Here is a 105,626-nt window from a genome sequence, read left to right as displayed (position 1 = left end):
CGCCGGGCCCCGGGGGCCGCCCCGGGGGGGGTGTGCTCGCTCCCCCCCCCCCCCGCCCCCCGCGCGCCCCCCCCCGCGCGGCCCGCCCCCCCCCCCGGCCCCGCGTCGAGCAGTCCCGCCAGCCGGTCGGCGAGCCGGTTCACCGCCTCCGGTTCGGTGACCTCCCACTGCACATAGGCCGCCGCCGCGGACAGCGAGGCGAACCCGCCCCGCGGCAGCGGCGGTCCGAAGGGTCCCACCGCGTCCACGTACAGCCGGTTCGGGTCGCACGGCAGCCCGGCGGCCTCCGCCCGCCGCAGCAGCGCGTACAGCCGCCGGCGGGCGTCGGCGTGATGGCCGGGGGTGGGCACCAGTTCGCCCAGCTCGCTCCAGTAGCGGGCCATCACCTCGGTGGGCAGCATCCGGCCCACCCGGACGTCCGGGCCGCCGGCGACCGCCGAGACCATGCCGACCACGGTGCCGTCCGGCCGGGTCACCGCCGCCCCGCTGAACCCGGCGGCGAGCGGCTGCCCGTGCGCGGTCAGGGCCTCCAGCTGGGTCCACTCGTCGGAGATCAGCGGGCCGGGCAGCGCCCGGTAGACGGCGAGCATGCCCTCGTCGTAGCCCTTGGGGAAGCCGTACGCCACCAGTTGGCCGCCGTCGCGCTCGGCGCCCGGCGGGGCGAAGACGGCCGGGTCGAGCGGCACTTCGCGGTCCAGTTCCAGCACGGCGAGGTCGCCGGGGTCGGCGGCGCCGCCCCGCCAGCCGCCGTGCACGGCGACGGCGGCCGTGAGGGGGCCCAGCTCCCGGCTGCCCGGGAAGGTCACGGTGATCGGCGCCCCGTCGGCGAACCGCACCACGTGGGCGCAGGTGAGCACCCGGCGGGCGGAGACCAGGAAGCCGGCGCCGACTTCTTTCCCGCACTCGATCCGGGCGTGCCAGGCGGCCTTGCTCATGCGCGGTCGGCGGCCTGACCCGGGGACCAGGACAGCTTGACGATCAGATGGCCCTCCGCGGCGCCCTTGGCGATCACCGCCCCGGCCTCCGCGGTGAGCTTCACCCCGAACTCCAGCTCCACCGAGTCCGGTTGGAGGGTGCCGTCCCGGAAGACCCGCAGCGCCGACTCCGCCGCCGCGCGCACCCCGCCGAGCGCGCCCTCGAAGGTGCGGGCCGCCTGCGCGGGGCCGTCGCCGCGCGAGACCAGCCGGGCGCCGGACTCGTCGTCGGCGGCCTCCACGACGATCAGCGCGCCGTCCTCGGTCTTGAACTCCACCAGGCCGTCCATGCGCCGTTCACTCCCCCGTGTCCCATGTGACCTCGACCGACTCCATTGTTACGGCCGCGGCTCGCCGCTGTCGCGCGTTCCGGCGGGCCCGGTGCGCCGCACTGGCGGAAACCCGCCACAGCGTGAACCCGCCACGTCCGGTCAACACCCCCGCAACACAAGCCCCCTGAGACTCGTCCCAGCACTCGACCGAGAGAGGCTTGGAATGATCAGAGGACCAGTCAGACGCGGGGCGATCCTCCTGTCGGCGGGGCTCGTGCTTCCGCTGCTGCCGGCCGGGCCGGCGGGCGCGGCGGCCACGGCCCCGGCGGTCACGGCCCCGGCGGTCACCAGGACGGCGAGCGCCGCCCGGACCGTCACCCTCGTCACCGGCGACCGGGTCACCGTCACCGACCTGGGCGGCGGGCGGCGCACGGTCGCCGTGGAGCGGCCCGAGGGCGCCACCGGCGCGGTGCGCACACAGCAGGCGAACGGCGCCCTGACCGTCGTACCGGACGAGGCGCTGCCGTATCTGCGGGCGGGCACGCTCGACGAACGGCTCTTCGACGTGGACGCGTTGCTGCGGCAAGGGCTCGCCGACGACAGGACCGGTGAGCTGCCGCTGATCGTCACGTACGACAAGGGCGCCCGGACCGTCACGCCGCGTGGCGCCGAGCGGACCCGCGCGCTCCCCTCCGTGCGCGGGGCCGCCGTCGAGGCGGACAAGGGGCGGACGTTCTGGCGAACGTTCACCGCGCGGGACGCCGGAGTCGACGGGGTCTGGCTGGACGGGCGGGTCACCGCCGACATGGCCGAAAGCAACGCCCAGATCGGCACGCCGCGGGCGTGGGAGGCCGGCCTCACCGGCAAGGGCGTCACCGTCGCCGTCCTCGACACCGGCGTCGACGCCGGCCACCCCGACCTCGCGGAGCGGATCTCGGCGAGCCGCAGCTTCATCGAGGGCGAGGAGGTCGCCGACCGCAACGGCCACGGCACCCATGTCGCCTCCACCGTCGGCGGCAGCGGCGCCGCCTCCGACGGCCGGGAGCGGGGGGTCGCGCCCGGCGCCGCCCTCGCGGTCGGCAAGGTCCTCAGCGACCAGGGCTCGGGCAGCGAGTCGCAGATCATCGCCGGTATGGAGTGGGCGGCCCGGGAGGTCGGCGCCGACATCGTCTCCATGAGCCTCGGCTCCACCGAACCCAGCGACGGCACCGACCCGATGGCCAGGGCCGTCGACGCCCTCTCGCGGGAGACCGGCGCGCTCTTCGTCGTCGCGGCCGGCAACACCGGCGCGCCCTCCTCCATCGGCTCGCCCGGCGCCGCCGACGCGGCCCTGACCGTCGGCGCGGTCGACTCCGCGGACGAGGCCGCCTACTTCACCAGCGCCGGACCCCGCTACGGCGACAACGCGCTCAAGCCCGACCTCGCCGCCCCCGGCGTCGGCATCCTCGCCGCCCGCTCCCGGCTCGCCGAGGGCGAGGGCGCGTACACCTCGATGAGCGGCACGTCCATGGCGACCCCGCACGTCGCGGGCGTGGCCGCGCTGCTCGCCGAGCGGCACCCCGACTGGACCGGACCTCAGCTGAAGGACGCGCTGATGTCGACGTCCACGCCGCTGGAGGCCTCCGCGTACACGCTGGGCGCGGGCCGGGTCAGCGTGCCGGACGCCGTCGGGGCCCGGGTGACCGCGACCGGCAGCGCGGACCTCGGCTATTACAGCTGGCCGTACGAGGCGAACAAGCCGGTCACCCGGACCGTGACCTACCGCAACTCCAGCGACAGCGCCGTGGAGTTGAGCCTGTCCGTCGAGGGCGGCGCGGGAGTCGCCACGCTCGCCGACACCACGCTCACCGTGCCCGCGCACGGCACCGCGTCCACCACCGTGACCGGCGACGGGGCACAGGCGCCGGTCGGGAACACCAGCGGGCGGATCGTGGCCGCCGTCGCCGGCGTCCCGGTCGCGCACACCGCGTTCGGGCTGGTCAAGGAGGAGGAGCGGTACACGCTCACGGTGCACGTCAAGGACCGTGCGGGCGCCGCCACCGCCGCCGATCTCGTCGTGCAGCGGCTCGCCGAGCGCGTCGACCCCCAGCCGGCGTACGTCGGCGACTCGGGCACACTGAAGCTGCGGCTGACGCCCGGCACCTACAGCCTGACGTCCTTCCTCGACGTGCGCGGCAGCCACGGCGCCGACTCGCTCGGCCTCGGCTTCCTCGCCGCGCCGGAGATCGTCCTCGACCGGGATCGCGAGGTCACCCTCGACGGGCGCACCCTGCGGGAGATCGACGCCCACGTCGACCGGCGCACCGAGACCCGGCAGCTGCTCATGGAGTACGACCGCAGCGCGCACGGAGCCGACCTGTTCGGCGCGGTGATGGTGCCGATCGCCTACGACAGCGTCTTCGCCGCGCCGACCCGGAAGGTCACCGAGGGGACCTTCGAGTACCGGACGGTGTGGCGGCTCGGCAAGCCGCTGCTGGAGGTCCGCGGCGTCGGCGAGGCCGTGGTCCAGCCGGGCGGCACGCTGATCGAGGGCCGCACCCGGCTGCGGCTGACCGACGTCGGGGACGGCCCGCTCACCGGCGATCTCGCGGGCCGTGCGGTGCTGGTGGAGCTGACCGACGGCACCGAACCGGCCGCGCTCGCCCAGGCCGCCCAGGACGCCGGGGTGCGGGCGCTGTTCGTCACCGACGACCGGCCCGGCCGGCTCAACCTCTGGTGGGGCTCCGACGACAACGGCGACCGCCCGCTCCAGATAGCCACGGTGAACGCGGCCGACGCACAGCGGCTGCGGGACGCCGGCAAGGCCGACATGACCGGCACCCGGAACACGCCGTACGTCTACGACCTGTCGAAGGGCTACCCGGGTGCCGTACCGGACCGCGACCTGACCTACGCGCCGGACGAACTGGCCACGGTCCAGGCCAGGTTCCACGCCCCGCGGCGGGTCTCCGGCGGTGAGTTCCGCTATTCGATCACCGACACCTTCCCCATCGGTGTCGGCTTCAAGGAGCGCGTCGACTTCCCGGCCGAGCGCACGGACCTCGTCTCCGACGGCCCCGGCCAGCTGTGGCACGAGTCGGTGGATCTCGGGGCCGGCGCGGAGCTGGAGCAGCGCGGCGGACTCGTCCGCCACCGCGCCGGCACCCGCACCACCCTGAACTGGTTCAAGCCGGTCTGGCACCCCTGGCTCGGCACCGGCCTCGGCTGGGGCCAGACGCGCACCGGCAACCAGCTCCAGTTCAACACCCCCGGCTGGGGCGACTCCGGGCCCGACCACACCGGCTTCGGCGACGTGTGGAGCGAGGGGACCGGCATGTCCCAGCAGACCGAGGTGTATCTGGACGGGGAGCTGGTCGACCGGCGCAAGAGCTCCGGCGCGTACGTCTGGGACGCGCCCGCCGAGGAGCGCACCTACAAGGTGGTCACCGACACCGCGCTCGACCCGGCCCGCTGGGACCCGGCGTCCGAGGGGCACGCCGAGTGGACCTTCCGCTCGGCCGCGACGCCCGAGGACCGGCGCACCTTCCTGCCGCTGATCAACCTCGCCTTCGACATCGACACCGACCTCGCCGGCCGGGTGCGCGACGGACGGCTGCCGATCGGGCTGTCCGCGCAGTATGTGGTGGGCGCCGAGGGCACCGGGAGGCTCGGCGGCGGCAGCCTCGACGTCTCCTACGACGAGGGGAGGTCCTGGCGGAAGGTGACGCTCGCCGGGGACGGCCCGGCCGCCTGGCGCGGCACGCTGCACGTGCCCAGGGGCACCGAGTCGGTCTCGCTGCGCGCCTCCGCCCGCGACGACCGGGGCGGCTCGGTGGTCCAGGAGATCGTCCGGGCCGTGAACGTGCGCTGACGGCCGGCGGCCGACGGCACGCGGACGGCGCCGCCTCCCTGGGACGGGGAGGCGGCGCCGCCTGTCGTTCTCTCCCGGACCGTCAGACCAGCCAGCCGACGAAGTGGACGAGGCCGGCGAGGATGTCGGTGAGAAGGTTCATGATCGTGCTCTTTCCTTGCGATGTGCGGGGGAGGTTGCGCGTTCGTGTCGCCACGGTCTGCAGCCCGTCGCTCGCGCACCGTAAGTATCGGCGGTCGCACCGGACTCATGCGATCTCAGGAGCGACGATCACCTGTTCCAGGGAACAACTGCTCGCCTGTTCGGACCCGGGCGATCCCCAGCCGCTCCAAGTCCTGCGGCCGGATGAGGAGTTGGTCCGCCGTCGCCTCCACCTCCCGCGGCGACCGCTTCAGGATCGCCGCCGCCAGCTCCGGCGCGATGACGGAGAAGTAACTGTCCGGAGTGGCCCAGGTGTTGCCGGGCGCCGCCAGCGCCAGCGCGCCGCCCGAACCGCCCTCGCCGATCACCAGCGTCGTCACCGGCGTCCTGGCCGCCGCCACCGCGCCGAACAGCTCCGCGATCGCCGCCCCGGCGCCCTGCCGCTCCGCCTCCGCGTCATTGGCGGCGCCCGGCGTGTCGACCAGCGTCAGCACCGGCACGCCCAGCCGGTCCGCGAGCCGGATCAGCCGGACGGCGGTGCGGTAGCCGGCCGGCCGGGTCGCCGTCCCGGTCTGCGCGGCGTAGGCGACGGTCCGGCCCCCGTGCGTGCCGAACCCGCAGAGCATGCCGTCGTCGGTGCCGCCGCAGCGGTCGCCGCCGATCGCCGCCCGGTCGGTGAAGTAGGCGTCCAGATAGCGGTCGGCGCGCGGCCGCCCGGCCGCCCGGGCGCGCAGCACCGCCTCCCAGCCCGTCGCGGGCAGATCGCCCGCACCCAGCGGGAGCGGCGGCGGCGCGGGCTCGGCCGACGGCGCCGTCAGCAGCCGCAGCCAGCGGCCCAGCGTCGACCGCAGCTCCTCGGGCGGTACGACCGCGTCGGCGGCGCCCGCCGCGACCTGCGCCTCGGCCGTGTACGCCGCCGGATCCGCGTCCGCCGGACGCACCCGCGAGCCCGCGAAGCCGACCTGGGCGCCCGGCAGCGCCAGCACCACGTCCGCACCCGCGCCCAGCGTCGCCCAGCCGCCGCCGGTCGTCGGATCACGCAGCACCGCGATCTGCGGCAGCCCCGCCTCCCGGGTCAGCACCGACTGCCGGGCCACCCGCTGGAGCTGGGTCAGCGCGAGCATGCCCTCCTGCATCCGGCTGCCGCCGGTGGCGATCAGCGGCACCACCGGCAGCCGGTGCTTCCGGGCGTAGGCGTACGCCGCCTCCAGCCGGTCGCCGGTGCGCTCGCCCAGCGAACCGCCGAGGAAGCCGAACTCGAAGGCGATCAGCACCGCCCGGGTGCCCTCCACCGACGCGGTGCCGCACACCACGGACTCGTCCTCGCCGGTGCGCTCGGCGGCGCGGGCGTGGGAGGCGTCGTAGCCCTGCCAGGTGAGGGGGCCGTCGGGCGAGGACTGCCGTGCGGGCGGCGGCAGTTCGCGGAAGTCGTCGGTGACGAGGGCGATGGCCTCGCGGGCGCTCGGGCGACGCTCAGCCACGGCCCAGCGCCCGCTTCATGATCTTCCCCATGTCGTTGCGGGGCAGCACGTCGAGGTGGTGCACCACTCGGGGCCGCTTGTGCGGGGCGAGCCGCCGTGCCACATGACCGGCCAGCTCCTCCAGCGCGGGCGGCCGGTCCGGGTCCGCCGGCACGATCCACGCCACGATCCGCTCACCGAGGTCCGGGTCGGGCTCCCCGGTGACGGCGGCCTCCCGCACCCCCGGATGCTCCAGCAGCGCGTTCTCGATCTCCCCGGCGCCGATCTTGTAACCGCCGCTCTTGATCAGGTCGGTGGCCTTGCGGCCGACGATCCGCACATGACCGTCCGCGTCCCGCACCGCCATGTCCCCGGTGCGGAACCAGCCGTCGGCGGTGAACGCGGCGGCGGTGGCGTCCGGCCGGTTCAGATACTCGGTGAACAGGTTCGCGCCGCGCACCTGGATCTCGCCGACGCTCTCCCCGTCGAACGCCGTGATCACCGACCCGTCGTCCTCCACCAGCCGCAGCTCCACCCCCGGCAGCGGCACCCCGACGGTCCCGGCGCGGGCCTCGCCGTCGGCGCGGACACTGGTGTTCATCAGGGTCTCCGTCATGCCGTACCGCTCGATCACCCGCCGTCCGGTCGCCGCCGCGATCCGCTCGTGGTCGTGCACCGGCAGCGCGGCCGAACCGGACACCAGCAGCCGGGCCCCGCTCAGCGCCTTCACCAGCTCGGGCTCGGCGGGCAGCGCCTCCGCGATCCGGTGGTACATCGTCGGCACCCCGAACAGCATGGTCGCGCCGGCGTTCAGCTCCCGCGCCACGCCCGCGGTGTCGAACCTGCCCAGATGCCGCACCGACCCGCCGCGCCGCAGCGGGCCCAGGACGCCCAGCACCAGCCCGTGCACATGGAACAGCGGCAGCCCGTGCACCAGCACGTCGTCGCCCGTCCACCGCCAGGCGTCCGCCAGCGCGTCCAGGGTGGCGGCGATCGCGCGGCGCGGGACGACGGCGCCCTTCGGGGGGCCGGTGGTGCCGGAGGTGTAGACGATCAGCGCGGGGGCCTCGTCGCCGACGCTCTCCCGCGGGAGACCGCCGGCACCGGTCACGTCGACGTCGATCCGCTCCAGCCCGCCGAGCGCGGCCGGAAGCTCGTCGCCGGGCGCCGCCAGCACCGCGCCGGGCGCGCTGTCGCCCAGGATGTGCGCCAGCTCCTTCTCACCCGACTTCGGGTTGAGCGGCACCACCGGCACCCCGGCGAGCAGCGCGCCCACCACGCCGACGGCCGTCTCCAGCGCGAGCGTCGCCCACACGGCGACCCGCCCGGTGTGCCGCACGCGTTCGGCCACGGCACCGGCCGCGGCGGCGAGCCGCGCGTACGTCAGGGAACGGGAGCCGAACCGGAGAGCGGGACGCGCACCGGCCGCGCCGTCGGCGAGCGCGGGAAAGAGGGAGGACACGCGGCGTACTCCTTAACTGTCGGGACTGGCTGTCGGGCCTGGCTGTCGGGTCGACATCCCGTTCCTATCAGGCCACCGCCTCCGCCAGGTCCGCGGTGCGTTGTTAGCCTGCGCGCGGACCAGCCGTCGTGAGGGAGGAAAGCCGCCGTGTCACCTCGCATAGCCCTCGTCACCTGCCGCCCCGGCCCCGAGGTGGCCGACGACCGCGACCTGCCGGTGCTGGAACACGCGCTGCGGGAGGCGGGCGCGGACGCGGAGGTGGTCGTATGGGACGATCCGGCGGTCGAGTGGGGGTCCTTCGAACTCGCGCTGATCCGCTCCACCTGGGACTACAGCTGGCGGGCCGAGGAGTTCCTGGCCTGGGCGGCGAGATGCGAGCAGGTGACGCGGCTGGCCAACCCGGCGGACGTGGTGCGCTGGAACGCGGACAAGCGGTACCTGGGGGAGCTGGCGGCGGCCGGGGTGCCGACGGTGCCCACCACGTACCTGGCCCCCGGCGACCCGGCCGACCTGCCCGACGACCACGAGTACGTCGTCAAGCCCGCCTCCGGCGCCGGCGCCCGGTTCGCCGCCCGCTACACCCCGGACGAATGGGACACCGCCGTACGACAGTTGGCGCGGATGCACGCGGAGGGGCTGACCGCCATGGTGCAGCCGTACATGCGGGCCGTCGACGTCAGCGGCGAGCGGGCGCTGCAGTACTTCGGCGGGCGGCTGCTGCACGCCGGCCGCAAGGGCGCCGTGCTGGCGCCCGGTACGCCGTACGACGCCCGGAAGGTGCCGCACCCGGGGCTGGAGGTCTGGCATCCGACCACCGCCGAACTCGCGGTCGCCGAACGCGCCCTGGCCGCCGTCCCGGATCCGTCCCGGCTGCTGTACGCGCGCGTCGACCTGGTGGACGGGGCGGACGGGCGGCCGGTGGTGATGGAACTGGAGCTGGTCGAGCCGAACCTGTTCCTGGGACTGCACCCGGAGTCGGTGCCGCGGGTCGTCACGGCGGTGCTGGCGGCGGCGCGCACATGACCGGCGTTCAGAAGCCGTTCCTGATGGTGGTCGAGGACGTCTTCTCCCTCCGGCAGGGCAGGGCGCTCATGGCGACCGGCCGGATCGAGCGCGGCCGGGTCCGGGCGGGCGACGAGGTGGAGATCGTCGGTTTCGGGGACTGCCCGACCAGCCGCGTCACCGGCATCGAGGCATTCCCGCGATCACGGGTCCCGGAGGCGACCGCGGGCATGAACGTCGCACTGCTGCTGCCCGGCACGGCAGGCACGGTCGAGCGGGGACACGTGCTCGCCGCACCGGGCTCGATCGCGGCGCACACCGCCTTCGTCGCGGACCTCGCGCCGCTGTCCGGGGAACAGGGCGGTACGGAGCTGTCGACCGGCGACACCCTCGCCTTCCACCTCCACGCGGCGGTCGTGCGGGGCACGGTGACCTTGCCCGGCGACCTGGACACGCTGCGGCCGCTGCACACGGCCGCGGTGACGGTGACGCTCGAACACCCCGTGGCCCTCGAGAACGGCCGGCCCTTCGCCTTCCGCCACCACGGCCGCGCCGCGGGCACGGGGACGGTGGTCCGGCTGCTGCGGTGAGCCGGGGTGGTGACGGCCGTCAGTACGGGCCGCCGCGGAAGAGCACACTGCCGTGGCGGCGGGGGCGGTCGCCGCGTTCGTGGGCCGTGTCGGAGCGGTCGGCCGGGGACGAGCGCCGGGCGAGGGCACGGAGGGCCGACAGGCCCGCCAGCACCTCGTCGCGGTGGCGGGCGGACTTCATCCAGGCGGGCAGCCGGGCGAACATCCCCAGCGCGGGCGAGGCGTGACGCTCCCGCAGCCGGGCGCCCACGTAGGCGGCGAGGGCGTCGACGTGTTCCTCGTCGTAGGCCCACAGAATCCGTCCGGCACAGCGGGTCTGGAGCCAGAGGGGCCGCCGGAAGAAGGGGTCCTCGGTGCCGCCGGCCACCGCGCGCGGAGAGCATCGGCATCGGTCGTGCGCCGAGTCCGCGGCCCTGACCGGCCGGAGGCTGAGCCTGCCGCTGATCGAGAACAAGACAGCCATCACGCACGTGCACTCAGGCCTTTGTCGCCCAGTCGGTCAACGGCCTCTCGGTTTGGGCCAAGTGTCGCGTCGAGGCGGTCATGAAGAGAGGGTGCCTGGACGCCAGACCGCATCCACGTCCCCCACACAGACGTATCCCCCATCCCGTTGACTACCGTCCGTATTGAATCTAGTGCGCTTAGTGACTGTCTTTCTATGGTCAAAGCGACGCCAACACCGCATCCATGGAGGATTCGTGGCACGCTTGCGCACTCGTCTGGCCCTGCTCGGCTCGGCCGCGGCCCTCGCCGCCGGCGCTCTCGTCCCCGCGCAGTTCGCCGGGGCCCGACCCGCCGCCGCGGCCGAGCAGAAGCAGTGGGTCGCCCTGGGTGACTCCTACACCGCCGGGGTCATCCGGGCCGCGGGCGACATCTTCGAAGTCCCGCGCGACGGCTGCGACCGCACCGACCGCTCCTACCCCCAGGTCATCGACCGCGACCTCGGCGTTCTCTTCGAGCTGACCAACGTCAGCTGCGGCGCCGCCACCATCGAGAACGTCACCGACACACCCCAGCACCCGATCGGCCGTCACCTGCCGCCCCTCTCGGAAGACCCGGACTACCCCTTCCCCCCGGTGCCCCCTCAGTCCGAGGCGGTGGGCCCCGACACCGACGTCATCACCGTCGGAGTCGGCGGAAACACCCTCGGCTTCGCCGACCTCCTCAGCAGGTGCACGCAGCTGGGCGGCGAAAGCGGCGGCAAGGGCACCCCGTGCAAGGACGCCCTGGCCGCCGGCATCCCCGACCGGCTGAAGAACGTGCGCCAGGAATACGACCGGATGCTCGAGGTGCTCCACGAGCGCGCCCCGCACGCGAAGATCCTGGCCGTCGGCTACCCCACGGTCATCCCCGAGGACACCTCCAGCTGCGGCTTCGGCGACCTGACGCAGTTCGGCGCGATCACCCAGGGCGACCTGGACTGGCTGCGCGACGACGTCCTGGAACCCCTCAACAAAGCCATCAACAACTCCACCGGCACCCAGGACGCCGCCGGCTTCGTCGACCTCTACACCCCCTCCCGCCATCACAGCGTCTGCGACGACTCCAAGTGGGTCGAAGGCTTCGTCACCCTCCCAGACCAGCTGTCCTTCGTGCACCCCAACGCCCTCGGCCACCGCAACGCCGCAGACTTCGTCGAAGAGGCGATGCTGAACGCCATCAGCTGAGCCCCCGCACCCGGCACCCCGCCGACGCCCCCTGAGTGAACTGGCCTCCGGCACCAGCCGGAGGCCGGTTCCGCGTTCCTGGAACCCCAAGTCAGGTATGAGAGACAGGCCCCTGGTCCGCCGGCAGCCGCTGGAAAAGCCCCCACGTGAACTCCGCCACCACCTCCCGCCCGTCCGGCCCCGTGAGCGCCAGCCCCCAGCGGGTCGGTGCCGTGCCCTGGAGGGGGCGGGCGGGGGCGAAGGCGCGGGCTGCCTCGTCGACGGTGCAGGACCAGGGGGTGAGGTCGGCGAGGGTGCGGAGGGCGGGGGCGGGGGCTCCCGGGGCTCGTACCAGCCACTCGTTCCAGACCGCGCCGCCCTCCCCGACCAGCACCTCGAAGCGCAGGTCCGGCCAGAGCGGCACCGGCCACCGCCAGGCCTCGCAGTCCAGGTCGCCGATGCGGCGGGGGGTCCGGGACTCGGGGGCGCCGAGCACCGAGCGGTAGCGGCCGGCCGCCGACCTGGCCCGCGGCGAACGGAGCATCGCCTGCCAGCGCTTGTTGGCCTCCCGCATGTCGGCCAGGGAGACGCCGAGCGCGCGGCGGGCGTCCGCCACCAGGTCGGCGTTGTGGTCGGCCATGCGGCGCAGCAGGACCAGCTGGAAGTCGAGGGGGGTGAAGGGGGGCCGGCTCGTACCGCTCATGAGGGCGAGTCTCGCAGAGGAGCGCCGCGGTCCGGTGCCGGCTGCCGCCGGGCCCGCCGCGGGTGAGATCGCCCAGCGGGAGAGCGCGGCGGAGGAGGCCGTGGGCCGGTGACGTGCCGCTCGCCGAGGCCGCCGAGTCGCTCGACCGGGCCGAGGCCGCCGTACGCCTGATGGAACGCAGGCTGCCGCCGGCCGGCGAGGTGCTGCTGTGCACCGAGCACACCGAGGCGCTGGTGTTGCTCCAGCCGGAGGAACCGATCGACGACCTCGCCGTGCGCTGTCCCGCCCCGCTCGCCGGCTGCGGGCCCGCGCACGGGCGGCGGCTCGCCGAGACCCTGCCGGCGGTGGCTGGAGACCCGGAGCGGGAGCCCCGAGGTCGCCGCCCGCCCCGGTGTGCGTCCTCGGACCGTCCGCTGCCGGCCGCGGCGGATACGGGAACCGTGGGGCGACGGCATCGACGACCCCGACCGGCGCTTCGCACCGGAACCGGTGCCGCGCGCCCGGCGGCCGCGCGGCGTGATCGGCCGCGGCGGGCCTCAGCCGCGCCGCGCCCGGCCCACCGGCAGCCGCACCAGGTCCCGGCCCACCACGACCCGCCCCGAGTAGCCCCGGCGCACCTTCGCCTGCCAGGTGGTGTCCGGGATCAGGCCGACCGCGCCCGGCACCAGATGGCTCAGCACCAGCGTGGGTACCCCGGCCCGCTCGGCGAGCGGGCCCAGCCCGCGCGCGTCGGTGTGGCTGATCTCCATGTGCCGCAGCTGCGCGGGCCTCAGCCCGCCCGTCCTCAGGGTGTCGAGGTCCATCACCTCGTGCACCAGCACGTCCGCGCCGCGCGCCAGCCGCTCCAGGTTCCCGCACGGCGAGGTGTCACCGCTGAACACCACCGAGCCGTCCGCGGTGTCGAAGCGGAACGCGAAGGACGGGAACACCGGCGGATGCTCCACCAGCACCGCCGTCACCCGCACCCGGTCGTCCCGCATCACCTCGAACGGCTCCATCGGCGGCGCCATCAGCCGGTCCGGGCCGGCGCCCCTCGGCATCCGGAAGCGGATGTCGCGCGCCCTGATCAGCTCGCGGATGTCCGGCCAGCCCTCGCTGCGCATCCGCACGTTGATGTCGTACGCCGTCCCCTGGACGTGCCGCTCCAGCAGCTCGGCCGTGCCCGGGGCGGGCGCCGACGGGCTGACCGTGTCCACCGCCCGCCCGGCCGGCCACACCGCCGGCAGCTCACCCGCCGAGCCCGGCCCGTACACCCGCACCGGCCCGCCCAGCGGCTGGAAGCCGCCGAACCGCAGCCACAGCAGCGCGTACAGGTCGGCGAGGTGGTCGGAGTGCAGATGGGTCAGGAACACCGAGTCCAGCTGCCCGGCCGTCAGCGCGGCCTCCGCGTACCGGCCGAACGCGCCGGGCCCGCAGTCCACCAGGTGGACCCGCCCGTCCACGACCAGCGCGGAGCAGATCCCGGCCCGCCCGGCCATCGGCACCGGCCCCCCGCTGGTGCCCAGCAGCACCAGCTCGGTACGCGAGCCTCCGGCGGGCGCGGCGGTCGCGGCGGCGTCCCGCGGCACCAGTCCGGCCGCCGCCGTCAGCGTGGTGGCGGCAGCGGCGGTGCGCAGAAGGGTACGGCGGCTGTGAGCGGCTGGAGTGGTCTGTGCGACAGCGGAGTTGGGCATGGCGAGTCCCGAGGGGTGAGGGGGTGTACGGGCTGCGGGTACGCGGTGGGGGGCGCGTCGACGTGCGCGGTTCCTTCCAGCAGTCAACGGCGGCCCCGCCCCTCGGGCTTCGGTCCCACCGCCCAGATTCCGTCCGGACTTTGGGATCGGCGTACAGGAGCGCGCGGGATGGGTTACGCGGTGTCCGCCCGGTCCGGGCCCAGCAGGCGGGTGATCTCCAGGGCCAGGCGCAGGTCCAGGGCGTCGGTCTCCAGTGGGCGGCCGAGCAGGGCCGTCGCGCGGTGGACGCGGTAGGTGACCGTGTTGCGGGCGATGAACAGGCGCTCCGCGGCGCTCTGCGGGCTGCGGCCCTCGGCGAGGTAGACGCGCAGGGTCTCGCGGAGTTCACGGGTGCGGGGGTCGTCGGCGGCGAGCGGGCCGAGGACGTCGGCGGCGAACCAGCGGGCGTGCTCGGGGTCGGCGGTGAGCAGCGCCGCCGTGCCGACGTCGGCGTAGTCGCACAGCCAGCCGGTGCGGCCCAGGCGGGCCATGCGGTCGGCCTCGCGGGCGCCGCGATGGCTGCGCCGGAACCCCTCGGCGCCGTGGCCGACGGGGCCGACCGCGACGCGCAGCGGCCGGTGCTCGGGGACCAGCCGGGGCAGCCTGGCGAGCGCGTCGCGCGGCGGCCGAGCGGGCCAGCACGTCCACGCCCACAGCTCGGTGCCGCCCGCCGCCACCGTCAGCAGGTTCTCGCCGTCCGCCGCCCGCGAGAGTTCGGCGGCGAGCCGGCGTGCCGCCCGCTCGGAGGGGTCCGGGGCGGTCGAGGTGATGATGAACGCGGCGTGGTGGCGGGCCAGGTCGTAGCCGAGGGTGCGGGAGGCCGCGGCGCCGCCGACGACGCGGCCGGCGAGCAGGTCGTCCACCGTGCGGCGGCGGGCCGCCTCGGTGCTGCGCCGCCAGCGGTCGCGCTCGGCGGCGTACTCCTCGGCGAGCCGGCTGGCCTGGACGTCGGCGTAGACGAAGAGGAGGTCGCTGACCCGGTGGGTCTCCTGGGCGCGGGTCTCCTCCGGCTCCCGGGCCAGGGCCTCCAGCAGCCGGGCGTGCAGGTGGGCGTGGCCGAGCCGCACCCCGCGCAGCACCCGGTCCAGCGGCACGTTCCTGCGCGCCAGTTCGGCGTTGCCCGCGACGGCCTCCGCGGGGACCTGCTCGGCGGTCGGCGGCGGCTCCGTCAGCAGCGCGCGCAGCGCCGTCAGCACGGTCGCCTCCACCGCCCGCCGGAACGGCGGGAGGGCGCCGGGCCCGCCGTGCTCCGGCACCTGCCGCACGATCTCCGCCGCCATGTCCCGGGCCACCTCGACCGCCCAGCCGACCGGACCGCTGCCGAGCGCCGCCCGCGCCGCCGCCAGCGTCTCGGGCGTGCACGCGGCCTCCGGGGGGACACCCGCGGGAGCGAGCCGCAGCAGCCAGCCGGGAGCCGAGTCGGCGGTCGTGGTCACCGGGCCAGTACAGCAGAGGCGCCCGGCCGCCGCCGCCCGCTCAGTGCCGGGCGCCGGCCAGGCCCCGGGCGCGCAGCACCCGGCGTTCCAGCGGCGCGAACAGCAGCAGGTCGACGGCGACGCCCACGACCAGGATCTCCCCGATGGTGGCGAGCACCAGGGCCATGTCCTGGTAGGAGCGGGCGTTCTCCAGCAGCTGGCCGAGACCGAGCCCCAACTCCGGTGAGCTGGCGATGAGTTCGGCCGCCATCAGCGACCGCCAGGAGAACGCCCAGCCCTGCTTGAGGCCGGCCAGATAGCCGGGCAGCGCGGCGGGCAGCAGGATGTGCCGGACCCGGGCGGCCCCGGCGGCGCCCAGCACCCGCCCGGCGCGCAGATACAGCGGCGGCACCTGGTCGACGCCCGCCAGCAGCCCGTTCGCGACGGACGGTACCGCCCCCAGCAGCACCACCGCGTAGATGGTGGCGTCGGTCAGCCCGAACCACACCACCGCGGCCGGCACCCACGCCACCGACGGCAGCGACTGCAACCCCGACAGCACCGGCCCGAGCGCCACCCGCACCGGCCGCACCGCGCCGAGCAGCAGCCCCAGCGCGGTGCCGAGCAGCACGGCGGCCACGAAGCCGAGCGCGCCGCGCTGCATGCTCGTCCACACCGTGGAGAACAGGGTCCCCTCGTACCACTGGTCCGACAGGGCGCCCCACACGTCCGCGGGCGACGGCAGCAGATAGCCGGGCTTCAGCTCGGCGGCGTACGCGGCCTGCCACAGCAGCAGCACGGCCACGACGGCCACCACCGGCGGCAGCACCCGCTCCCGCAGGATCCGCCGCAGCGACAGCCGTCCGGGCCCGGCGGGGGCGCTGTCCAGCGCGTCGAGGCCCGCCCCGACCGCCGCGGTCTCCGCGCCGGCTCCGGGCCCGGTCGTGACGGTGTCACCGGCGGCCATGACGTCGTATCTCCTCCCGCAGGGCGTCGGTGACCCGGGCCGTCAGCGCGGCCTCCCCGGTGCCGGGGCCGTCGGCGGTCCACTCGCGCACCACCCGGCCGGGCCGCGAGGACAGCAGCACCACCCGCTGCCCGAGCCGGACCGCCTCGCGCACGTTGTGGGTGACGAACACCACCGACAGCCCGTTCTCCGACCAGATCCGGCTCAGCTCCTCGTGCAGCACGTCCCGCGTGATGGCGTCGAGCGCGGCGAACGGCTCGTCCATCAGCAGCACGTCCGCCTCCTGCGCGAGCGCCCGCGCCAGCGCCACCCGCTGCCGCATACCGCCCGACAGCTCGTGGATGCGCTTGCCGTACGCGTCCTTCAGCCGCACCAGCTCCAGCAGCCGCCGCGCCTCCCGCGGCCGCTCCCGGCGGGGCACTCCGCGCAGGCGCAGCGCGAGTTCCACGTTGCGCCCGGCCGTCAGCCACGGGAACAGGGCGTGGTCCTGGAACATCAGCGCGGCCCGCCGCCCGCCCGGCACCTCGATGGCGCCGGCGGACGGCCGGTCCAGGCCCGCGACCAGGTTCAGCAGGGTGGACTTGCCGCACCCGGAGGCGCCGAGCACACACAGGAACTCGCCGCGGTCCAGGGTGAGGCTGATGTCGTCGAGGACCGTCTGGCGCCGCCCGGAGGTGTCGAACCACTTGGAGACATGGGTGAGCCGGACGGCGGGTGGCCGCGCCCCGGCCGGGGCGAGCGAGAGGCGGGCCGGTGCGCCGGACCGCAGCACCGTTTCTGACATGAGATCAAATCCTTCGTGTCGAAGTGGTCAGCCGCCGGTGACACCGAGGCCGACATCGTCCACCGCCTCCTCGCCCCGGCGGGCGAGGACCTCGTTCAGCAGGCGCAGGTCGAAGATGCCGTCCAGGGCCGTGGACCCGCCGCCCAGCAGTCCCAGCCGGTCGGCCCGCCCGGCCTCCTCGGCCAGGGTCGCGGCGAGCGGGTCGGCGGTCAGGCGGACATGGCGCCAGGCCGCGTCCAGGACGTCCCGCTCCAGCGGTCTGCCGGTCGCCGCCTCGATGGCCCGGTTCACGCCCGCCCTGCCCTCGGCCGGGTTCTCCCGCAGCCACTCGTTGGTCTCCAGCGCGCCCCGCAGCACCGCCCGGACGACGTCCGGATGGTCGGCGAGGAAGGACTGCGAGACCACCACCAGCGCCGTCACGAACGAGCCGTCCCGCCACAGGTCCGCCTCGTCCACGAGCACCCGGCCGCCGCTCGCCACCAGTTGCGCGGCCACCGGCTCGGGCACCCACGCGCCGTCGATCGCGCCGCGCCGGAAGCTGGTGGGGATCTCCTTGGAGGACTGCCGCACCACCGTGACGTCGCCGCGCCCGGTGCGCGGGTCGACGTCCCAGCCCTGCTCCCGGATCCAGTGCAGCAGCGCCACGTCCTGGGTGTTGCCCGCCTCCGGGGTGGCGATCCGCAGGCCCCGGATGTCGGTGCCGGGCACCTCGGCGTCCGCGTCGACGACGAGGGAGACCCCGCCGGAGGCGGCGCCCGACACGATCCGCAGGCTGCGGCCGGCCGAGCGCAGGTAGCCGTTGACGGCCGGCGACGGGCCCATCCACGCGATGTCGACGGCGCCCGCGTTCAGCGCCTCCAGCGCCGACGGGCCGCCGTTGAACACCTGGGTGCGCAGCCGGGTGCCGCCCAGCTCCCGGGTGAAGAACCCCTCCTGCACCCCGGCGAGCGGGGTGGCGTGCGTGACGTTGGCGAAGTAGCCGACGGTCACAGACTCCGCCGACAGCGGCGGCCCGCTGCCGACGGCCGGGGCGGCCGCCGCCGATCCCGGCGCCCGCGACCCGTAGCCGCAGCCCGCCGCGCACAGCACCAGCAGGAGCAGCGCCAGCAGCGCGCGCCGCCGCTCAGGCAGCCGCATCGGCCGTCCCCGGAGCGGTGGTGCCGATCATGCCCGCGGTGAGCGTGGCGCCGTCGCCCGGGTCGACGAGGACGAAGGAGCCGGTGCGGCGGTCGTCCTGGTAGCGGTCGAACGCCAGCGGCTCGGCGGTGCGCAGCTCGATCTGCCCGATGTCGTTCAGCTCCAGCCGGCCGGCGCCGCCGATCCGCCGGACCACCGCGCGCACCGTCCGCGTGGTGTGCCTCAGCAGGACGTGGTCGCCGGGCCGCAGCGCCCGCTCGTGCAGATGGCACACGGCCGCCCGTACGTCCCGGGCCACCGTCGGCGCCGCGTCCGCGGGCACGATCAGATCGCCGCGGGAGACGTCCAGGTCGTCGGCGAGGCGCAGCGCGCCGGACTGCGGCGAGCCGATCGACTCGGCGGGTGTGCCCAGCAGGTCGACGCCGGTGACGGTGGTGGTCCGCCCGGACGGCAGCACGGTCACCCGGTCGCCGGTGCGCAGCACTCCGGCGGCGAGCTGGCCGGCGTACAGCCGGGTGTCCCCGGAGCGGATGACGTACTGCACCGGGAAGCGCGCGGGTGCCCCCGTCTCCTCCGCGGTGACCGGCACGCTCTCCAGGTGGGCGAGGACCGTCGGGCCGGCGTACCAGTCCATCCGTGTGGACGGCTCGACGACGTTGTCCCCGGCCAGCGCGGAGATGGGGATCGCGGTGACCTCGCGGATGCCCAGCCCGCCGGCGTACGCCGTGAACTCGGCGGCGATGGCGGCGAAGACGGACTTGTCGTAGCCGACGAGGTCCATCTTGTTCACCGCCAGCACCACCTGCGGCACCCGCAGCAGCGCGGCGACCGCCGCGTGCCGGCGGGTCTGCTCCACCACGCCCTTGCGGGCGTCGACGAGGATCACGGTCAGTTCGGCGGTGGAGGCGCCGGTGACCATGTTGCGGGTGTACTGCACATGGCCCGGTGTGTCGGCGAGGATGAACCGCCGGCGCGGGGTGGCGAAGTAGCGGTAGGCGACGTCGATGGTGATGCCCTGCTCGCGTTCGGCCCGCAGGCCGTCCGTCAGCAGCGCCAGGTCGGGTCCCTCGCCGGCGGAGGCGCGGGCGACCGCCTCCAGCTGGTCGGCGAGGACCGATTTCGAGTCGTGCAGCAGGCGTCCGACGAGCGTGGACTTGCCGTCGTCCACCGAGCCCGCGGTGGCCCAGCGGAGCAGATCCGCCTCGGCCGCCGGTCGGGCGGACGGGGCGCGGTCCCGGGTGGCGTGGGGCATGGGGTTCGCAGGTCCCTCCTGTGTGCCGGCGGCCGCGGGCCCGGCGCTGAGCCGGGTCCGGACCTCCTGGAAGATGCCGCGCATCATCAGGGCGGCGGTGAAGTGCGGGGGATGGAAGTCGTGACCGAGAGCTGTCAGGTCGGCCGTCATCTCAGAAGTACCCCTCGCGTTTGCGGTCCTCCATGGCGGCCTCGGAGAGCCGGTCGTCGGCGCGGGTGGCGCCGCGTTCGGTGAGCCGGGACGCGGTGATCTCGGTGATCACCTCGTCCACGTCGGCCGCCTCGGACAGCACCGCGCCGGTGCAGGACATGTCGCCGACGGTCCGGTAGCGCACCCGGCGCCGCTCCACCGGCTCGCCCTCCTTCGGACCGCCCCACTCGCCGGGCGCCAGCCACATCCCCGAGCGCAGGAACACCTCCCGCTCGTGGGCGAAGTAGATGGACGGCAGCTCGATGCGCTCGCGCGCGATGTACTGCCACACGTCCAGCTCGGTCCAGTTGGACAGCGGGAACACCCGCACGTGCTCGCCCGGCAGATGGCGGCCGTTGTACAGCTGCCACAGCTCGGGCCGCTGCCGGCGCGGATCCCAGGTGCCGAACTCGTCGCGCAGCGAGAACACCCGCTCCTTGGCGCGGGCCTTCTCCTCGTCGCGCCGCCCGCCGCCGAAGACGGCGTCGAAGCCGCCGCCGGTGATGGCCTGGAGCAGGGGCAGGGTCTGCAACGGGTTGCGGGTGCCGTCGGGGCGCTCGCGCAGCACGCCGCGGTCGATGTAGTCCTGCACGGAGGCCACGTGCAGGGTGAGGCCGTGCTCGGCGACCACCCGGTCCCGGTAGGCCAGCACCTCGGGGAAGTTGTGCCCGGTGTCCACGTGCAGCAGCGCGAACGGCGGCGGCGCCGGCGCGAACGCCTTCAGCGCCAGGTGCAGCATCACCACCGAGTCCTTGCCGCCGGAGAACAGCAGCACCGGCTTCTCGAACTCGCCGGCCACCTCCCGGAAGATGTGCACGCCTTCCGACTCCAGCACATCGGTGTGCCCGAGGCGGCCGCGCGGCGACCGTTCCCGCACCGCCGTCACAGCAGCCCCCGCTCCGTCATCAGCGCGTGCACCGAGTCCACCGACTCGCCCACGGACTGGAGCTGGGTCTCCACCTTGGCGTCCGGCGCCCGCGGCGGCTCGTACGGGTCGTCGACGCCGGTCAGCCCGGACAGCCGGCCGGCGCGGGCCTGCGCGTACAGGCCCTTCACGTCGCGGACGGCGCACACCTGGAGCGGGGTGGCGACATGCACCTCCAGGTACGGGGTGCCGCTCGCCTCGTGCCGCTTGCGGACCGCCTCGCGGCTGTCGGCGTACGGCGCGATCACCGGGACCAGGACGAGGATGCCGTTGCGTGCCAGCACCTCGGCGACCAGGCCGATGCGCTGCACGTTGGTGTCGCGGTCCTCGCGGGTGAAGCCGAGGCCGGCGCTGAGGAAGGTGCGGATCTCGTCGCCGTCCAGCACCTCCACCCGGTGGCCCTCGCGGGTGAGGCGGCTGGCCAGCGCCTGCGCCAGGGTGGTCTTGCCGGAGCTGGGCAGTCCGGTGAGCCACACCGTGCCGCCGCGGGTGTGGGGGGCTCGCCTGCTCATGCGCCACTCCTCGCGGTCGTACCGGTCAGGGGGACGACACCGTGCGCGGCGAGCACCGAGAACCCGGCGGCGCACGCCTGGTCCAGTTCCTCGCGCTCGGCGCCCGGCAGATCACGCCAGGTCGAGGAGGGCCGGCCGACCTTGGCCGCGGCGCGGGCCGCCCACTCCTCGTCCACGAAGTCCGGGCCCAGGAACTCGGCGATCGCGCGCAGTGCCGGCTCGGGCTCGGTGAGCAGGTCCTCGTACCAGATGTGCAGCACGTTCTCCGGCGGCAGCGCGGACATCGCCGCCATGCCGCGCTGCATCTCGTCGGACCAGTAGGTGCCGAACAGCGAGGTGGGGATGCGGTAGTCGCGCACCGCCCCGGCGTCGAAACGATTCGGCAGGAACGGGACCAGCTCCTCCGGCACGGGACCGAGGTCGTGTGCGGTGCCGTCGGCCGGCTCCTCGGCGTACGGGTCGTGGCCCAGGGTGAGGTGCAGGGCCATCACCACCGCCGCCATCCGGAAGCCGTTGTGGCGGCTCATCGACAGCGCGGTGTCCCGGCCGTCCCGCACGATGTGCAGATAGCGCGCCTCGGGGAAGTGCTCGCGCAACCGCGAGGCGAGGATCAGCGAGCCGCCGCTGCGCTCGGCCCACAGGGTCCTGCCGAAGCGGGCGCACAGCCAGGAGAACAGCCGCAGGTAGTGCTCGCCGACGGGCGCCTCGGGGAAGGCGGCGACGGCCTCCTCCACTTCGCCGTACAGCTCGTCGGGCGACTCGCTCAGGTGCGGCAGGGTGGTCAGCAGCACCGCCGGGACACCGGTGTCCGCCTGGAAGCGGCTGGTCGGCGACGGGCGGTACAGGACTTCCTTGGGCGCCAGACCGTTGGCGGTCAGCAGGCGGTTGACGGTGTTGCGGGAGGACAGGATCCGCCAGAACTCCGCCGCCGTGACGAGGCCTTCGGGGAAGACCCGGGCGGTGAGCCGGTACATGTCCGTGAGGTGGTTGAAGAGCTCCGACAGGCTGAGCACCCGCGGGTGCTCGCGCAGCAGTTCGGAGACGAGGGTCGAGCCGCAGCGTCCGGTGCCGGTCACGAAGACCTGGCCAGGCTGGGTCGGGTCGGGCATGGCTCAGCTGTTTCCTTCCGTGCGTCCGGGGTGCGTCGGTGCGGTCAGGAGGAGCGGCGCAGCAGGGCCGCGTACAGCGTGAGGCCGGGGCCGAAGGCCATGGCCACCACCGGGCCGTCGCTCTCGGGCAGCCGCTGGAGGACCATCAGGACGGTGGGGGAGGAGCAGTTGCCGGCCTCGTCGAGCACCGCGTACGAGGCGTCCAGGGCGCCGGCCGGCAGGTTCAGCCGCTCGCCGACGACCTCCAGGATGCGCTTGCCGCCGGGGTGCACCGCCCAGCCGGTGACGTCCTCGGGGGTGAGCCCGTGCGGGGCGAGCAGCTGGTCGCGGACCACCTCGCCGACGTACTGCGCGAGCACGTCCGGCACCTTGGGCGACAGGCCCATCTTGAAGCCGAGGTCGGTGATCTGCCAGCTCATGTGGTCGGCGGTGCTGTGGTCGGTGACCGCGACGACGTCGATCACCTCGTAGCCGCTGCCCGCGTCGGGCTCCAGCACGACCGCGGCGGCGGCGTCCGCGAACAGGGCGTGCGCCACGATCTGTTCGATGTCCTTGCCGGGCGGCTGGACGTGCAGCGAGGTCAGTTCGAGGCAGAGCAGCACGGCCGGACGGCCGCGGGAGGCGACGAAGTCGGAGACCGCGCCGAGCGAGGGCACCGCGGCGTAGCAGCCCATGTGACCGATGAACAGCCGCTGCACCCTGCTGCTCATGCCCAGCTCGTCGGCGAGCCTCAGATCGAGGCCCGGTGTGGTGTAGCCGGTACAGGACGCCACCGCCAGCAGTCCCACGTCCGCCGGGGCCAGGCCGGCGGACTCCAGTGCCGCGGCGACGGTGCGTTTGCCGAGCGGGACGGCCTCCTCGATGTACCGGGCCATGCGGCGGCCGGTGCTCCACTGGGAGACTTCCTTCTCGGCGCGCGGGTCGACGGCCGTGGAACGGGAGCTGATTCCGGAATTCTGGAATATCCGGCGGGCCAGCGGAAAGCCGTCGTAGTGCTCGTGGAAAAAGTCCTGCCACAGCTCTTCCTGGCTGCTGCGAGTCCCGGGAAATGAATGGGACGAGCCGGTGATGACCGGGCGGGCGGCGGCACGCAGGCCGCGCGGGGCAGGGGCGATTTTTTCTTCGATGTGCATGCGTGATCCCTTTTCGTCGGGCATGGAAAATGGCCGCGGGAACATGGGGGAGGGAATCGTGCATGAGGCGTGCGAAGGACGCCGGGAAATCCGGTGCCGCGCGACTTTGCGCAGGCCGATCCGGATGAGATGAACGTGCTGAAGAGTTGTGTGCTCTCCCCCGTTCGAACCGTAAGTCGATTCGTCGTGCCCTCAGTCAAACACACGCTCTCCAGTGGAATCAAATGTTCCGGAGTGAATTTCCGCGTCGGTAACAATTAGCGGCTGAAAAACGACGGCCTGCCTTCCGGTGAACCCGGAAAGCAGGCCTGATTGCAGGGTTTGTCATTCAGCCAGCCGCGCTTTGATTTCAGTCAGCGGTGAGGTGGCTCACTTTCACCTCGCGGCGTTCTTCGCTTTCTTCCGGAGGGGGTGGGCCGTGCAGGCGCGCGCCCTCGATGTCGAGATCGGGCAGCACCCGGTCGAGGCCGCGCGGCAGCCACCAGGCACCACGGCCCACCATGGCCAGGACCGCCGGCACCAGCGTCATCCGCACCACGAAGGCGTCGACCAGCACACCGAACGCCAGGGAGAAGGCGATGGGTTTCACGATCGCGTCCTCGGTCGTCACGAAACTGGCGAAGACGAAGAACATGATGAGCGCCGCCGCCGTCACCACCCGCGAGGCGTGTCCCGCCCCGTCGATCACGGCGGTTCGGGCTTTGCGGGTGCGTACCCATTCCTCGCGCATGCTGGAGACCAGGAACACCTCGTAGTCCATCGCCAGTCCGAAGAGCACCGCCATCAGCACGATCGGCAGGAAGCTGACGACCGGTCCGGTCCGCGCCACACCGAGCGCGTCCGCGAGCCAGCCCCACTGGAAGACGGCGACGACCGCGCCGAACGACGCCGCCACCGACAGCAGGAAGCCGGCCGTCGCCTTCACCGGCACCACCAGCGACCGGAAGACCAGCAGCAGCAGGATCAGACAGAGCCCGACGACGACCAGGGTGAACGGCAGCAGCGAGGCGCGCAGCCGGTCGGAGACGTCGATGCCGATCGCGGTCGTGCCGGTCACGGACACCGTGGCGCCCGTCTCCCGCTCGACGGTGTCCGCGTCCGCGCGGATCGCGTCGACCAGGTCCTGGGTGGCCTCGTCCTGCGGGCCGCCGTCCGGCACCACGGAGATCACCGCCCGCCCGGACTCCGGCGCGTACTGCGGCCGGCCCACCTTCACCACGCCCGGCAGCTCCGCCAGCCGCGTGGCCACCGCGCCCGCCTGCCGCTGCCCCTCCTGCCCGGTGGCGTCCGTCTCGGCCAGCACCAGCAGCGGTCCGTTGAAGCCGGGCCCGAAGGCCTCGCCGACGGTGTCGTACGTCTCGCGCTGCGAGGTGCCGTGCGCGGCGGAGCCGTTGTCGGGCAGCGCGAGGCGCAGATCGGCGGCCGGGACGGCCAGCACCAGGAGGGCGGCGACCGAGCCGAGGACGACGAGGAGGGGCCGGCGGGTGACCAGTCGGGCCCAGCGCTGCCCCATGACGGCGGGCATGACGGCGGGCACGGCGGCGGGGCGTCCGGCGGCGCCGTCGCTCACGCCGGTCCCGGAACCGGCGGTGCCGTCGCCGACGCCGGCCTCGGAGGAGCCGGGCCCGGGCGTCGGGGAGGTGTCGGCCGTGACCGCCGCCCGCCTGGCCGCCCGGGAGCCCGGGCGCGGGGCGAGCCGGGCGCCCGCGAAGCCGAACAGCGCGGGCAGCAGCGTGACCGCGACCAGCACGGCGACGAGCACGGTCGCCGCCGCGCTGAGCCCCATCACCGTCAGGAACGGGATCCGTACGACGGCCAGCCCGACCAGCGCGATGACGACCGTCGTGCCGGCGAACACCACCGCGCTGCCCGCCGTGCCGACCGCCCGCCCCGCCGACTCGCGCGGGTCCATGCCCTGGGCGAGCTGGGTGCGGTGCCGGGAGAGCACGAACAGGGCGTAGTCGATGCCGACCGCGAGCCCCAGCATCAGCGCGAGGCTCAGCGCGGTCGAGGAGACGGTCACCGCGGAGGAGACCGCCAGCAGCCCCACCAGGCCGGTGCCGATCCCGACGAACGCGGTGAGCAGCGGCATCCCGGCGGCGAGCAGCGAGCCGAAGGTGAGCGCGAGGACGGCCAGGGCGACCACCACACCGAGCAGTTCGAGGACGCTCGGGGTGAGCACGCCGTTGCCGTAAGCCTGTCCGCCGACGGAGACGTCGAGGCCGGCCTCCTTCGCGGCCCCGGTGGTCTCCTCCAGCGCGTCGAGCGTGCCGTCGTCGAGTTCGGAGCGCGTGACGTCGTAGTTGACCTGGGCCAGCGCGGTACGGCCGTCGGGGGTGACGGTGCCGGCCTTGTCGGGCGGGATCACGGCGGCGACCTGGGGCGCGTCCTGGGCGGCGGTCAGGGTGCGGCGGACGGCCTCGGCGGCGGCGGGGTCGGTGACCTTGGCGCCGTCGGGCGCGGTGAACACGATCTGGGCGCTGGTGCCGGCGGCGGCCGGGAAGTCCTCCGCCATGGTGTCCTGCGCCCGCTGGGACTCGGAGCCGGGAATCGTGAACTCGTTGTCGAGCTTGCCGCCGACGGCCATCAGCGTGCCGACGGCGGCGGCCAGGACGGCCAGCCAGACGGCCAGGACCAGCCGTCGGCGGCGGTGGGCGCCGAGCCCGAGCCGATAGAGCCAAGTCGCCACGGAAACGCTCCTCGTGCAGTAGTGGCAGATGCGGTGGAGGTGCGGAGAGGGAGGGGGCGGGCGGGGCCGGGTGGCGGCGGCCGGTCAGGCCTTCACGGTCGTCGGGCCTCCCGTCAGCTCCAGCCGGAGCCCGTCCGGCGTGACCGCGACCCGTTCCGGTTCCAGCCGGAGCGGCAGCGCGGACAGATCGACCTCCCGCGGCGCGTCCCCGAGCAACTGGCCGGCCAGCGCGTCGGGGACGGCCCGGTCGCCGATCCGCACGGCGGTGCGCTCGAAGCGGAGGCCGCCGTCCTCGAGCACCGGCCGGAATCCGACGGTGACCCGCCCGGCGGGCCCCGCGTGCACCACCAGTTCGTGCGCGGCCGGGTCGGTCGTCACGGTCGCCCGGCCCAGCGCGCCGCCGGTCATGGCGCTCACCGCGTCCGTGAGCGCCGCGTCGCCGAGTTCCGCGCTCACCCGGCTGTCCCGCACCGAGAGGCCGTCCCCGGTACGGACCACGTCGTCCAGCTCGGCGTGCAGATCGACCCCGCTGAACCGGCGGAACGTGGCGCCCTCGCCGGAGACCTCCACGCGCGGGAACGACCCGCGCGCCAGCTGGAGCGTCACCGGGGTGGGGCCGAAGCCCACGTCGAGCCCGGTGTGCAGCCGGCGCTCCATCCGGTCGGCGAAACGGTCGGCGGCGTAGTGGCGGGCCACCGCCTCCGCGATGCCGCCGACGGCCAGCACCGCGCCGACCGCGGCGAGGGTGACGAGACGCGCTCTGCGGGACACGCGCCCCCTCCGAATAAGTGTCATGGCTGACAGCATAGCCAAAGTGTCATGACTGACAGATCCTTTACCGTCGGTTTTGAGCCTGCGATACTCCTCACATGGCAACCCTCGACACCCCTGCCGCCGAGCCCCGGGGCCGGCGCGAGGCGCACAAGGCGGCGACCCGCAAGGCGCTCCAGGAGGCGGCCCACCGCATGTTCGAGGAGCGCGGCTACGCGCAGACCACCGTGCGGGACATCGCCGCCGCGGCCGGGGTCACCGAGCGGACCTTCTTCCGCTACTTCCCGTCCAAGGAGGACCTGGTCCTCGACGAGATCCTGGACCTCATCCCGGTGATCCGGGCCAAGGTGGTCGCCCGCCCCGCCGCCGAGGACCCGTACGCCGCCGTGCTCGGCGCGACCCTGGAGGTGGCCGCCGGCGGCGGTGTCGGCCTGATGTTCAGCGGGCCCCCGCAGCGCTTCCCCGGCCAGCCGACCCGCCAGTTCCTGCCGGTCCTCAGCAAGTTCGAGACCGGTCTCGCCGAGGCGCTCCGCGAGCGGCTGGCCGCCGAGGACCCGGAGGTGGCCACACCGCTGCGCGCCGCCGTGCTCTCCAGGGCCGCCGTCGGCGCGATGCGCTCCGCGCTGTTCGCCTACACCGCCCTGCCGGAGGAGGAGCGCACCCCGGTCGTCGCCCGCGACCTGCTGCTGACGGCCTTCGCGCATCTGCGGGGAATCTGAGCGGGCGCGGGAATCTGAGCGGGCGCGGGAATCCGGGCGCGCGCGGCGGACCTGGCGCAGGACCATTGCCCCGCCGAAGCGTCCATGAGTAGCCTGTGTTCGTTATTCCGACCGTCAGTTGAAATTTCGAACATGGGAGGAGGCCGGTTGTGGGACGCCTCGTACCTGCCGTGACCCGGGCTCTCGACATCCTGGAGCTCTTCCTCGACGGGGACGGGACACTCTCCGCCCCCGACATCGTCCGCAGGCTCCAGTTGCCCCGCACCACCGTGCACGAGCTGGTCACCACGCTCGCCGCCCGGTCGTACATCGTCGGCGTGCCCGGCCAGCCCGGCCGCTACCGCCTCGGCGTACGGCCGTACCAGCTCGGCAGCCGCTACGCCGAGCAGCTCGACCTCGCCGCCGAGGGCCAGCAGGTCGCCCGGTCCGTCGCCGAGACCTGCGACGAGACCGTGCACGTGGCCATCCTCGAAGGCACCGACGTCATCTACATCGCCAAGGTCGACTCCACGCACGCCGTGCGCATGGTCTCCGCGGCCGGCCGCCGCCTCCCGGCGCACTGCACCTCCGTCGGCAAGATGCTGCTGGCCTCCCTTCCCGAGCACGAACTCGCCGCCCGCGTCCCGGACGGCGCCGAACTGGTCGCGATGACGCCGAACAGCATCACCGAACCGGCGGCGCTGCGCGAGGCCCTGGCCGAAATCCGCCACCGCGGGATGGCGGTCGAGAGCCGCGAGTCCAACCCGGACGTCAGCTGTGTCGCCGCCCCGGTCCGGGACCGCACCGGCCAGGTGGTGGCCGCGCTCTCCATCTCCGTCCCCATGATCCGCTGGAGCGACGAGCGCCGCGCCGAGCTGGAACAGCTCGCCGCCAAGGGCGCGGCGGAGCTCTCCGAGCGGCTCGGCCACCGGAGCGTGGCATGACCACGTACGAGCGCGCGGTCGCCGCCGAGGCGACCCTCGGCGAGGGCCCCACCTGGGACGCGGCGCACGGCCGCCTCCTGTGGATCGACATTCTCGGCTCCCGGATCCACACCTACGACCCGTCCACCGGCCGCCGCACGGTCCGCACCACGGACCAGCACATCGGCGCGGTCAAGCCCCGCGCGGGCGGCGGCCTGGTCCTCAACCTCCGCGACGGCCTGGGGCTGCTCGACCCCGACGGCGCCTTCCGCTGGCTCCACCACGAGCCCGTGCCCGGCCGCCGCGCCAACGACGCGGCCGTCGCCCCCGACGGCACGCTCTGGGCGGGCACCATGCGCTACGACGAGGCGCCCGGCGGCGGCACGCTGTCCCGGGTGACGGCCGACGGCACGGTGGACGTCGTGCTGGACGACGTGGCCGTGAGCAACGGCACGGGCTGGAGCCCCGACGGCCGCTCGATGTACTACATCGACTCGCCGACCCGCCGCGTCGACGTCTTCGACGTGCGGGACGGCCTGATCGGCGACCGCCGCGTGCTCGCGGAGATCGAGGAGGGCGCGGGCTTCCCCGACGGCCTCACCGTCGACGCGGACGGCTGTGTGTGGGTGGCCCTCTGGGACGGCGGGGCGATCCGCCGCTACACGCCGGCCGGCGTCCTGGACCGCGTCATCGAGCTGCCGGTCCCCAGGGTCACGGCCTGCGCGTTCGGCGGTCCAGACCTCACGGACCTGTATGTGACGACGGCACGGGTGGGGCTGACGGCCCCGCACCCGCTGTCGGGATCGCTGCTGGTGATCCCGGGGGCGGGGCAGGGAGTGGCGCAGCCGGCGTTCGCGGGCTGAGGGGGCCTGGCCTCCGGCGGTTGGGCGGCGCGGCTGCGGAGTCGGTGGGTACGGAAGTGTGCCGGGTGCGGGTGGTGGGGGGCTGGTCGCGCAGTTCACCGCGCCCCTGAGGGGTGGGGCGGGTCGCCCCGTGTCTACGGCAGTCCCGCCGCCTTGCGTTCCTGGGCCGTCAGTGGTGGAGCGCCCAGCGCGGGCTTGAGGGGGCCCACCGCTGCCGCCAGCAGGAGGCTCGGGGTCAGCAGGACCTCGGCGCCGCGTTCCAGGGACAGGACGTCCGTGACGCGGCGGGCCACTCTGCCGTTGCCGGTGGCGGTGTACAGCAGCCGGTCGACGTACGCCGCCACCGCCCGCTCCCGCCACCCGGGTGCGTCCGCCGTCGCCCCGGGGAAGAACACGTCCTGCCCGATCGCGAGGTCCCACGCCGCGCCGACCGGCCGGGCGACCGCCCGCTGGACCCGCCGGGCCAGACCCTCCGCACCCCAGCCGTACCGCCGCAGCCCGTCCCGCAGGGCCACCGCGGACTGCGCGGCGACCGACATGCCGTGCCCGTAGACGGGGTTGAACGCGGCCACCGCGTCGCCGAGCACGACGAAGTTCTCCGGCCAGGCCGCGACCCGCTCGTAGAAGTGGCGCCGGTTGGCGGTGGTGCGGGTGAAGGAGACGTCGGTCAGCGGCTCGGCCCGCTGAAGCAGTTCGGCGATCACCGGATGCCGCAGCTCCTCGCGGGCGTACCGCTCGAAGTCGCCGGTGTCGGAGGCCGGTTCGCCGCCCCGGGTGCCGTACAGGGTGACCAGCCACCGCCCGTCCTCCACGGGCAGCAGCACCCCGCCCCGCCCCGGCCCGCCCGCACGGGGCCGCGGCTGCACATTGACGACGGGGAAACGTTCCTGTGCGTCGGCCGGCGCGCGGTACAGCCGGCTCGCGTACGCCAGCCCCGAGTCGACCTCCCGCCGCTCCGCCTCCGGCACCCCCAGCTCCGCCAGCCAGCGTGGGGTGCGTGAGGCGCGCCCGGTCGCGTCGATGACCAGGCCGGCCCGCAGGAGGCGTTCGGCGCCGTCCCGGTCGCGGACCCGCACACCGGTGACCGCGCCGGAGCCGCCGGTCAGCCCCAGCACCTCGGTGCCGTCCACGACCTCGATCCGCTCGTCGGCGAGCACCGCCGCGCGCACGCTCGCGTCCAGCAGGTCGCGCGTGCACAGCAGCATGAAGTGCGACTCGGCCCAGCGCCGGTACCAGCCGTGCGGGGACAGCACCACCATGTCCGCGGTGACCGGCTGCCGGTGCGCCCCGGCCTCCGTGAGCCGCGCGCCGAGGCCGGGCAGCAGTTCGTCCAGCGCCCGCGCCCCGCCCGACCACAGCTGGTGGACGTGGCGGGCCTGCGGCAGACCGCGGCGCGGCCGCGGCCCCTCGGGCAGCGCGTCGCGCTCGACGACGATCACCCGGCCGGCGGCGCCGGTCAGCGCGCGGGCGGCGAGCATCCCGGCGAGGGAGCCGCCGAGGACGACGGCGGTGGTGGTGCGTTCACTCATGTGCGGACACGCTCTCTGCGCGTGCGGCGGCGCGGGTGCGGACCGCCGCGAGGTCGTCGGGACGGCGGAGGGCTCGGGACACCGCCCCGATCTCCTGGAGCAGGTCCGTGGTGTCGGGCTCGCCGCAGCCGTCGTGGTCGGGTGCGCGCCGCCGGGCCTCGACGGCGTCCTGGATGGCGAGGGCCGCGGCCAGCGCCTTCGCCCGGTCGGGCGGATGGCCGAGCGCGAGGGCCGCGGCGTGGGCGCGGCGGCGGGCCTCCTCGTCGATGTGCCGGGCCAGCGGCAGCAGGACGTCACGGATGAACGTCTCGCGCCGGATCAGCCGCAGCTCCGGCGCGGCGCGCAGCAGGAACGGCACGCCGGAGCCGTTCACGGACCGGGTCAGCGTGTACAGCGGGCGCAGTTCGTGGTGGGCGAGCCGGACCCGCCAGCGGTCGTGCAGATACTGGCCGGCGTGCGGCAGGATGAAGCCGACCGCGATCAGGATCGCCGACAGACAGGCGACCGGCGGCGCCAGGTCGGTGCTGAGCCAGTCCAGGTCGTGGCCGGTCCAGCGGGCGGCGACGGCGGTCATCTTGGACAGGTCGAAGATCAGGTTCAGTCCGTAGCCGATGCCCAGCGACTTCAGTCCGCCGCGCAGCCAGACGTCCAGCCCCTCGGTGCGCACCCACTCCCAGATCAGCTTGGACGTGATCAGGACGGCCACGCAGTGCGCGAGCAGGTAGAGCACGATCAGCTCGCGCATGAACGGGGTGGTGGCGTAGTAGGTGTCCAGGTCCCGCAGCCGCTCCTCGGGCGCGTCCGCGAGCGCGAACAGCACCCACAGCGCGGCGATCACCGCGGAGTAGGTGACGATCACCCAGCGCATGGCGCGGCGGGTGTCGGGGGAGCGGTCCGACAGGCCGTTGCGCCAGGCGATGATCAGCAGCAGACAGGAGGCGCAGAACGCCGTGATGAGCGAATAGCACCAGGGCGCCGAGATGTTGGGCACGCCGGTGACCCGGTTGGTCCAGGCGATGGTCGGCGGCGCCACGAACACGAACACCGCACAGGCCATCAGCAGCAGGGCGCCGACGGCACGCAGCAGCGGGTCGCGCCACAGCCGGATGATGGTCGGCAGCTTGATCGCGAGGGCGGCCGTCAGGACGGCGGTGGGGATCCAGAAGGAGATGTACAGCTCCCTCAGGAACCCGGCGGGGTCCAGTGCCAGGACGGCGGCGAGAGGGTGTGCGGAGACGGCCTCGGGCAGGGCGGGGGTCACGGCCGGCGTCCTCCGGGTCCGCGGTAGCCGAGGGAACGCTGCACCGGGTCGGGGGAGGCCTGCGTGCCGGTCAGCAGCGGCCGGAACAGCGCCGCCAGCCGGTGCCCGAAGTCGTCCGCCTCCGCCTCCTCCCGCTCCCGGGAGCCGTTGCGGGCGGCGACGGTGAGGGCGAGGTCGCGCCAGCCGGGCCCCGCGGCCAGGGCGTGCGCGGCGGCTTCGCCGCGCAGGTGGTGGTGGCCGTGCCCGGCGTGCATGTGCCACAGCTCGTGGCCGAGGATGACCAGTTGCTGCACGGCTTCGGCCCGTTCCTCGACGATGACGAGGTCGAAGTCCTGGAACTCGACCCACAGGCCGGTCACTTCGAGCTCGTCGGGGAACCGCTCGAAGCGCAGTTCCACGGGCCGCCCGCCGCGCCGCAGGCTCATCTCCTCGCACAGGGCCCGGCACACCTCGCGCACGTCGGCCGGGGTGTCGGGGCGGGCCCGCAGCGCGGTGCGCAGCCGGCCGGCCAGGTCGCGCATCGCGGAGCCGGTCCGCGCGCGCCGCAGCGCCGTGGCGAATCGGCCCGCGCCGTGCCGCGCGCCCGGGATGTCCATCGCTCCCCTTTCCGGCCACCGCCTCACCGCCCGACGGCGACCCGTCAGAGGGTACGCGGCCGGTCCTGAACGGGACCACGGTGTTTCGGAAGTTCGTGTGCAACCCATTGACGCGCAAGCGCTTCAACCTTACGGTCCGTTCGAAGTTACGAGCGCCATCCGATATCTCGAACAAGCGTGACGTGTCTCGTAGAGAACCTCGAAGAGTAAGGGCAGGGAATGGGACAACCTGGCCTGAACCGCAGGCAATTGCTGGCCACACTCGGCGGGCTGACGGTCGCGGGAAGCTTCGGCTTCGCCGCGCTCGGCACCGGCGCCGACGCCCTCGCCTCCGGTGCCCGCACCCGCGTGCGCTACTGGAACCTCTTCAGCGGCGGCGACGGCTCCAACATGATCGCGATGCTGGACGCCTTCCGGGCGCAGTATCCGGACATCGCGGTCAAGGACTCCACGCTCCAGTGGGGCAACCCCTTCTACACCAAGCTGGCCATGGCCGCCGCGGGCGACCGCGCTCCCGAACTCGGCGTCATGCACATGGGCCGCGTCGCCGGCTTCTCCCCGGGCCGCCTCCTCGACCCGTGGAACGTCGACCTGCTCGCCGAGTACGGCGTGAGGGAACAGGACTTCAACCCCGCGCTGTGGAGCCGCGGCGTCATCGACGGCAAGCTCTACGCCCTGCCGCTCGACATCCACGTCCAGCTCTGCTTCTACCGCAAGGACGTGCTGAGGAAGGCGGATCTGCTCGGCGACGACGGCCGGATGATCCCGGTCGGCTCCACCGACGAGTGGTTCGACGTGCTGAAGCGGGCCAAGGCGGTCCAGAAGAAGGGCCTGCAGACCATCGGCCTGTGGACCAACGACCAGAACTTCCAGTGGTGGTTCTTCGTCGCCTTCTACACCCAGCTCGGCGGCGAGTGGTTCGACGACGACCGCACCGAGGTCCTCTTCGACACCGACAAGGCCACCCGGGTCCTGGAGTTCCTGCGGCAGCACGTCACCGACGGCTATGTCGTCCCCGGCGCCCCCACCGGCGAGCAGTTCGTCAACGGCGCCCCCTTCACCTGGGAGGGCAACTGGTCGGTGCCGGTCTTCTCCGGCGCCGGACTCGAGTACGGCGCCACGCCGCTCCCGCCCGTCTTCGGCAAGCAGGCCACCCACGCCGAGTCGCACGCCTTCGTCCTGCCCCACCAGGCCGGCCGCGGCGGCGCCGCCGACGAGGCCGCGCACCGGCTGGCCGCGTACGTCGTCCAGCACGCCCAGCAGTGGGCGGCCGGCGGCCACATCCCCGCCTACACGCCGACGCTCACCACGGACGCCTACCGGAAGCTCACCCCGCAGAACGAGTACGTGAGCGCCATGGACCACCAGGCCACCGAGCCGAAGGTGTGGTTCGCGGGCTCCACCGGCGTGCTCGCCCAGGACCTCGGCCCGGTCGTCGTCTCCTCCACGATGGGCTCCGCGAAGCCGGCCGCCGTCGCCCGGACGATGAAGAGCCGGCTCACCAGGCTGCTCGCCTCGAAGAACCCCATGGACGGCCGGACCGCCGCCGAAGGAGGTGCGGCCGCATGATGGCGACCAGCGCTCAGACCGCCGTCGCACCGGCGCGGACGAGGACCGCCGCCGTGAGTGCCACCGTCCGCCGCAAGCAGGGCTTCCAGCACGGCGGCTGGTTCGTCGCCCCCTTCCTCGCCCTGTTCGCCCTGTTCGTGATCTGGCCGCTGCTGCGGGGCGTCTACCTCAGCTTCACCGACGCCAACATCTCCGGCGAGGGCGCGAGCTTCGTCGGCCTCGACAACTACCGCGACGCCCTGAACGACGCGGCGATGTGGGACGCGCTGGGCCACAGCGCCTACTTCACGCTGCTCGTCGTGCCCTGCATCACCGTCCTCGCCTTCCTGCTCGCGATGCTCGCCCACCACATCGAGCGCGGCAAGTGGCTGTGGCGGCTGTGCTTCTTCGCGCCCTTCCTCCTGCCGTCCACGGTCGCGGCCAACATGTGGCAGTGGCTGTTCACCCAGGGCATCGGCCTGGTCAACGAGACCTTCGGCATCGACACGCCCTGGCTGACCGACAAGTCGTACGCGATGCTCGCCATCGTCGTCACCACCCTGTGGTGGACCGTCGGCTTCTCCTTCCTGCTCTACCTCGCCGCCCTCCAGGGCATCCCCGGCCACCTCTACGAGGCCGCCAAGCTGGACGGCGCCAACGCCTGGCACCGCATGGTCCACATCACGCTGCCGCTGCTGCGCAACATCACCGGCCTGGTGATCGCGCTCCAGATCCTCGCCTCGCTCCAGCTCTTCGACCAGGCCGTCGTGATGATGGACTTCGGCCCCGGACCGGAGCTCTCCACCCGCTCCTTCGTCCAGTACACCCTCGAACAGGGCTTCACCAGCTACCGCGTGGGCTACGCCTCCGCGATGTCCATCATCTTCTTCGTGCTCATCGCAGCCGTCGCCCTGGCGCGCATGTGGCTGCTGCGCACCCGTGAGGAGGGCACCCGATGAGCGGCACGCCGATACGGCTCAAGCCCCGCAGTTCGTGGACACCCAGCCAGATCGCGCTCACCCTGATCGGTGCCGCCGTCTCCGCCGTCTTCATGGCGCCGATCGTCGCGGCCCTGCTCACCTCGCTGAAGTCCGAGGCCGAGGCGGCCGAGATCCCGCCGCACTGGCTGCCGGAGGACTGGACGGGCCAGGCTTGGTCGTCGCTGTGGGAGACCGGCAACGTCACCAACTGGTTCGTGAACTCCCTGGTCGTCTCCGTCTGCGTCACGACCGTCGTGCTGATCGTCAGCGCGCTCGCCGGCTACGGCTTCGCCCGCACCGAGTTCCGCGGCAAGAGCGCCCTGATGGGCCTGGTGATGACCGGGCTCATGGTCTCCCCGGCCGTGCTCGGCGTGCCCCTGTTCACCACCGTCCAGCAGATGGGGATGGTCGACACCTACTGGGGCATGATCCTGCCGCAGTGCGCGCCCGCCGCGATGGTCTACATCCTCTACAAGTTCTTCCAGGGCATCCCCCGCGAACTGGAGGAGGCCGCCTTCATCGACGGCGCGGGCCGCTGGCGGGTCTTCTTCACCATCATCCTGCCGCTCTCGCGCCCCTCGCTCGCGGCGGTCGGCATCTTCACCTTCATCAGCTCCTGGAACAACTTCCTGTGGCCGTACATGGTGACCAACAACCCCGACCTGATGACCATGCCGAACGGCATCGCGACCGTCATGAACTCCTACGGCATCCAGTGGGCCCAGCTGATGGCCGGCGGCCTGATGGCCGGTCTGCCGCTGATCATCGTCTTCGTCTTCTTCCAGCGGCAGATCGTGGCGGGCGTCGCCCACACGGGATTGGCGGGCCAGTGACCCTGCGCAGCACCCTCGTCGCCGTCGGCACGGCCACGCTCATGGCCCTCGTGCCCCACGCCGCCCAGGCGGCGACCGGCTACCCCGACCCACGGCCGATCACCGGCCAGCAGATCATCCACGACCCCACCGTCGCCCGCCTGAAGTCCGGCGGCTACGTCGCCTACTCCACCGGCGGCATCATCGGCGCCCGCCTGTCGAAGGACGGCCGGCAGTGGGACGACGCCGGCAACGCCTTCGCCGAACCGCCGTCCTGGTGGTACGAGTACAACGACACGGCCGACCCGTGGGCCCCCGACCTCTCCTACCGCGACGGCACCTACTGGCTGTACTACGCCGTCTCCTCCTGGGGCAGCAACCACTCCGCGATCGGCGTCGCCACGTCGAAGTCGGGCCGCCCAGGCACCTGGACCGACCACGGCAAGGTCTTCACCTCCGAGCGCACCGACACCTTCAACGCCATCGACCCGGCGATCGTCCGGGCCGACGGCAGGCTGTGGATGTCCTTCGGCTCCTACTGGACCGGCATCCGCATGGTCGAGCTGGACCCGAGCACCGGCAAGGCCGAGGCCGGGGCCACGGTCCACCACCTCGCGACCCGCCCCGACGCCCCCTACGCCGTCGAAGGCCCGTACATCGTCAAGCACGGCCGCCACTACTACCTGTTCGCCTCCCACGACGCCTGCTGCTCCGGCGTGAACTCCACCTACAAGATCAAGGTGGGCCGCTCGACGTCCGTCACCGGCCCCTACACCGACAGCACCGGCACGCCGCTGCTGGAGGGCGGCGGCGACCTCGTCCTGGAGGGCCACGGCCGCTACATCGGCACCGGAGGCCAGTCCGTCTTCCGCGACAAGGGCGAGGACTGGCTGGCGTACCACTACTACGACGCCGAGGACGACGGCACTCCGAAGCTCGGCCTGAACGTCCTGCGCTGGACGAAGAACGGCTGGCCCGTCGCCCGCTAGGGCGCACCGGCAGACCAGACAGCAACCCACACACGGAAAGGCCCCCATGCGTACCGCCCGTTTCACCCTCGACCCCGCCTTCACCGTCGGAGAGGTCAACCCCCGCCTCTTCGGCTCCTTCGTCGAGCACCTCGGCCGCTGCGTCTACACCGGCATCTTCGAACCGGACCACCCGTCCGCCGACGAGGCCGGACTGCGCACCGACGTACTGGAGCTCGTACGGGAACTCGGCGTCACGGCGATCCGGTATCCCGGCGGCAACTTCGTCTCCGGCTACAAGTGGGAGGACTCCGTCGGGCCCGTGGAGGACCGCCCCCGCCGGCTGGACCTCGCCTGGCGCTCCACGGAGACCAACCGCTTCGGCCTCTCCGAGTACATCGCCTTCCTCAAGAAGGTGGGCCCGCAGGCCGAGCCCATGATGGCCGTCAACCTCGGCACCCGCGGCGTGGCCGAGGCCCTGGAACTCCAGGAGTACGCCAACCACCCCGAAGGCACCGCCCTCTCCGACCTGCGCCGCACCCACGGCGACAAGGACCCGTTCGGCATCCGCCTGTGGTGCCTCGGCAACGAGATGGACGGCCCCTGGCAGACCGGCCACAAGACGGCCGAGGAGTACGGCCGCGTCGCCGCCGAGACCGCCCGCGCGATGCGCCAGATCGACCCGTCGGTCGAACTCGTCGCCTGCGGCAGCTCCGGCCAGTCCATGCCGACCTTCGCCGAGTGGGAGGCGACGGTGCTGGCGGAGACGTACGACCTCGTCGACTACATCTCCCTGCACGCCTACTACGAGCCGCTCGACGGCGACGTCGACTCCTTCCTCGCCTCGGCCGTGGACATGGAGTCCTTCATCGAGAACGTCGTCGCCACCTGCGACCACATCGGTGCCCGGCTGAAGTCCAAGAAGAGGATCAACCTCTCCTTCGACGAGTGGAACGTCTGGTACCTCTCCCGCACCGAGGCCGAGGTCAGCGCGCTGGACTGGCCGGAGGCCCCGCGCCTGCTGGAGGACAACTACAACGTCACCGACGCGGTCGTCTTCGGCTCGCTCCTCATCGCCCTGCTCCGCCACGCCGACCGCGTCACCGTCGCCTGCCTCGCCCAGCTCGTCAACGTGATCGCCCCGATCATGACCGAGCCCGGCGGCCCGGCCTGGCGGCAGACGACGTTCTTCCCGTTCGCCCAGGCGTCGAAGTACGGCCGCGGCGAGGTGCTGGACGTCCGTGTCGACTCGCCGACGTACGAGACGAAGAAGTACGGCGAGGCCGACCTGCTGCACGCCACCGCCGTACGCGCCGAGGACGGCACGGTCACCGTCTTCGCCGTCAACCGCGGCCGCACCGAGGCGCTGCCGCTGGAGGTGGCCGTGGGCGGCCTCGGCCTCACCGAGGTCGTCGAGCACACCGCCCTGGCGGACGCCGACCCGGACGCCCGCAACACCCTCGCCGACCCCGAGCGGGTCACCCCGCACGGCGTCGACGGCACGACCCTCACGGACGGCCGCCTGACCGCCGTCCTGGAACCGCTGTCCTGGAACGTGATCCGGCTCGCCTGACGCCTCGACCGGGCCGCCGAAGAGGTATCACTCCCCGGCGGCCCGGCTCGGCGGAGCCGGTGCCGCCCGCCCGGACGTCACGAGCGGGCCCTCGACGTGTGCGGCACCGGCCGTGTACAGCAGCCAGAGCAGTTCGAGGGACCCGAAGAAGGACTCGCCCCAGCTGTCGACCCGGACACGCACCCGCGAAGCGCCCACCGGTTCGGCGTCCCAGAACTCCCAGCCGCGGGACTCCTCGTCGGGATCGAACCGGTGGATCCAGTTCCGCAGCGACCAGGGCTCGCCGCCGCCGCGCCGCGTGTAGGCGATGCGGCCGTTGCGGGCGAACTCCTGTTCCGCCGCGCGGTCGGCGGCGCAGACCGACCTGAACCATTCCGGGAACACGCCGGCCGGCAGATCCTCCTCGTCGAAGTCCGCCGCGCACGCCAGCCGGAGCGCGGCCGACAGCACGGCCCGTACCCGCTCCGTGTACTCCTCGGCGGAGCCGTCGGCGACGTCGACGCCGAAGGAGGCCAGTACCGGTGGAGCCGACCCGGCCGGCGGGTGCCGCCGTACGCGCTCCAGTTCGGCGGTGACACTGTCGAGGTCGTGGAGCACGGCCGGGTCAGCCCCAGGTGAAGTCGTAGCGGTTGTGCTCACCGTCGAAGGTGAGGCCGATCTCGACGCCGGTGAGGCCGTAGTGCTCCCGCAGGCACTCGACGAGGGCCGCGGCGGCGACCTCGTCCTGGTAGTCCGTCAGCATCGGCACGTCGTAGCCCGTCACCCGGACCAGGATCGGGCCGGTACCCGCCCAGAGCGCTTCGAGCTGTCCGGCCACCAGGCCCAGACCGAAGTCCATCCACCGCGTCTCCGCCGGGGTGATCCCCGGCGGCGGCAGCAGGCGGACGCGCGAGTCGCCGATGAATCGCGCCTCTCGCGGCGGCTCGTCCACCGGCCCGGCCTCCAGCGTGACACGGGCGACGAGCCCCCACGGGCCGAGGCGCTTCTTGTACAGGTGCGTGACTGACATGGATCGGTGTTCCGCTCCGTCCTAAAGGAATCTCAGCCGGTCGAAGACGCGGGAATGGAAGTAGTTCTCCGTTCCCATGTTGGTGGGACGGGAGATGTAGTCGTAGTCGTGGGGCTCCCCACGCCCGTACATGATGCTGTGCCGGTCGATGAAATCGTCCATCTCGGACTGGCTCATGGTGCCCACATGGGCCTGCTGCATGGCGGACAGGTCCGCTTCGCTCACCCGGAACGGCATGATCTCCACGTCCGCCCCGCGCCGGTTGCGCAACAGGTCCGCATAGCGTTCGGCCTCCTCCCGCGTGCCCCACGAGTACACGCCGGGGCCCAGATGGGCCCGGTGCTCGTCGGTGGGCCACGGCGTTCCGTCCGCACGCAGCCGCGCCGCGTTCTCGCGGTCCTGGACCGTGTAGAACTCCCGCTCGCCGCACTCGGGCGCGAGGCCGAGGGGATCGGTCCAGCGGTGCGGGTTCGGCACGTACGCCGCCGGGTTCGGCGCCGGCGTCAGACCCAGGGGGTCGGTGGTGAGGTAGCGGGCGGTCTCGGGGTCGTAGTGACGGAAGTAGTTGTAGTGGAGGCCGGTCTCGGGGTCGCTGTACTGGCCGGGGAAGCGCAGCGGGGTGTAGGCGGTGGCGTCCTTGTTCCACGTCGTGGTGCCCCACAGGGTGGTGCGGGTGCGCCAGGCGACGTCGCCGTGCTCGTCCACCAGCTCGCGTGGGGAGCCGACGAGGTCGGTGACGATCGCGAAGAAGCGGGAGTCGATCTCCGTTTGCGGGGCGTCGGCCGCGGTGATCCGTTCGGTCTGCGCGATGGGGTGCAGCCCGCGGTGGTCCCAGGTGAGGGTCACCGGATTTCGCAGGCCGGCGGACCGGGTGGTCTGCTCGCACAGGACCGTGCCGTCCCAGGTGAAGTCGACGCGCTCGACGACCGTCGTGCCGTCGGCAGCCAGGCGGAGCTTCGCGGTGCGGCGGCCCAGGGCGTCGTAGGTGTAGCGCCAGACGGTGCCGTCCGGTGTCGTCACCTGAGTGAGCCGGTCCTCGGTGTCCCACGCGTAGCGCCAGGTGTCCGGCTTGCGCGACAGCCGTGTCTTCTGCCGCAGCGTGATGCGCCCCAGCGCGTCGTGCTCGTAGCGGACGCCGCCGGCGCGGGTGATGCGGGTGCCGGTGTAGGCGCGGTCGCCGGTGGCCTCCTGGCCGGGACGGGCCGCGGACCAGCCGGCCCGCGTCTGGTCGCCCGCCGCGTCGTAGGCGTAGGTCTCGCTCCAGCCCTCGGCCTGGACGGCGGTGACGCGGCCGACGGCGTCGAGGGTGAAGTCGTGCGAGCCGTTCAGCAGGTCGTCGAGGGAGGCGAGATGGCCGTCGGCGCGGTAGGTGTAGGCGCGGCGCTGGAGGACGCGGCCGTCCGCGCCCGTGGCGGACTGGGCGGCGAGGCGGCCCAGCGGGTCGTAGGTGTTCTCCAGGATGAGGAAGCCGCCGACCCGCCGGGTGAGCTCATGGCCGGCGTCGTCGTAGGCGATGTCGACGGAGCGGCCGGAGGCCACCAGACCGGTGCGGCGGCCCGCCGCGTCGTACGACCAGGTGGTGGCCGCCCCGGTCGGAGTGGTGCGCCCGGTGCGGCGCCCCAGGTCGTCGTACCCGTACGTGAGTGTGCGGCCGTCGACGGACTCGGACCGGACGAGACCGAACCGGTCACGGGTGACGGCCAGCCGGACGCCGTCGGGGCCGGTGGCCTCGGCGAGCCGGCCGGCCGGGTCGTAGGCGAAGGTGGTGACCCGCCCGGCGGCGTCCTTGCGGAGGACCTGGCCGAGGGCGTTGCGCTCGAAGACGGTGGTCTCGCCGAGGACGTTGGTGCGGGCGGTGAGGCGGCCCGCGGCGTCGTGCCGGTAGGTGAGCGTGCGGTCGTCGAAGTCGGTCTCGGCGGTCAGCCGGCCCGCCGCGTCATGGGTGTAGGTCCAGGTCAGTCCCCGCGGGTCGGTGACCTCGACGAGGCGTCGTTCGGTGTCGTGGGCGAACTCGTAGCGCACGCCGTCGGGGGTGGTGCGGGCGGTGAGCAGGTCGAAGTGGGTGTACTCGAAGCGGGTCTCGCCGCCGAGCGGATCGGTGTGGGCGGTGCAGTTGCCCTCACCGTCGTAGGTCCACGACTCCCAGGTGCCGTCGGCCAGGGTGCGGCGGGCCGGCCGGCCCTCGGGTGTCCATTCCGTACGGGTCGTGGCACCGGTGGGGCCGGTGCGGGTGACGGGGCGGCCGAGGGCGTCGTGGGTCTGGCGGGTGACCGCGCCGAGCGGGTCGGTGATCTCCAGCGGCAGCCCTGCCGGATTGCAGCGGATGGTCGTGACGTTGCCGAGCGGGTCGGTGACCGAGGTGAGGCGGCCCGCCTCGTCGTGGGTGAAGCGGGTGGTGTGTCCCGCCGGCGTGGTCAGGGAGCTGCGGTTGCCGCGCGCGTCGTAGGTGTACCGGGTGACGTTGCCGTCGGGTGTGCGGACGCTGAGGGGCTCGGCGAACGTGCCGTACTCCGCGGTGGTCTCGCTGCCGTCGGGGCGTACCACCGCGACCAGCCGGCCCGCGTCGTCGTAGCGGTGGACCACGGTGTGGCCCAGCGGATCGGTGCGGGTCAGCAGGTGGTCGCGGTCGTCCCAGGTCTGGGTCGTCGTGTTGCCGAGCGGGTCGGTGATCGCCACGATCTGGCCGCGCGGGTTGGCGCGGTAGACGGTGGCATGGCCGAGCGAGTCGGTGTACGTGACGGTGGTGGTGCCGTCGGGGTCCGGGCCCGCGTAGCAGATGCGGGAGTCGAGGACGCCGTCGCTGCCGTGGGTGGCCGTCACCCGGCCGTGGTCGTCGTAGGTGTACGTGAAGGTGGTGTCGTTGCTGTCGTGCCAGCCGGTGACGCGGTGCGCCGCGTCGTAGGTGAAGCGGGTGGCCGCGCCGACGGCGTTGACGACCTCGCACAGGTCGCCGCCGTCGTCGTGGCGGTAGGCGCGCAGGCGCAGCGGGCCGTCGTCGGTGAGGGCGTGCACGGCGGTCACCCGGCGGCCGTCCGCCGCGCAGGTCGGCGTCAGCCGGTAGCCGCCGGAGTGGGTGATCTCCGAGAGGACGTCGCCGGTGTCGCGTTCGAAGGCGATGTGGTTGCGGTTGCGGTCCTCGATCCGGGTGAGCCACCAGATGCCCTCGGCCGTCTCGGCGGGTTCGAAGGAGCGGGTCAGTCCGGCGTGCGGGTCCTGCACCACGAGCACGTACGAACTGCCCTGGGACACATAGGTCAGCGGCAGGCGCTCGCCGGCCACCGGGTCGACGCGGTCGCCGACGATGTCCGGGGTGCGGGGGTAGTACAGGCTGGAGCCGTCCTCGCGGCGCCACCAGACGCCCGGTGCCCGCGGGTCCCTCTCCAGGCGTTCGTCGAGCGTGGACGCCCACGACGGGCCGAAGGCGATGCCGTGCGCGTAGCCGGTCAGATGGGTGCGGCGCAGGGTGAGCGGCAGGGTGCCGGGCAGCTCCACGTCGGTCTGCGACATGATCATCTGGCCGGTGGCCATGTCGATCGGGTCGCCGCAGGTCTCCTTGTCCGTCAGGGCGCGGGCGTCCTTGGAGCGCTGGAGGAGGTCCGGGTCCCGCTTGGCGTCCGCGTCGGTCTTCGGGCGGGTGCCCGAGCCGGACGTACCGTCCCCGCCCTTGCCGTCCTCGTGCTTTCCGACGTCGACGCCCTTGGCCCGGTCACCGACGCCCGTGTCGTTGCCCTTGTGCAGCCGCGAGGTGGCCTTCACCCGGTCCGGAACGGTCTCCGTGATGTGCTTGGTCACCTTGGCCAGGGCCTTGTCCGTGCCCTTGAGCGCGCCGTGCAGCACACTGTCGAAGGCCTCGGTGAACGGGTCCCGGCCCTTGCTCCGGCCGAACGCGGACCTCGCCTTCCCCAGCTGCGTCGAGGCGGCCGTGCGCAGTTCGCCGCCGTGGCCCGACACCTTGCCGGCGCCGTCCGAGAACTCGAAGTGGTCGATGTGGGTCCGCTTCTGTGGGCCTCCGCCTCCGCCGTCCCCGCCGCCCGCCGAGGCCAGCTGCATTCCGCCCTTGCCCCCGTGCCCGCCCTGGCCGCCGCCACCGCCGCCGTCCGCGGGCGGCATGGAGAACGCGCCCTCGGCCAGGTCGAGCACCATGTCCTCGACCATCGCCTCCAGCTTGGCGTTGACCGGCTCGGTGAGCTTGGCGATCACCTCGTCGACGATCCGCTCCACGGCCTCGTCGATGATCCGCTTGACCACCTGCCGCATCGCCGCGATCTCGGCGGCGCCGATCAGCGCGGACAGGCCGCCGGTGACCACGGCGAGTCCGGCGGAGATGCCCACCGAGGCGGCCATCACCCCGAGTTCGATCTCGGCCTTGGTCTTCATCCCGTAGATGATGTCGGCCAGCCCGTCGCACGCGTCCGCGAACAGCCGCGCGAGTTCCGGGAGTTTCTCCAGGTGGCCGGTCTTCACCTTCTCCCAGTGCTTCTCCATCGCGTCGACGGCCCAGCCCTCGGAGGAGGACAGGATGCGGGAGAACGCCTTGTGCGCGTCGCCGCCGTGGCCCTCGAACTTGTCGGCGAAGTCGCGCATGGCCGTGGCCATCTCGCGGTAGTCGTCCTCGTCCACGTTCGGGAAGTTGATTCCGATGAACTCCAGGACCTCGTCGAGCCAGCCCGGAATGGTGTAACCCACGTGCGTCGTCCCCCCGTGTACCCGGCAGCCCGGTGGCCCGGCTCCCGTGTATGCCTCCGAAAACGCGAAAACCTTACTGGTGAAGACGTCCCGCCTGCTGCTCCGGTTGCTGGAGTGAACCCGGGTGACTCTGTGAGCGGTCTCATCGGACGCTCAGCCTCCGCTCAGACTCGGCTCCTACCGTCACCCCGATGCGTACCCTGATCCTTCTCGCCCTCGCGGGCCTCGGCGCCCAGCTCGTCGACGGCAGCCTCGGCATGGCCTACGGCGTCACCTCCACGACGCTCCTGCTGGCCCTCGGCACCAACCCGGCCGCCGCCTCGGCGACGGTCCACCTCGCCGAGATCGGCACCACCTTGATGTCCGGCGCCGCTCACTGGCGGTTCGGGAACGTGGACTGGAAGGTGGTCGCGAGGATCGGCGTACCGGGCGCGGTCGGGGCGTTCCTCGGGGCGACGGTGCTGTCCCGGCTGTCGACGGAGGTCGCCGCTCCGCTGATGTCGCTGATCCTACTGTCGCTGGGCGGGTACGTCATGACCCGGTTCACCTTCCGGAGCCTGCCGAAGGACCGGCTCGGCAAGCCGCTGGGCCGCCGCTTCCTGTCCCCGCTGGGGCTGGTCGCCGGGTTCCTGGACGCGACGGGCGGAGGCGGCTGGGGCCCGGTCGGCACTCCGGCGCTGCTGGCGAGCGGCCGGATGGAACCGCGCAAGGTGATCGGCTCGATCGACACCAGCGAGTTCCTGGTGGCGGTCGCCGCGAGCGCCGGGTTCCTGCTGTCGCTCGGCTCCCAGGGCCTCGACACGCTGTGGGTCGCCGCGTTCCTGCTGGGCGGCCTGGTCGCCGCGCCGATCGCGGCCTGGCTGGTACGGCTGCTGCCGCCGCGGGTGCTGGGCTCGGCCGTCGGCGGAGTGATCGTCGTGACCAACGCCCGTACCCTGCTGCCCGGCGCCGCGCCGACCGCCGTCCTCTGCCTTCTGTGGGCGGCGGCGGTCGGGTACTCGGTCCGCGCCCACCTGAGGGAACGCGCCCCGGACGGCGAGCCGACGAGGGAGCCGAGAACGGTCGGCGCGTGATCGCCGGCCGGGGCTACCCTCGGCGGCGATGAACAGACGGAGACAGAAGAGGCTGACGGCGCGTCTGGTGACGGCCGCCATGCTGGGCCGGCACACCGACGTCGCGGCCCTGCTGCGCGCGGGAGCCGACCCGCACACCCCCGACGCCGACGGCACGACCCCGCTCTACGCCGCGTCCGTCCACGGGGCCACCGGCATCGTCCGCACCCTGCTGGCCGCCGGTGCCGCGCCCGACGCGGAGAGCGGCCACGGCAGCGAGGGCACGCCCTTGTGCGCAGCCGCCTGCTGGGGCCACACGGACACGGTCCGCGAACTCCTCGCCCACGGCGCCGATCCCAACCTCCGCGAGGACCACGGCACCGGCCTCACCCCGCTGGGCTGGGCCCTGCACGGCCCGCACCCGGAGACCGCCGATGTCCTGCGGGCGGCGGGCGCGGTGCAGGTCGCTACGGCGTGTCCCGGCCCAGGCGGGTGTGGCTGAGGAAGTCGCCCCAGGCGGCGGGGGAGAGGGCGAGGCGGGGGCCCTGCCGGTTCTTGGAGTCGCGTACGTGGATGGTGGCGGGGGTGAGAGCGACTTCGACGCAGTCGCCGGAACCGCTGCTGCTGTAGCTGGACTTGCGCCAGGAGAAAGCGACTTCGACGCAGTCGCCGTCGCCGCCGCTGCTGTAGCTGCTCTTGAACCAGGCCAGTCCGCTGGTGCTCATAGTTCTCCTCGCATCCGCTGCAACAGGCTCATGGAGTCTTCCGGGGTGAGAGCCTGCGAACGCATACTGGCATACCGCCTCTGGAGGACGCTGACCTCTTTCGGGTCGGAGATGAGCAGGCCGCCCCGCTGCCCTTCGCAGTAGCCGAACCACTTGTTCTCGGGTGTCTCAAGGAGCTGCATGGGCCCGTCGAGTCCCGCGTGTGTCTCACGTACGGGCGGCATGACCTGCATTTCGACGTTCCGCAGTTTGGCAATCCCCAACACGTGATCGATGAGCCCTCGAGTGACCTCCACGCCGCCTGTCCGTCGCCGGAACAAGTGCTCCTCCAAGAGGAAGGCGAACGCCGTGTTCGGCCGATCCACAAGCAGTTGCTGCCGGTCCGCGCGGGCGACCCACTGCGCCTCGACCTGTTCGTCGTCCAGCGGAGGCAGCTGATTCGTGAACAGTGTTCGCGCGTAGGCCTCCGTCTGCAAGAGGCCTGGAATCAGCCGGCACTCGTAGGTGTACAGCGTGATGGCGCCCCGCTCCAAGCCTGCCCACCGCCTGAACCACGCCGCCAACCCCGGCTGCCGGGCCAGATGTGCCGCTGCCCTACGTACCGCCCCCGTGTTCCCCGTCGCCTCCTCCGCCCCCTCGACGAACGTGGAATCCGGCATCCGGCGGCCCAACTCCACCGACGCCACCGTGTGCTTGGAGTAGCCGACCCGCTCGCCCAGCTCCTCCCTGCTCAATCCGGCATGCTCCCGCAGGGCTTGGACCATCGCCCCGAACGTCCGCATGCTGTCCGACGATTCAGGCTCGCCACCCGTCCCCACCGCACCCTCGACCACCATCGGTCACCTCCCGCGCCCATGGTCACGGGCCGTCACCGGTACTGTCCAGATCGTGACCGCGTACGCTGCGTCGGCGTACGCGGTACATGCCTGGTGAACACGGCTGCCGACGCGCCACATTGGCCCCATGACCGCACCCTCGACCCCTCGTCCGCCGGTTACCGTACGTACGTTCACCCAGCGCCTGAGTGCCACCCCGCGCGGCGCCCGTCTCGCCCGGCACCTCGCCCAGAGCCAGCTCGCCGACTGGGGTGTCCCGTACGGCTCCGGGCCCTCGGACACCGTCGCGGCCATCGTCGCCGAGCTGGCCGCGAACGCGGTCACGCACGGACGAGTGCCGGGCCGGGACTTCGAGCTGCGGCTCTCACTCGTGCCGGGACGCGTCCGGATCGAGGTCGCCGACACGCGCACCGCGCCGCACCCGCCCGCGCCCGGCGACGTCCGGCTGCCGCACCCTCTCGCCGAAGCCGGGCGGGGCTTGGCGCTCGTGGCCGCGCTGGCCGACCGGTGGGAGGTGTGGGAGCGCGTGCCGGGCAAGACCGTGCGCGCGGAACTGGAGCTGCCGGATTGGATTCTTGTGTGAACCGTTGACGCGAAAACAGTTCGATTCTACGTTCCCGTTCGCAGTGACGATCGACGTTCGAAATGTCGAAAACGAGAACGGGAGCACCCCCACATGAGTCGCACCCGCACCGCACTCCTCGCCCTCCCCGCCGCCGCCCTGCTCGCCCTGGTCCCCACCACGGCGTCGGCCTACCCCAACCCCGGGACCGTCACCGGCTCCACCGTCGTCCACGACCCGACGATGATCCGCACCTCGTCCGGGCAGTACCTGCTGTACGCCACCGGCGGCGGCATCGCCGGCAAGACGTCCGCCGACCGCGTCGCCTTCAGCGCCGGCGCCGACGCCTTCTCCTCCCGGCCGGGCTGGTGGTCGACCTACTCCTCCGTGCCGGAGGCCTGGGCGCCGGACATCTCGTACCAGGGCGGCAAGTACCTGATGTACTACTCCGTCTCGAAGTTCGGCTCGAACACCTCCGCCATCGGCCTGGCCGGCTCCACCACCGGTCGGCCGGGCAGCTGGAGCGACTACGGCATCGTCTACACCTCCAGCTCCTCCAGCGACTACAACGCCATCGACCCCAACCTCTTCGTCGACGGCGACGGCAAGTGGTGGCTGTCCTTCGGCAGCTGGTGGACCGGGATCAAGATGATCCAGATCAACCCCTCCACCGGGAAGCAGCTCTCCACCAACACCACCCGCTACTCGCTCGCCTCCCGGCCCACCGGCACCAAGGCCGTCGAGGCGCCGTACATCGTCAAGCGCGGCGGCTACTACTACCTCTTCGCCTCGTACGACACCTGCTGCGCCGGCACCAGCTCCACGTACAAGGTCAAGGTCGGCCGGGCCACCTCCGTCACAGGGCCGTACCGCGACAAGAACGGCGTCTCGATGATGAACAACGGCGGGACGCCGGTGCTGGAGTCGCACGGCAACGTCATCGGCCCCGGCGGCCAGTCGATCATGAACGACGTCGACGGCGACCTGATCGTCTACCACTACTACGACGGCAACGACAACGGCACCCCGAAGCTCGGCATCAACCTTCTGAACTGGAGCAGCGGATGGCCCGTCGCCTACTGACCCTGCTGGCCGCTCTGGTGCTCCTGCTCGCCCTGGGACAGACCCCCGCCAGTGCCGCCTCGTTCACCAACCCCGTGAAGTCGGTCAAGGGCGCCGATCCCTGGATCTCGTACCACGACGGCAACTACTACCTGGTCAGCACCAGCTGGACGAGTGCCATCACCATCCGCAAGTCGGCCACCCTCGCCGGGCTGGCCACCGCGCCCAGCGTCCAGGTGTGGACGGGAGACGCGGCCTCCCGCTGCTGCAACATCTGGGCGCCGGAACTGCACTACCTGGGCGGCCGCTGGTACCTGTACTACGTGGCCGGGCAGAACGTCTCCGACTACAACCCGACGCAGCGCAGCCATGTGCTGCAGAGCGCGGGATCCGACCCGCTGGGCCCGTACACCTACAAGGGGCAGCTCAACCCGTCGTGGATGCTCGACCCGACCGTCGCCACCATCAACGGGCAGCTCTACCTCTTCGGCAGCGTGAACGGCGGCACCCAGAACATCGTCGCCGCCCGCATGTCGAACCCGTACACCGTCAGCTCCTCCTTCACCACCGTCTCCACCCCGACGTACGACTGGGAGCGCGTGGGCGGCACGGTGAACGAGGGGCCGGAGATCCTCCAGCGGGGCGGGCGGACCTTCCTGGTCTACTCGGCCAGCGGCTGCTGGACCCCCGACTACAAGCTGGGACAGCTGGAACTCACCGGGACCGACCCCACCGCGGCCTCCTCCTGGACGAAGAAGTCCGTGCCCGTCTTCCAGCGCAACGACGGCAACGGCGTCTACGGGCCGGGCCACAACGGCTTCTTCACCTCACCGGACGGCAGCGAGAGCTGGATCGTCTACCACGCCAACGACTCCGCCTCCGACGGCTGCGACAACGGGCGGACCACGCGCGCGCAGAAGTTCACCTGGAACTCCGACGGCACCCCGAACCTCGGCACGCCGGTGCGGCTCGGATCGAGCGCGGCCGGGCCGTCGGGCGAGCCGTCCGGCGTCGCGGCGACCTACACCCTCACCAACCGCAACAGCGGCAAGTGCCTGGAGGTGACCGGCGGTTCCACGGCGGACGGGGCGAACGTGGCGCAGTACACCTGCAACGGGGGCGCCCACCAGCGCTGGCGGTTGCAGGACCTCGGCGACGACACCCACCGGCTGCTCAACGCCGCCACCGGCAAGGTGCTCGACACCGCGAACTGCTCCACCGCCGAAGGGGCCGACCTGCGGCAGTGGTCCTGGCTGGACAACACCTGCCAGCGCTTCCGGTTCCTGGTCACCGACAGCGGCTGGGTCCGCATCGTGGGCCAGGCCACCGGCAAGGTCGCCGACGTCGCCAACTGCTCCACCGCGGACGGCGCCGACGTACGGCAGTGGACCTGGCTGAGCAACGGCTGCCAGCAGTGGCGGCTCGATCCGGTGTAGCGCGCCGGAAGGACCGCGCCGGAAGGACCGCGCCGGAAGGACCGCGCCGGAAGGACCGGCGCCGCGGACCGGCGGTCAGCCCGTCTGGCCCATTCCGGGTGTGCTCGGCCAGCCGCCCGGGGTGGGCCAGCCCGTCGCCGGGGCCGGGGTGAGGCCGTCGGTGCCCCTGACCTGGGCGGCGGTGAGGCCGCCGCGCGCGGGCACGCCGGGCGGGGTGGGGCCGACGGGGAGCGCCGCGGCCGCCGGGACCGGCACCGCCTGGGCGGCGGCCGGCTGCGGCACCGGCTGGGGGAACGGCTGCGGCGCGGGCTGGGGGACGGGCTGCGGGACGGGCTGGGGGACCGGCTGCGGGGCCGGTTGGGGCATGGGCTGCGCCGCCGGCAGCGGCATGCCCGCACCCGTGTTCAGACCGGCGGTGAGGCCCTGCAAGCCCGCCCCGTTCGTCGCCCCCACCAGCCGGTCCACCGCCGCCGTGCCCGAGCTGTAGCTGGTCCCGGTGCCCAGCTCGGGCACGGCGGCTCCCCTCCTGGTCCCGTAGAGCACCTGTTCCAGGCCGGACACCAGGCGACGCACGTCGACCTGGGGGCGCACCACGAGCCGCAGGAAGCGGCTGGACGAACCGATCTTGTTGCCGCACTCGCGGACCAGGATGCGGTGCTCGGTGAGCAGCCGGTCCCGGACCACGGTGCCCTCGGCGCCCACGGGAAGGCGGACGAAGAGGAAGTTCCCCTGTGAGGGGTAGACGGTGAGGCCGGGCAGCGAGGAGAGCCGGCCCGCCATGTCCAGGCGGTCACGGCGCACCTGCTGGAGGCTCTGGACGTACTCCGGCCCGTGCTCCTTCAGCATGAACACCACGTGCTCGGCGAAGGAGTTGAGGTTCCACTTGGGCAGCATCGAGCGGACCTTGCCGGCCAGCGCCGGGTTGGCTACCAGATAGCCGAAGCGGATGCCGTGCAGTCCGAAGTTCTTGCCGAGGCTGCGCAGCACGATGACGTTGGGCCGGATCATCGCCTCCTGGACGACGCTGGGCTCGGTCTCGGCGTCGCAGAACTCCAGGAACGACTCGTCGACGACGACCAGGTCCCGGTCGGCCATGGCGTCCATGAACTGCACCACCGAGTGCCGGTGGAGGTAGCCGCCGTCGGGGTTGTTGGGGTTGCAGAGCACGGCGACCCGGGTGCCGCGCGCCCGGATGAACTCGGCGTACTGCGCCAGGTCGAGGGCGAAGCCGGTGGACTCCTGGAGCGGGAACATGTCGACCCGCTTGCCGGTCTCCATGGGCTGGTCGGTCCAGCGGCCGAAGGTGGGCACCGGAACGGCCAGCGACTCGCGGACCAGGAGGTGGTCGATCCAGGTGATCAGCTCGGTGGAGCCGTTGCCCATGGCCACGCACTGCGGTGGCAGCTGGAGCAGACCGCACAGTTCGGCGGTGATGGTGTCGGCGCTGCTCGGGTAGTACGTGATGATGTCCCGCAGCCGGGCCGCCATCTCGTCGAACATCGCCGGGGTGGGGAAGTACGGGTTGCACGGGATGCAGAAGTCCAGCGGCCCGGCCCCGTCGCCGCCGCCCTGCCGCGTCAGCGCCGCCATCGACGGGCTGTGCGCGACGGCGCTGCGGAACAGCGAGGTGACGTTGTCAGCCACGGGAACCTCCGTCGATGGGTGGCCCGCGCGGGGGAGCGCGGGCCACCCATGGATACGGAGGCGCCTGAGGCGGTGTTCAACTCATGTGGAGAAAGCGTGCGTTCACGCGCTGAACGAGTGCACCGTCGTCGAGCGGTAGACCTGTCCCGGCCGCAGCTCGGTGGAGGGGAACGACGGCTGGTTCGGGGCGTCCGGGAAGTGCTGGGTCTCCAGGCAGAGCGCGTCGCCCTGCCGGTAGATCGCGCCGCCGGAGCCGACCAGGGTGCCGTCGAGGAAGTTGCCGGAGTAGAACTGCAGGCCCGGCTCGGTCGTCGCGATCTTCATGGTGCGGCCGGAGGCGGGGTCGCGCAGGGTCGCGATGTGCTCGGGCCGGGCGGTGATGCCCTTGTCCAGGACCCAGTTGTGGTCGATGCCCTGGCCGTACAGCAGCTGCTGGTGACCGACGCGGATGTCCTCGCCGACCGTCTTGGTCCGGCGGAAGTCGAACGGGGTGCCCGCGACCGGGGCCAGCTCGCCGGTGGGGATCAGGCCGGAGTCGACGGGGGTGTAGCGGGAGGCGGCGATCCTCAGCTCGTGGTCGTAGATCGTGCCGCTGCCCTCGCCGGCCAGGTTGAAGTAGACATGGCTGGTGAGGTTGCAGACGGTCGGCTTGTCCGTGGTGGCCTCGTAGTCGATCCGCCAGTCACCGGCGCGGGTGAGGGTGTAGGTCACCGCGGTCTTCAGGGTGCCGGGGTAGCCCATCTCGCCGTCGACGCTGGTGTAGTACAGGCGCAGGCCCACATCGGAGCCCTTGGTGAAGGGCTCGACGTCCCACACCCGCTTGTCGAAGCCCTGCGCGCCGCCGTGCAGGCTGTTCTCGCCGTCGTTGACGGACAGCTGGTGCTGCTTGCCGTCCAGGGTGAAGCGGCCCTTGGCGATGCGGTTGCCGTAGCGGCCGATCAGCGCGCCGAAGTAGGGGCTGGAGGCGACGTAGTCCTCGACGTTGTCGAAGCCCAGCGAGACGTTCGCGTACCGGCCGCGACGGTCGGGCAGTTCCAGGGACTGCACGATCCCGCCGTAGGAGAGCACCTTCAGCCGGGTGCCGCCGTTCTGAAGCGACCAGCGGTGGACCTTCGTGCCGTCCGCGAGCCTGCCGAAGACCTCCTTCACCGGTCCGCCGCCGCCCTTGGCGTGCGCGGTGCCGATCGTCGCGGCGGTGACACCGGCGGCGGCTGCCCCGGCGATGACGGTGCGTCTGCTCATGTCCATGTGCGGCTCCTGCGAGGGAAATGGAGACGGGCCCCGCCACATGGCGGGGCCCGAGCTGACTACGAACCGGACTTGCGCTTGTTCCACACGTCGAACCCGACCGCGGCCAGCAGGGCGAGTCCCTTGATGACCTGCTGCCAGTCGGTGCCGACGCTGAGGAGGTTCATGCCGTTGTTCAGCACACCGAGGACGAGACCGCCGATGATCGCGCCGAGGACGGTGCCGACACCGCCGCTCATGGACGCGCCGCCGATGAACGCCGAGGCGATCGCCTCGAGTTCGTAGTTCAGGCCCGCCTTCGGTGAGGCCGCGTTGAGCCGGGCGGCGATCGCCAGTCCGGCCAGGGCCGCGAGCACGCCCATGTTCAGGAAGACCAGGAAGGTGACCTTCCTGTCCTTCACTCCGGACAGCTTCGCCGCCGGAAGGTTGCCGCCGATGGCGTAGATGTGCCGGCCGAAGACGGCGTTGCGCATCAGGTAGCCGTAGCCGACCACCAGCGCGCCCAGCACCAGCAGGATGATCGGCGCGCCCTTGTAGCTGGCCAGCAGCAGGGTGACCGTGAGCAGCGCCGCGACGATGGCGACCAGCTTCAGCAGGAAGAGGTTGCGCGGCACCACCTCCAGCGCGAACTCCTGCTGGCGCCGCCGGTCGCGCAGCTCCTGGAGGACCACGAAGGCGATCAGGGCGAAGCCCAGCAGCAGGGTGATGTTGTGGTAGTTGGTCTCCGGGCCCACCTCGGGCAGGAAGCCGTTGCCCATCTTCTGCAGGCCGTCGGGGAACGGGCCGAGGGTCTGGCCCTCCAGCAGGATCTCCGTCACCCCGCGGAAGACCAGCATCCCGGCGAGGGTGACGATGAACGACGGTATGCCGAGATACGCGATGAGGAAGCCCTGCGCCGCACCGGCGACCGCGCCGGCGATCAGGCACAGCACCACGGCGACCGGCCACGCGATGTCGTGCTGCACGGTCAGCACGGCCGCGAACGCGCCCACGAACGCGGTCAGCGAACCGACCGACAGATCGATGTGCCCCGCGATGATCACCAGCATCATGCCGATCGCGAGGATCAGGATGTAGCTGTTCTGCAGGACCAGGTTGGAGACGTTGCGCGGCAGCAGCAGGTCGCCGTCGGTGGTGATCGTGAAGAAGGCGACGATCAGGCCGAGGGCGATCAGCATGCCGTACTGGCGCATGTTGCGGCGCAGTCCGTCCAGCACCAGCTGGAGCAGGCCGCCGCCGGCCGCTGCGGACTTGCCCGGCGGCGCCGGCGCCGGGCTCTTGGCGGTCACTTCCGTGCTCATCGCGTTACCTCTTTGTCCTTCGTCATCTGACGCATCAGCGATTCCTGCGTGGCCTCGGCACGCGAGAACTCACCGGTCAGCCGCCCCGCGGCCATCGTGTAGATGCGGTCGCACATGCCGAGCAGCTCCGGCAGCTCGGACGAGATGAAGACGACCGCCTTGCCCTCGGCGGCCAGCTTGTCGATGACCGTGTAGATCTCGAATTTGGCGCCGACGTCGATACCGCGCGTCGGCTCGTCCAGGATCAGCACATCGGGACCGGCGAAGATCCACTTGCTGAGGACGACCTTCTGCTGGTTGCCGCCGGACAGCTTGCCGACCGGCTCGAACACCGTCGGCGCCTTGATGTTCATCGACTTGCGGTAGCCCTCGGCGACCCGGCGCTCCTCGTGCTCGTCGACGACGCCCCGCCGCGCGACCTTGGCGAGCGCGGTCAGCGAGATGTTGCGGTTGATGGTGTCGATCAGGTTCAGGCCGTAGTGCTTGCGGTCCTCGGTGACGTAGGCGATGCCGTGGCGTACCGCCTCGGCGACCGTCTTCGTACGGATCTCCGTGCCGTCCTTGAGCACGGTGCCGCCCGCGTGCCGGCCGTAGGTCCGGCCGAAGACGCTCATCGCGAGTTCGGTGCGGCCCGCGCCCATCAGGCCCGCGATCCCGACGATCTCCCCGCGCCGCACCTGGATCGACACATCGTCGACCACCTTGCGCTGCTGGTCGATGGGGTGGTGCACGGTCCAGTTGCGGATCTCCAGCGCCGGGGCCGCGCCCGCCTCCGCCTCGTGCGGGGTGCGCTCGGGGAAGCGGTGGTCGAGGTCGCGGCCGACCATGCCGCTGATGATCCGGTCCTCGGTGGTGCCCGGGTCGCGCACGTCGAGGGTCTCGATCGACCTGCCGTCCCGGATGATCGTCACCGAGTCGGCGACCTTGCGGATCTCGTTCAGCTTGTGGGAGATGATGATCGAGGTGATGCCCTGGTTCTTCAGCTCCAGGATGAGATCGAGGAGCTTGTCGCTGTCCTCGTCGTTGAGCGCCGCGGTCGGCTCGTCGAGGATGAGCAGCTTCACCTTCTTGGACAGCGCCTTGGCGATCTCCACGAGCTGCTGCTTGCCCACGCCGATGTCGGCGACGCGGGTCTCCGGGTGGTCGGTGAGACCGACCCGGCGCAGCAGCTCGGTGGCGTGCCGCAGGGTCTCGTTCCAGTCGATGAGCCCGCGCCTGGCGTGCTCGTTGCCCAGGAAGATGTTCTCCGCTATGGACAGGAACGGCACCAGCGCCAGTTCCTGGTGGATGATGACGACGCCGTGCTGCTCGCTCGCCCGGATGTCCTTGAACCGGCAGACCTCTCCCTCGAAGAGGACCTCCCCTTCGTAGCTGCCGTGCGGATGGACGCCGGAGAGGACCTTCATCAGGGTCGACTTGCCGGCGCCGTTCTCCCCGCAGATGGCGTGGACCTCGCCCTGCCGGACGGTCAGGGTGACGTCCGACAGCGCCTTGACGCCGGGAAAGGTCTTGACGATCGAGCGCATTTCCAGGACGGGTCCCGCCATGGTCGTGCCTTCCAATCACTCAGAGTACGGCGGTCAGTTGAGGTCGCTTTCCTTGATGTAGCCGGAGTCGACGACCGTCTCCTTGTAGTTGGACTTGTCGACGCTCACCGGCTCCAGCAGGTAGGCGGGCACGACCTTGGCACCGTTGTCATAGGTCTTGGTGTCGTTGACCTCGGGCTTCTTGTCGTTGAGCACCGCGTCGACCATGTTCGAGGCCACCTTGGCGAGTTCGCGGGTGTCCTTGTAGACGGTCATGGACTGCTCGCCGGCGATGATCGACTTCACCGAGGCGACCTCGGCGTCCTGGCCGGTGACGACCGGCAGCGGCTTGTCCTTGGAGCCGTAGCCGTCCGACTTCAGCGCGGAGAGGATGCCGATGGAGATGCCGTCGTAGGGCGAGAGCACGGCGTCGACGCGGTCGCTCTTGTACGACTTGGTGAGGATGTCGTCCATGCGGCGCTGCGCCGTGGCGCCGTCCCAGCGCAGGGTGGTGACCTGGGTCAGCTCGGTCTGGCCGGACTTGACGACGAGCTGCTTCTTGTCGATGTAGGGCTGGAGGACGTTCATGGCGCCCTGGAAGAAGTAGCGGGTGTTGTTGTCGTCGTTGGAGCCGGCGAACAGCTCGATGTTGAAGGGGCCCTTCTCGCTGCCGTCCTTCAGGCCCAGCTGCTCGACGATGTAGGTGCCCTGGAGCTCGCCGACCTTCTCGTTGTCGAAGGACGCGTAGTAGTCGACGTCCTCGGTGCCGAGGATGAGGCGGTCGTAGGAGATGACGGGGATGCCCGCGTCCTTGGCCTGCTGGAGGACGTTGTTCATCGACTTGTTGTCGATGGCGGCGACGATCAGCGCCTTCACGTCCTGCGTGATCAGGTTCTCGATCTGCGAGACCTGCTGGTCCGGGTCGTCCTCGCCGTAGACCAGCTTGGTCTTGTACCCCTTGGACTCCAGGTTCTCCACGACGTTCTTGCCGTCGGCTATCCAGCGCTCGGAGGACTTGGTCGGCATCGCGATGCCGATGGTGGCGCCCTCGGAGGACCCCGGCTTCTGCTCGCTGCCGCCCTCGCTGTCCTGCCCGCAGGCGGTCAGGGTGAGGGCGAGGGAGGCGACGGTGGCCATGGCGGCGAGTGCGGCTCTGCGGTTGCGCATGGGATCAGTCCTTGTTCTTCTCGTCGTTGAGAGGGATCACGCCTGGGGCGAGCTGGTGGGGAAGCGGTGCAGGTCGCCGGGGAGCCGGGAGCCGAGCGGCGCCATCTCGCCGTCCGCCCCGTGCCGGGCGAGCAGGTCCAGGGCGAGGCGGCCGCGCCGCACCCGCTCCCGGGCGGTGTCCAGGGTCAGGTCCCGCATGTGGGTGCCGTACGGGTAGATCCCGGGAGCCTTGGAGAGGCCGAACTTCAGGTACAGCGGGGCGCCGCGCCGGATCAGCTCGGCGACCTCGTACATCCGGATGTAGCCGCCGAGGTCGTCCGGGGCCTCGATGTACATGTCCATGGGTGCGCCGGAGACCCGGCGGATCTCGGTGAGGTGGTCCAGCGTCAGATCGCTGGGCACGTTGACGGAGTCGGCGCCCAGGCGCTCGTACACCGCGTACGCGGCCGGGTTGACGGGGCCGATCAGCGCCGAGACCTTCAGCGTGGTGTCGGCGGGGACGATCCCGGCCTGCCGCGCCCGGTGCAGCGTCCACAGCACGCCCTCGTCGGCGACGAGCAGGCACTTCACGCCCAGCTCGGTGGCGCGTACGGCGTCCTCGACGCAGCCGGCGACCGCGTCGTGGCCGCGGGCCCGCAGTCCGGCGCCGCGCGAGTCGGTGCGGGTGGAGCCGCCGATGTCCCAGGTGCCGCGCGGGCCGGTGAACAGGCAGAGCTCGATGTCCCGTTCGGCGGTGGCCTCGACCATCTCGGTGATCTCGGCGTCGGTGAGCATCCACACACCGCTGCCCTGGCTGATCCGGTGGATCGGCACATCGAGGCGGGAGGACTCCTTGAGCACCACCGCCAGCGCCTCGGGACCCTCGCACGAGGGGATCTCGGTGCGCCAGCGGCCGCCGCCGGGGAAGGTGTGCGGCGAGGCGTCGGCGGGGTCGAGGGTGGGCGCGCCCAGACCGAGGGCGGCGAGCGCCTGCTCACCGGGTCGACGGGCTGCCGTGGCGGAAGCGTCGGTCACAAGCTGTCCTTCGTGTTCGGTATTTCGGACGAGGTTCGCGTCTCATGGCGTACGAGGCTGGGGAGTACGCCGGTACGGAGGCCGTCAGGTCGCCCCCGTACCGGCGTACGGTCAGGGACGCAGCAGCACCTTGCCCACCTTCGGGTCGCCGGCCCCCACCAACTCGATGGCCTGCGAGAACTCGGCGAGCGGCAGCTCGTGCGTGACCAGCGGCACCGGGTCGAGGAGCCCGGCCGCGAACACCCGCACCGTGTGCGACCAGGCGTCCGGCGGTGCGCCGAAGACGGTGTGCACCTCCAGCTGCCGCACGACGAGATCGGTCGGGTCCAGTCCTTGCGCGCCCGGCGCCGGAATGCCCGTCAGCACCAGCCGGCCGCCGCGCCGCAGCAGGCCCGCCGAGATCCGCGCGGCGTCCGCCGACCCGGCCGTCTCGATGACGACGTCGAAGTCGCCCGGCAGCTCCTGGTCCTTGGTCCGGAAGTCGGTCGCCCCGAACTGCCGGGACAGCCCCTCGCGGTCCCGCCGGGTGCCCACCACCAGCAGCTCGGCCGGCGAACCGGCGCGCAGGAACTGCACGGCGAACATGCCGAGGGTGCCGGTGCCCACCACCGCGACCCGCTCACCCGGCCGCGCGTTCGCCTTCAGGGCGGCGGCCGCGATACAGGCGGCCGGCTCCAGCAGGGCGGCGGCGGTCAGGTCCGCGTCCTCGGGCAGCACGTGCAGCAGCCGGGCCGGGAGGGTGAGGGTGGCGGCCATCGCGCCCGGCTGGGTGAAGCCGGTCTCCTCGTAGCCGTCCGTGCACAGGGTGGTCTCGCCCGCGTGGCAGCGATGGCACACCTGGCAGTTGCGGAACCCCTCGCCGACGACCTTGCGGCCCACCAGGCTCTCCGGCACCCCGGCGCCGACCGCCTCCACCGTCCCCGACCACTCGTGGCCCGGGGTCAGCGGATAGCGGACGTACGCCTCGGGCCGGTTGCCCTGGTACACCTCGCGGTCGCTGCCGCAGATCCCCACCGCGTGCACCCGCACCAGCGCCTCCCCGGCCTCGGGACGACGCGGGGTGTGCTCCACCAGCCGGTGCCGGCCCGGGGAGTCGACGACGACCGCGGTGCTCACTGGGTGCCCTTGGGCTTGCGCTGCTCCCAGCCCTCGGCCCACAGGTCGAACCGGGCCTGCTGCTGCGGGAACTCGGCGGCGGCGTCGACGTCCAGCTCCACACCGAGGCCGGGGGCGTCGGAGAGGTGGAAGCAGCCGTCCTCCGGGTTCACCTGCGGGGCGCCCTTGACCACCTTCTTGATCTCCGCGTCGGCGAAGTCGTTGAAGTGCTCCAGGATCTTGAAGTTCGGCGAGGTGAAGCCGACCTGGAGGGAGGCGGCGGTGAGCACCGAGCCGCCGACGTTGTGCGGCGCGACCAGCATGTAGTGGGTCTCGGCGGTCGCGGCGAGCTTCCGGGTCTCCCAGATGCCGCCGATGTGGCCGACGTCGGGCTGGATGATGTCCACCGCCTGGTTCTCGAACAGCTCGCGGAACTCGATGCGGTCGTGGATGCGCTCACCGGTGGCGACCGGGATGTCGACCTTGGCGGCGACCTTCTCCAGCGCCCTCAGGTTCTCCGGCGGGCAGGGCTCCTCCAGCCAGGCCGGCTTGAACGGCGCCAGCTCCTTGGCCAGCCGGACGGCGGTGGCGGGCGAGAAGCGCCCGTGCATCTCCAGCATCAGCTCGGCGTCCGGGCCGATGGCGTCGCGGACGGCCTCGATGAGGGAGACGGCGTACAGGGTCTCCTGGTGGTCCAGCTCGTAGTGGCCGGTGCCGAAGGGGTCGATCTTGAGCGCCCGGTACCCGCGCTCCATGACCCCCTGGGCGGCCTTGTGGTAGGCCTCCGGCGTGCGCTCGGTGGTGTACCAGCCGTTGGCGTACGCCTTGACCTTGTCGGTCACCTTGCCGCCGAGCAGCTGCCAGACCGGCACGCCCAGCGCCTTGCCCTTGATGTCCCAGCAGGCCATCTCGATGACGGCGATCCCGGACATCACGATCTCGCCGGCCCGGCCGTAGTCGCCGTACTTCATCCTCTTCACGAGGTCTTCCACGGCGAACGGGTCGGAACCGAGAATGTGGTTGGCCTCGGCTTCCCTCAGGTAGCCGAGGAGGGCGTCGGTGTGTCCCAGCATCCGGGTCTCGCCGACTCCGGTGATGCCCTCGTCGGTGTGCACCTGTACGTAGGTCAGGTTGCGCCACGGCGTCCCGACCACGTGTGTGCTGATTCCGGTGATGCGCACGGCAGTTGCCCCTCGTGAACGTCGGTTCTGTTCGAGATTTCGTCACTCGTTCGAAATGCTGGCGTGACAGTAAGGACGCGGCGGTGGGGGTGTCAATGGGTCGAACGGATAACAGTTTCGGCAGTTTCGAAGCGGCTTTCGAAACTCGCAGCGAAAGCGGCTTTCGGACGATGGGGGAGGGATGCGGAGACTGTCCCCGACGCGCGGTGGCGGAACGGCCCGTTCCCCACAGAACATTCACAGCCGCGACTAGGAACGTGACCGGCGCGGAACTTAACCTTCCCGCGTCATGGACTACTGCCACCCGTGCCGACGGCACCTGAACGGCGCCCTCGCCTGCCCGGGGTGCGGCACACCGGTCGAACAGCTCCGCCCGTACGCGGACGAGGACGACGCACACCCCGACGGCGGCCATGAGCCGTCGCCCGCGCCCGGTCCGGACGCCGAGCGCCCCGGCCGGGCCGCCGCCCGGCGCGCCCGGCAGCCGGAGTCGAGCCGTCGCGACCGCAAGGCCGCCGCGCACCGCCGGCGCCGCCGCCGGGTGCTGCTGGTCACCGCCGGTTTCGCCCTGGCGGCCGGCGGTCTGAGCCTCGCCGAACTCGGCATGGACGCCGTGTTGCCGGCCCCCGCCCCCGCGGCGGCCGGCGACACCTCCCCGGACGGCGGCACCTCGCAGGAGGCGGACGAGACGGCGGACCCGCTCTCCGCCGTCTCCGTGCCCGGCTCCGGCACCGGCACGGAAACCGCCTCCGGCTCGGCCTCTCCCTCCGGCTCGGCCTCCCCGTCCCCGTCCGGCTCCGGCGCCTCGGACGACCCGGAGGCGTCCGCGTCCCCCTCGAAGTCCCCCCAGTCGGCCACGACGAACGCGCCCGCGAACCCCGCCCCCACCGCCACCACCGAGGCCCCGCCGCCGCCCGATCCGGCCCCCACCACCACGGCGGACCCCACCACCTCCGCCCCGGACCCGGAGCCCTCCCCGTCCGAGACGTGCGACCGCTTCCTGTGGTGGTGCACCTGAGCGCCTGACGCGCCCGACACCTCTGACGCGCCCGAGCGGCAAGTCCCCCTTGTCGCGCGTGAGTCGAACAGGCCCGTCCGGTTCACCGCCCTCGTCCTCACCACGGACCTCGATCGCGTTCCACGCCCTTGTGCCGAACCCGAGCGAGCCGGCGGACCACCCCGACTCCCGTCAGGTGCGGGCCAAGGGGCCGGCGTCGGCGGGCGGTGCGGCCGCGGCCCGCGGGCTCGCCGGGATGTACGCGGCGGCGATCAGCGGGACCGACGGCCGGCCGCCGCTGCTGAAGCCCGGCACCGTCGCCGAGTTCGGGCAGATCCACCCGGTCGGCCACGACCTGGTGCCGCGCACGCACAAGGCGTCCGGGCTCGGCTTCCATGCCACGGCGGGCTTCGCGTACCCGTTCCTGGGCGCCGGTGCCTTCGGCCACAGCGGCGCGAGCGGCTCGCAGGCCTTCGCCGCCCCGCGCGGCGTCCCGGCCTACGGCTGTACCAGGCGCCGTTTCACCTTCCCGGGCGGGGCGGCGCCGGAGGACGAGGAGCTGGTCCGGGCGGTGCGCACGGCGGCGCCGGCCGTCTGGCGCGCGCGAAGGCCGCACCCCGCGTCCGGGGGTGCGGCCTTCGTCGTGGCCGGCGAAACCGGGTCAGACCAGCGTCACGCTGATGTTGCCCCGGGTCGCCTTGGAGTAGGGGCAGACCTCGTGGGCCTTCTTGAGCAGGCCGCGGGCCGTCTCCGCGTCGACGTTCGGGATGCTCGCGGAGATCTCCACGATCAGCCCGAAGCCCTCGTCGTTCTTGCCGATGCCGACCTTCGCGGTGACGGTCGAGCCCGAGATGTCGGCCTGCTCCTGGCGGGCGACGACACCGAGCGCGCCCTGGAAGCAGGCGCTGTAGCCGGCGGCGAACAGCTGCTCCGGGTTGGTGCCGGCGCCGCTGCCGCCCATCTCCTTCGGCGGGTTCACGACGACGTCGAGCTTGCCGTCGTCGGTGGCGACCCGGCCGTCGCGGCCGTTCTCGGCGGTGGCGACGGCGGTGTACAGGACGTCCGACTGCTGAATGCTCATGCGGTGGTCTTCCTCCTCGGTCCGCCGCGACTCGCGCCCACGATCGCCGACGGTTTTCGGAAAGAAGTTACCGCATACCGGAAAGCGAATGAAGCCTAAAGCTTGACGATCATCTTCCCGGTGTTGTCGCCGCGCAGGACGCCGAGGAAGGCCTCCAGGTTGTTCTCGATGCCCTCGACGACCGTCTCGCGGTACTTCAGCGCGCCCGAGGCGACCCACGGGCCGACCTCCTGGACGAACTGCGGCTGGAGGTCGTAGTGGTCGCCGACCAGGAAGCCCTCGATCCGGCCGCGGGTCTGGATCAGCCGGGCCAGGTTCCGCGGGCCGGGGGCGGGCTCGGTGTTGTTGTAGACCGAGATCATCCCGCAGACGGCGATCCGGCCGCCCTGGTTGAGGGAGCCGATGGCCGCCTCCAGGTGGTCGCCGCCGACGTTGTCGAAGTACACGTCGACGCCGTCGGGCGCGGCCTCGCGCAGCTGCTCGGAGACCGGGCCGCTCTTGTAGTTGAAGGCGGCGTCGAAGCCGTACTCCTCGACCAGCAGCTTCACCTTCTCGTCGGACCCGGCCGAGCCGATCACCCGGGAGGCGCCCTTGAGCTTGGCGATCTGGCCCACCTGGCTGCCGACGGCACCCGCCGCGCCGGAGACGAAGACGCTGTCGCCCTCCTTGAAGGCGGCGGTGCGCAGCAGGCCGGCGTAGGCGGTGAGGCCGGTCATGCCGAGGACGCCGAGGTAGGTGGACAGGGGTGCCGCGTTCGCGTCGACCTTGACGGCGTGCTCGGCGCTCACGGCGGCGTACTCGCGCCAGCCGAGGAAGTGCAGCACGTGGTCGCCGACGGCGAAGCCCTCGGCGTTGGAGGCCACGACCTCGCCGACCGCGCCGCCCTGCATGACCTTGCCCAGCTCGAAGGGGGCGACGTAGGACTTGGCGGCGCTCATCCGGCCGCGCATGTACGGGTCCACCGAGAGGTAGCGGTTCCGTACCAGCACCTGGCCCTCGCGCGGGGTCGGGACCTCGGCCTCGACCAGGGCGAAGTCCCCGTCCTGGGGCCAGCCGACCGGGCGGCTGAGCAGGTGCCATTCGCGGTTGACGGTGGGGAGTGCGGGGGTGTCCGACATCGGAACCTGAACCTTTCGAAATGTTTCACTACCTGAAACAACCATGCTCCTGAATATTTCAGGATGTCAAGCAAGCCGGTAATCTGAGTGTCATGGCCACCGCGTACCCCTCCCGCCGCCCCGACGACCTCACCCTGGAGGTCGTCGACCTCATCGGCGCGGTCGTGGCCCGCTACCACGAGGAGTTCGAGGAGGCCGCCGCCGGGCACGCCCTCACCGCCGCCCAGGCCAAGCTCCTCGCCCTGCTCTCCCTGGACCCGCTGCCCATGCGCAAGCTGGCCCACAAGCTCAAGTGCGAGCCGTCGAACGTCACCGGCATCGTCGACCGCCTGGAGGCCCGCGGCCTGGTCGAACGCCGTCCCGACCCCGCGGACCGCCGGGTGAAGGTCGCCGCCGTGACCGACGAGGGCCGCCGCGTCGCCCGGAACATGCGTGACTCCCTGCACTTCGCCCGCGAGCCGCTGGCGGCGCTCGGCGAGCAGGAGCGGCTGGCGCTGCGGGATCTGCTGCGGCGGATGGTGGAGTCGGAGACCGGGCCCCGGTAGCCGCCGGACGGCTAGAGTTCCCCCATGCGTGATCTTGGGGTGGGCTTCGGCTATCTGATCAAGGGCCAGCGATGGGTGGCCCGGCACGGCAGGCAGTTCGGCTTCGGGCTGCTGCCCGGACTGATCACTCTGGTGCTCTACGCGGCCGCGCTCACCGCGCTCGCGCTGTGGGGCACCGACTTCGTCGCCTGGGCGACGCCCTTCGCGGACGACTGGTCCAGCCCGTGGCTCGGACTCTTCCGCGGCCTGCTGACCGTCGTCCTGTTCGCGCTGTCACTGCTGCTCGCCGTGATCACCTTCACCGCGGTGACCCTGCTGATCGGCCAGCCCTTCTACGAGAGCCTGTCGGAGGCGGTCGACCGGGACGTCTCCCCGGACGGCACCGCCCCCGAGTCGGACCTGCCGCTCCTGCGGGAGCTGTGGATCTCCGGCCGCGACAGCCTGCGGATCGTCGTCCGCGCCGCGCTCTGGGGCGTGCTGCTGTTCGCGCTCGGATTCATCCCGGTGGCCGGGCAGACGGCCGTCCCGGTGATCGGCTTCTTCGTGACCGGCTTCTTCCTCACCGAGGAGCTGACCGCCGTCGCCCTCCAGCGCCGCGACGTCGACCTGCGCGACCGCCTCGCCCTGCTGCGCTCCCGCAAGACGCTGATCTGGGGCTTCGGCACCCCGCTCGCCGTCACCTTCCTGATCCCGTTCGTGGCGGTCTTCCTGATGCCCGGCGCGGTCGCGGGCGCCACCCTGCTCGCCCGCGACCTGCGCGGCGAGGAGACCGTCGAGCGGGACACCGCCGCCGGCCCCCGCGAGCAGGACGCCCACCTCTGAGCCGCCCGCCCGCGGACCGGCCCCCGGATCAGCCCCGCCCGCGTCCCGCCGCGCCGACGGCCACCGTCAGGATCTCCCGCACCTGGGCGACGATGTCCAGCCGGTTCCGCACGAACTCGGGGTCGGTGACCTCGGTGGTGTTCCCGGCGCCGAACTGGAGCACCGGCGTGTGCACATGGCCGCCCGGCAGCGTCTCCCGCAGGCCCAGGCGGTCCCGCAGCAGCGTCGCCCGGTAGGCGATCTCGTTGGACAGGTAGTCCCCGCCGCCGCCGGCCCGCGCCGTCGAGCCGGGGGTGGGCCCGTCCGGCCGCACCACGGGCGTGCTCCCTCCCGCCGGGATCTCGGTCACCGAGGTGTTGTCGTACACCGGGAAGCGGCCGGTGTCCGCCGCCACGACGGCCCCGTACGGCAGGGTCGTCGACGTCCACTGCGGCCGGCTCGCCGGGTCGGTGACGGGGACGGTCTCCGCGCGGCCGGCGTTCTCGTTGTCGGCGAAGCCGCCCCGCCAGGCCCCGTTGGTGCGCTCGATGTCGAACCGGCCGACCCGGCCCTGGCTCACCGTCGCGAACAGGTCGATCCGGGGCAGGTGCGGCCGCAGCGTCCGCTCCACCGTCCCTTGCGTGAAGTCCCGCCAGCGCACCGGGAAGACGGCGGTCTCCACCCGTGCCGGACCGTCCGCCGTCTGGATCACGGTGCCGTCGAGGGCGAGCGCGGTCGCGCCGGACGGGTTGGAGATGCGCACGTCCCGGTCCAGCGTGAACGGGTCGAAGCCGGTCACCAGGACCCGCTTCAGGCCCTTGCCGTGCGGATACCGCAGATCGCTCTGCCCGCGCGAGGTCCGCTCCAGCGCCTCCAGCAGCGCCGCCCGCCCGGACTCCGTCAGCCCGGACTCCGGCTGCCAGGACCGCACTTCCCGGCTCATCGCGAGCCGTGCCCAGTACAGCGGCCGGTCGTCGTCCCGGCTCAGGTCGCCGGCGGCGGGCCCGCGCCCCTGCGCCCGGTCCACCGCCCGCCGCCACAGCGCCGACCCCTCGCGGACGACCGCGGCGCGGGCCCGCGCGTAGGAGTCCGCCGCGTCGAGCGCCCCGGCCAACCGCGGGGCCGCGTCGTCGAATCCGGAGCGGCGCAGGATCTCCTGCGGGGCCGCGCGGTCAAGCCGCTGTTCCTCGACCGTCTCGGCGGCGGTCGCGGGGGCGGCCCCGGCGGGGGTGGTGAGGGCGGTCGCGAGCGCCAGTCCGAGGAGGGCGCCGATCCGTAAACGCGAGACAGTCACGGCAGTTCAGGTCCTTCCGTCGCCGTGGAATGCGTGCTGCGGGACGGCGGAAGTCTCCCCGTGACGGGTGTGGTCTACGCCGTGCCGTGCGACGGCGGTGACGGATCCTCACCGAGCAGCGCGAGGAAGTCCCGGAACGCCCCCGGCATGTCCACCGACTCCGGGTCCAGCAGCCACTGGTACTGGAGGCCGTCCATCACGGCGACCAGCAGGGGAGCGGTGCGCTCGGGGGTCAGTCCGTTCGGCAGGCGCTCGCCGTACTCATCGCGCAGCATCCGCGCCATGCTCTCGCGCACCCGGGCGTAGCGCTCGGAGAAGTAGCCGCGCGCCGGATGACCCTCGGTGACGCTCTCGCCGAGCAGCGCCGAGAAGGTCTGGATGATGCCGGGACGCATCGCGTTGTACTCGACGAGCGAGACCAGCAGATCCGTCCGCCAGGTGCGGGCGGGGACGGCGTCCCAGCGGTCGCGCTCCTCCAGCACGGCGACGAGCAGCGCGTCCTTCGTCGGGAAGTAGTGCAGCAGGCCCTGCTGGGTGAGCCCGACGCGCTCCGCGACGGCCGCCATGCTGGCGCCCCGGTAGCCGCGCTCGGCGATCACCTCCAGCGCGGCCCGGACTATCTCGGCCCGCCGTTCCGCACTCCTGACCCTCGCGCTCATGTCGTCACCGTACGACATCACCCACCCCTCGATATAACGTCAAGGTAACGAAACCTACCGGTCTACAGGTAATGCGTGCACGATGGGAGACGTCCGCACCGACCCGGACACCGCACGGACCCGCACGGATCCCGCACGGACTCAACGAGGAGGCACCGCCATGGCGGAAACCCCGGCATCCCAGGACGCGGCCGTCGAAGCGGCCCTCGCCGCTCTCGACCTGGACGCCAAGACCCGGCTGCTGGCCGGCCAGGACGCGTGGACGCTGCCCGCGCTGCCCGAGATCGGCCTGGGCTCCCTGGTGATGTCGGACGGCCCGGTCGGGGTCCGCGGGGTGCGCTGGACCGCCGACGACCCGTCGATCGCGCTGCCCTCGCCGACCGCCCTCGCCGCCACCTGGGACCCGGAGCTGGCCCGCCGCGCCGGCACCCTCCTCGCCCAGGAGGCCCGCCGCAAAGGCGTCCACCTGCTGCTCGCGCCCACCGTCAACCTGCACCGCTCACCGCTCGGCGGCCGGCACTTCGAGGCCTACAGCGAGGACCCGTACCTCACCGGCCGGATCGGCTCCGGCTATGTGACGGGCGTCCAGTCCGGCGGCGTCGGCACCACCGTGAAGCACTTCGTCGCCAACGACGCCGAGACCGACCGCTTCACCGTGAACAACGTGATCGGCGCCCGCGCCCTGCGCGAGCTGTACCTGGCCCCCTTCGAGGCGATCGTCGAGAACGCCCACCCCTGGGGCATCATGACCGCCTACAACTCGGTCAACGGCACCACCATGACCGAGCACCATCACCTGGTGAACGAGGTGCTGCGCGGCGAGTGGGGCTTCGACGGCGTCAACGTCTCCGACTGGACCGCCGCCCGCGACACCGCCGGCGCACTCGACGGCGGCCTCGACATCGCCATGCCGGGCCCCGAGACCGTCTACGGCCCCGCCCTCGCCGAGGCCGTCCGCGCCGGCCGGGTCAAGGAGTCCGCGGTCGACGACGCCGTTCGCAACGTGCTGCGGCTCGCCGCCCGCGTCGGCGTCCTGGACGGCGCGGCGCCGGCCGTCACCGAGCCGCCCGCCGAGGTGGACGGCGAGGCCCTGGCCCGCGAGATCGCCCGCCGCTCCTTCGTCCTGGTCCGCAACGAGGGCGCGCTGCCGCTCAGGCCCGGCACGGTCGCCCTCTCCGGCGCCGCCGCCCGCGACGCCCGGGTCCTCGGCGGCGGCTCCGCCACCGTCTTCCCGGCCCGGACCGTCTCCCCGCTCGACGGCCTCACCGCCGCCCTCCCCGAAGGCGGCCTCAGCTACGCCGTCGGCGCCGACCCGAACACCGAACTCGCCGTCGCCGACACCGGCTTCACGCTGCGCGCGATCTGCCGCGACGAGAACGGCGAGGTCATCGGCACCGCCTCGGCACCCAACGGACAGGTCCAGTGGATGGGCGACGACCTCCCCGACGGCGTCACCCACGACCGGCTGCACACCGTCGAACTGACCGGCACCTTCACCCCGCGCGAGACCGGCACGCACACCTTCGGCATCAAGGGCATGGGCGCCTTCACCCTCACCGTCGACGGCACCACCCTCTACGACGACGTCCAGCGGCCCCCCAAGGACGACCCCTTCGAGGCCTTCTTCGGCGCCCCCGTCCCCCAGGGCCGGGCCGAACTCACCGCGGGGCGCGAGGTCACCGTCTCCCTGCTGTACCTGGTCCACCTGCCCGAGGGCATCCCGATGCGGGTCGTCGGCTTCGCCCTCGCCCACCAGGAGCCGCAGCGCGACCCCGACGAGCTGATCGCCGAGGCGGTCGAGGCGGCCCGCGCCGCCGACACCGCCGTCGTGGTGGTCGCCACCACCGAGCGCGTCGAGTCCGAGGGCTTCGACCGCACCGACCTGCGGCTGCCCGGCCGCCAGGACGACCTGGTCCGCGCCGTGGCCGCCGTCAATCCGAACACCGTGGTGGTCGTCAACGCCGGCTCCCCGGTGGAACTGCCGTGGCGCGAGGAGGTCGCCGCGGTGCTGCTGACCTGGTTCCCGGGCCAGGAGGGCGGCGCGGCCCTGGCGGACGTCCTCACGGGCGCCCACGAGCCCGGCGGACGCCTCCCCAGCACCTGGGGCAGCCTCGAGGACGCCCCCGTCACCCAGGTCGTGCCGCGGGACGGCGAGCTGCCCTACTCGGAGGGCGTCTTCATCGGCTACCGCGCCTGGGACCGGGCCGGCCGCACCCCCGCCTATCCCTTCGGCCACGGCCTCGGCTACACCACCTGGGCCTACGACTCCGTCGAGGTCGACGGGGCGACGGTGAAGGTGCGGGTGCGCAACACCGGCGAGCGCCCCGGCCGCGAGGTCGTCCAGGTCTACCTGGCCCCCGTCGAGGCGGACGCCGAGCGCCCGGCGCGCTGGCTGGCCGGGTTCGCGGTCGTCGAGGCGGCCCCCGGCGAGACCGCCGAGGCCGTGATCGAGATCCCGCGCCGGGCCTTCGAGATCTGGGACGAGACGGCCGGCACCTGGTCGTTTGTGAAGGGTTCGTACGAAGTCCAGGCGGGGCGCTCGATCGCCGACCGCAGGATCACCGCGACGGTTAACGTCTGAACCAAGGACGACTCGTCCTGCCGAGCAGCCCCGGCCCGGAACCTGACCCCGGGCCGGGGCTCGTCCTTGTCTCAGTCCCGGATGGCGAACCCGTAGACGGTCTCCGAGCGGAACGTCCGGCCCGGCCGCAGCACCGTGCTCGGGAACTCCGGCCGGTTCGGCGAGTCGGGGAAGTGCTGGGTCTCCAGCGCGATGCCCGCGCCGGGCGAGAGCGGGCCGTCGAGATGATCCGCGGTGTACAGCTGGAGGCCGGGCTCGGTGGTCGCCACCGTCAGCACCCGCCCGGACGCCGGGTCGTACAGCTCCGCGACCTCCTCCGCCGCCGAGGTGACCCCCTTGTCCAGCACGAAGTTGTGGTCGTACCCGGAGCCGGTCACCCGCGGCTTGCGGAAGTCGAACCGGGTCCCGGCCACCTCGGCCACACCCGTCGGGATCAGATCCTCGTCGACCGGTGTGTACCGGCCGGCGGCGATCCGCAGCTCATGCCCGCCCGCCGGGCCGGAACCGGCGCCGCCGGAGAGGTTGAAGTAGCTGTGGTTGGTCAGGTTCACCACGGTCGGCGCGTCCGTGACCGCCTCGTACCGGATCCGCAGCGCGCCGTCCGCGTCCAGCGAGTAGGTCACAGCGACCGTCAGCCGGCCCGGGAACCCCTCCTCGCCGTGCGGGCTCACCCGGGTCAGCCGCAGCCCGTGCTCCACCGGCCCGGCCTGCCACACCCGCTGGTCGAAGCCGCGCTCACCGCCGTGCAGCGAGTTCGGCCCGTTGTTCGGGGCGAGGGCGTAGGTCAGCCCGTCCAGCTCGAAGCGGGCGCCCGCGATCCGGTTGGCGTAACGGCCGATGAGAGCACCGAGGTAGGGGCCCGGATTCTCCAGATAGCCGTCCAGACCGTCGAACCCCAGCACCACGTTCGCCGTCCGGCCGTCCCGGCCGGGCGCCTCCACCGACTGCACGATCCCGCCGTACGAGAGGATCCGCACCCGCACGCCGGCCCGCTCCAGGGTCCAGCGGTGCACCGGCGTGCCGTCGGGAAGTGTGCCGAAGTGTTCATTCATGAGCGGAACACTAGGTCACCCGCTCAGGACGGCGCCTGCCGGGCCGTCACCGCCCGGTACGCGATCTCCGCGAGCCGCGCCTGGCCGTTCTTGCTCGGGTGGAACCAGTCCCAGGGGCTCAACTGCGCGGTGACGAACCGGTACTCGTACACCGCCTCCCCGTCGAAGCGGCAGTACCGGTCCTGCGCGCACTCCTCGCGCAGCACCTCGTTGTACGCCTCCACCCGCTTCTGCACCGTCGAGCGCCGCAGGTTCGCCGCCGCGTCCAGGTCGTCGGCGTCGCGCAGCATCGACGGGCAGATGCCGAGCTTCCACACCTGCTTGCCGAGCGCGTTGGTCCGGCCCTGCGACCACAGCCGCTTCAGATCCGGCACGCTCGCCACGAACACCTGCGCCTTCGGCGCGTCCTGGCGCAGGGTGTCCAGGGCCTCCTGGAAGTCGGCGCGGAAGTCGGCCACCGAGGTCATCGCGTCCGTCGAGGACCGGCAGGCGTCGTTGCTGCCCGCCAGCACCGTGACCAGTTCCGGCTTCCGGCCCGCCGCCCGCGCCATCTGCCGCGGCAGATCGGCCATCCGCGCTCCGCTGACCGCGTAGTTCCAGCTGTGCGAGGCCGCCCGGGACCGCCCCAGCAGCCGTACCGCCAGACTGTCGACCTCCGGGCTGGTGCCGGTCGCCCACGACACCTCCGGACAGTCCGCCAGCACCATGCAGGTGTTGAACCCGGTGGTGATGGAGTCGCCGACGGCGGCGATCGAACGCGGCGTGGAGTCCCAGGCGGGCGGCGGACTCTCCTTCACCATCCCGGCCTCGTTGCCGGGCGGCGCCGAGGAGGCGCCCCCCATGGCGTCGCAGCCGGTGACACCCAGGACGGCGGCCGCGGCCGAGGCGGCGAGCGCGGTCCAAGAGCGGTGGCGTCGGTTCCGCATGCCCTGTTCCTTCCCTTGGCACCCTTGATGTCGCGTCATGTTCCCCACCCCATGAGACCGTCCGAGGGCTCCCCGCGCACCTCATGCGACGGCGCACACCCGCACAGGCGTCCTGCCGGGTGAATGGCGGACCTTTCCCGGCACCGGGACCGACGGTACGTCACACTCCTTGCGCCGCCGCACGGTAGCCTCGCCATCAAGTGGCCTGCCCGGCCACCCCCGCCCGCCCGACCGCACCCTGTCCCGCTCTGCCCGGAGGTCCCGGTGACGACACGTGGAGTTCTGTACGTGCACTCCGCGCCGCGCGCGCTGTGCCCGCATGTCGAGTGGGCCGTCGCCGGGGTGCTCGGCACGCGCGTCAACCTCGACTGGATCCGGCAGCCCGCCGCCCCCGGCACCTGGCGCTCCGAGTTCTCCTGGCAGGGCGAGGCGGGCACCGCGTCCAAGCTGGCGTCGGCGCTGCGCGGCTGGCACCTGCTGCGCTTCGAGGTCACCGCCGAGCCCTGCCCCACCGCTGAGGGCGAGCGCTACAGCTGCACCCCCGACCTCGGCATCTTCCACGCCGTCACCGGCATCCACGGCGACATCCTCATCCCCGAGGACCGGCTGCGCGCGGCCCTGCTGCGCAGCCAGAGCGGTGAGACCGACCTGGAGGCCGAGATCGCCAAGCTCCTCGGCAAGCCCTGGGACGACGAACTGGAACCCTTCAGATACGCGGGCGAGGGCGCCCCGGTCCGCTGGCTCCACCAAGTGGTCTAACGAAACGCCCGAAACATCCGAAAACCCCAGAAACCCCCGAATGCCGCCGGAATGCCGGGAGTGCCCGGAGCGGCGAACGGCCCGCCCCCACCCGGGGGACGGGCCATTCTCACGACCGGTGGGGTCACACCGATCGGAACGCCAGCACCACGTTGTGGCCGCCGAAACCGAACGAGTCGTTCAGCGCGGCGATCCGCCCGTCGACCGGAAGCTTCCGGGCCTCACCGCGCACGATGTCCGCGTGGGCCTCGGCCTCCGGGTCGAGGTTGTCCACGTTGATGGTGGGCGGCGCCACCCGGTGGTACAGCGCGAGGATGGTGGCGACGGACTCGACACCGCCCGCGCCGCCCAGCAGGTGACCGGTCATCGACTTGGTCGCCGACACCGCGAAGTGGTCGGCCTCGTCGCCGAAGACCTTGCGCAGCGCCTTCAGCTCGGCCACGTCACCGGCGGGCGTCGACGTCGCGTGCGCGTTGACGTGCACGATCTCCGCCGGGTCCAGATCGGTCCGGTCCAGCAGGTTGTGCAGCGCGTGGGCGATGCCGCGGCCCTCGGGCTCCGGCTGCACGATGTCGTGGCCGTCGGCGGAGATGCCCTGCCCGACCGCCTCGGCGTACACCCGGGCCCCGCGCTTGGCGGCGTGCTCGGCGGACTCCAGGACGATCACGCCGGCGCCCTCGCCGAGGACGAAGCCGTCACGGGCCGTGTCGTACGGCCGGGACGCGCCCTGCGGGTCGTCGTTGTTCTTGGACATCGCCATCATGTTGCCGAACGCGGCGATGGGCAGCGGGTGGATGGCCGCCTCGGTACCGCCGGCGATCACCACGTCCGCGCGGCCGGTGCGGATCATCTCGATGGCGTAGCCGATGGCCTCGGCGCCGGACGCGCACGCGGAGACCGGCGTGTGCACGCCCGCGCGGGCACCCACGGCCAACCCCACGTTGGCCGACGGGCCGTTCGGCATGAGCATGGGAACGGTGTGCGGGGAGACGCGGCGGACGCCCTTCTCCTTCAGCACGTCGTACTGGTCCAGCAGGGTCGTCACACCGCCGATGCCGGAGGCGATCACGGCACCGAGCCGGTCGGGGTCGACCGAGCCGTCCTCACCGGCCTTGCCGGTGAAGCCCGCGTCGGCCCACGCCTCCTGGGCGGCGACCAGCGCGAACTGCGCCGACCGGTCCAGTCGGCGGGCCTGCGGCCGAGGGATGACCTCGGTGGGCTCCACGGCGACGGGCGCGGCGATGCGGACCGCCTGGTCGGCGGCCCAGTCCTGTTCGAGGGGCTTGACGCCGGAACGTCCGGCGACCAGGCCTTCCCAGGTGGACGCTGCGTCGCCACCCAGCGGTGTGGTTGCGCCGATACCGGTGACGACCACGGTGCGATTGGTCGGGCTCACGGGAATTCTTTCTCCAGATAGGGATTCAGCGGCGCCACCGCCGGGTGGCGGGGCAGGCAACGAGCCTTGAGGATCAGGCCTGGTGCTTAAGGATGTACTCGGTCGCGTCACCGACGGTCTTGAGGTTCTTGACGTCCTCGTCGGGGATCTTGACGTCGAAGCGCTCCTCGGCGGCGACGACGACCTCGACCATGGACAGCGAGTCGACGTCCAGGTCGTCGGTGAAGGACTTGTCCAGCTGGACGTCCTCAACCGGGATGCCGGCGATCTCGTTCACGATGTCGGCGAGACCGGCGACGATCTCTTCCTGAGTGGCGGCCATCTTGGCGCTCCTTCGTTGTTTTCCAGAGGGTGTGGCGGTGGATTCCGCATCGGATCGCGAGGATCCGGCACGGAGTGCCTAGGGGAGGGTAACGACCGTGGCGGCGTACACGAGACCCGCCCCGAATCCGATGACGAGCGCGGTGTCGCCGCTCTTCGCCTCGCCGGTCGCCAGAAGCCGCTCCATGGCGAGCGGGATCGAGGCGGCCGAGGTGTTGCCGGTGGTGCGTACGTCGCGGGCGACCTTGACGGTCTCCGGCAGCTTGAGAGTCTTCACCATCGAGTCGATGATCCGCTCGTTGGCCTGGTGCGGGATGAAGACGTCCAGCTCGGCGGCGGTGATGCCGGCGGCGTCCAGCGCCTGCTGGGCGACCTTGGCCATCTCGAAGACGGCCCAGCGGAACACCGCCTGGCCCTCCTGCGTGATCGCCGGGAAGCGCTCGACCTCACCCGCGCGGTAGTCCGTCCACGGCACGGTCTGCTTGATCGTCTCGGACTTGTCGCCCTCGGACCCCCAGATCGTGGGTCCGATCGCAGGCTCGTTCGAGGGACCGACGACGACCGCGCCGGCGCCGTCACCGAACAGGAAGGCCGTCGCGCGGTCCTCCAGGTCGGTCAGGTCGCTCAGCCGCTCCACGCCGATGACGAGGACGTACTCGGCGCTGCCCTCGACGATCAGGCCCTTGGCGAGCGTCAGGCCGTACCCGAAGCCCGCGCAGCCCGCCGAGATGTCGAAGGCGGCGGCCTTGTTCGTGCCGAGCTTGTCGGCGATCTCGGTCGCGACGGCCGGGGTCTGCTTGAAGTGCGTGACGGTGGAGACGATCACCGCGCCGATCTGCTCGGCGGTGATCCCGGCGTCCGCGATGGCCTTGCCGGACGCCTCGACCGACATCGCGGCGACGGTCTCCTCGTCGTTCGCCCAGTGCCGCGTCTGGATGCCGGACCGCGAACGGATCCACTCGTCCGACGAGTCGATCGTCTCGAGGATCACCTCGTTGGGCACCACGCGGGTCGGGCGGTAACCGCCCACGCCCTGGATGCGGGCGTACGGGGCGCCCTTGCTGGGCTTGATCTTCGACATGCTTCGGTCGGCTCCTTCGGGCTCAGGCCAGCTCTGCGACGAGCTCGCGGGCCGCGTCGAGGTCGTCGGGGGTCTTCAGGGCCAGGGTCTTCACACCGGGCAGCGCGCGCTTGGCGAGACCGGTGAGAGTACCGCCCGGGCAGACCTCCAGCAGGGCGGTGACGCCCAGCTCCTTGAAGGTCTCCATGCACAGGTCCCAGCGGACCGGGTTGGCGACCTGGCCGACCAGCCGGGCGACGACCTCGTCACCGGTGGCGACGGTCCGCCCGTCCTTGTTGGAGACGTAGGCGACCTTCGGGTCGGCCGGCGTGAGGGCCTGCGCGGCCTCGGCCAGCTTGTCGACCGCGGGAGCCATGTGGTGCGTGTGGAAGGCGCCGGCCACCTTCAGCGGAACGATCTTACGGACGCCCTCGGGCTTGTCCTCGTTCAGCGCGGCCAGCTGCTCCAGGGTGCCCGCGGCGACGATCTGGCCGGCACCGTTGACGTTCGCCGGGGTCAGGCCCAGCTTCTCCAGGTGCGCGACGCTCACCTCGGGGTCGCCGCCGAGCAGCGCCGACATACCGGTCTCGGTGATCGCGGCGGCCTCGGCCATCGCCAGACCCCGCTTGCGCACGAGGGTCAGCGCGGCGGTGTCGTCGAGGACACCGGCGAACTGCGCCGCGGTGATCTCGCCGACGCTGTGGCCCGCGACGGCGCCGGGGGACACGTCACCCAGTGCCGCGGCCGACAGGATGCCGGCGGCGACCAGCAGCGGCTGGGCGACGGAGGTGTCGCGGATCTCGTCCGCGTCGGCCTTCGTGCCGTAGTGGGCGAGATCCAGTCCGATGGCGTCCGACCACGCGGCGACACGGTCGGCGGCGCCGGGCAGTTCGAGCCAGGGAGTCAGGAAGCCGGGCGTCTGGGCGCCCTGGCCGGGAGCGACGAGTACGAGCACTCTCACACTCTCTCTTGGGGACGGGCACGGCCGCCCGTGGGGACAAGGACGAAGAACAGGAGGGGGTTTTGTGGGCCCCCGACAAAAGCCTAGGGCTGGAGATCCCCGTCGGCCAGACGCCCCAGGATCAGCGCGATTCGCAGTGTGAACGCGGACCGTACATCAGAAGGCGACCAACCGGTGACGTCAGTCACACGTCGGAGCCGGTAGCGCACGGTGTTCGGGTGAACGAAGAGCATTCGCGCGGCGCCCTCCAGGCTGCTCGCCTGCTCCAGATAGACACTGAGGGTTTCGAGAAGCGCGGACCCGGCCTCCTCCAGCGGTCTGTAGATCTCCTCCACCAACTGCTCGCGGGCGCTCGGGTCTCCGGCCATCGCGCGCTCCGGCAGCAGATCGTCCGCCAGGACCGGCCGCGGGGCGTCCTGCCAGGCGGAACACGCCTTGAGGCCGGCCGCCGCGGCCTGCGCGGACCGGGTCGCGGCCAGCAGGTCCGGCACGATCGGCCCGGCCACCACGGGTCCGGCGGCGTAGGGCCCGATCAGCGACTTGGCGACGGCGAGCGGGTTGTCGCTGCCGCCGGCGATGACGACCAGCCGGTCCCCGAGCACCCCGGTGAGCACCTGGAGCTTGGCGTGCCGCGCCGCCCGCCGGATCGCCTCCACGGTCAGCTCGGAGTCGCCGTCGGGTGCCGTGCCCAGCACCACGCAGACGTGCTCCGGCGCGTTCCAGCCGAGCGCGGCGGCCCGCGAGACGGCCCCCTCGTCGGCCTCCCCGCTCAGCACCGCGTTGACCACCAGCGACTCCAGCCGGGCGTCCCAGGCACCGCGTGCCTCGGCGGCCTGGGCGTACACCTGGGCGGTGGCGAAGGCGATCTCGCGGGCGTAGACCAGCAGCGCCTCGCGCAGCACGTTCTCGTCGCCGGGGGCGGCGACCTCGTCGATCGCCGACTCCATGACCTCGATGGTGGTGCGCACCATCTCCACGGTCTGGCGCAGGGTGATGGCCCGGGTCAGCTCGCGGGGCGCGGTGCCGAAGACGTCGGTGGAGATCGCCTGCGGGGCGTCGGGGTGCCGGAACCACTCGGTGAAGGCGGCGATGCCGGCCTGCGCGACCAGCCCGATCCAGGAACGGTTCTCCGGGGGCATGGCCCGGTACCACGGCAGGGTCTCGTCCATCCGCGCGATGGCCTGCGCGGCAAGGGAACCGGAGGACTTCTCCAGCCGCTTCAGGGTCGCGGAGTGCGTGTGGACGGGGTGCGCTGCGGCGTCGGGCTTGCGGGATTCGGGTTCGGGCACGGGGACAAGACTGCCTTATCGGGACGGGAGCGTGCGCCGCCGGGTCTACGGTGGGGTCCGTGATGGATGTACGGCGCGCCGATGGGCGCTATCCCGGAGGGGAGCCGGAGGCCGGGATCGAGTCCTGGCACGCCTTCTCCTTCGGCCCGCACTACGACCCCGGCAATCTGCGCTTCGGCGCGCTGATCGCCTGCAACGAGGAACGCCTCGCGCCGGGCGCCGGCTTCGGCGAACACCCGCACAGCCACACCGAGATCGTCACCTGGGTCGTCGAGGGCGAGCTGACCCACCGCGACTCGGCGGGCCACGAGACGCTGGTGCGCCCCGGGGACGTGCAGCGCCTCAGCTCGGCGGGCGGGGTGCGGCACGTGGAGCGCAACGACGGCGTGACGCCTGTCACCTTCGTGCAGATGTGGCTGGCCCCACTGTCCCCGGGCGGCGACCCGGCCTACGAGATCGTCCCCGGCATCGCCGACTCCACCCCGTACGCGGTCCCGGAGGCGGGCGCGATGCTGCACGTCCGCCGGCTGTCGGCGGGGGAGCGCACGGCGGTCCCGGACGGGGCGTACGTCTACGTCCACGTGGTGCGCGGCGAGGTACGCCTGGACGGCGAGCGGCTCGGCCCCGGCGACGCGGCCCGGATCACCGGGGCGAAGGACCTGGAGGCCGAGGCCACGGCCGCGGCCGAGCTGCTGCTGTGGGAGATGGCGCGCTAGCGCGCGACAGGCGTCAGCCGCGGGCCTCCGCCAGCACCGCCTCCGTGAAGGGCGGCCACGCCTCGACGGCCCAGGGGCCGAAGGCGCGGTCGGCCAGGGCGACACAGGCGAGACGGGCGTCCGGGTCGATCCACAGGAACGTGCCGGACTGGCCGAAGTGGCCGAAGGTGCGCGGCGAGGACGAAGCCCCGGTCCAGTGCGGCGACTTGCCGTCGCGGATCTCGAAGCCGAGCCCCCAGTCGTTGGGGTTCTGGTGCCCGTACCCGGGCAGCACGCCCTTGGTCCCCGGGTACTGCACGGTCATCGCCTCGGCCACGGTCCGCGGGTCCAGCAGCCGCGGCGCCTGCACCTCGGCGGCGAACCGCAGCAGGTCCTCGACGCTGGAGACGCCGTCCTTCGCGGGCGAGCCCTCCAGCGCGGTCGAGGTCATCCCCAGCGGCTCCAGCACCGCCTGCCGCAGGTACTCGGCGAACGGGATGTCGGTGGCCTTGGCCACGTGGTCGCCCAGCTGCTCGAAACCGGCGTTGGAGTACAGCCGCCGCTCGCCGGGCGGGGCCGTCACCCGGTGCTCGTCGAAGGCCAGCCCGGAGGTGTGGGCGAGCAGATGACGCACCGTCGAGCCGGCCGGTCCGGCCGGCTCGTCCAGCTCGATCGCGCCCTCCTCGTACGCGACGAGGACGGCGTACGCGGCGAGCGGCTTGGTGACCGAGGCCAGCGGGAACCGCTGCCCGGCCGGGCCGTGGGTGCCGAGGACGGTCCCGTCGGCGCGGACGACACCCGCGGCGGCGGAGGGAACCGGCCAGTTCTCGATCAACGCGAGGCTGTTCAGCGACATGGGGCCGAGCCTAAGTGCTCACAGCGGCGGCTCCGTCAACGGGTACTGGGCTCATGTCGCCCACGGTGCTTACATCCGCGCGCCGATTCTTGTCCTTCTCGCTTGCTTGGAGTGCACTCCAAGGTCATAGCGTGGGGGTCATGACGGTGATGGAGACCATTCCCGCGGCCACCGATACCAGCCCCACCAGGACCGACAGCTGCTCCGCCGCGCCCCGCCGGCACCCGCGCCCCGACGGCCAGGACCGCTACACGATCAGCGAGGTCGTCGCCTTCACCGGCCTCACGGCCCACACCCTGCGCTGGTACGAGCGGATCGGCCTGATGTCGCACATAGACCGCTCGCACACCGGCCAGCGCCGCTACACCAACCGCGACCTGGACTGGCTCGACCTGGTCGGCAAGCTCCGGCTGACCGGGATGCCGGTCGCCGACATGGTCCGGTACGCCGAGCTGGTGCGCGAGGGCGACCACACCTACGGGGAACGGCGCGAGCTGCTGGAAGCGACCCGCGAGGACGTCCTGGCCAGGATGGCGGAGCTCCAGGACACGCTCGCCGTGCTCGACCGCAAGATCGACTTCTACGGGGAGAGGACCCGATGACCGACCGCACCGTCCCCACCGCCCGACTGGGCAGCGCCGGCCCCGAGGTGGGAGCGCAGGGCCTCGGCTGCATGGGCATGAGCTTCGCCTACGGCCCCGCCGACGCCGACGAGTCCAGGGCCACCCTGGAACGCGCCCTGGAGCGCGGCGTCACCCTGTACGACACGGCGGACGCCTACGGCGCCGGCGACAACGAACAGTTCCTCGCGCCCTTCTTCCGAGCCCACCGCGACGAGGTGGTCGTCGCCACCAAGTTCGCCCTGTCCATACCGGCCGACGACCCCACCCGGCGGATCATCCGCAACGACCCGCCCTACATCCGGCAGGCGGTCGAGGCGAGCCTGAAGCGCCTGGACCTCGACGTCATCGACCTCTACTACATGCACCGCCGCGACCCGGCCGTGCCGATCGAGGAGACCGTCGGCGTCATGGCCGACCTGGTCCGCGAGGGCAAGGTCAAGCACCTCGGCCTGAGCGAGGTCACGGCGAGCGAGCTGCGCGCCGCGCACGAGGTGCACCCCATCGCCGCCGTCCAGTCCGAGTGGTCCCTGTTCAGCCGCGACATCGAGGCCGCGGTGGTCCCGGCGGCGGCCGAGCTCGGCGTCGCCCTGGTCGCCTACTCACCGCTCGGCCGGGGCTTCCTCACCGGTGCCTTCGCCCGCGCCGAGGACCTCACCGCCGACGACTTCCGCCGCCAGCAGCCCCGCTTCACCGGAGCCAACGCGGCGGCCAACGCGGCGCTGCTCGACCCGGTCCGCCAGGTCGCCGCCCGCCACGAGGCCTCCCTCGGCCAGATCGCCCTGGCCTGGGTCCACCACCAGCAGTCCGTCCACGGCCTCCCGGTGATCCCGATCCCGGGCACCCGCAGGCCGGCGCGGGTGGAGGAGAACACCGCGGCGGCGGCGATCGTGCTCACCGAGGAGGACCTGGCGGTCCTGGAGCCGATCGCGGCCGAGGTCGCGGGTGACCGGTACGCGGACATGACGTTCACGTCCGCCGGACGGGAGTAGAACGCGCTGAAGGGGCGCGGGGAACTGCGCGAGCAGGGACGAACGACCCGCGCCCGAAGAGCGACCGGACCCGGCAGGCGCAGCCGCTAGAGCTCCGCCAGCAGCTCGGCCTTCTTCGAGGAGAACTCCTCGTCGGTCACCAGCCCGGCCTGGTGCAGCTCGCCGAGATGCCGGATCCGCTCGGCGATGTCGGCGGGGTCGCGGTGGCGCACCGCGGCCGCCGGCACCGCCACGGCCCCGCGGGAGCGCACCGCCTCCAGCACCGCCGCCGCGAACGGCAGCGACTCGTGCACGGGCCCGTAGCCCAGCCCGAAGACCACCGCCGCCGGATCCTGATCGGCCTGCGCGGGCTGCTCGCGCGACTCGTCCCGGCGCAGCAGCCGCAGATGCCCCTCGAACAGCTCCGGCGAGCGCCACTCCACGCCGCCCAGCTCGGTGACGGCGAAGCTCTGGTCGCCGGCCTTCCACTTCGCCGAGGACGCCCCGGTCCAGAACCACCGGAACCGCACGGTCGTCCCGTCGAAGGAGGCCTTCGCGTCGTACGCCTTGAAGGAGAGCGGCGCCGCCGGTGCCGGCACCAGGAAGCGCTCGGCGGGTCCGGACTCGGTGAGCTGCGCCCGCAGCTCGTCGCCGTAGTACTCGGCGAGCGTCTCCCGCTCGGCCGGCAGCACCAGCCGGTACGGGTCTCCGTTCTCCTTGAGCTGCCCGTCCGCCGCCTCCAGCAGCGGATCGGCGCCCGGCCGCACCTCAAGGCGCAGCGCGACGGTGCCGCGCCTGCAAGGGCTCAGCGTGACCCCCTGCACCGCCTCCAGCGGCACACGGCGCTCACCGAGCGCCTGGAACAGCTTGGGTGTTCGAATCCCCCGTTCGTAACGGATGAGCACGGAGTCGGACTCGAACTCCCAGGCGGCATGAAATCCGGCCAGTACGTCACCCATGCGGCTCATCGTATGCGGCACGCGCTCTTTCGTCCCCTCCCTGTGCAAACCGCAGTTTCTGCGCCTCTACGCGCGTCCGGCCGTCATCGCGCCGGACAAACCCGCCCGGCACATGCCCCGATCGTCGGCGCAGTCCACCGCTCGGTATGCGCCGACCCCGACCTCGGCGAAGTTCGCCAGGCTGTCCGTGCCGGGCTCGAAGTACCCGCCGTGCCCCTTGGCGTCGCGCGCCGACAGCAGCCGGGCGCCGAACCCGGCGGACATCGGGTCCGCGCCGTGGCCCAGACCGCCGAGCTCCAGATAGGGCACGTCCTGGATCCAGTCGTCGGCGTCCCGCATCGCCCACACCCGGGCCGAGGTGCCGAGGTGCGCGACCTTGGCGGCCCGCATGCCGGGGCTGCCGGCCACCGCTATGTCGCCGACCCGGTCGGGCAGCGCGGAGGCGGCCACCCCGCAGACCACGGAGCCGTAGCTGTGGCAGAACAGGGAGACCGGCGCGTTCCCGGGCAGCGCCCGCACCAGCGCGTTCAGCCGGACGGCGCCGTTCTCGGCGCGCATCGCGGTGGCCGCGTCCATGCCGACACCGCTCGGGGCGGTGTAGTCGGCCCAGGCGATCACGGCGGTGCGGGTGCCGGGGCTCGCGGCGCGTTCGGCGGCGTACAGGGACTTCGCCATGCCGACCGGGGCGGAGTAGCGGCGGGTGGTGCGCTGGAAGGTGAGCAGATCGGTGTCGACGCCGGGGACGACGACGGAGACCCGCTCGGCCTCGGCGAGGTCGCCGAAGACCTCGGCGACCCGGCCGGACCCCTCCGGGTCGAAGGCGAGGATGTGCCGTCCCTCGGCCATCAGCGCCTCGAAGCGGTGCATCCGGCGGTCGGCCTCGCGCTGCCCGGCCGGGGTGAGCCGGCTGTCGTGCACGCGTTTGAGCTCGACCTCCCGGGCCTGGCCGAGCGCCACGCGGTTGGCGCGGTAGCGCAGGTCAACGGGGGCGCCGTTCATGTTGCCGACCGCGAGCGGATAGCGGTGGGCGAGCCGGGCGCGCTGGGCGTCGGTGAGGGAGGCGAAGAAGGCGGCCAGCCGGGCGGGCTCGGAGTCCGGGTCCGGCAGCCGGTGTCCGTCGATCCGGCCCCGCTCCCAGGAGGTGAGGGAGGCCTGCAGCGGTGTGCTCTCGCGCTGGCCCTTCAGGGCGGTCCAGCCGGTGGTCGCCAGCATGACGAACACCACCGCCAGCGCGAGCAGCGCGCGCCAGAGGCCGAGTTGCGGGGAGGTGTCGAAGGAAGTCACTGGGAGGACACACTAGGAGAACGAGAGGGTCTCGCGTGACGGCTGTGACAGGCATCACGTTTGAGCGATGAGCTGTGGATCTAGGGGGCCAGCCAGTCCGACGCCAGCGCGGGTCCCACCTGATCGAGGTACGCCGCCGTCAGCGTCCGCAGCGCCTCCATGCTGAAGTCGTCACCGGTGCTCCACAGCCGCTCGGTGACCCGGATCACCCCGCCGAAGACGGCCACCGCCACCCGTGGCCGCGGATCGGCGTCGACGTCGAGTCCCTCCCGCTCGGCGATCAGCCGCGCGATCTGCTCCTCCGTCTCCGCGGAGCTGCGCAGATAGGCGGCGAGCAGCACCGGCGTCGACTCGATCACCCGGTACATCCGCAGATACAGCTCGATCGGCACGACGGCCTCCACGACCTCGTGCAGGGTGTCCCAGCCGTCCAGCACGGCCCGGCGCATCGCCTCCAGCGGCGGCTCCTGCGCGGGCCGGGAGCGCAGGGCCTCGACGAAGTGCGCCACCGCGAGCTGCTGGGCGGCGAGGGCGGCGTCCTCCTTGCCGGCGAAGTAGCGGAAGAAGGTGCGCTGGGAGACGTCGACGGCCTCGGCGATCTCGTCGACGGTCGTCCGCTCGTACCCCTGGCTGGTGAACAGTTCGAGGGCGGCGCGCACCAGGGCGTCGCGGGTGCGCCGCTTCTTGCGTTCGCGCAGGCCGACAGGTGACGCCGACGCCGTGTCCATGGGATCCCTTCTCTGAACCGCCCGTCCCGTTCGGACGGTCGGTGAGTGACGTGACAGTTACCGACACGTGAAAACGTTTGTCAACTGTCAGTGGCTGTCATTAGCCTCGAGGAATGACTAGTCAGACCACCATCGACAAGACGGGTCCGGGGGACAACGCGTCATCCGCCTCGTCGGGCCCCACGCCGGCCAAGGGACTGCGCGGGCACCCGTGGTTCACCCTCATAACCGTCGCGGTCGGGGTCATGATGGTGGCCCTCGACGGCACCATCGTGGCCATCGCCAACCCGGCGATCCAGAAGGACCTGAACGCGAGCTTCGCGGACGTCCAGTGGATCACCAACGGGTACTTCCTGGCCCTCGCGGTCGCGCTGATCACCGCGGGCAAGCTCGGTGACCGCTTCGGGCACCGGCAGACCTTCCTCATCGGTGTCGTCGGCTTCGCCGCCGCCTCCGGTCTCATCGGCATGTCCAGCAGCATCGCGCTGGTCATCACCTTCCGCGTGCTCCAGGGCCTGTTCGGCGCGCTGCTCATGCCGGCCGCGCTCGGTCTGCTGCGGGCCACCTTCCCGGCCGAGAAGCTGAACATGGCCATCGGCATCTGGGGCATGGTCATCGGTGCCTCCACCGCGGGCGGCCCGATCCTCGGCGGTGTGCTCGTCGAGCACGTCAGCTGGCAGTCGGTGTTCTTCATCAACGTGCCGGTCGGTGTCCTCGCCGTGGTGCTCGGCGTGCTGATCCTGCTCGACCACCGCGCCGAGAACGCCCCGCGCTCGTTCGACATCCTCGGCATCGCGCTGCTGTCCGCCGCGATGTTCTGTCTGGTGTGGGCGCTCATCAAGGCTCCCGAGTGGGGCTGGGGCTCCGGCCAGACCTGGACCTTCATCGGCGCCTCGGTGGTCGGCTTCGCGCTCTTCGCCTTCTGGGAGACCAAGGTCAAGGAGCCGCTGATCCCGCTGGCGCTCTTCCGTTCCGTCCCGCTCTCCGCGGGTGTCGTGCTGATGGTCCTCATGGCCATCGCCTTCATGGGCGGTCTGTTCTTCGTCACGTTCTACCTCCAGAACGTGCACGGCATGAGCCCGATCGACGCCGGCCTCCACCTGCTGCCGCTCACCGGCATGATGATCGTCGGCTCGCCGCTGGCCGGCGCGATGATCACCAAGCTGGGCCCGCGCGTCCCGCTGGCCGGCGGCATGGCCGTCACCGCGCTCGCCATGTACGGCATGTCCACGCTGGAGACGGACACCGGCAGCGCCCTGATGTCCCTCTGGTTCGCCCTGCTCGGCCTCGGTCTCGCACCGGTCATGGTCGGCGCCACCGAGGTGATCGTCGGCAACGCGCCCATGGAGCTGTCCGGTGTGGCCGGCGGTCTCCAGCAGGCCGCGATGCAGATCGGCGGCAGCCTCGGTACCGCCGTCCTGGGCGCCGTGATGGCCTCCAAGGTGGACAGCGACCTCGCCGGCAACTGGGCCGACGCGGGGCTCCCGCCGCTCAGCCCCGACCAGCAGGAGAAGGCCGCCGAGGCCGTCCAGGTCGGTGTGGCGCCGGTGACGCCGGAGACTCCGCAGGAGATCGCCGCGAAGATCACCGACGTCGCCCACGGCACCTTCATCGACGGCATGTCGCTGGCGTCCCTGGTCGCCGCGGGCGTCGCGGTCGTCGCGGTGTTCGTCGCGTTCCTCACCAAGCGCGGCGAGAACGCGGAGGCGGGTGCGGGCGCCGCACACATCTGACGGACCGTCCGCCACCGGCGCGATTTCCCCTATCAGGGTGACAACGCTAAAGATTTCTCCCACCCCGACCGCGCCGCAGGCCAGAGTGAGTCACGTCCTCCGAACGGCATGTTCCCGTGGCAAGTTCGCACGGCGAGGAGGACGACCTGGGCTGCGGCGCGCCGCTGGAGGGGGGTGGCGCGCCGGCAGGCCGGATTGGACCGCACAGCGGGGGTACCCGAGTCATCAGACCGAACGGACCGACCGGTTCAGGGAGTTGATGATGGCGAGCTTCGGAGACGGAACGCGCAAGTACCCCCGCTCACGCGGCCGAATGGGGTCGCGGACCGGGCCGGATCGCGCGACGCTCGGCATCGTCGGAGCCATCTGCGCGGTCGCCGGATTTTTCGTCCTGGGCATCATCCTCGGCCCGGTGGCGATCGTCTGCGGCTGGCTCTCCCTGGGCCGCACCTTCTCCCTCTCCGGCCCCCGCCCGATCCCGGCCCTGGTCGCCGTGGTGCTGGGCGCGATCGACACCCTCCTGGCCCTGCTGTGGCTGGCCGGAGCCACCTCCGGCGCCGGCCTGCTCTGACCCCGCCGGCCGGGGCTCCCGCAGCGCCGCCACCTCCGCCCGCAGCGCCCGCACCTCTTCCGTGAGCGCCGTGATGGCGAGGGTCTGCCGCCGCTCCTCGGCGTCGTCGTCGTCGAACCGCGCGATGAACCACGCGGCGATGTTCGCGGTGACCAGACCGAGCAGCGCGATCCCGGAGAGCATCAGCCCGACCGCGAGCAGCCGTCCCACTCCCGTGGTCGGCGCGTGGTCGCCGTAGCCCACGGTCGTCATGGTCGTGAAGGACCACCACACCGCGTCACCCAGCGTCCGGATGTTCCCGTCGGGCGCCTCGCGCTCGACGGACAGCACCGCCAGCGAGCCGAACATCAGCAGCCCCACCACGGCACCGGCCACATACGTGGTGAGCCGTATCTGGGACGCCATGCGGGCCCGCTGGCCGACGAGCAGCAGCGTGGACACCAGCCGCAGCAGCCGCAGCGGCTGGATCAGCGGCAGCAGCACCGCGCACAGGTCGAGCCAGTTCCGCCGGACGAACGCCGCGCGCCGCTCGGCGAGGGCCAGCCGCACCAGGTAGTCCACCGCGAACGCCGCCCACACCGTCCACTCGACGACCAGGCAGGCGGACGTCACCGACGCGCTCGCCGAGCTGTGCACGATCGGCACCGCGTAGGCGACGGCGAACGCCACCGCCAGCGCCATCAGCGGTTTCTGCGTGCGCGCTTCCCACCGGACCCGCGCGGTCTGTTCCTTCATGCCGGGCATCGTAGGAAACCCGCGGGGGGCGGTGTACCCGCAGGTACACCGCCCCCCGCGGGGAAGCGCCGCTCTACGCGTCGCCGCCCGCGGCTCCCGGGTCGGCCGCCGAGACGTCCAGCAGCTGGTACCGGTCCACCGCCTGCTTCAGCACCGACCGGTCCACCTTGCCCTCCTTCGCCAGCTCGGCGAGCACCGCCACCACGACCGACTGCGCGTCGATGTGGAAGAAGCGCCGCGCCGCGCCACGCGTGTCGGCGAAACCGAAGCCGTCCGCGCCCAGCGACTGATAGGTGCCCGGCACCCACCGCGCGATCTGGTCGGGAACGGCACGCATCCAGTCGGAGACGGCCACGAACGGACCTTCCGCGCCGGCCAGCTTCCGGGTCACGTACGGCACCCGCTGCTCCTCCTCGGGGTGCAGCAGGTTGTGCTCCTCGCACGCCACCGCGTCCCGCCGCAGCTCGTTCCAGGAGGTCGCGGACCAGACGTCGGCCCGTACGTTCCACTCCTCGGCGAGGATGCGCTGCGCCTCGACCGCCCACGGCACGGCGACACCGGAGGCGATGATCTGCGCCGGGATCTGGCCGGCCGTGCCCGCGCTGAAGCGGTGGACGCCCTTGAGGATGCCCTCGACGTCCACGTTCTCCGGCTCGGCGGGGTGCTGGATCGGCTCGTTGTAGACAGTCAGGTAGTAGAAGACGTCCTCGCCGTGCGGGTGCTCCTCGCTGCCGCCGTACATCCGCCGCAGGCCGTCCTTGACGATGTGCGCGATCTCGAACCCGAAGGCGGGGTCGTAGGCCACACAGCCCGGGTTGGTGGAGGCGAGCAGCTGCGAGTGCCCGTCGGCGTGCTGCAGGCCCTCACCGGTCAGCGTCGTCCGCCCGGCGGTCGCACCCAGGACGAATCCGCGCGCCAGCTGGTCGGCCATCTGCCAGAACTGGTCACCGGTGCGCTGGAAACCGAACATCGAGTAGAAGACGTAGACCGGGATCAGCGGTTCGCCGTGCGTGGCGTACGACGAGCCCGCCGCGATCAGCGAGGCCGTGCAGCCGGCCTCGGAGATGCCGTCGTGGAGCATCTGGCCGGTCGGCGACTCCTTGTACGCGAGCAGCAGATCACGGTCCACCGCCTCGTACTGCTGTCCGAGCGGGTTGTAGATCTTCGCACTCGGGAAGAACGAGTCCATGCCGAACGTGCGGTACTCGTCCGGCGCGATCAGCACGAACCGCTTGCCGATCTCCTTGTCGCGCATGAGGTCCTTCAGCAGTCGCACAAACGCCATGGTGGTGGCGATGGACTGCTGACCGGAGCCCTTCTTCACCGTCGCGTACGTCTTGTCGTCCGGCAGCGGCAGCGGCTTGGAGCGCACCACACGCGTCGGGACGTACCCGCCGAGCGACTTGCGCCGGTCGTGCATGTACTGGATCTCCTCCGAGTCCCGGCCCGGGTGGTAGTACGGCGGCATGCCGGACTCCAGCTCCTTGTCGGGGATCGGCAGGTGCAGGCGGTCCCGGAAGCGCTTGAGGTCGTCGACCGTCAGCTTCTTCATCTGGTGGGTGGCGTTGCGGCCCTCGAAGTTCGGGCCCAGCGTCCAGCCCTTGATCGTCTTGGCCAGGATCACCGTCGGCTGGCCCTTGTGCGCCTTGGCCGCCGAGAACGCCGCGTAGATCTTCTTGTGGTCGTGGCCGCCGCGCCCCAGGTGCAGGATCTGGTCGTCGGACATGTGCGCGACCATCGCGCGCAGCCTCTGGTCGTCGCCGAAGAAGTGGTCGCGGATGTACCCGCCCGACTCGGTGGCGTAGGTCTGGAACTGGCCGTCGGGCGTGGTGTTCATCCGGTTGACCAGGATGCCGTCGCGGTCCTGCGCGAGCAGCGGGTCCCAGCTGCGGTCCCAGATCAGCTTGATCACGTTCCAGCCGGCGCCCCGGAAGACCGACTCCAGCTCCTGGATGACCTTGCCGTTGCCGCGCACCGGGCCGTCGAGCCGCTGGAGGTTGCAGTTGACCACGAAGGTCAGGTTGTCCAGGCCCTCGCGGGCGGCGATGGTCAGCTGGCCCAGCGACTCCGGCTCGTCCATCTCGCCGTCGCCGAGGAACGCCCACACCTGCGACTTCGAGGTGTCCGCGATGCCGCGCGCGTGCAGATAGCGGTTCATCCGGGCCTGGTAGATCGCGCCGATCGGGCCGAGGCCCATGGACACGGTCGGGAACTCCCAGAAGTCCGGCATCAGCCGCGGGTGCGGGTACGAGGACAGCCCGTACGGCGCCTTCGACTTCTCCTGGCGGAAGGCGTCCAGGTTCTGCTCGCCGAGCCGGTCGAGCAGATAGGCGCGCGCGTAGATGCCCGGCGAGGCGTGGCCCTGGAAGAAGACCTGGTCGCCGCCGTCGCCCTCGTCCTTGCCGCGGAAGAAGTGGTTGAAGCCGACGTCGTACAGGGAGGCGGAGGAGGCGAAGGTGGCGATGTGGCCGCCGACCCCGATGCCCGGGCGCTGGGCACGCGAGACCATCACGGCGGCGTTCCAGCGGGTGGCGTTGAGGATCCTGCGCTCGATCTCCTCGTTGCCCGGGAAGAACGGCTCGTCCTTGGTGGCGATGGTGTTGACGTAGTCCGTGCTGCGCATCTCCGGCACGGCCACGCGCTTCTCGCGCGCCCGCTCGATCAGCCGGAGCATCAGGTAGCGGGCACGCTCACGGCCCCGCTCGTCGATGGCGGCGTCGAGTGAGTCGAGCCACTCCTGCGTCTCCTCGGGGTCGAAGTCGGGAACCTGACTCGGAAGGCCGCCAATGATGATCGGATTGCGATCGGATCCGGAAGGCACGCTGGTCCTTACCTGTCGGAGGGCTGTTTCGAGGGCTTTTCCTGCTGCTTGCGCCGATCCCCATCGTGTACCTCACGGCGGGAAACGTCACCTCTACTGTGAGGTAACACGAGTACGTTCGAATGTCGTACTCGTGGATGATTCCCAAACGTACAAAGGGGGCAGATAGGTGTGGTGTATGTCACCCCGCCCCTGGGGGTGCGTGCCTGAAGTTGCGGCGACACGGCCCGGATCGTCACCGTTTCGGCGGTCTCAACCGCCGGGTACTTGCGCGATCCGCCCCGCCCGTGTGGACTACGGCCAATGCTTCGCGCACGCGCGTGGCTGAGACTCCCCCCAAGTTCTCGACGAGCTGGGGGGCACCCCCATCCAAAACATGATCAGGAGGCAACCCGTGAGCGCGACCGCGGACCACGCGGAGGAGCGGACGAACCCTGCCGGCAGGCTGGGGTTCCAGCCCGGGCAGGTGGTCCAGGAGATCGGCTACGACGACGACGTCGACCAGGAGCTCCGCGAGGCCATCGAGGAAGCCATCGAGGGCGACCTGATGGACGAGGACTTTGACGACGTGGCCGACGCCGTTGTGCTGTGGTTCCGTGACGACGACGGCGACCTGACGGATGCGCTGGTGGATGCCACCACGTACATCGAGGAAGGCGGCGCGATCCTGCTCCTGACGCCGAAGACCGGCCGTTCGGGGTACGTGGAGCCGAGCGACATCTCGGAAGCCGCGACGACCGCCGGACTGACGGCGTCCAAGAGCGTCAGCGTGGGCAAGGACTGGAGCGGCAGCCGTCTGGCCACGCCGAAGGCGGCCAAGTCCAAGCGGTGACCTTCCGCTGAACAGCCGAACAGGGACGGGCCGGCGTACGTCGGCCCGTCCGTCCGCCTGCGGTGATCGCTGCGTAGGGTGGATCCCATCCGAACGGCCCCCCGAAGGGATGACACGACGATGGCGATCCAGGTCGGCGACAAGGCACCCGATTTCGAGCTGAAGGACAACCACGGCCGCACCGTGAAGCTGTCGGACTTCCGCGGCGAGCAGAACGTGGTGCTGCTCTTCTACCCCTTCGCCTTCACCGGCGTCTGCACCGGCGAGCTGTGCGAGGTGCGCGACAACCTGCCGAGGTTCTCCGACCGCGACACCCAGGTGCTCGCCGTCTCCAACGACTCCATCCACACCCTGCGCGTCTTCGCCGAGCAGGAGGGCCTGGAGTACCCGCTGCTCAGCGACTTCTGGCCGCACGGCGAGGTCAGCCGCGCCTACGGCGTCTTCGACGCGGACAAGGGCTGCGCGGTGCGCGGCACCTTCGTGATCGACAAGGAGGGCCTGGTCCGCTGGACCGTCGTCAACGGCCTCCCCGACGCGCGTGACCTGAACGACTACGTCAAGGCCCTCGACACCCTGTGATTCTTCGGCCCCAGGGCCTGCGGGGCACGGGAACCCGTCACTAGGATCGACTCGTTTGATCCGTTACCAACGCACGACGGGGCGCCCCGCCCCTGGACACCAATGGAGGACTCGTGGGAGTCAGCCTCAGCAAGGGCGGCAACGTTTCGCTGACCAAGGAGGCCCCGGGCCTGACCGCGGTCATCGTCGGTCTGGGGTGGGACGTGCGCACCACGACCGGCACGGACTTCGACCTCGACGCGAGCGCGCTGCTGCTGAACAACGCCGGCAAGGTCGCCAGCGACGCCAACTTCGTGTTCTTCAACAACCTCAAGAGCCCCGACGGCTCGGTGGAGCACACCGGTGACAACATCACCGGCGAGGGCGAGGGCGACGACGAGCAGATCAAGGTCAACCTCGCGGCGGTGCCGGCCGACGTGGAGAAGATCGTCTTCCCGGTGTCGATCTACGACGCCGAGAACCGCCAGCAGTCCTTCGGCCAGGTCCGCAACGCGTTCATCCGCGTCGTGAACCAGGCCGGCGAGGCGGAGATCGCCCGTTACGACCTCAGCGAGGACGCCTCCACCGAGACCGCCATGGTCTTCGGTGAGCTCTACCGGCACGGCGCGGAGTGGAAGTTCCGCGCCATCGGCCAGGGCTACGCCTCGGGCCTGCGCGGCATCGCGCAGGACTTCGGCGTGAACGTCTGAGCCCGAGAGAAGGTCTCTGTCCGGCGTCGCACGGTTTACGTGCGGCGCCGGACGCGCAGGACAGCCACAGAAGCACTGCCCACGCAGCACCTCGGGGAGGGACAGGATCATGGGTGTCACGCTCGCCAAGGGAGGCAACGTCTCCCTGTCCAAGGCCGCGCCGAACCTCACACAGGTGATGATCGGACTCGGCTGGGACGCGCGCTCCACCACCGGAGCCGACTTCGACCTCGACGCCAGTGCCCTGGTGTGCAGCGGCGGCCGGGTCATGGGCGACGAGTGGTTCGTCTTCTACAACCAGCTCAAGAGCCCGGACGGCTCGGTGGAGCACACCGGTGACAACCTCACCGGCGAGGGTGACGGCGACGACGAGTCGATCCTGGTCGATCTCTCCAAGGTCCCCGTCCAGTGCGACAAGATCGTCTTTCCGGTCTCGATCCACATGGCCGACGAGCGCGGCCAGACCTTCGGGCAGGTCAGCAACGCCTTCATCCGGGTCGTCAACCAGGCCGACGGAGTCGAGCTCGCCCGGTACGACCTCAGCGAGGACGCCTCCACGGAGACCGCCATGATTTTTGGCGAGGTCTATCGCTACCAGGGAGAATGGAAGTTCCGGGCGGTGGGCCAGGGGTACGCGTCAGGGCTGCGGGGCATCGCTCTAGACTTCGGAGTCAACGTTTCGTAAAAAAGCCGACTGCGGCGCGGGGGAGACCCGTACATACAGGAGTTGGGTAGCCAGTGGTTCTGAAAACGTTCGGCTGGTCGTTCGCGGTCACCGCGCTCGGCCTCGTCGCGGCGGTCTTCTACGGGGGGTGGACCGCCTTCGGTATCGTGGCGATCCTCTCCGTCCTCGAGATCTCCCTGTCCTTCGACAACGCGGTGGTCAACGCCGGAATCCTGAAGAAGATGAGTGCCTTCTGGCAGAAGATCTTCCTCACGATCGGCATCCTCATCGCCGTCTTCGGCATGCGGCTGGTCTTTCCGGTGGTCATCGTGGCCATCAGCGCCCAGCTGGGGCCGATCGAGGCCGTCGACCTCGCACTCACCGACAAGGACCGCTACCAGGAGCTCGTCACCGACGCCCACCCGGCGATCGCGGCCTTCGGCGGTATGTTCCTGCTGATGATCTTCCTCGACTTCATCTTCGAGGAGCGTGACATCAAGTGGCTCGGCTGGCTGGAGCGCCCCCTGGCCAAGCTGGGCAGGGTCGACATGCTGTCGGTCTGCATCGCCCTGATCGTCCTGCTGATCACCTCGATGACCTTCGCGACCCACGCCCATCTGCACGCCGGGCCCGCGGACAAGGCCGAGACGGTGCTGCTCTCCGGAGTCGCCGGTCTCATCACGTACATGATCGTCGGCGGTCTCTCCGGCTACTTCGAGGACAAGCTCGAGGAAGAGGAGGAGCGCGAGCACGAGGAGGAGGAAGAGGCCGAGCGCACCGGCAAGAAGCGCCCGGCGATCGTCCTCGCCGGCAAGGCCGCGTTCTTCATGTTCCTCTACCTGGAGGTCCTGGACGCGTCTTTCTCCTTCGACGGTGTCATCGGCGCCTTCGCCATCACCAACGACATCGTGCTGATGGCCCTCGGCCTCGGTATCGGCGCGATGTACGTCCGGTCGCTGACCGTGTACCTGGTCCGCCAGGGCACCCTGGACGACTACGTCTACCTGGAGCACGGCGCGCACTACGCGATCGGCGCCCTGGCGGTCATCCTGCTGGTCACCATCCAGTACGAGATCTCCGAGATCATCACCGGCCTCGTCGGCGTCGTGCTGATCGCGGCCTCCTTCTGGTCCTCCGTCCGCCGCAACAAGGCACTGGCGGCGGCCGAGGGCGACGGCAGCTCGGACAAGACCGAGGTGTCGTCCGGGGTGTGACCCCCTCGCGGGTGAGGAACGCTCTGAGCGGGGCGGTCGTCGAGGACTGACGTTCTCGCGGCCGCCCCGCCGTGTTGTGCGACGGGTGAGATTCTGGGGGCGGGAATGGGCTTGCTGGACGGGTTCTGGCGCGGGCGGGCGGCCGAGTTCGACTCGGGCAGCGCCGCCACGAACGCGATCGAACTGACCAAACGGCACGGTCAGGTGTCGCTGACCAAGCAGGGAGCGGCGACCGGGAACCTGCGGATCAACCTGGCCTGGCGGATGCGCAGCTCCGACATCGGCGGACCGCAGCGGGAGAGCCTGCTGCGGCACCCCCTCAAGGCGCTGAGGCCGCCGGAGGTGATGGGGCACAGCCAGAGCATGGTCAACGTCGACCTCGACCTGGGATGCCTCTACGAGCTCCAGGACGGCACGAAGGGTGTCGTGCAGCCACTGGGCGGCTACTTCGGGGACGTGAACGCGCCGCCGTACGTGAAGCTCACCGGCGACGACCGGTTCGGCTCGGGTTCCGGCGAGACCATCTACGTCAACCTCGACCACCGCGAGTCGATCAAGCGGCTGCTGGTCTTCGTCTACATCTACGACCAGACGCCGGCGTTCGACCGCACGCACGCGATCGTGACGCTGTATCCGAGCAACGGGCCCCGGATCGAGATCGGTCTCGACGAACGCCACCCGCAGGCACGCTCCTGCGCGGTGGTGATGATCGAGAACGTCAAGGGCGAGTTGCTGGTGCGTCGCGAGGTGAAGTTCGTCTACGGGTTCCAGGCGGAGCTGGACCGGCTGTACGGGTGGGGCCTGCAATGGGGGCGCGGACACAAGACGAAGGCCGAGCGCTAGGGGGCTCCGCCCGCGCGCCCGGCCTCCGCGTGTCGTCGTCCTACCGCCCGATGAACTGCGGGCCCTGCGGTGGCATCCGGAACTCCTGGGACACCGGCTGCGGGTAGCCGTACGACGGCGGGCTGGTGGGCTGCGGATAGCCGTAGGCCGGGGCGGTGGGCGGCGGCTGCTGCGGGTAGCCGTAGGAGGGCTGCTGGGGGACCGCGGTCGTGGGCTGCTCCGGCGGGAGCGGCTGGGAGACCTCGGCGGTCTGGGCCGCGGAGGACTCCTCCGCCGCCTCCGACTCGTCCACCGAGATGCCGAAGTCCGTGGCGAGGCCCTCGAGGCCGTTGGAGTAGCCCTCGCCCAGGGCGCGGAACTTCCAGCCCTCGCCGCGGCGGTACAGCTCGCCGCAGATCAGGGCGGTCTCCTCGCCGGTCTCGGGCTTGACGTCGAAGTACGCCAGCGGTTCCGCGTCCGGTGTGGCGGCGTCGTACAGCAGGATGCGCAGGTCTCGTACGCGGTCGAAGGTGACGCCGTCCGCCGAAGCGACGAGCAGAATCTGTCCGACGCTGGACTCGACACCGGCCAGATCCGTCTGGATCGTATCGGTCAGGCCCTCGGCGACCCTTTTCTTGCCGAGCCGCCAGACCTTGCCGGAAGGGTGCCGGGGCTGGTTGTAGAAGACGAAGTCCTCGTCGGAGCGCACACGTCCGTCGGGGCCGAGGAGCAGCGCCGAGGCGTCGACATCCGGGACCCCCTGCCCGGGCGTCCAGCGCAGCACGGCGCGCACCGTCGTGGCTTCGAGCGGGACGTTCGACCCCTTCAGCATCGCGTGCGTCATGCGGTCATCCTGCCTTCTCCGTCCTGGTCACGACAACGCGGGGGTGGGGTGTCGCGGAGCGCTTCGCGGGGGACCCCGTTACCTGAAATTCATTCCCGTCGGGAACCCCTGACATGGAGTTCTACGTACTATTACCGGCCACCTACCAGCACATTTCCTGGTCACACCACCAGCCAATCCGTCACCGCGGGGGAGCTATATGCGTCATTTCGGGCACCTCGCCCCTGAGGTGCGGCAGCGCCTCTTCCACCAGGAGCCGTGCGAGTTCACCGCCGACTCCCCGGCCCGGCTGCTCTCCGCGGCCCTGGGCGCCACGCTGTACAGTCCGGCCACCCGGCCGCGGCTCGCCGACGACATCCTGAAGCAGACCGGACGCGGCGTGGTCTCGATGGTGCTGTGCCTGGAGGACTCGATCGGCGACGACGACGTCGCCGCGGGCGAGCAGAACCTGGTCCGGCAGTTCACGGAGCTGGCCGGCCGCACGGGCGGCGCCGAACTGCCGCTGCTGTTCATCCGCGTCCGCGCCCCGCAGCAGATCCCCGACCTGGTCCGCCGCCTCGGCCCCGCCGTGCGGCTGCTGTCCGGATTCGTGCTGCCGAAGTTCACCGAGGAACGCGGGATCCCCTTCCTGGAGGCCCTGACCGTCGCCGAGACGGCGAGCGGACGGCGGCTGTTCGCCATGCCGGTGCTGGAGTCGCCGGAGCTGCTCTACCGCGAGTCGCGGGTGGAGACCCTGGAGGGGATCTCCCGGGCCGTCGACAAGTACCGCGAGCGGGTGCTCGCGCTCCGGCTCGGGGTCACCGACTTCTGCTCCTCGTACGGCCTGCGCAGGGCCCCCGACATGACCGCCTACGACGTGCAGATCGTCGCCTCCGTGATCAGCGACGTGGTGAACATGCTGGCCCGCGCCGACGGCACCGGGTTCACGGTGACCGGGCCGGTCTGGGAGTACTTCCGGGTCCAGGAGCGCATGTTCAAGCCGCAGCTGCGCCGCAGCCCGTTCCTGGAGGGGCAGGCGGAGGAACTGCGCGAGAGACTGATCGAGCACGCCATGGACGGGCTGCTGCGGGAGATCTCGCTGGACCAGGCCAACGGCCTGCTCGGCAAGACCTGCATCCATCCCTCCCATGTGCTGCCCGTGCACGCCCTGTCGGTCGTCAGTCACGAGGAGTTCAGCGACGCGCAGGACATCCTGCGGCCCGAGCGCTGCGGCGGAGGGGTGCTCAGGTCGGCGTACACGAACAAGATGAACGAGGTGAAGCCGCACCGCGCCTGGGCCGAGCGGACCCTGCTGCGCGCCGAGGTCTTCGGTGTGGCACGCGAGGACGTCGGCTTCGTGGACCTGCTCGCGGCCGGCATCCCGACCTGAACCGGCCTCTACTCAAGGGACGTATGAACAAGGCAGTGAACAACGGGGTCTGGTCCGGCAGCTGGGTCGCCCAGCGGCTGGGACTCGAACTGGCGGGCGACGACACACTGAGCGACCTGCTCGGCCTCGCGCTGCGCCGCAACCCCAAGCGGGCGCATCTGCTGGTCTCCAACGTGCTGGGCAAGCACGTGCCGCAGTCACCCTCCGTGGTCTACGGCCACGGCCTCGCGCTCGGCCGCCGGGTGCGGCGGCTGCTCGGCGACGACGCGGCCCGCGAGGCGGTCGTCCTCGGCTACGCGGAGACCGCCACCGGCCTCGGCCACTCGGTCGCCGACGGCCTGGCCCTCGCCCCCTACCTGCACTCCACCCGCCGCCCGGTGACCGGTGTCGCCCGGGCCGGCGGCTTCGAGGAGTCGCACTCGCACGCAACCTCCCACCTGCTGCTTCCGGAGGATCCCGCGCTGCTCGCCGGCAGCGGGCCGCTGGTCCTCGTCGACGACGAGTTCTCCACCGGCAACACGGTCCTGAACACCATCCGCGAGTTGCACGCCCGCTATCCGCGCACGCGGTACGTCGTGGTCGCCCTGGTGGACATGCGCTCACCGGCGGACGCCGGACGCCTGGACGGCCTCGCCCGGGAGATCGGCGCGCGGGTGGACCTCGTCACGACGGCTTCGGGCACGGTGAAGCTCCCGGACGGCGTCCTGGAAAAGGGCCAGGAACTGGTGGCAAGGTTCGAGGACACCGACCCAGGGGCGCGGCCGGCCCTCGTCGGCCGAGTCACCCGAGTCGATCCGCGCTGGCCCTCCGGCCTCCCCGACGGCGGCCGCCACGGCTTCACCCCTCGGCACCGCGCCCGCCTGGAAGCCGCCCTCCCGGCCATGACGGCCCGCATCGCCGAAGCCCTCCCCGAGGGCGCCCGCCGCGTGCACATCCTCGGCTTCGAAGAGCTGATGTACACCCCGCTGCGCCTCGCGACCGAGCTGGAGCGGCTTGTGCCCGACGTGGAGATACGGTTCTCCACCACCACCCGCTCACCCGTCCTCGCCGTCGACGACCCCGGCTACGCCATCCGCACCCGCCTGGTCTTCCCCGCCCACGACGACCCGGCCGACGGCCCCGGCGAGCGCTACGCCTACAACGTGGCCGGCGCCGGCTTCGACGCCGTCGTCGCCGTCGTCGACTCGGCCGCCGACACGCCCGCGCTGCACGCCCCCGACGGCCTGCTCGCCCGGCTCGCCGAGCACACCCCGCACGTCCTGCTCACGGCCATCCCGTCGTACGTACCCGGGGCCGCGCAGGTCCCCGAAAGGCCCGCCATGCTGCCCGAGCCCCTTCGCGGCCCCGCCTTCTCCTCGTACGCGCCCGACGAGGTCGGCTGGCTGCTCCAGGACCTGTCGGACGTCACCCTGGAGGCGCCGACCGAGGAGCGCGAGGAGGCCATCCAGAGCGGCGGCGCCCACTACGCCGAGTCGCTGCCGGTGGAGTACCAGCCCAGCGAGGACTACCAGCGGCTCTTCCACAGCGCGCTGGACGTCTCCGCGGCCCGCATCGCCACCGCCGTCGGCGTGGTCACGGAGACCGTGCTGGCCGAGCGGTCGCCGCGCCCCGTGCTGGTGTCGCTGGCCCGCGCTGGCACCCCCGTCGGCGTCCTGATGCGGCGCTGGGCGCAGTACCGGCACGGACTGGACCTGCCGCACTACGCCGTCTCCATCGTGCGTGGCCGCGGCATCGACGCCAACGCGCTGCGCTGGCTGGCCGACCGGCACGACCCGGCCGACGTCGTCTTCGTCGACGGCTGGACCGGCAAGGGCGCCATCACCCGCGAACTGGCCGCCGCTCTCGCCGAGTTCGAGAAGACCGAGGGCGTCGGCGGCTTCGACCCGGAGATCGCGGTGCTCGCCGACCCCGGTTCCTGCGTGCGGACCTACGGCACTCGTGAGGACTTCCTGATCCCCTCCGCCTGCCTCAACTCCACGGTCTCGGGGCTGATATCGCGTACCGTGTTGCGCGCCGACCTGGTCGGCCCGCACGACTTCCACGGCGCCAAGTTCTACCGCGAACTCGCCGGCGCCGATGTGTCGGTGGCGTTCCTCGACGCGGTCTCCGCCCGCTTCACCGAGGTCACCGACGCGGTGGACGCGGCGGTGAAGGAGCTCCTGGCCGCCGACCGCACCCCCACCTGGGAGGGCTGGGCGGCCGTGGAGCGGATCAGCGAGGAGTACGGCATCCACGACGTCAACCTGGTCAAGCCCGGTGTCGGCGAGACCACCCGGGTGCTGCTGCGGCGGGTGCCGTGGAAGATCCTCGCCCGTGCCGGGGCCGGCGCGGACCTCGACCACGTCCGGCTGCTCGCCGAGCAGCGCGGGGTGCCGGTCGAGGAGGTCACCGAACTGCCCTACACCTGCGTGGGGCTGATCCATCCCAAGTACACGCGCGGCGCCACGGGCGCCGACGGAAAGGCGGTGGCCGTCTGATGCCGGTGCTCGTGGCGAGCGACCTGGACCGTACGTTGATCTACTCGTCGGCGGCGCTGTCGCTGACCATGCCGGACCCGCGGGCGCCCCGGCTGCTCTGTGTGGAGGTGCACGAGAGCAAGCCGCTGTCGTTCATGACGGAGACGGCGGCCGGGCTGCTCGCCGATCTCGGGGACGCGGCGGTGTTCGTACCGACGACCACCCGCACCCGCAAGCAGTACCAGCGCATCAGCCTGCCGGGCCCGCCGCCCGCCTACGCGATCTGCGCCAACGGCGGACACCTGCTGGTGGACGGCGTCACCGACGCCGCCTGGCACGCCCGGGTGACCGCGCGGCTGGCGGACGAGTGCGCGCCGCTGGACGAGGTGCGGGCCCATCTGGAGGCCACCGCCGACCCGGAGTGGGTGCGCAAGCACCGGATCGCCGAGGATCTGTTCGCCTATCTGGTCGTCGAGCGGGAGCTGCTGCCCGAGGACTGGGTGAAGGAGCTGGCGGTGTGGGCGGAGAACCGCGGCTGGACGGTCTCCCTCCAGGGCCGCAAGCTCTACGCCGTGCCGAAGCCGCTCACCAAGAGCGCCGCCATGTCCGAGGTCGCCCGCCGCACCGGCGCCGACCTCACGCTGGCCGCCGGCGACTCGCTGCTCGACGCCGACCTGCTGCTGGCCGCGGACCGCGCATGGCGCCCCGGCCACGGCGAACTCGCCGACAGCGGCTGGGGCGCCCCGAACGTCACGGCCCTGCCGGAGCGCGGAGTGCTGGCCGGCGAACGCACCCTGCGCGAGTTCCTGAAGGCGGTCCGGGAGCGCCAGGGCCGGACCGGCCCCTGAGGCGCGCGTCCCGCGGGAGCGGCCCCTGAGGCGCGCATCCCGCGGGCGGATGTCAGGCGCTAGCCGCAGCAGCCTCCGCCGCAGCAACCGCCGCCGCCCCCGCCACCCGCGCGGGGCGCGGCGGCGGGGGCCGAGGCGGTACCGCCGACCGCCACCGCCGACAGCAGCTTCACCGTGTCGTCGTGGCCCGCGGGGCACGCGGCGGGGGCGGAGGACTCCGCCATCGGACGGTTCAGTTCGAATGTGTCGCCGCAGGTCCGGCAGCGGTACTCGTAGCGAGGCATGCGCCCAGGTTAGCGGTCCGCCTCCGGCGGACGCAGGGGCTTGGGCCGCAGTCCGGCGCGCCGCACCCGGTCCTCGTCGACCTCGCCGTCCTCCACGGCCAGGTCGGGATGGCGGGCGCGGAAGTACGGGTTGTCACGGGGCAGGGTCGAGCCGACCCGGCCGTACATCCCGAACGTCATCAGCACCACGCCGTAGACGAAGCTGAACAGCACGTTCTGGATGCGGAACGCGAGGAAGTTGTTGTCGGAGCCCAGCAGCCCCAGATTGAGGAAGCCGCTGAGGATGAAGGCCACGCCGACGACCATGTTGAGCGTCGACGCGAAGTTGCCGCCGATCACCATGCCGACGAAGAGCAGCAGCCCCACGCAGATCGACAGCACGCTCAGGGCGCCGTTGGTGTTCAGTCCGACGACCTCGTCCCCGCGCGTGTCGAAGAAGCCGACCTTGTCGATCAGGCCGAGGATGCCGAAGACGACCAGCACCAGGCCCATCAGGCCCGCGCCGATCCGGTACACCCTGTTCAGCCGGTGATCGACGGGCAGGTGGTCGTTGAAGCTGATGCGTCGCGAGCCCTTGTGCACTGCGTGCGTGGCCATATCCGCCTCCCTCGGGCGCCAGCGGCTGGCTCATACGTCCCTTTCGTTCACCAATATCCGCCTGCCCCGGAGATGGCGCCACCACACAGGTCAGTGCCCGGCGCCCGCCCCGCGCTCGTCGCGGATCGCGGCGACCACCTGCGCCACCGCCCGCCGCACCGCCTCGGTCTCGGTGAGGAAGTGCCAGTAGTCGGGGTGGCGGCCCTCCAGGGTGAGGACGGCGCGGTCCAGGCGGGCCACGGAGTCGTCCAGCGGGCGGGCGTGCCGGGGGTCGGGGGTGTTGCGGCCGGCCATGGCGAGCCGCTGGGCGTCCCGGATGGCGAAGCGGGTCCGCTCGATCTCCTGCTGCGGGTCCTTCTGCACGGCGTTCAGCCGCCGCAGCCGGTCCCCGGCCGCGGAGACCGCCTCGTCGGTGGAGTTCAGCAGGGCTCGGGCGGTCGACAGCAGCGCGGTCGCGTCCGGCCAGCGCTGGGCCTCCCGCGCGGCCTGTGCCTCGCGGAGCTTGCGCTCGGCCTGGTGGACGCTCTCGGCGGCCTGCTCGGGCACCCGCTGGAGGTCCTGCCAGCAGGCGGCGGTGAAGCGGCGCCGCAGCTCGCTGAGGATCGGGTCGACCTGGCCGGCCCGGGTGGTCAGGGCCTCGGCGCGGGTGCGCAGGGACACCAGGCGGTGATCGATCTCGGCGGCCTGCTCGGGCAGCCGCTCGGCCTGCGCGCGGATGGTCTCGGCCTCGCGGGCGACCCGTTCGGCGCGCTCCAGCGTCTGCGGGACGCCGTGCTGCCCGGCGCCCTGGTTGAGCCGGGTCAGCTCGGGGGCGAGGGCGGCCAGCCGGGCGGCGAGGTCGTCCGCCGTCAGGCCCGCGCCGCGGGCGGCGTCCAGCGCGTTGGAGGCGGCGAGCAGGGACTGCCGGGCGCGTTCGACGGCCGGGGCGAGCCGGGCCAGCTGGGTCTCGGCCTTGCCGAGCAGCGGGCCGAGGCCCTGCGCGAACCGGTCCAGCTCCTGCCCGACCCGGTCCAGTTCGTCCTTGGCGGCGGTCAGCTCGGTGCGGGCCCGGGCGGCGGCCGAGGCCTCCAGGTCGTCCCGGTCGAGGTCGTGGGCGTCGACCGCCTGGATGTAGCGGTGGCTCGCCTCGTCGATGCGCAGGCCGAGCGCCTGGAAGTCGGCGACGGCCTTGCGGGCGGCGGGGGAGTCGTCGACGGCGGCGATGGTCTCGATCGAGATCCGCAGATCGCGCTGGGCGGTGTCCAGTTCGTAGAACGCGGCGGCGGCGTCGTCCTTCGCGGCCTGGGCCTCCGCCCGCTGGTTCTCCGCGCGGCCGCCGAACCAGCGCCGGGTGCCGCCACCGGCGAAGGCGGCGGGCAGGACGAGGGCGGCGATCAGGGGCAGGGCGATCAGGGCGAGGGTGTCCCGGGCGGCGGCGGGGAGCCCATGAGAGGTGGCGTGGTGGCGGTGACGCCCACGCGGCATCGACGGCGAGTACGGCTGCTGCGGTGTCGCCGTCACATCCCTCTCCCGTGCTGTCATCCGCCCTGCCCGGTGTCATTCTCCCACCGGTTAAGGACGAACACACGGGTCCGTTAGTTCGCCGTACGGACCGTGACTTTGCCGTCGCCGGTCCGGGCGGAGACCACGTGGTCGCTGGAGTCGGCCTTCGGCACGGACACGTCCACCGCCCCGTCGCCGGTCTCCGTGGACACCCGGTAGGTCGCGTCGGGCAGGGCTATGGTGACCGATCCGTCGCTGCTGTGGGCCTCCACCAGGTCCGGAACGACGCCCAGTTCGAGCTTGACCGAGCCGTCGCCGGTGCGGGCGTGGACCGCGCGGGAGTCGACGTCGGCACGGATGGAGCCGTCGCCGGTGTGCATCCGCAGCGGTCCGGTGACGTCCTCGACGCGGACCGAACCGTCGCCGGTGCGCACGTCCAGCGGGCCGGTGCTGTCGGTGACATGGACCGAGCCGTCGCCGGTGCGGACCGTCAGCGCGTCCTCGAATCCGCTGGCCCGGACGCTGCCGTCGCCGTCCTCCACCTTCACGGTGATCCCGCGCGGCACCTCGATGCGGTGCTTGGAGGAGCAGTCGGCGATGAATCCCGAGCAGTTCTGCCGCAGCACCAGCCGGTCGCCGTCCTCCATGACCCAGGTGGTGTCCGGGTCGCCGCCCGCGACGACCGAGCCGTCGAACCAGCGGGTGACCTCGATACGGCCCTCGGCGTGCTCGTCGGCGGCGACGATCTCCAGCGCGGAGTCGTCGGAGTCCACGGTGAGGGTGGTGCCCTCCAGCGCGAAGGACCGCTGCTCGGGGTCCTTGTCGTCGCCCGCCGAGGAACAGGCGCCGAGTCCCGCGACGAGGACCGCCACGACTCCGGCGACGACGGCGGTACGAGCGGGAACGGTACGGGCCATGACGGTCTCCCCCTGGGCAGGCTGTGATGTCCTTCGACCGTACGGATCCGCGACGCCTCGGGGGATCCGGGACACTCCCGGATCAGGGGTGGGGATATCCCCCGGAAAACCCGGGGCCGGACCCCCGAGGAATCGGGTTTGCAGGACAGTGCCCCGGGCAATGTAGGCTGTCGACTCGTTCTCGGGTGCGTAGCTCAGGGGTAGAGCGCCTGCCTTACAAGCAGGATGTCGGCGGTTCGAAACCGTCCGCGCCCACTCCCGTACGAAGACCCCGGCCGCCTCGGCCGGGGTCTTCGTCGTCTCAGAGGCGTCCCGGTTCCTCCGGGGCCTGTGGTGTCTCATGGGCGTGCTTCAGTCCGGTGCGGGCGTCCACCCGGTCCGGGCCGGACAGTTCCGACCAGTAGCGGTGGGTGCTGACGAAGACCGCGAGTTCGTGTTCCCGGCGGCGCAGCTTCTCCACCTCGGCCTGCTCGTCGGCCGTCCAGCCGGGGGAGGCGGGGCGCTCCACCTTGCGCCAGCCGCCGTCGTCACTGAAGCCGTCCAAGGGCTCGACCGACCAGGGCAGCCGCTTGAGCAGGGCCGACAGCTCGGCCCTGACCTGATGCAGTTCCTCCTGTCCGGCGCGGAGATCGCTGGGGAAGTCGTAGGTCGTAGCCACAGCGCAATGCTACGCCTGTTCGATTTTGGGTCGCGAGTGGCTTCGCTCGAACGGGGTACCAGCGGCGGCGGCGCGGCCACCCAGGTGCACAGAATCAGGGCGTATCACCTTCTTTCCTGACAGAGGAGAAATGCTGTGCGCATCACTGCGAGGATCGCCGCGACCGCCGTCACCGCCGTCGCCGCCCTGGCTCTGGCCGGGACCGCCACCACCGCCACCGCCACCGAGGCCGACTGCGAGGACGGCGCCTGCGCCGTGGGTGTCGCCGCCGGCTCGCCCGGCTTCCTGTCCGGCAACGTCGTGCAGATCCCGGTGGACCTCGACGCGAACGTCTGCGGGAACTCGGTGAACCTGATCGGGCTCCTCAACCCGGCGTCGGACAACAACTGCGGCGACTGAGACACCCGGCGCTGAGACACCCCCTGACCCGGGAGCCCTGGATCGTCCGGCTCCCGGGTCGGGTCTGTTCCGGGGGCGGGAGCGAGGCCGTTGTCGGACCCGGCGCCTACCGTGGTCGGTATGGACGGTGAGGGTCAGGACGGCACGGTGCGGCTGGTGCCGTGGGGGGAAGAGGACTTCTGGCTGCTGCGGCGGACCAACAGTCCCGAGATGACCGCCTACCTGGGCGGCCCCGAGAGCGAGGAGCAGCTGCTCGCCCGGCACCGGCGGTACGTCGAGCTGAGAGTGGGGCGGATGTACCGGGTGGTGCTGGCCGGCGGCGAGACCGTCGGCTCGGTGGGCTTCTGGGAGAAGGAGTGGCAGGGCTCCCCGGTGTGGGAGGCCGGGTGGGGCGTGCTGCCCGAGTTCCAGGGGCGCGGGCTCGCCGTCCGGGCCGCCCGCGCCGTGGTGGAGGAGGCGCGGACGGCCGGAGGGTTCCGCTGGCTGCACGCCTTTCCGGGCGTGGCGCACACCGCGTCCAACGGGGTGTGCGCACGGGCCGGGTTCACGCTGGTCGGGCCGGTCGAGTTCGAGTATCCGAAGGGCCGCTGGATCACCTGCCACGACTGGCGGTACGACCTGCGGGGCGACGCGGCCGGCTGACCGGGCGGCCACCGGCCGGGCGGCCCTGCCTCGGGGCTGTCAGTGGCCCGCGGCGCGCAGCTCGGCCACCACCTTCTCGGCCACCGGTACGGCGATGCCGTGCCGCCGCGCCGCCCGCAACAGCGCTCCGCCGATCGCGTCCAGCTCCAGCGGCCGGCCCGCCTCGGCGTCCCGCTGCATCGAGGACCTGGTGGTGGCCGGGAAGGCGTCGTAGCGGGCCAGGGCCTGCGCCGGGTCCGCCGGGCCGCCGCAGGCGTGGCTCACCGCGGCGGTCTCCTCGACCAGCGCCGTCAGCTCCTCGCGGTGCCGGGTGCGGATCTCGCCGAGCGGGACGGCGTACCGGGTGGTGAGCAGGGCCAGCGGGGCCAGGAACGACATCTTCGCCCACAGGGCCGCCGCCTCGTCGTCGAGGACGCGGGTGAGCGGGCCGGCGGCGGCGAACGCCGTCGCGAGGGCGTCGAGGCGGGCGCGCGGGACCGCGGTGCCGGTCAGGTCGATCTCCGCGAACGGGCTGGTGTGCTCGATCTCGCCGGGTGCGACGCGGGTGGACTCGACCCGGATGACGGCCGGTGCGACCCGGTCGGCGCGGTAGCGCTCGCGCAGCGGCGCCGGGTGGTCGACGCCGTTGAGGAACGGGACGAGCAGGCCGTCGCCGAGGACGGCGGCGGGCACCCGTGCCAGGGCGGCGTCCAGGGCGGTGTGCTTGACGGTGACCAGGCAGGCGTCGACCGGCTCGCGCAGCTCGGTGCCGGTCTCGACGGCGGCGGTGAAGTCGCCGAAGCGGGCGCTGCGCACCCGGATGCCGTCGGCGCGCAGGGCGCGGGCGGTGTCCTCGCCGGACAGGCAGATCACCCGGTGGCCCGCGCGGGAGAGCAGGGCGGCGAGCAGACCGCCCACGCCGCCGGGGCCGAGGACGGCGATGGTGCGCGTCTCAAGGGCGTCGCGGGCCTCGCGGGCCTCCCGCTCCTCGCCGGCCTCGCCGGCCTTGCTGGCCTCCCGCTCCCCGCCGGGCTCGGTGGCCGCCGGGGCTTCGCCCGTGCCGGGTGTGCCGCGGTCCTCGCGGTGGTCGTCGTGCGCCATGGTGTGGCTCCTCTCGTCGGTCGACCCCTCAGTGGTGGCCGCCTCGGATCGATCATGGCAGCGGGGCGGTGCGACCGGTACCGGTTGCCCGGAGGACGAGACGTGAGGGCGCGGACGGGGTGAGACTGGAGCCATGTGCCGCAGCATCAAGACCCTTCGTCCGCCCGCGTTGCCCGAGGAGGCCACGGAGGAGGAGATCCGGGCCGCCGCCTTGCAGTACGTGCGCAAGGTGTCCGGCTTCCGGGCCCCGGCCGCGCACAACCAGGAGGTGTTCGACCGGGCCGTCGAGGTGATCGCCGAGGCCACGGCCGATCTGCTGGCGGGGCTGGAGGTGCGGGGGCAGGCCGTCCGGCAGGCCGGCTGACGCCGGGGCCGCCGCCCGGGCCGGTGCGCCCGGGCGCCGCCGCCCCGCGCCCTGGCTCGGGCTACGCCTTCCGCATCAGGTAC

The 105,626-nt window shown here is 72.2% G+C and carries 97 protein-coding genes, 1 tRNA gene and 3 pseudogenes (1 of these 101 only partly in view); 42 read left to right on the top strand and 59 right to left on the bottom strand.

Annotated elements, in window-relative coordinates; translation table 11 throughout:
• On the bottom strand, nucleotides 1–935 hold a 935-nt coding region (locus ABT232_RS05665; RefSeq protein ID WP_351836291.1), incomplete at its 3' end, for a S1 family peptidase.
• The gene (locus ABT232_RS05660) at nucleotides 932–1,264 is read right to left on the bottom strand and encodes a CU044_2847 family protein (protein ID WP_351836288.1); all 333 of its coding nucleotides are present in this window, start codon (nucleotides 1,262–1,264) and stop codon (nucleotides 932–934) included. The genes ABT232_RS05665 and ABT232_RS05660, both read right to left, overlap by 4 nt.
• Before the next feature lie 205 nt (nucleotides 1,265–1,469).
• On the opposite strand from ABT232_RS05660, the gene ABT232_RS05655 reads away from it, so the two are divergent.
• Nucleotides 1,470–5,096, top strand: coding sequence for a S8 family serine peptidase (locus ABT232_RS05655; RefSeq protein ID WP_351836285.1), 3,627 nt, complete (start codon nucleotides 1,470–1,472; stop codon nucleotides 5,094–5,096).
• Between the two features lie 257 nt (nucleotides 5,097–5,353).
• Here ABT232_RS05655 and ABT232_RS05650 read toward each other — a convergent pair whose 3' ends face one another.
• Together ABT232_RS05650 and ABT232_RS05645 are read right to left on the bottom strand one after the other, a co-directional pair.
• On the bottom strand, nucleotides 5,354–6,718 hold the full coding sequence (locus tag ABT232_RS05650; RefSeq protein WP_351836282.1) for a carboxyl transferase domain-containing protein: 1,365 nt from the start codon (nucleotides 6,716–6,718) through the stop codon (nucleotides 5,354–5,356).
• Nucleotides 6,711–8,159 carry an acyl-CoA synthetase gene (locus ABT232_RS05645; protein WP_351836279.1) on the bottom strand — a complete coding sequence of 483 codons (1,449 nt, stop codon included), beginning with the start codon at nucleotides 8,157–8,159 and terminating at the stop codon, nucleotides 6,711–6,713. Before ABT232_RS05645 ends, ABT232_RS05650 begins: the two co-directional genes overlap by 8 nt.
• A gap of 147 nt (nucleotides 8,160–8,306) precedes the next feature.
• Here ABT232_RS05645 and ABT232_RS05640 point away from each other — a divergent pair, with 147 nt between their 5' ends.
• Entirely contained in the window at nucleotides 8,307–9,182 is an 876-nt protein-coding gene (locus tag ABT232_RS05640) for an ATP-grasp domain-containing protein (protein WP_351836277.1), read from the top strand.
• Nucleotides 9,179–9,751, top strand: coding sequence for an EF-Tu C-terminal domain-related protein (locus ABT232_RS05635; RefSeq protein WP_351836274.1), 573 nt, complete (start codon nucleotides 9,179–9,181; stop codon nucleotides 9,749–9,751). The genes ABT232_RS05640 and ABT232_RS05635 overlap by 4 nt, the downstream gene beginning before the upstream one ends.
• 19 nt (nucleotides 9,752–9,770) lie before the next feature.
• Here ABT232_RS05635 and ABT232_RS05630 read toward each other — a convergent pair whose 3' ends face one another.
• On the bottom strand, nucleotides 9,771–10,118 hold the full coding sequence (locus ABT232_RS05630) for a hypothetical protein (protein ID WP_351836271.1): 348 nt from the start codon (nucleotides 10,116–10,118) through the stop codon (nucleotides 9,771–9,773).
• Nucleotides 10,119–10,449: 331 nt separating this feature from the next.
• Here ABT232_RS05630 and ABT232_RS05625 point away from each other — a divergent pair, with 331 nt between their 5' ends.
• A complete protein-coding gene (locus ABT232_RS05625) occupies nucleotides 10,450–11,418 on the top strand; it encodes an SGNH/GDSL hydrolase family protein (protein ID WP_351836269.1) in 969 nt (322 codons plus the stop codon).
• Between the two features lie 91 nt (nucleotides 11,419–11,509).
• On the opposite strand, the gene ABT232_RS05620 is transcribed toward ABT232_RS05625, so the two are convergent.
• A complete protein-coding gene (locus ABT232_RS05620; protein ID WP_351836266.1) occupies nucleotides 11,510–12,100 on the bottom strand; it encodes a hypothetical protein in 591 nt (196 codons plus the stop codon).
• 107 nt (nucleotides 12,101–12,207) lie between these two features.
• On the opposite strand from ABT232_RS05620, the pseudogene ABT232_RS05615 reads away from it, so the two are divergent.
• Nucleotides 12,208–12,706: pseudogene (locus ABT232_RS05615) on the top strand (helix-turn-helix domain-containing protein); the annotation flags it as partial.
• On the opposite strand, the gene ABT232_RS05610 reads toward ABT232_RS05615, so the two are convergent.
• The 12 genes from ABT232_RS05610 to ABT232_RS05555 form a co-directional block, all read right to left on the bottom strand.
• Nucleotides 12,637–13,773 carry an MBL fold metallo-hydrolase gene (locus ABT232_RS05610; RefSeq protein WP_351836259.1) on the bottom strand — a complete coding sequence of 379 codons (1,137 nt, stop codon included), beginning with the start codon at nucleotides 13,771–13,773 and terminating at the stop codon, nucleotides 12,637–12,639. The pseudogene ABT232_RS05615 and the gene ABT232_RS05610 sit on opposite strands and share 70 nt — an antisense overlap.
• A gap of 173 nt (nucleotides 13,774–13,946) precedes the next feature.
• Nucleotides 13,947–15,248, bottom strand: a complete 1,302-nt coding sequence (locus ABT232_RS05605) for a PucR family transcriptional regulator (RefSeq protein WP_351836256.1) — start codon at nucleotides 15,246–15,248, stop codon at nucleotides 13,947–13,949.
• A 40-nt stretch (nucleotides 15,249–15,288) separates the two neighbouring features.
• Nucleotides 15,289–16,194 (bottom strand): ABC transporter permease, encoded by a 906-nt coding sequence (locus ABT232_RS05600; RefSeq protein WP_351836253.1) that lies wholly within the window; start codon nucleotides 16,192–16,194, stop codon nucleotides 15,289–15,291.
• Nucleotides 16,181–16,978 (bottom strand): ABC transporter ATP-binding protein, encoded by a 798-nt coding sequence (locus ABT232_RS05595; protein WP_351836250.1) that lies wholly within the window; start codon nucleotides 16,976–16,978, stop codon nucleotides 16,181–16,183. The genes ABT232_RS05600 and ABT232_RS05595 overlap by 14 nt, the downstream gene beginning before the upstream one ends.
• A gap of 27 nt (nucleotides 16,979–17,005) precedes the next feature.
• Nucleotides 17,006–18,115: an ABC transporter substrate-binding protein gene (locus ABT232_RS05590; RefSeq protein ID WP_351836247.1), complete on the bottom strand. Its 1,110-nt coding sequence runs from the start codon at nucleotides 18,113–18,115 to the stop codon at nucleotides 17,006–17,008.
• A complete protein-coding gene (locus tag ABT232_RS05585) occupies nucleotides 18,102–19,367 on the bottom strand; it encodes a sulfate adenylyltransferase subunit 1 (protein ID WP_351836323.1) in 1,266 nt (421 codons plus the stop codon). Before ABT232_RS05585 ends, ABT232_RS05590 begins: the two co-directional genes overlap by 14 nt.
• A 151-nt stretch (nucleotides 19,368–19,518) precedes the next feature.
• Nucleotides 19,519–20,442 (bottom strand): sulfate adenylyltransferase subunit CysD, encoded by a 924-nt coding sequence (cysD, locus tag ABT232_RS05580; RefSeq protein WP_351836244.1) that lies wholly within the window; start codon nucleotides 20,440–20,442, stop codon nucleotides 19,519–19,521.
• On the bottom strand, nucleotides 20,439–20,993 hold the full coding sequence (cysC, locus tag ABT232_RS05575) for an adenylyl-sulfate kinase (RefSeq protein WP_351836241.1): 555 nt from the start codon (nucleotides 20,991–20,993) through the stop codon (nucleotides 20,439–20,441). The genes cysD and cysC overlap by 4 nt, the downstream gene beginning before the upstream one ends.
• Nucleotides 20,990–22,102, bottom strand: a complete 1,113-nt coding sequence (locus tag ABT232_RS05570) for a sulfotransferase (protein WP_351836238.1) — start codon at nucleotides 22,100–22,102, stop codon at nucleotides 20,990–20,992. The genes cysC and ABT232_RS05570 overlap by 4 nt, the downstream gene beginning before the upstream one ends.
• Nucleotides 22,103–22,146: 44 nt before the next feature.
• A complete protein-coding gene (locus ABT232_RS05565) occupies nucleotides 22,147–23,235 on the bottom strand; it encodes a type III polyketide synthase (protein ID WP_351836235.1) in 1,089 nt (362 codons plus the stop codon).
• Between the two features lie 349 nt (nucleotides 23,236–23,584).
• Nucleotides 23,585–25,924, bottom strand: coding sequence for an MMPL family transporter (locus ABT232_RS05560; RefSeq protein ID WP_351836232.1), 2,340 nt, complete (start codon nucleotides 25,922–25,924; stop codon nucleotides 23,585–23,587).
• An 84-nt stretch (nucleotides 25,925–26,008) separates the two neighbouring features.
• Nucleotides 26,009–26,695 (bottom strand): LmeA family phospholipid-binding protein, encoded by a 687-nt coding sequence (locus ABT232_RS05555; RefSeq protein WP_351836229.1) that lies wholly within the window; start codon nucleotides 26,693–26,695, stop codon nucleotides 26,009–26,011.
• Nucleotides 26,696–26,793: 98 nt separating this feature from the next.
• Here ABT232_RS05555 and ABT232_RS05550 point away from each other — a divergent pair, with 98 nt between their 5' ends.
• From ABT232_RS05550 to ABT232_RS05540, 3 genes are all read left to right on the top strand, one after another.
• The gene (locus tag ABT232_RS05550; RefSeq protein WP_351836227.1) at nucleotides 26,794–27,414 is read left to right on the top strand and encodes a TetR family transcriptional regulator; all 621 of its coding nucleotides are present in this window, start codon (nucleotides 26,794–26,796) and stop codon (nucleotides 27,412–27,414) included.
• Nucleotides 27,415–27,563: 149 nt separating this feature from the next.
• Nucleotides 27,564–28,337, top strand: a complete 774-nt coding sequence (locus ABT232_RS05545; protein ID WP_351836224.1) for an IclR family transcriptional regulator — start codon at nucleotides 27,564–27,566, stop codon at nucleotides 28,335–28,337.
• Nucleotides 28,334–29,179 (top strand): SMP-30/gluconolactonase/LRE family protein, encoded by an 846-nt coding sequence (locus tag ABT232_RS05540; protein WP_351836221.1) that lies wholly within the window; start codon nucleotides 28,334–28,336, stop codon nucleotides 29,177–29,179. The genes ABT232_RS05545 and ABT232_RS05540 overlap by 4 nt, the downstream gene beginning before the upstream one ends.
• Nucleotides 29,180–29,313: 134 nt before the next feature.
• On the opposite strand, the gene ABT232_RS05535 is transcribed toward ABT232_RS05540, so the two are convergent.
• The 3 genes from ABT232_RS05535 to ABT232_RS05525 are packed head-to-tail and all read right to left on the bottom strand — an operon-like array spanning nucleotide 29,314 to nucleotide 32,565.
• Nucleotides 29,314–30,708, bottom strand: coding sequence for an FAD-dependent oxidoreductase (locus ABT232_RS05535; RefSeq protein ID WP_351836218.1), 1,395 nt, complete (start codon nucleotides 30,706–30,708; stop codon nucleotides 29,314–29,316).
• Nucleotides 30,701–31,969, bottom strand: coding sequence for an MAB_1171c family putative transporter (locus ABT232_RS05530; protein ID WP_450871573.1), 1,269 nt, complete (start codon nucleotides 31,967–31,969; stop codon nucleotides 30,701–30,703). Before ABT232_RS05530 ends, ABT232_RS05535 begins: the two co-directional genes overlap by 8 nt.
• Complete coding sequence (locus ABT232_RS05525) at nucleotides 31,966–32,565, bottom strand: toxin-antitoxin system, toxin component family protein (protein WP_351836216.1); 600 nt, start codon at nucleotides 32,563–32,565, stop codon at nucleotides 31,966–31,968. The genes ABT232_RS05530 and ABT232_RS05525 overlap by 4 nt, the downstream gene beginning before the upstream one ends.
• A 219-nt stretch (nucleotides 32,566–32,784) precedes the next feature.
• Here ABT232_RS05525 and ABT232_RS05520 point away from each other — a divergent pair, with 219 nt between their 5' ends.
• Genes ABT232_RS05520 through arfA form a run of 5 tightly spaced genes read left to right on the top strand, consistent with a single transcriptional unit; the run spans nucleotide 32,785 to nucleotide 38,446 of the window.
• Nucleotides 32,785–34,134: an extracellular solute-binding protein gene (locus tag ABT232_RS05520; protein WP_351836214.1), complete on the top strand. Its 1,350-nt coding sequence runs from the start codon at nucleotides 32,785–32,787 to the stop codon at nucleotides 34,132–34,134.
• Nucleotides 34,131–35,072 carry a carbohydrate ABC transporter permease gene (locus ABT232_RS05515; protein ID WP_351836212.1) on the top strand — a complete coding sequence of 314 codons (942 nt, stop codon included), beginning with the start codon at nucleotides 34,131–34,133 and terminating at the stop codon, nucleotides 35,070–35,072. The genes ABT232_RS05520 and ABT232_RS05515 overlap by 4 nt, the downstream gene beginning before the upstream one ends.
• On the top strand, nucleotides 35,069–35,926 hold the full coding sequence (locus ABT232_RS05510; protein ID WP_351836209.1) for a carbohydrate ABC transporter permease: 858 nt from the start codon (nucleotides 35,069–35,071) through the stop codon (nucleotides 35,924–35,926). Before ABT232_RS05515 ends, ABT232_RS05510 begins: the two co-directional genes overlap by 4 nt.
• Nucleotides 35,923–36,894: an arabinan endo-1,5-alpha-L-arabinosidase gene (locus ABT232_RS05505; protein WP_450871572.1), complete on the top strand. Its 972-nt coding sequence runs from the start codon at nucleotides 35,923–35,925 to the stop codon at nucleotides 36,892–36,894. Before ABT232_RS05510 ends, ABT232_RS05505 begins: the two co-directional genes overlap by 4 nt.
• Before the next feature lie 46 nt (nucleotides 36,895–36,940).
• Nucleotides 36,941–38,446 carry an arabinosylfuranosidase ArfA gene (gene arfA, locus ABT232_RS05500; protein ID WP_351836207.1) on the top strand — a complete coding sequence of 502 codons (1,506 nt, stop codon included), beginning with the start codon at nucleotides 36,941–36,943 and terminating at the stop codon, nucleotides 38,444–38,446.
• Nucleotides 38,447–38,473: 27 nt separating this feature from the next.
• Here arfA and ABT232_RS05495 read toward each other — a convergent pair whose 3' ends face one another.
• From ABT232_RS05495 to ABT232_RS05485, 3 genes are read right to left on the bottom strand one after another with little or no spacing between them, the layout of a single operon-like run.
• Complete coding sequence (locus ABT232_RS05495) at nucleotides 38,474–39,043, bottom strand: hypothetical protein (protein WP_351836205.1); 570 nt, start codon at nucleotides 39,041–39,043, stop codon at nucleotides 38,474–38,476.
• A gap of 7 nt (nucleotides 39,044–39,050) precedes the next feature.
• The gene (locus ABT232_RS05490) at nucleotides 39,051–39,455 is read right to left on the bottom strand and encodes a hypothetical protein (RefSeq protein ID WP_351836202.1); all 405 of its coding nucleotides are present in this window, start codon (nucleotides 39,453–39,455) and stop codon (nucleotides 39,051–39,053) included.
• Between the two features lie 21 nt (nucleotides 39,456–39,476).
• Entirely contained in the window at nucleotides 39,477–44,141 is a 4,665-nt protein-coding gene (locus tag ABT232_RS05485; protein ID WP_351836199.1) for a DUF6531 domain-containing protein, read from the bottom strand.
• 191 nt (nucleotides 44,142–44,332) lie between these two features.
• Here ABT232_RS05485 and ABT232_RS05480 point away from each other — a divergent pair, with 191 nt between their 5' ends.
• Nucleotides 44,333–45,214: a sulfite exporter TauE/SafE family protein gene (locus ABT232_RS05480; RefSeq protein ID WP_351836197.1), complete on the top strand. Its 882-nt coding sequence runs from the start codon at nucleotides 44,333–44,335 to the stop codon at nucleotides 45,212–45,214.
• 28 nt (nucleotides 45,215–45,242) lie between these two features.
• Nucleotides 45,243–45,695, top strand: coding sequence for an ankyrin repeat domain-containing protein (locus ABT232_RS05475; protein ID WP_351836194.1), 453 nt, complete (start codon nucleotides 45,243–45,245; stop codon nucleotides 45,693–45,695).
• On the opposite strand, the gene ABT232_RS05470 is transcribed toward ABT232_RS05475, so the two are convergent.
• Both ABT232_RS05470 and ABT232_RS05465 read right to left on the bottom strand, forming a co-directional pair.
• Complete coding sequence (locus ABT232_RS05470; protein WP_351836192.1) at nucleotides 45,661–45,918, bottom strand: DUF397 domain-containing protein; 258 nt, start codon at nucleotides 45,916–45,918, stop codon at nucleotides 45,661–45,663. The two genes, ABT232_RS05475 and ABT232_RS05470, sit on opposite strands and share 35 nt — an antisense overlap.
• A complete protein-coding gene (locus ABT232_RS05465) occupies nucleotides 45,915–46,754 on the bottom strand; it encodes a helix-turn-helix domain-containing protein (RefSeq protein ID WP_351836189.1) in 840 nt (279 codons plus the stop codon). Before ABT232_RS05465 ends, ABT232_RS05470 begins: the two co-directional genes overlap by 4 nt.
• A gap of 127 nt (nucleotides 46,755–46,881) precedes the next feature.
• On the opposite strand from ABT232_RS05465, the gene ABT232_RS05460 reads away from it, so the two are divergent.
• The 3 genes from ABT232_RS05460 (at nucleotide 46,882) to ABT232_RS05450 (ending at nucleotide 49,814) form a co-directional block, all read left to right on the top strand.
• On the top strand, nucleotides 46,882–47,337 hold the full coding sequence (locus tag ABT232_RS05460; protein ID WP_351836187.1) for an ATP-binding protein: 456 nt from the start codon (nucleotides 46,882–46,884) through the stop codon (nucleotides 47,335–47,337).
• A gap of 93 nt (nucleotides 47,338–47,430) precedes the next feature.
• On the top strand, nucleotides 47,431–48,399 hold the full coding sequence (locus ABT232_RS05455) for an arabinan endo-1,5-alpha-L-arabinosidase (RefSeq protein ID WP_351836184.1): 969 nt from the start codon (nucleotides 47,431–47,433) through the stop codon (nucleotides 48,397–48,399).
• On the top strand, nucleotides 48,381–49,814 hold the full coding sequence (locus ABT232_RS05450) for a family 43 glycosylhydrolase (protein WP_351836181.1): 1,434 nt from the start codon (nucleotides 48,381–48,383) through the stop codon (nucleotides 49,812–49,814). Before ABT232_RS05455 ends, ABT232_RS05450 begins: the two co-directional genes overlap by 19 nt.
• A 75-nt stretch (nucleotides 49,815–49,889) precedes the next feature.
• Here ABT232_RS05450 and ABT232_RS05445 read toward each other — a convergent pair whose 3' ends face one another.
• From ABT232_RS05445 to ABT232_RS05410, 8 genes are all read right to left on the bottom strand, one after another.
• Nucleotides 49,890–51,458 carry a pyridoxal phosphate-dependent aminotransferase gene (locus ABT232_RS05445; RefSeq protein WP_351836179.1) on the bottom strand — a complete coding sequence of 523 codons (1,569 nt, stop codon included), beginning with the start codon at nucleotides 51,456–51,458 and terminating at the stop codon, nucleotides 49,890–49,892.
• A gap of 102 nt (nucleotides 51,459–51,560) precedes the next feature.
• Complete coding sequence (locus tag ABT232_RS05440) at nucleotides 51,561–52,706, bottom strand: aldose epimerase family protein (protein WP_351836176.1); 1,146 nt, start codon at nucleotides 52,704–52,706, stop codon at nucleotides 51,561–51,563.
• Nucleotides 52,707–52,765: 59 nt separating this feature from the next.
• Nucleotides 52,766–54,007: a multiple monosaccharide ABC transporter permease gene (gene mmsB / locus ABT232_RS05435; RefSeq protein WP_351836173.1), complete on the bottom strand. Its 1,242-nt coding sequence runs from the start codon at nucleotides 54,005–54,007 to the stop codon at nucleotides 52,766–52,768.
• Nucleotides 54,004–55,554, bottom strand: a complete 1,551-nt coding sequence (mmsA, locus tag ABT232_RS05430; RefSeq protein WP_351836171.1) for a multiple monosaccharide ABC transporter ATP-binding protein — start codon at nucleotides 55,552–55,554, stop codon at nucleotides 54,004–54,006. The genes mmsB and mmsA overlap by 4 nt, the downstream gene beginning before the upstream one ends.
• A gap of 33 nt (nucleotides 55,555–55,587) precedes the next feature.
• Nucleotides 55,588–56,700 carry a multiple monosaccharide ABC transporter substrate-binding protein gene (chvE, locus tag ABT232_RS05425; protein ID WP_351836170.1) on the bottom strand — a complete coding sequence of 371 codons (1,113 nt, stop codon included), beginning with the start codon at nucleotides 56,698–56,700 and terminating at the stop codon, nucleotides 55,588–55,590.
• 36 nt (nucleotides 56,701–56,736) lie between these two features.
• Complete coding sequence (locus tag ABT232_RS05420) at nucleotides 56,737–57,714, bottom strand: glycosyltransferase family protein (protein ID WP_351836169.1); 978 nt, start codon at nucleotides 57,712–57,714, stop codon at nucleotides 56,737–56,739.
• Nucleotides 57,715–57,825: 111 nt separating this feature from the next.
• Nucleotides 57,826–58,830, bottom strand: coding sequence for a zinc-dependent alcohol dehydrogenase (locus tag ABT232_RS05415; RefSeq protein WP_351836167.1), 1,005 nt, complete (start codon nucleotides 58,828–58,830; stop codon nucleotides 57,826–57,828).
• Nucleotides 58,827–59,990 carry a mandelate racemase/muconate lactonizing enzyme family protein gene (locus ABT232_RS05410; RefSeq protein ID WP_351836164.1) on the bottom strand — a complete coding sequence of 388 codons (1,164 nt, stop codon included), beginning with the start codon at nucleotides 59,988–59,990 and terminating at the stop codon, nucleotides 58,827–58,829. The genes ABT232_RS05415 and ABT232_RS05410 overlap by 4 nt, the downstream gene beginning before the upstream one ends.
• A 289-nt stretch (nucleotides 59,991–60,279) precedes the next feature.
• Between ABT232_RS05410 and ABT232_RS05405 the strand changes: the two genes are divergently transcribed.
• Nucleotides 60,280–61,008, top strand: coding sequence for an SCO2400 family protein (locus ABT232_RS05405; RefSeq protein ID WP_351836162.1), 729 nt, complete (start codon nucleotides 60,280–60,282; stop codon nucleotides 61,006–61,008).
• Between the two features lie 106 nt (nucleotides 61,009–61,114).
• Nucleotides 61,115–61,579: pseudogene (locus tag ABT232_RS05400) on the top strand (EstA family serine hydrolase); the annotation flags it as partial.
• A gap of 69 nt (nucleotides 61,580–61,648) precedes the next feature.
• On the opposite strand, the gene ABT232_RS05395 reads toward ABT232_RS05400, so the two are convergent.
• A complete protein-coding gene (locus ABT232_RS05395; RefSeq protein ID WP_351836159.1) occupies nucleotides 61,649–62,068 on the bottom strand; it encodes an organic hydroperoxide resistance protein in 420 nt (139 codons plus the stop codon).
• A gap of 95 nt (nucleotides 62,069–62,163) precedes the next feature.
• Nucleotides 62,164–63,186 carry an NADP-dependent oxidoreductase gene (locus ABT232_RS05390; RefSeq protein ID WP_351836157.1) on the bottom strand — a complete coding sequence of 341 codons (1,023 nt, stop codon included), beginning with the start codon at nucleotides 63,184–63,186 and terminating at the stop codon, nucleotides 62,164–62,166.
• A 92-nt stretch (nucleotides 63,187–63,278) separates the two neighbouring features.
• Between ABT232_RS05390 and ABT232_RS05385 the strand changes: the two genes are divergently transcribed.
• Both ABT232_RS05385 and ABT232_RS05380 read left to right on the top strand, forming a co-directional pair.
• Nucleotides 63,279–63,731, top strand: coding sequence for a MarR family winged helix-turn-helix transcriptional regulator (locus ABT232_RS05385; protein ID WP_351836155.1), 453 nt, complete (start codon nucleotides 63,279–63,281; stop codon nucleotides 63,729–63,731).
• Nucleotides 63,732–63,755: 24 nt separating this feature from the next.
• Nucleotides 63,756–64,553, top strand: a complete 798-nt coding sequence (locus tag ABT232_RS05380; RefSeq protein WP_351836153.1) for an EI24 domain-containing protein — start codon at nucleotides 63,756–63,758, stop codon at nucleotides 64,551–64,553.
• A 28-nt stretch (nucleotides 64,554–64,581) separates the two neighbouring features.
• Here ABT232_RS05380 and ABT232_RS05375 read toward each other — a convergent pair whose 3' ends face one another.
• Both ABT232_RS05375 and ABT232_RS05370 read right to left on the bottom strand, forming a co-directional pair.
• Nucleotides 64,582–65,826 carry a pyroglutamyl-peptidase I gene (locus ABT232_RS05375; protein WP_351836151.1) on the bottom strand — a complete coding sequence of 415 codons (1,245 nt, stop codon included), beginning with the start codon at nucleotides 65,824–65,826 and terminating at the stop codon, nucleotides 64,582–64,584.
• A gap of 74 nt (nucleotides 65,827–65,900) precedes the next feature.
• Nucleotides 65,901–66,503 (bottom strand): TetR/AcrR family transcriptional regulator, encoded by a 603-nt coding sequence (locus tag ABT232_RS05370; protein WP_351836149.1) that lies wholly within the window; start codon nucleotides 66,501–66,503, stop codon nucleotides 65,901–65,903.
• 142 nt (nucleotides 66,504–66,645) lie between these two features.
• Between ABT232_RS05370 and ABT232_RS05365 the strand changes: the two genes are divergently transcribed.
• Nucleotides 66,646–69,066, top strand: coding sequence for a glycoside hydrolase family 3 protein (locus ABT232_RS05365; RefSeq protein ID WP_351836147.1), 2,421 nt, complete (start codon nucleotides 66,646–66,648; stop codon nucleotides 69,064–69,066).
• A 71-nt stretch (nucleotides 69,067–69,137) separates the two neighbouring features.
• Here the strand turns inward: ABT232_RS05365 and ABT232_RS05360 are convergent, their stop codons facing one another.
• Together ABT232_RS05360 and ABT232_RS05355 are read right to left on the bottom strand one after the other, a co-directional pair.
• Nucleotides 69,138–70,118 (bottom strand): aldose epimerase family protein, encoded by a 981-nt coding sequence (locus tag ABT232_RS05360; protein WP_351836145.1) that lies wholly within the window; start codon nucleotides 70,116–70,118, stop codon nucleotides 69,138–69,140.
• 23 nt (nucleotides 70,119–70,141) lie between these two features.
• Nucleotides 70,142–71,044: an SGNH/GDSL hydrolase family protein gene (locus ABT232_RS05355; RefSeq protein WP_351836143.1), complete on the bottom strand. Its 903-nt coding sequence runs from the start codon at nucleotides 71,042–71,044 to the stop codon at nucleotides 70,142–70,144.
• A 264-nt stretch (nucleotides 71,045–71,308) separates the two neighbouring features.
• On the opposite strand from ABT232_RS05355, the gene ABT232_RS05350 reads away from it, so the two are divergent.
• Nucleotides 71,309–71,803: a DUF3145 domain-containing protein gene (locus ABT232_RS05350; RefSeq protein ID WP_351836141.1), complete on the top strand. Its 495-nt coding sequence runs from the start codon at nucleotides 71,309–71,311 to the stop codon at nucleotides 71,801–71,803.
• A 124-nt stretch (nucleotides 71,804–71,927) separates the two neighbouring features.
• Here the strand turns inward: ABT232_RS05350 and fabF are convergent, their stop codons facing one another.
• The 5 genes from fabF to fasR form a co-directional block, all read right to left on the bottom strand.
• Complete coding sequence (gene fabF, locus ABT232_RS05345; RefSeq protein ID WP_351836138.1) at nucleotides 71,928–73,199, bottom strand: beta-ketoacyl-ACP synthase II; 1,272 nt, start codon at nucleotides 73,197–73,199, stop codon at nucleotides 71,928–71,930.
• A 73-nt stretch (nucleotides 73,200–73,272) separates the two neighbouring features.
• Entirely contained in the window at nucleotides 73,273–73,521 is a 249-nt protein-coding gene (locus tag ABT232_RS05340) for an acyl carrier protein (RefSeq protein ID WP_043500565.1), read from the bottom strand.
• Between the two features lie 78 nt (nucleotides 73,522–73,599).
• Complete coding sequence (locus tag ABT232_RS05335; RefSeq protein WP_351836135.1) at nucleotides 73,600–74,601, bottom strand: ketoacyl-ACP synthase III; 1,002 nt, start codon at nucleotides 74,599–74,601, stop codon at nucleotides 73,600–73,602.
• Between the two features lie 22 nt (nucleotides 74,602–74,623).
• Nucleotides 74,624–75,535 (bottom strand): ACP S-malonyltransferase, encoded by a 912-nt coding sequence (locus tag ABT232_RS05330; protein ID WP_351836132.1) that lies wholly within the window; start codon nucleotides 75,533–75,535, stop codon nucleotides 74,624–74,626.
• An 89-nt stretch (nucleotides 75,536–75,624) separates the two neighbouring features.
• Nucleotides 75,625–76,830 (bottom strand): fatty acid biosynthesis transcriptional regulator FasR, encoded by a 1,206-nt coding sequence (gene fasR / locus ABT232_RS05325; protein ID WP_351836130.1) that lies wholly within the window; start codon nucleotides 76,828–76,830, stop codon nucleotides 75,625–75,627.
• A gap of 62 nt (nucleotides 76,831–76,892) precedes the next feature.
• Here fasR and ABT232_RS05320 point away from each other — a divergent pair, with 62 nt between their 5' ends.
• Nucleotides 76,893–77,546: a pirin family protein gene (locus tag ABT232_RS05320; protein ID WP_351836314.1), complete on the top strand. Its 654-nt coding sequence runs from the start codon at nucleotides 76,893–76,895 to the stop codon at nucleotides 77,544–77,546.
• A gap of 13 nt (nucleotides 77,547–77,559) precedes the next feature.
• On the opposite strand, the gene ABT232_RS05315 is transcribed toward ABT232_RS05320, so the two are convergent.
• Nucleotides 77,560–78,381, bottom strand: a complete 822-nt coding sequence (locus ABT232_RS05315; protein WP_351836127.1) for a serine hydrolase domain-containing protein — start codon at nucleotides 78,379–78,381, stop codon at nucleotides 77,560–77,562.
• 140 nt (nucleotides 78,382–78,521) lie between these two features.
• Between ABT232_RS05315 and ABT232_RS05310 the strand changes: the two genes are divergently transcribed.
• Entirely contained in the window at nucleotides 78,522–78,983 is a 462-nt protein-coding gene (locus ABT232_RS05310; RefSeq protein ID WP_351836124.1) for a MerR family transcriptional regulator, read from the top strand.
• Nucleotides 78,980–79,993 (top strand): aldo/keto reductase, encoded by a 1,014-nt coding sequence (locus ABT232_RS05305; protein WP_351836122.1) that lies wholly within the window; start codon nucleotides 78,980–78,982, stop codon nucleotides 79,991–79,993. The genes ABT232_RS05310 and ABT232_RS05305 overlap by 4 nt, the downstream gene beginning before the upstream one ends.
• Before the next feature lie 86 nt (nucleotides 79,994–80,079).
• On the opposite strand, the gene ABT232_RS05300 is transcribed toward ABT232_RS05305, so the two are convergent.
• The 3 genes from ABT232_RS05300 to ABT232_RS05290 all read right to left on the bottom strand — a co-directional run bounded on the left by ABT232_RS05300 (nucleotide 80,080) and on the right by ABT232_RS05290 (nucleotide 82,943).
• Entirely contained in the window at nucleotides 80,080–80,940 is an 861-nt protein-coding gene (locus tag ABT232_RS05300) for a DUF4429 domain-containing protein (RefSeq protein WP_351836312.1), read from the bottom strand.
• 57 nt (nucleotides 80,941–80,997) lie between these two features.
• Entirely contained in the window at nucleotides 80,998–82,215 is a 1,218-nt protein-coding gene (locus ABT232_RS05295; RefSeq protein ID WP_351836120.1) for an alpha/beta hydrolase, read from the bottom strand.
• A gap of 80 nt (nucleotides 82,216–82,295) precedes the next feature.
• Nucleotides 82,296–82,943, bottom strand: coding sequence for a TetR family transcriptional regulator (locus ABT232_RS05290; RefSeq protein WP_351836118.1), 648 nt, complete (start codon nucleotides 82,941–82,943; stop codon nucleotides 82,296–82,298).
• Between the two features lie 113 nt (nucleotides 82,944–83,056).
• On the opposite strand from ABT232_RS05290, the gene ABT232_RS05285 reads away from it, so the two are divergent.
• Nucleotides 83,057–84,676 carry an MFS transporter gene (locus tag ABT232_RS05285; protein ID WP_351836115.1) on the top strand — a complete coding sequence of 540 codons (1,620 nt, stop codon included), beginning with the start codon at nucleotides 83,057–83,059 and terminating at the stop codon, nucleotides 84,674–84,676.
• Nucleotides 84,677–84,935: 259 nt separating this feature from the next.
• Nucleotides 84,936–85,247: a small hydrophobic protein gene (locus tag ABT232_RS05280; RefSeq protein ID WP_351836309.1), complete on the top strand. Its 312-nt coding sequence runs from the start codon at nucleotides 84,936–84,938 to the stop codon at nucleotides 85,245–85,247.
• Here ABT232_RS05280 and ABT232_RS05275 read toward each other — a convergent pair.
• Nucleotides 85,248–85,982: pseudogene (locus ABT232_RS05275) on the bottom strand (potassium channel family protein); the annotation flags it as partial.
• A 73-nt stretch (nucleotides 85,983–86,055) separates the two neighbouring features.
• On the bottom strand, nucleotides 86,056–88,803 hold the full coding sequence (gene aceE, locus ABT232_RS05270) for a pyruvate dehydrogenase (acetyl-transferring), homodimeric type (RefSeq protein ID WP_351836112.1): 2,748 nt from the start codon (nucleotides 88,801–88,803) through the stop codon (nucleotides 86,056–86,058).
• A 394-nt stretch (nucleotides 88,804–89,197) separates the two neighbouring features.
• On the opposite strand from aceE, the gene ABT232_RS05265 reads away from it, so the two are divergent.
• The 6 genes from ABT232_RS05265 (at nucleotide 89,198) to ABT232_RS05240 (ending at nucleotide 93,624) form a co-directional block, all read left to right on the top strand.
• A complete protein-coding gene (locus ABT232_RS05265; RefSeq protein ID WP_351836109.1) occupies nucleotides 89,198–89,635 on the top strand; it encodes a DUF3052 domain-containing protein in 438 nt (145 codons plus the stop codon).
• A gap of 120 nt (nucleotides 89,636–89,755) precedes the next feature.
• On the top strand, nucleotides 89,756–90,214 hold the full coding sequence (locus ABT232_RS05260; RefSeq protein ID WP_351836106.1) for a peroxiredoxin: 459 nt from the start codon (nucleotides 89,756–89,758) through the stop codon (nucleotides 90,212–90,214).
• 113 nt (nucleotides 90,215–90,327) lie between these two features.
• Nucleotides 90,328–90,903: a calcium homeostasis/redox stress adaptation protein gene (locus ABT232_RS05255; RefSeq protein WP_351836104.1), complete on the top strand. Its 576-nt coding sequence runs from the start codon at nucleotides 90,328–90,330 to the stop codon at nucleotides 90,901–90,903.
• Nucleotides 90,904–91,012: 109 nt separating this feature from the next.
• The gene (locus ABT232_RS05250) at nucleotides 91,013–91,588 is read left to right on the top strand and encodes a TerD family protein (RefSeq protein WP_351836102.1); all 576 of its coding nucleotides are present in this window, start codon (nucleotides 91,013–91,015) and stop codon (nucleotides 91,586–91,588) included.
• A 53-nt stretch (nucleotides 91,589–91,641) separates the two neighbouring features.
• On the top strand, nucleotides 91,642–92,781 hold the full coding sequence (locus ABT232_RS05245) for a DUF475 domain-containing protein (RefSeq protein ID WP_351836100.1): 1,140 nt from the start codon (nucleotides 91,642–91,644) through the stop codon (nucleotides 92,779–92,781).
• A gap of 105 nt (nucleotides 92,782–92,886) precedes the next feature.
• Nucleotides 92,887–93,624, top strand: coding sequence for a TerD family protein (locus ABT232_RS05240; protein ID WP_351836097.1), 738 nt, complete (start codon nucleotides 92,887–92,889; stop codon nucleotides 93,622–93,624).
• A 40-nt stretch (nucleotides 93,625–93,664) separates the two neighbouring features.
• Here the strand turns inward: ABT232_RS05240 and ABT232_RS05235 are convergent, their stop codons facing one another.
• Nucleotides 93,665–94,447: a TerD family protein gene (locus tag ABT232_RS05235; protein WP_351836094.1), complete on the bottom strand. Its 783-nt coding sequence runs from the start codon at nucleotides 94,445–94,447 to the stop codon at nucleotides 93,665–93,667.
• Between the two features lie 199 nt (nucleotides 94,448–94,646).
• Here ABT232_RS05235 and ABT232_RS05230 point away from each other — a divergent pair, with 199 nt between their 5' ends.
• From ABT232_RS05230 to ABT232_RS05220, 3 genes are read left to right on the top strand one after another with little or no spacing between them, the layout of a single operon-like run.
• Complete coding sequence (locus ABT232_RS05230; RefSeq protein ID WP_351836092.1) at nucleotides 94,647–95,816, top strand: HpcH/HpaI aldolase/citrate lyase family protein; 1,170 nt, start codon at nucleotides 94,647–94,649, stop codon at nucleotides 95,814–95,816.
• Nucleotides 95,817–95,839: 23 nt separating this feature from the next.
• Complete coding sequence (locus ABT232_RS05225) at nucleotides 95,840–98,293, top strand: phosphoribosyltransferase (RefSeq protein ID WP_351836090.1); 2,454 nt, start codon at nucleotides 95,840–95,842, stop codon at nucleotides 98,291–98,293.
• The gene (locus ABT232_RS05220; RefSeq protein WP_351836087.1) at nucleotides 98,293–99,120 is read left to right on the top strand and encodes an HAD family hydrolase; all 828 of its coding nucleotides are present in this window, start codon (nucleotides 98,293–98,295) and stop codon (nucleotides 99,118–99,120) included. Before ABT232_RS05225 ends, ABT232_RS05220 begins: the two co-directional genes overlap by 1 nt.
• Before the next feature lie 59 nt (nucleotides 99,121–99,179).
• Here the strand turns inward: ABT232_RS05220 and ABT232_RS05215 are convergent, their stop codons facing one another.
• The 4 genes from ABT232_RS05215 to ABT232_RS05200 form a co-directional block, all read right to left on the bottom strand.
• On the bottom strand, nucleotides 99,180–99,404 hold the full coding sequence (locus ABT232_RS05215) for an FmdB family zinc ribbon protein (RefSeq protein WP_351836084.1): 225 nt from the start codon (nucleotides 99,402–99,404) through the stop codon (nucleotides 99,180–99,182).
• 9 nt (nucleotides 99,405–99,413) lie between these two features.
• Nucleotides 99,414–100,001, bottom strand: coding sequence for a DUF4383 domain-containing protein (locus ABT232_RS05210; protein WP_351836082.1), 588 nt, complete (start codon nucleotides 99,999–100,001; stop codon nucleotides 99,414–99,416).
• Nucleotides 100,002–100,091: 90 nt separating this feature from the next.
• Nucleotides 100,092–101,501, bottom strand: coding sequence for a hypothetical protein (locus ABT232_RS05205; RefSeq protein WP_351836079.1), 1,410 nt, complete (start codon nucleotides 101,499–101,501; stop codon nucleotides 100,092–100,094).
• A 74-nt stretch (nucleotides 101,502–101,575) separates the two neighbouring features.
• A complete protein-coding gene (locus ABT232_RS05200; RefSeq protein ID WP_351836076.1) occupies nucleotides 101,576–102,400 on the bottom strand; it encodes a DUF4097 family beta strand repeat-containing protein in 825 nt (274 codons plus the stop codon).
• A gap of 183 nt (nucleotides 102,401–102,583) precedes the next feature.
• On the opposite strand from ABT232_RS05200, the gene ABT232_RS05195 reads away from it, so the two are divergent.
• Nucleotides 102,584–102,655 (top strand) — tRNA-Val (locus ABT232_RS05195).
• A gap of 46 nt (nucleotides 102,656–102,701) precedes the next feature.
• Here ABT232_RS05195 and ABT232_RS05190 read toward each other — a convergent pair.
• Nucleotides 102,702–103,058, bottom strand: a complete 357-nt coding sequence (locus ABT232_RS05190; RefSeq protein ID WP_351836074.1) for a DUF8825 domain-containing protein — start codon at nucleotides 103,056–103,058, stop codon at nucleotides 102,702–102,704.
• Nucleotides 103,059–103,193: 135 nt separating this feature from the next.
• Here ABT232_RS05190 and ABT232_RS05185 point away from each other — a divergent pair, with 135 nt between their 5' ends.
• Nucleotides 103,194–103,457, top strand: coding sequence for a chaplin (locus ABT232_RS05185; RefSeq protein WP_351836071.1), 264 nt, complete (start codon nucleotides 103,194–103,196; stop codon nucleotides 103,455–103,457).
• Between the two features lie 120 nt (nucleotides 103,458–103,577).
• Nucleotides 103,578–104,099 (top strand): GNAT family N-acetyltransferase, encoded by a 522-nt coding sequence (locus ABT232_RS05180; RefSeq protein ID WP_351836068.1) that lies wholly within the window; start codon nucleotides 103,578–103,580, stop codon nucleotides 104,097–104,099.
• A gap of 39 nt (nucleotides 104,100–104,138) precedes the next feature.
• Here the strand turns inward: ABT232_RS05180 and ABT232_RS05175 are convergent, their stop codons facing one another.
• The gene (locus ABT232_RS05175) at nucleotides 104,139–105,179 is read right to left on the bottom strand and encodes a ketopantoate reductase family protein (protein WP_351836065.1); all 1,041 of its coding nucleotides are present in this window, start codon (nucleotides 105,177–105,179) and stop codon (nucleotides 104,139–104,141) included.
• A 133-nt stretch (nucleotides 105,180–105,312) separates the two neighbouring features.
• On the opposite strand from ABT232_RS05175, the gene ABT232_RS05170 reads away from it, so the two are divergent.
• Nucleotides 105,313–105,543 (top strand): DUF2277 domain-containing protein, encoded by a 231-nt coding sequence (locus ABT232_RS05170; protein WP_351836063.1) that lies wholly within the window; start codon nucleotides 105,313–105,315, stop codon nucleotides 105,541–105,543.
• A gap of 61 nt (nucleotides 105,544–105,604) precedes the next feature.
• Here the strand turns inward: ABT232_RS05170 and ABT232_RS05165 are convergent, their stop codons facing one another.
• Nucleotides 105,605–105,626 carry the 3' end of a DedA family protein gene (locus ABT232_RS05165; RefSeq protein WP_351836060.1) on the bottom strand. 584 nt of this gene lie beyond the right edge of the window, so 22 of the gene's 606 nt are visible here — the last part of the coding sequence; its start codon lies beyond the right edge, outside the window; the stop codon is at nucleotides 105,605–105,607.

This window comes from Streptomyces sp. NPDC001532, assembly GCF_040298625.1.
GTDB lineage: Bacteria > Actinomycetota > Actinomycetes > Streptomycetales > Streptomycetaceae > Streptomyces.
Note: the sequence above shows the minus strand (reverse complement) of the source record. Positions and strands in the feature narration are given on the sequence as shown.

Excerpts from the sequence above, each read along its gene's own strand:
- ABT232_RS05660 (WP_351836288.1), bottom strand. The coding sequence starts at position 1,264 with ATGGACGGCCTGGTGGAGTTCAAGACCGAGGACGGCGCGCTGATCGTC.
- ABT232_RS05655 (WP_351836285.1), top strand. The coding sequence starts at position 1,470 with ATGATCAGAGGACCAGTCAGACGCGGGGCGATCCTCCTGTCGGCGGGG.
- ABT232_RS05635 (WP_351836274.1), top strand. The coding sequence starts at position 9,179 with ATGACCGGCGTTCAGAAGCCGTTCCTGATGGTGGTCGAGGACGTCTTC.
- ABT232_RS05620 (WP_351836266.1), bottom strand. The coding sequence starts at position 12,100 with ATGAGCGGTACGAGCCGGCCCCCCTTCACCCCCCTCGACTTCCAGCTG.
- ABT232_RS05610 (WP_351836259.1), bottom strand. The coding sequence starts at position 13,773 with ATGCCCAACTCCGCTGTCGCACAGACCACTCCAGCCGCTCACAGCCGC.
- ABT232_RS05600 (WP_351836253.1), bottom strand. The coding sequence starts at position 16,194 with ATGGCCGCCGGTGACACCGTCACGACCGGGCCCGGAGCCGGCGCGGAG.
- ABT232_RS05595 (WP_351836250.1), bottom strand. The coding sequence starts at position 16,978 with ATGTCAGAAACGGTGCTGCGGTCCGGCGCACCGGCCCGCCTCTCGCTC.
- ABT232_RS05590 (WP_351836247.1), bottom strand. The coding sequence starts at position 18,115 with ATGCGGCTGCCTGAGCGGCGGCGCGCGCTGCTGGCGCTGCTCCTGCTG.
- ABT232_RS05585 (WP_351836323.1), bottom strand. The coding sequence starts at position 19,367 with ATGCCCCACGCCACCCGGGACCGCGCCCCGTCCGCCCGACCGGCGGCC.
- cysC (WP_351836241.1), bottom strand. The coding sequence starts at position 20,993 with ATGAGCAGGCGAGCCCCCCACACCCGCGGCGGCACGGTGTGGCTCACC.
- ABT232_RS05570 (WP_351836238.1), bottom strand. The coding sequence starts at position 22,102 with ATGCCCGACCCGACCCAGCCTGGCCAGGTCTTCGTGACCGGCACCGGA.
- ABT232_RS05565 (WP_351836235.1), bottom strand. The coding sequence starts at position 23,235 with ATGCACATCGAAGAAAAAATCGCCCCTGCCCCGCGCGGCCTGCGTGCC.
- ABT232_RS05550 (WP_351836227.1), top strand. The coding sequence starts at position 26,794 with ATGGCAACCCTCGACACCCCTGCCGCCGAGCCCCGGGGCCGGCGCGAG.
- ABT232_RS05540 (WP_351836221.1), top strand. The coding sequence starts at position 28,334 with ATGACCACGTACGAGCGCGCGGTCGCCGCCGAGGCGACCCTCGGCGAG.
- ABT232_RS05535 (WP_351836218.1), bottom strand. The coding sequence starts at position 30,708 with ATGAGTGAACGCACCACCACCGCCGTCGTCCTCGGCGGCTCCCTCGCC.
- ABT232_RS05525 (WP_351836216.1), bottom strand. The coding sequence starts at position 32,565 with ATGGACATCCCGGGCGCGCGGCACGGCGCGGGCCGATTCGCCACGGCG.
- ABT232_RS05520 (WP_351836214.1), top strand. The coding sequence starts at position 32,785 with ATGGGACAACCTGGCCTGAACCGCAGGCAATTGCTGGCCACACTCGGC.
- ABT232_RS05515 (WP_351836212.1), top strand. The coding sequence starts at position 34,131 with ATGATGGCGACCAGCGCTCAGACCGCCGTCGCACCGGCGCGGACGAGG.
- ABT232_RS05510 (WP_351836209.1), top strand. The coding sequence starts at position 35,069 with ATGAGCGGCACGCCGATACGGCTCAAGCCCCGCAGTTCGTGGACACCC.
- arfA (WP_351836207.1), top strand. The coding sequence starts at position 36,941 with ATGCGTACCGCCCGTTTCACCCTCGACCCCGCCTTCACCGTCGGAGAG.
- ABT232_RS05490 (WP_351836202.1), bottom strand. The coding sequence starts at position 39,455 with ATGTCAGTCACGCACCTGTACAAGAAGCGCCTCGGCCCGTGGGGGCTC.
- ABT232_RS05480 (WP_351836197.1), top strand. The coding sequence starts at position 44,333 with ATGCGTACCCTGATCCTTCTCGCCCTCGCGGGCCTCGGCGCCCAGCTC.
- ABT232_RS05475 (WP_351836194.1), top strand. The coding sequence starts at position 45,243 with ATGAACAGACGGAGACAGAAGAGGCTGACGGCGCGTCTGGTGACGGCC.
- ABT232_RS05470 (WP_351836192.1), bottom strand. The coding sequence starts at position 45,918 with ATGAGCACCAGCGGACTGGCCTGGTTCAAGAGCAGCTACAGCAGCGGC.
- ABT232_RS05465 (WP_351836189.1), bottom strand. The coding sequence starts at position 46,754 with ATGGTGGTCGAGGGTGCGGTGGGGACGGGTGGCGAGCCTGAATCGTCG.
- ABT232_RS05460 (WP_351836187.1), top strand. The coding sequence starts at position 46,882 with ATGACCGCACCCTCGACCCCTCGTCCGCCGGTTACCGTACGTACGTTC.
- ABT232_RS05455 (WP_351836184.1), top strand. The coding sequence starts at position 47,431 with ATGAGTCGCACCCGCACCGCACTCCTCGCCCTCCCCGCCGCCGCCCTG.
- ABT232_RS05450 (WP_351836181.1), top strand. The coding sequence starts at position 48,381 with ATGGCCCGTCGCCTACTGACCCTGCTGGCCGCTCTGGTGCTCCTGCTC.
- ABT232_RS05440 (WP_351836176.1), bottom strand. The coding sequence starts at position 52,706 with ATGGACATGAGCAGACGCACCGTCATCGCCGGGGCAGCCGCCGCCGGT.
- mmsB (WP_351836173.1), bottom strand. The coding sequence starts at position 54,007 with ATGAGCACGGAAGTGACCGCCAAGAGCCCGGCGCCGGCGCCGCCGGGC.
- mmsA (WP_351836171.1), bottom strand. The coding sequence starts at position 55,554 with ATGGCGGGACCCGTCCTGGAAATGCGCTCGATCGTCAAGACCTTTCCC.
- chvE (WP_351836170.1), bottom strand. The coding sequence starts at position 56,700 with ATGCGCAACCGCAGAGCCGCACTCGCCGCCATGGCCACCGTCGCCTCC.
- ABT232_RS05405 (WP_351836162.1), top strand. The coding sequence starts at position 60,280 with ATGGACTACTGCCACCCGTGCCGACGGCACCTGAACGGCGCCCTCGCC.
- ABT232_RS05395 (WP_351836159.1), bottom strand. The coding sequence starts at position 62,068 with ATGAGCATTCAGCAGTCGGACGTCCTGTACACCGCCGTCGCCACCGCC.
- ABT232_RS05390 (WP_351836157.1), bottom strand. The coding sequence starts at position 63,186 with ATGTCGGACACCCCCGCACTCCCCACCGTCAACCGCGAATGGCACCTG.
- ABT232_RS05385 (WP_351836155.1), top strand. The coding sequence starts at position 63,279 with ATGGCCACCGCGTACCCCTCCCGCCGCCCCGACGACCTCACCCTGGAG.
- ABT232_RS05380 (WP_351836153.1), top strand. The coding sequence starts at position 63,756 with ATGCGTGATCTTGGGGTGGGCTTCGGCTATCTGATCAAGGGCCAGCGA.
- ABT232_RS05370 (WP_351836149.1), bottom strand. The coding sequence starts at position 66,503 with ATGTCGTACGGTGACGACATGAGCGCGAGGGTCAGGAGTGCGGAACGG.
- ABT232_RS05365 (WP_351836147.1), top strand. The coding sequence starts at position 66,646 with ATGGCGGAAACCCCGGCATCCCAGGACGCGGCCGTCGAAGCGGCCCTC.
- ABT232_RS05360 (WP_351836145.1), bottom strand. The coding sequence starts at position 70,118 with ATGAATGAACACTTCGGCACACTTCCCGACGGCACGCCGGTGCACCGC.
- ABT232_RS05355 (WP_351836143.1), bottom strand. The coding sequence starts at position 71,044 with ATGCGGAACCGACGCCACCGCTCTTGGACCGCGCTCGCCGCCTCGGCC.
- ABT232_RS05340 (WP_043500565.1), bottom strand. The coding sequence starts at position 73,521 with ATGGCCGCCACTCAGGAAGAGATCGTCGCCGGTCTCGCCGACATCGTG.
- ABT232_RS05335 (WP_351836135.1), bottom strand. The coding sequence starts at position 74,601 with ATGTCGAAGATCAAGCCCAGCAAGGGCGCCCCGTACGCCCGCATCCAG.
- ABT232_RS05320 (WP_351836314.1), top strand. The coding sequence starts at position 76,893 with ATGGATGTACGGCGCGCCGATGGGCGCTATCCCGGAGGGGAGCCGGAG.
- ABT232_RS05315 (WP_351836127.1), bottom strand. The coding sequence starts at position 78,381 with ATGTCGCTGAACAGCCTCGCGTTGATCGAGAACTGGCCGGTTCCCTCC.
- ABT232_RS05310 (WP_351836124.1), top strand. The coding sequence starts at position 78,522 with ATGACGGTGATGGAGACCATTCCCGCGGCCACCGATACCAGCCCCACC.
- ABT232_RS05305 (WP_351836122.1), top strand. The coding sequence starts at position 78,980 with ATGACCGACCGCACCGTCCCCACCGCCCGACTGGGCAGCGCCGGCCCC.
- ABT232_RS05300 (WP_351836312.1), bottom strand. The coding sequence starts at position 80,940 with ATGAGCCGCATGGGTGACGTACTGGCCGGATTTCATGCCGCCTGGGAG.
- ABT232_RS05290 (WP_351836118.1), bottom strand. The coding sequence starts at position 82,943 with ATGGACACGGCGTCGGCGTCACCTGTCGGCCTGCGCGAACGCAAGAAG.
- ABT232_RS05285 (WP_351836115.1), top strand. The coding sequence starts at position 83,057 with ATGACTAGTCAGACCACCATCGACAAGACGGGTCCGGGGGACAACGCG.
- ABT232_RS05280 (WP_351836309.1), top strand. The coding sequence starts at position 84,936 with ATGATGGCGAGCTTCGGAGACGGAACGCGCAAGTACCCCCGCTCACGC.
- ABT232_RS05260 (WP_351836106.1), top strand. The coding sequence starts at position 89,756 with ATGGCGATCCAGGTCGGCGACAAGGCACCCGATTTCGAGCTGAAGGAC.
- ABT232_RS05250 (WP_351836102.1), top strand. The coding sequence starts at position 91,013 with ATGGGTGTCACGCTCGCCAAGGGAGGCAACGTCTCCCTGTCCAAGGCC.
- ABT232_RS05240 (WP_351836097.1), top strand. The coding sequence starts at position 92,887 with ATGGGCTTGCTGGACGGGTTCTGGCGCGGGCGGGCGGCCGAGTTCGAC.
- ABT232_RS05235 (WP_351836094.1), bottom strand. The coding sequence starts at position 94,447 with ATGACGCACGCGATGCTGAAGGGGTCGAACGTCCCGCTCGAAGCCACG.
- ABT232_RS05230 (WP_351836092.1), top strand. The coding sequence starts at position 94,647 with ATGCGTCATTTCGGGCACCTCGCCCCTGAGGTGCGGCAGCGCCTCTTC.
- ABT232_RS05225 (WP_351836090.1), top strand. The coding sequence starts at position 95,840 with ATGAACAAGGCAGTGAACAACGGGGTCTGGTCCGGCAGCTGGGTCGCC.
- ABT232_RS05220 (WP_351836087.1), top strand. The coding sequence starts at position 98,293 with ATGCCGGTGCTCGTGGCGAGCGACCTGGACCGTACGTTGATCTACTCG.
- ABT232_RS05215 (WP_351836084.1), bottom strand. The coding sequence starts at position 99,404 with ATGCCTCGCTACGAGTACCGCTGCCGGACCTGCGGCGACACATTCGAA.
- ABT232_RS05210 (WP_351836082.1), bottom strand. The coding sequence starts at position 100,001 with ATGGCCACGCACGCAGTGCACAAGGGCTCGCGACGCATCAGCTTCAAC.
- ABT232_RS05200 (WP_351836076.1), bottom strand. The coding sequence starts at position 102,400 with ATGGCCCGTACCGTTCCCGCTCGTACCGCCGTCGTCGCCGGAGTCGTG.
- ABT232_RS05180 (WP_351836068.1), top strand. The coding sequence starts at position 103,578 with ATGGACGGTGAGGGTCAGGACGGCACGGTGCGGCTGGTGCCGTGGGGG.
- ABT232_RS05175 (WP_351836065.1), bottom strand. The coding sequence starts at position 105,179 with ATGGCGCACGACGACCACCGCGAGGACCGCGGCACACCCGGCACGGGC.
- ABT232_RS05170 (WP_351836063.1), top strand. The coding sequence starts at position 105,313 with ATGTGCCGCAGCATCAAGACCCTTCGTCCGCCCGCGTTGCCCGAGGAG.